The 115,343-nt window shown below is 74.3% G+C and carries 102 protein-coding genes and 5 tRNA genes (2 of these 107 cut by a window edge); 22 read left to right on the top strand and 85 right to left on the bottom strand.

What is annotated here, in order from left to right; all coding sequences use genetic code 11:
• From AAHH18_RS02535 to AAHH18_RS02425, 23 genes are all read right to left on the bottom strand, one after another.
• Window positions 1–298, bottom strand: partial view of a hypothetical protein gene (locus AAHH18_RS02535; RefSeq protein ID WP_343300442.1) — the start only. It extends 377 nt beyond the left edge of the window; the window shows 298 of its 675 coding nt (coding positions 1–298); it begins with the start codon at window positions 296–298; its stop codon lies off the left edge, out of view.
• Between the two features lie 85 nt (window positions 299–383).
• The gene (aroB, locus tag AAHH18_RS02530; protein WP_283320277.1) at window positions 384–1,514 is read right to left on the bottom strand and encodes a 3-dehydroquinate synthase; all 1,131 of its coding nucleotides are present in this window, start codon (window positions 1,512–1,514) and stop codon (window positions 384–386) included.
• Window positions 1,511–2,083 carry a shikimate kinase gene (locus AAHH18_RS02525; protein ID WP_283320276.1) on the bottom strand — a complete coding sequence of 191 codons (573 nt, stop codon included), beginning with the start codon at window positions 2,081–2,083 and terminating at the stop codon, window positions 1,511–1,513. The genes aroB and AAHH18_RS02525 overlap by 4 nt, the downstream gene beginning before the upstream one ends.
• Entirely contained in the window at window positions 2,080–3,270 is a 1,191-nt protein-coding gene (gene aroC, locus AAHH18_RS02520; protein ID WP_343300441.1) for a chorismate synthase, read from the bottom strand. Before aroC ends, AAHH18_RS02525 begins: the two co-directional genes overlap by 4 nt.
• Window positions 3,271–3,342: 72 nt before the next feature.
• Window positions 3,343–4,140 (bottom strand): hypothetical protein, encoded by a 798-nt coding sequence (locus AAHH18_RS02515; protein ID WP_343300440.1) that lies wholly within the window; start codon window positions 4,138–4,140, stop codon window positions 3,343–3,345.
• A 1-nt stretch (window position 4,141) separates the two neighbouring features.
• Window positions 4,142–4,840: a fimbrial assembly protein gene (locus AAHH18_RS02510; protein ID WP_343300439.1), complete on the bottom strand. Its 699-nt coding sequence runs from the start codon at window positions 4,838–4,840 to the stop codon at window positions 4,142–4,144.
• Window positions 4,837–5,889, bottom strand: coding sequence for a type IV pilus assembly protein PilM (gene pilM, locus AAHH18_RS02505; protein WP_343300438.1), 1,053 nt, complete (start codon window positions 5,887–5,889; stop codon window positions 4,837–4,839). The genes AAHH18_RS02510 and pilM overlap by 4 nt, the downstream gene beginning before the upstream one ends.
• 114 nt (window positions 5,890–6,003) lie before the next feature.
• Window positions 6,004–6,849, bottom strand: a complete 846-nt coding sequence (locus AAHH18_RS02500) for a prepilin peptidase (protein ID WP_343300437.1) — start codon at window positions 6,847–6,849, stop codon at window positions 6,004–6,006.
• Complete coding sequence (locus tag AAHH18_RS02495; RefSeq protein WP_343300436.1) at window positions 6,833–8,410, bottom strand: hypothetical protein; 1,578 nt, start codon at window positions 8,408–8,410, stop codon at window positions 6,833–6,835. The genes AAHH18_RS02500 and AAHH18_RS02495 overlap by 17 nt, the downstream gene beginning before the upstream one ends.
• A gap of 10 nt (window positions 8,411–8,420) precedes the next feature.
• The gene (locus AAHH18_RS02490) at window positions 8,421–9,053 is read right to left on the bottom strand and encodes a PulJ/GspJ family protein (protein WP_343300435.1); all 633 of its coding nucleotides are present in this window, start codon (window positions 9,051–9,053) and stop codon (window positions 8,421–8,423) included.
• Complete coding sequence (locus tag AAHH18_RS02485; protein ID WP_343300434.1) at window positions 9,046–10,848, bottom strand: prepilin-type N-terminal cleavage/methylation domain-containing protein; 1,803 nt, start codon at window positions 10,846–10,848, stop codon at window positions 9,046–9,048. The genes AAHH18_RS02490 and AAHH18_RS02485 overlap by 8 nt, the downstream gene beginning before the upstream one ends.
• A gap of 105 nt (window positions 10,849–10,953) precedes the next feature.
• Complete coding sequence (locus AAHH18_RS02480) at window positions 10,954–11,385, bottom strand: type II secretion system protein (RefSeq protein WP_343300433.1); 432 nt, start codon at window positions 11,383–11,385, stop codon at window positions 10,954–10,956.
• Between the two features lie 169 nt (window positions 11,386–11,554).
• Window positions 11,555–12,781 carry a type II secretion system F family protein gene (locus AAHH18_RS02475; protein WP_343300432.1) on the bottom strand — a complete coding sequence of 409 codons (1,227 nt, stop codon included), beginning with the start codon at window positions 12,779–12,781 and terminating at the stop codon, window positions 11,555–11,557.
• Entirely contained in the window at window positions 12,778–13,926 is a 1,149-nt protein-coding gene (locus tag AAHH18_RS02470) for a type IV pilus twitching motility protein PilT (RefSeq protein WP_343300431.1), read from the bottom strand. Before AAHH18_RS02470 ends, AAHH18_RS02475 begins: the two co-directional genes overlap by 4 nt.
• Before the next feature lie 344 nt (window positions 13,927–14,270).
• Window positions 14,271–15,944, bottom strand: coding sequence for a GspE/PulE family protein (locus tag AAHH18_RS02465; RefSeq protein ID WP_343300430.1), 1,674 nt, complete (start codon window positions 15,942–15,944; stop codon window positions 14,271–14,273).
• A 118-nt stretch (window positions 15,945–16,062) separates the two neighbouring features.
• Window positions 16,063–16,962 (bottom strand): shikimate dehydrogenase, encoded by a 900-nt coding sequence (locus AAHH18_RS02460; protein WP_343300429.1) that lies wholly within the window; start codon window positions 16,960–16,962, stop codon window positions 16,063–16,065.
• Complete coding sequence (mltG, locus tag AAHH18_RS02455) at window positions 16,959–18,122, bottom strand: endolytic transglycosylase MltG (protein WP_343300428.1); 1,164 nt, start codon at window positions 18,120–18,122, stop codon at window positions 16,959–16,961. Before mltG ends, AAHH18_RS02460 begins: the two co-directional genes overlap by 4 nt.
• Entirely contained in the window at window positions 18,119–18,736 is a 618-nt protein-coding gene (ruvX, locus tag AAHH18_RS02450; protein ID WP_343300427.1) for a Holliday junction resolvase RuvX, read from the bottom strand. The genes mltG and ruvX overlap by 4 nt, the downstream gene beginning before the upstream one ends.
• A 14-nt stretch (window positions 18,737–18,750) precedes the next feature.
• Window positions 18,751–21,447: an alanine--tRNA ligase gene (gene alaS / locus AAHH18_RS02445; protein WP_343300426.1), complete on the bottom strand. Its 2,697-nt coding sequence runs from the start codon at window positions 21,445–21,447 to the stop codon at window positions 18,751–18,753.
• Between the two features lie 119 nt (window positions 21,448–21,566).
• Window positions 21,567–22,049, bottom strand: coding sequence for a hypothetical protein (locus tag AAHH18_RS02440; RefSeq protein ID WP_343300425.1), 483 nt, complete (start codon window positions 22,047–22,049; stop codon window positions 21,567–21,569).
• Window positions 22,046–22,408, bottom strand: a complete 363-nt coding sequence (locus AAHH18_RS02435; RefSeq protein WP_283320258.1) for a DUF948 domain-containing protein — start codon at window positions 22,406–22,408, stop codon at window positions 22,046–22,048. Before AAHH18_RS02435 ends, AAHH18_RS02440 begins: the two co-directional genes overlap by 4 nt.
• 145 nt (window positions 22,409–22,553) lie before the next feature.
• Window positions 22,554–23,180 carry a 30S ribosomal protein S4 gene (rpsD, locus tag AAHH18_RS02430; RefSeq protein ID WP_222169464.1) on the bottom strand — a complete coding sequence of 209 codons (627 nt, stop codon included), beginning with the start codon at window positions 23,178–23,180 and terminating at the stop codon, window positions 22,554–22,556.
• Window positions 23,181–23,390: 210 nt separating this feature from the next.
• On the bottom strand, window positions 23,391–24,824 hold the full coding sequence (locus tag AAHH18_RS02425; RefSeq protein WP_283320257.1) for a replication-associated recombination protein A: 1,434 nt from the start codon (window positions 24,822–24,824) through the stop codon (window positions 23,391–23,393).
• 104 nt (window positions 24,825–24,928) lie between these two features.
• Here AAHH18_RS02425 and AAHH18_RS02420 point away from each other — a divergent pair, with 104 nt between their 5' ends.
• Entirely contained in the window at window positions 24,929–27,178 is a 2,250-nt protein-coding gene (locus AAHH18_RS02420) for an MMPL family transporter (protein ID WP_459349066.1), read from the top strand.
• A 40-nt stretch (window positions 27,179–27,218) separates the two neighbouring features.
• Here AAHH18_RS02420 and AAHH18_RS02415 read toward each other — a convergent pair whose 3' ends face one another.
• The 8 genes from AAHH18_RS02415 to AAHH18_RS02380 all read right to left on the bottom strand — a co-directional run bounded on the left by AAHH18_RS02415 (window position 27,219) and on the right by AAHH18_RS02380 (window position 35,171).
• Window positions 27,219–28,325 carry a hypothetical protein gene (locus AAHH18_RS02415; protein ID WP_343300423.1) on the bottom strand — a complete coding sequence of 369 codons (1,107 nt, stop codon included), beginning with the start codon at window positions 28,323–28,325 and terminating at the stop codon, window positions 27,219–27,221.
• A 5-nt stretch (window positions 28,326–28,330) separates the two neighbouring features.
• A complete protein-coding gene (locus AAHH18_RS02410) occupies window positions 28,331–28,918 on the bottom strand; it encodes an ABC transporter ATP-binding protein (RefSeq protein WP_283322041.1) in 588 nt (195 codons plus the stop codon).
• 44 nt (window positions 28,919–28,962) lie between these two features.
• Window positions 28,963–29,940, bottom strand: coding sequence for a peptidoglycan-binding domain-containing protein (locus AAHH18_RS02405; protein WP_343300422.1), 978 nt, complete (start codon window positions 29,938–29,940; stop codon window positions 28,963–28,965).
• Between the two features lie 29 nt (window positions 29,941–29,969).
• Window positions 29,970–30,551, bottom strand: coding sequence for a hypothetical protein (locus tag AAHH18_RS02400; RefSeq protein ID WP_343300421.1), 582 nt, complete (start codon window positions 30,549–30,551; stop codon window positions 29,970–29,972).
• A gap of 89 nt (window positions 30,552–30,640) precedes the next feature.
• Complete coding sequence (locus tag AAHH18_RS02395) at window positions 30,641–30,949, bottom strand: hypothetical protein (RefSeq protein WP_343300420.1); 309 nt, start codon at window positions 30,947–30,949, stop codon at window positions 30,641–30,643.
• A gap of 365 nt (window positions 30,950–31,314) precedes the next feature.
• The gene (locus AAHH18_RS02390; protein ID WP_343300419.1) at window positions 31,315–32,115 is read right to left on the bottom strand and encodes a GNAT family N-acetyltransferase; all 801 of its coding nucleotides are present in this window, start codon (window positions 32,113–32,115) and stop codon (window positions 31,315–31,317) included.
• Window positions 32,112–33,944: an aspartate--tRNA ligase gene (gene aspS / locus AAHH18_RS02385; RefSeq protein WP_283320250.1), complete on the bottom strand. Its 1,833-nt coding sequence runs from the start codon at window positions 33,942–33,944 to the stop codon at window positions 32,112–32,114. Before aspS ends, AAHH18_RS02390 begins: the two co-directional genes overlap by 4 nt.
• A gap of 159 nt (window positions 33,945–34,103) precedes the next feature.
• The gene (locus AAHH18_RS02380) at window positions 34,104–35,171 is read right to left on the bottom strand and encodes an Rv2578c family radical SAM protein (RefSeq protein ID WP_343300418.1); all 1,068 of its coding nucleotides are present in this window, start codon (window positions 35,169–35,171) and stop codon (window positions 34,104–34,106) included.
• 103 nt (window positions 35,172–35,274) lie between these two features.
• Here AAHH18_RS02380 and AAHH18_RS02375 point away from each other — a divergent pair, with 103 nt between their 5' ends.
• The gene (locus tag AAHH18_RS02375) at window positions 35,275–35,799 is read left to right on the top strand and encodes a TspO/MBR family protein (RefSeq protein WP_343300417.1); all 525 of its coding nucleotides are present in this window, start codon (window positions 35,275–35,277) and stop codon (window positions 35,797–35,799) included.
• Window positions 35,800–35,855: 56 nt separating this feature from the next.
• On the opposite strand, the gene hisS is transcribed toward AAHH18_RS02375, so the two are convergent.
• Complete coding sequence (hisS, locus tag AAHH18_RS02370) at window positions 35,856–37,226, bottom strand: histidine--tRNA ligase (RefSeq protein ID WP_343300416.1); 1,371 nt, start codon at window positions 37,224–37,226, stop codon at window positions 35,856–35,858.
• A 5-nt stretch (window positions 37,227–37,231) separates the two neighbouring features.
• Window positions 37,232–37,933 carry an MBL fold metallo-hydrolase gene (locus AAHH18_RS02365; RefSeq protein WP_343300415.1) on the bottom strand — a complete coding sequence of 234 codons (702 nt, stop codon included), beginning with the start codon at window positions 37,931–37,933 and terminating at the stop codon, window positions 37,232–37,234.
• A gap of 151 nt (window positions 37,934–38,084) precedes the next feature.
• Between AAHH18_RS02365 and AAHH18_RS02360 the strand changes: the two genes are divergently transcribed.
• The 3 genes from AAHH18_RS02360 (at window position 38,085) to AAHH18_RS02350 (ending at window position 41,426) form a co-directional block, all read left to right on the top strand.
• On the top strand, window positions 38,085–38,861 hold the full coding sequence (locus tag AAHH18_RS02360; protein ID WP_283320245.1) for a peptidylprolyl isomerase: 777 nt from the start codon (window positions 38,085–38,087) through the stop codon (window positions 38,859–38,861).
• Window positions 38,858–40,702, top strand: coding sequence for a DUF349 domain-containing protein (locus tag AAHH18_RS02355; protein WP_343300414.1), 1,845 nt, complete (start codon window positions 38,858–38,860; stop codon window positions 40,700–40,702). Before AAHH18_RS02360 ends, AAHH18_RS02355 begins: the two co-directional genes overlap by 4 nt.
• Window positions 40,703–40,766: 64 nt before the next feature.
• Entirely contained in the window at window positions 40,767–41,426 is a 660-nt protein-coding gene (locus tag AAHH18_RS02350; RefSeq protein WP_343300413.1) for a hypothetical protein, read from the top strand.
• Here AAHH18_RS02350 and AAHH18_RS02345 read toward each other — a convergent pair.
• The 20 genes from AAHH18_RS02345 to AAHH18_RS02250 all read right to left on the bottom strand — a co-directional run bounded on the left by AAHH18_RS02345 (window position 41,378) and on the right by AAHH18_RS02250 (window position 61,300).
• Complete coding sequence (locus AAHH18_RS02345; protein WP_283320242.1) at window positions 41,378–43,702, bottom strand: RelA/SpoT family protein; 2,325 nt, start codon at window positions 43,700–43,702, stop codon at window positions 41,378–41,380. The two genes, AAHH18_RS02350 and AAHH18_RS02345, sit on opposite strands and share 49 nt — an antisense overlap.
• 143 nt (window positions 43,703–43,845) lie before the next feature.
• Complete coding sequence (locus tag AAHH18_RS02340; RefSeq protein WP_343300412.1) at window positions 43,846–44,409, bottom strand: adenine phosphoribosyltransferase; 564 nt, start codon at window positions 44,407–44,409, stop codon at window positions 43,846–43,848.
• A complete protein-coding gene (secF, locus tag AAHH18_RS02335; RefSeq protein WP_343300411.1) occupies window positions 44,406–45,509 on the bottom strand; it encodes a protein translocase subunit SecF in 1,104 nt (367 codons plus the stop codon). Before secF ends, AAHH18_RS02340 begins: the two co-directional genes overlap by 4 nt.
• A complete protein-coding gene (secD, locus tag AAHH18_RS02330) occupies window positions 45,509–47,452 on the bottom strand; it encodes a protein translocase subunit SecD (RefSeq protein WP_343300410.1) in 1,944 nt (647 codons plus the stop codon). The genes secF and secD overlap by 1 nt, the downstream gene beginning before the upstream one ends.
• Window positions 47,453–47,539: 87 nt before the next feature.
• Window positions 47,540–47,953, bottom strand: a complete 414-nt coding sequence (yajC, locus tag AAHH18_RS02325) for a preprotein translocase subunit YajC (RefSeq protein ID WP_283320238.1) — start codon at window positions 47,951–47,953, stop codon at window positions 47,540–47,542.
• A 95-nt stretch (window positions 47,954–48,048) separates the two neighbouring features.
• Window positions 48,049–49,074 (bottom strand): Holliday junction branch migration DNA helicase RuvB, encoded by a 1,026-nt coding sequence (ruvB, locus tag AAHH18_RS02320; RefSeq protein ID WP_343300409.1) that lies wholly within the window; start codon window positions 49,072–49,074, stop codon window positions 48,049–48,051.
• Entirely contained in the window at window positions 49,067–49,687 is a 621-nt protein-coding gene (gene ruvA, locus AAHH18_RS02315) for a Holliday junction branch migration protein RuvA (RefSeq protein ID WP_343300408.1), read from the bottom strand. The genes ruvB and ruvA overlap by 8 nt, the downstream gene beginning before the upstream one ends.
• Window positions 49,688–49,795: 108 nt before the next feature.
• Entirely contained in the window at window positions 49,796–50,365 is a 570-nt protein-coding gene (gene ruvC / locus AAHH18_RS02310; RefSeq protein ID WP_283320235.1) for a crossover junction endodeoxyribonuclease RuvC, read from the bottom strand.
• Window positions 50,366–50,548: 183 nt separating this feature from the next.
• Entirely contained in the window at window positions 50,549–51,304 is a 756-nt protein-coding gene (locus AAHH18_RS02305) for a YebC/PmpR family DNA-binding transcriptional regulator (protein WP_222169484.1), read from the bottom strand.
• Window positions 51,305–51,388: 84 nt separating this feature from the next.
• Window positions 51,389–52,006, bottom strand: a complete 618-nt coding sequence (gene pdxT, locus AAHH18_RS02300) for a pyridoxal 5'-phosphate synthase glutaminase subunit PdxT (protein ID WP_283320233.1) — start codon at window positions 52,004–52,006, stop codon at window positions 51,389–51,391.
• Window positions 52,007–52,016: 10 nt separating this feature from the next.
• The gene (locus tag AAHH18_RS02295; RefSeq protein WP_343300407.1) at window positions 52,017–53,231 is read right to left on the bottom strand and encodes a pyridoxal phosphate-dependent aminotransferase; all 1,215 of its coding nucleotides are present in this window, start codon (window positions 53,229–53,231) and stop codon (window positions 52,017–52,019) included.
• Between the two features lie 52 nt (window positions 53,232–53,283).
• A complete protein-coding gene (locus AAHH18_RS02290) occupies window positions 53,284–53,898 on the bottom strand; it encodes an NUDIX hydrolase (protein ID WP_459349065.1) in 615 nt (204 codons plus the stop codon).
• A complete protein-coding gene (gene pdxS / locus AAHH18_RS02285; protein WP_283320231.1) occupies window positions 53,895–54,857 on the bottom strand; it encodes a pyridoxal 5'-phosphate synthase lyase subunit PdxS in 963 nt (320 codons plus the stop codon). Before pdxS ends, AAHH18_RS02290 begins: the two co-directional genes overlap by 4 nt.
• A gap of 121 nt (window positions 54,858–54,978) precedes the next feature.
• Window positions 54,979–55,620 carry a hypothetical protein gene (locus AAHH18_RS02280; protein WP_343300406.1) on the bottom strand — a complete coding sequence of 214 codons (642 nt, stop codon included), beginning with the start codon at window positions 55,618–55,620 and terminating at the stop codon, window positions 54,979–54,981.
• The gene (locus tag AAHH18_RS02275; RefSeq protein WP_343300456.1) at window positions 55,617–56,810 is read right to left on the bottom strand and encodes a glycosyltransferase family 4 protein; all 1,194 of its coding nucleotides are present in this window, start codon (window positions 56,808–56,810) and stop codon (window positions 55,617–55,619) included. The genes AAHH18_RS02280 and AAHH18_RS02275 overlap by 4 nt, the downstream gene beginning before the upstream one ends.
• Window positions 56,811–56,830: 20 nt before the next feature.
• Window positions 56,831–57,841, bottom strand: a complete 1,011-nt coding sequence (locus AAHH18_RS02270) for a phosphatidylinositol mannoside acyltransferase (protein ID WP_283320229.1) — start codon at window positions 57,839–57,841, stop codon at window positions 56,831–56,833.
• Window positions 57,838–58,446 (bottom strand): phosphatidylinositol phosphate synthase, encoded by a 609-nt coding sequence (gene pgsA, locus AAHH18_RS02265; RefSeq protein ID WP_283320228.1) that lies wholly within the window; start codon window positions 58,444–58,446, stop codon window positions 57,838–57,840. The genes AAHH18_RS02270 and pgsA overlap by 4 nt, the downstream gene beginning before the upstream one ends.
• A gap of 7 nt (window positions 58,447–58,453) precedes the next feature.
• On the bottom strand, window positions 58,454–59,068 hold the full coding sequence (locus AAHH18_RS02260) for an HIT family protein (protein WP_343300405.1): 615 nt from the start codon (window positions 59,066–59,068) through the stop codon (window positions 58,454–58,456).
• A gap of 4 nt (window positions 59,069–59,072) precedes the next feature.
• On the bottom strand, window positions 59,073–61,088 hold the full coding sequence (gene thrS / locus AAHH18_RS02255; protein ID WP_343300404.1) for a threonine--tRNA ligase: 2,016 nt from the start codon (window positions 61,086–61,088) through the stop codon (window positions 59,073–59,075).
• 140 nt (window positions 61,089–61,228) lie between these two features.
• Window positions 61,229–61,300, bottom strand: a tRNA-Val gene (locus AAHH18_RS02250).
• Between the two features lie 239 nt (window positions 61,301–61,539).
• On the opposite strand from AAHH18_RS02250, the gene AAHH18_RS02245 reads away from it, so the two are divergent.
• Window positions 61,540–61,968 carry an SsgA family sporulation/cell division regulator gene (locus AAHH18_RS02245; protein WP_283320225.1) on the top strand — a complete coding sequence of 143 codons (429 nt, stop codon included), beginning with the start codon at window positions 61,540–61,542 and terminating at the stop codon, window positions 61,966–61,968.
• Between the two features lie 20 nt (window positions 61,969–61,988).
• On the opposite strand, the gene AAHH18_RS02240 is transcribed toward AAHH18_RS02245, so the two are convergent.
• Both AAHH18_RS02240 and AAHH18_RS02235 read right to left on the bottom strand, forming a co-directional pair.
• Window positions 61,989–62,831, bottom strand: coding sequence for an aminotransferase class IV (locus AAHH18_RS02240; protein ID WP_343300403.1), 843 nt, complete (start codon window positions 62,829–62,831; stop codon window positions 61,989–61,991).
• Window positions 62,832–62,836: 5 nt separating this feature from the next.
• Complete coding sequence (locus AAHH18_RS02235; RefSeq protein ID WP_343300402.1) at window positions 62,837–63,973, bottom strand: chorismate-binding protein; 1,137 nt, start codon at window positions 63,971–63,973, stop codon at window positions 62,837–62,839.
• A gap of 190 nt (window positions 63,974–64,163) precedes the next feature.
• Here AAHH18_RS02235 and AAHH18_RS02230 point away from each other — a divergent pair.
• From AAHH18_RS02230 to AAHH18_RS02215, 4 genes are all read left to right on the top strand, one after another.
• Window positions 64,164–64,235, top strand: a tRNA-Gly gene (locus AAHH18_RS02230).
• 54 nt (window positions 64,236–64,289) lie between these two features.
• Window positions 64,290–64,360: transfer RNA gene (locus tag AAHH18_RS02225), tRNA-Cys, on the top strand.
• A 10-nt stretch (window positions 64,361–64,370) separates the two neighbouring features.
• Window positions 64,371–64,445 (top strand) — tRNA-Val (locus AAHH18_RS02220).
• 162 nt (window positions 64,446–64,607) lie between these two features.
• Window positions 64,608–64,880, top strand: coding sequence for a DUF1905 domain-containing protein (locus AAHH18_RS02215; protein ID WP_283320223.1), 273 nt, complete (start codon window positions 64,608–64,610; stop codon window positions 64,878–64,880).
• A gap of 54 nt (window positions 64,881–64,934) precedes the next feature.
• On the opposite strand, the gene AAHH18_RS02210 is transcribed toward AAHH18_RS02215, so the two are convergent.
• From AAHH18_RS02210 to AAHH18_RS02195, 4 genes are all read right to left on the bottom strand, one after another.
• Entirely contained in the window at window positions 64,935–65,867 is a 933-nt protein-coding gene (locus AAHH18_RS02210; RefSeq protein ID WP_343300401.1) for a hypothetical protein, read from the bottom strand.
• Window positions 65,868–65,939: 72 nt separating this feature from the next.
• A complete protein-coding gene (locus AAHH18_RS02205; RefSeq protein WP_343300400.1) occupies window positions 65,940–66,581 on the bottom strand; it encodes a nucleoside/nucleotide kinase family protein in 642 nt (213 codons plus the stop codon).
• A 41-nt stretch (window positions 66,582–66,622) separates the two neighbouring features.
• Window positions 66,623–67,129 carry a mycothiol transferase gene (locus AAHH18_RS02200; RefSeq protein WP_283320220.1) on the bottom strand — a complete coding sequence of 169 codons (507 nt, stop codon included), beginning with the start codon at window positions 67,127–67,129 and terminating at the stop codon, window positions 66,623–66,625.
• Window positions 67,130–67,220: 91 nt separating this feature from the next.
• Window positions 67,221–67,847, bottom strand: a complete 627-nt coding sequence (locus AAHH18_RS02195; RefSeq protein ID WP_343300399.1) for an SRPBCC family protein — start codon at window positions 67,845–67,847, stop codon at window positions 67,221–67,223.
• A gap of 334 nt (window positions 67,848–68,181) precedes the next feature.
• Between AAHH18_RS02195 and AAHH18_RS02190 the strand changes: the two genes are divergently transcribed.
• Window positions 68,182–68,727, top strand: coding sequence for a M15 family metallopeptidase (locus tag AAHH18_RS02190; RefSeq protein ID WP_343300398.1), 546 nt, complete (start codon window positions 68,182–68,184; stop codon window positions 68,725–68,727).
• 81 nt (window positions 68,728–68,808) lie between these two features.
• Here AAHH18_RS02190 and pyk read toward each other — a convergent pair whose 3' ends face one another.
• The 18 genes from pyk to AAHH18_RS02100 form a co-directional block, all read right to left on the bottom strand.
• The gene (gene pyk, locus AAHH18_RS02185) at window positions 68,809–70,239 is read right to left on the bottom strand and encodes a pyruvate kinase (RefSeq protein ID WP_283320217.1); all 1,431 of its coding nucleotides are present in this window, start codon (window positions 70,237–70,239) and stop codon (window positions 68,809–68,811) included.
• A gap of 87 nt (window positions 70,240–70,326) precedes the next feature.
• On the bottom strand, window positions 70,327–71,799 hold the full coding sequence (locus AAHH18_RS02180) for a glutamate synthase subunit beta (protein WP_283320216.1): 1,473 nt from the start codon (window positions 71,797–71,799) through the stop codon (window positions 70,327–70,329).
• 214 nt (window positions 71,800–72,013) lie between these two features.
• The gene (locus AAHH18_RS02175) at window positions 72,014–73,495 is read right to left on the bottom strand and encodes a glutamate synthase subunit beta (RefSeq protein WP_283320215.1); all 1,482 of its coding nucleotides are present in this window, start codon (window positions 73,493–73,495) and stop codon (window positions 72,014–72,016) included.
• Entirely contained in the window at window positions 73,488–78,071 is a 4,584-nt protein-coding gene (gltB, locus tag AAHH18_RS02170) for a glutamate synthase large subunit (RefSeq protein WP_343300397.1), read from the bottom strand. The genes AAHH18_RS02175 and gltB overlap by 8 nt, the downstream gene beginning before the upstream one ends.
• A 151-nt stretch (window positions 78,072–78,222) precedes the next feature.
• Window positions 78,223–79,113 carry a prolipoprotein diacylglyceryl transferase gene (lgt, locus tag AAHH18_RS02165; RefSeq protein ID WP_459349068.1) on the bottom strand — a complete coding sequence of 297 codons (891 nt, stop codon included), beginning with the start codon at window positions 79,111–79,113 and terminating at the stop codon, window positions 78,223–78,225.
• A 222-nt stretch (window positions 79,114–79,335) separates the two neighbouring features.
• Window positions 79,336–80,154 (bottom strand): tryptophan synthase subunit alpha, encoded by an 819-nt coding sequence (trpA, locus tag AAHH18_RS02160; protein WP_459349064.1) that lies wholly within the window; start codon window positions 80,152–80,154, stop codon window positions 79,336–79,338.
• Window positions 80,151–81,425: a tryptophan synthase subunit beta gene (trpB, locus tag AAHH18_RS02155; RefSeq protein ID WP_283322036.1), complete on the bottom strand. Its 1,275-nt coding sequence runs from the start codon at window positions 81,423–81,425 to the stop codon at window positions 80,151–80,153. The genes trpA and trpB overlap by 4 nt, the downstream gene beginning before the upstream one ends.
• A gap of 70 nt (window positions 81,426–81,495) precedes the next feature.
• Window positions 81,496–82,311 carry an indole-3-glycerol phosphate synthase TrpC gene (trpC, locus tag AAHH18_RS02150; protein ID WP_343300396.1) on the bottom strand — a complete coding sequence of 272 codons (816 nt, stop codon included), beginning with the start codon at window positions 82,309–82,311 and terminating at the stop codon, window positions 81,496–81,498.
• A gap of 140 nt (window positions 82,312–82,451) precedes the next feature.
• Window positions 82,452–82,931: a DUF2752 domain-containing protein gene (locus AAHH18_RS02145; protein ID WP_343300395.1), complete on the bottom strand. Its 480-nt coding sequence runs from the start codon at window positions 82,929–82,931 to the stop codon at window positions 82,452–82,454.
• 6 nt (window positions 82,932–82,937) lie between these two features.
• Window positions 82,938–83,387: a CD225/dispanin family protein gene (locus AAHH18_RS02140; protein WP_283320210.1), complete on the bottom strand. Its 450-nt coding sequence runs from the start codon at window positions 83,385–83,387 to the stop codon at window positions 82,938–82,940.
• A 159-nt stretch (window positions 83,388–83,546) separates the two neighbouring features.
• The gene (locus tag AAHH18_RS02135) at window positions 83,547–83,867 is read right to left on the bottom strand and encodes an HGxxPAAW family protein (RefSeq protein ID WP_283320209.1); all 321 of its coding nucleotides are present in this window, start codon (window positions 83,865–83,867) and stop codon (window positions 83,547–83,549) included.
• Window positions 83,868–83,926: 59 nt separating this feature from the next.
• Window positions 83,927–84,607: a Trp biosynthesis-associated membrane protein gene (locus tag AAHH18_RS02130; protein ID WP_343300394.1), complete on the bottom strand. Its 681-nt coding sequence runs from the start codon at window positions 84,605–84,607 to the stop codon at window positions 83,927–83,929.
• On the bottom strand, window positions 84,597–86,156 hold the full coding sequence (locus AAHH18_RS02125) for an anthranilate synthase component I (protein WP_283322035.1): 1,560 nt from the start codon (window positions 86,154–86,156) through the stop codon (window positions 84,597–84,599). The genes AAHH18_RS02130 and AAHH18_RS02125 overlap by 11 nt, the downstream gene beginning before the upstream one ends.
• 50 nt (window positions 86,157–86,206) lie before the next feature.
• Window positions 86,207–86,638: a phosphoribosyl-AMP cyclohydrolase gene (hisI, locus tag AAHH18_RS02120; RefSeq protein WP_343300393.1), complete on the bottom strand. Its 432-nt coding sequence runs from the start codon at window positions 86,636–86,638 to the stop codon at window positions 86,207–86,209.
• A 33-nt stretch (window positions 86,639–86,671) separates the two neighbouring features.
• Window positions 86,672–88,492, bottom strand: coding sequence for an ABC transporter ATP-binding protein (locus AAHH18_RS02115; RefSeq protein ID WP_343300392.1), 1,821 nt, complete (start codon window positions 88,490–88,492; stop codon window positions 86,672–86,674).
• Complete coding sequence (locus AAHH18_RS02110) at window positions 88,489–90,354, bottom strand: ABC transporter ATP-binding protein (RefSeq protein ID WP_343300455.1); 1,866 nt, start codon at window positions 90,352–90,354, stop codon at window positions 88,489–88,491. The genes AAHH18_RS02115 and AAHH18_RS02110 overlap by 4 nt, the downstream gene beginning before the upstream one ends.
• 237 nt (window positions 90,355–90,591) lie before the next feature.
• The gene (gene rpsA, locus AAHH18_RS02105; protein ID WP_283320205.1) at window positions 90,592–92,079 is read right to left on the bottom strand and encodes a 30S ribosomal protein S1; all 1,488 of its coding nucleotides are present in this window, start codon (window positions 92,077–92,079) and stop codon (window positions 90,592–90,594) included.
• Window positions 92,080–92,226: 147 nt separating this feature from the next.
• Window positions 92,227–93,252, bottom strand: a complete 1,026-nt coding sequence (locus tag AAHH18_RS02100; protein ID WP_283320204.1) for a 6-phosphofructokinase — start codon at window positions 93,250–93,252, stop codon at window positions 92,227–92,229.
• 188 nt (window positions 93,253–93,440) lie between these two features.
• Between AAHH18_RS02100 and AAHH18_RS02095 the strand changes: the two genes are divergently transcribed.
• On the top strand, window positions 93,441–94,334 hold the full coding sequence (locus tag AAHH18_RS02095) for a class I SAM-dependent methyltransferase (protein ID WP_343300454.1): 894 nt from the start codon (window positions 93,441–93,443) through the stop codon (window positions 94,332–94,334).
• 160 nt (window positions 94,335–94,494) lie between these two features.
• Here AAHH18_RS02095 and polA read toward each other — a convergent pair whose 3' ends face one another.
• A complete protein-coding gene (polA, locus tag AAHH18_RS02090) occupies window positions 94,495–97,224 on the bottom strand; it encodes a DNA polymerase I (protein ID WP_459349063.1) in 2,730 nt (909 codons plus the stop codon).
• Here polA and AAHH18_RS02085 point away from each other — a divergent pair.
• The gene (locus AAHH18_RS02085; protein ID WP_459349062.1) at window positions 97,223–97,675 is read left to right on the top strand and encodes a PaaI family thioesterase; all 453 of its coding nucleotides are present in this window, start codon (window positions 97,223–97,225) and stop codon (window positions 97,673–97,675) included. The two genes, polA and AAHH18_RS02085, sit on opposite strands and share 2 nt — an antisense overlap.
• Here the strand turns inward: AAHH18_RS02085 and AAHH18_RS02080 are convergent.
• On the bottom strand, window positions 97,588–98,271 hold the full coding sequence (locus AAHH18_RS02080; protein ID WP_283320203.1) for a GNAT family N-acetyltransferase: 684 nt from the start codon (window positions 98,269–98,271) through the stop codon (window positions 97,588–97,590). The genes AAHH18_RS02085 and AAHH18_RS02080 overlap by 88 nt on opposite strands.
• A 431-nt stretch (window positions 98,272–98,702) precedes the next feature.
• Between AAHH18_RS02080 and AAHH18_RS02075 the strand changes: the two genes are divergently transcribed.
• Genes AAHH18_RS02075 through AAHH18_RS02060 form a run of 4 tightly spaced genes read left to right on the top strand, consistent with a single transcriptional unit; the run spans window position 98,703 to window position 102,929 of the window.
• Window positions 98,703–100,115 (top strand): branched-chain amino acid ABC transporter permease, encoded by a 1,413-nt coding sequence (locus AAHH18_RS02075; RefSeq protein ID WP_343300391.1) that lies wholly within the window; start codon window positions 98,703–98,705, stop codon window positions 100,113–100,115.
• A 9-nt stretch (window positions 100,116–100,124) separates the two neighbouring features.
• Window positions 100,125–101,111: a branched-chain amino acid ABC transporter permease gene (locus AAHH18_RS02070; protein WP_283320201.1), complete on the top strand. Its 987-nt coding sequence runs from the start codon at window positions 100,125–100,127 to the stop codon at window positions 101,109–101,111.
• Window positions 101,101–102,114 carry an ABC transporter ATP-binding protein gene (locus tag AAHH18_RS02065; RefSeq protein ID WP_283320200.1) on the top strand — a complete coding sequence of 338 codons (1,014 nt, stop codon included), beginning with the start codon at window positions 101,101–101,103 and terminating at the stop codon, window positions 102,112–102,114. Before AAHH18_RS02070 ends, AAHH18_RS02065 begins: the two co-directional genes overlap by 11 nt.
• Window positions 102,111–102,929, top strand: coding sequence for an ABC transporter ATP-binding protein (locus AAHH18_RS02060; protein WP_283320199.1), 819 nt, complete (start codon window positions 102,111–102,113; stop codon window positions 102,927–102,929). The genes AAHH18_RS02065 and AAHH18_RS02060 overlap by 4 nt, the downstream gene beginning before the upstream one ends.
• A 33-nt stretch (window positions 102,930–102,962) precedes the next feature.
• On the opposite strand, the gene AAHH18_RS02055 is transcribed toward AAHH18_RS02060, so the two are convergent.
• The 3 genes from AAHH18_RS02055 to AAHH18_RS02045 all read right to left on the bottom strand — a co-directional run bounded on the left by AAHH18_RS02055 (window position 102,963) and on the right by AAHH18_RS02045 (window position 105,681).
• Window positions 102,963–103,385: a DUF2277 domain-containing protein gene (locus AAHH18_RS02055; RefSeq protein ID WP_343300390.1), complete on the bottom strand. Its 423-nt coding sequence runs from the start codon at window positions 103,383–103,385 to the stop codon at window positions 102,963–102,965.
• A gap of 173 nt (window positions 103,386–103,558) precedes the next feature.
• A complete protein-coding gene (locus AAHH18_RS02050) occupies window positions 103,559–104,821 on the bottom strand; it encodes an ABC transporter substrate-binding protein (protein ID WP_343300389.1) in 1,263 nt (420 codons plus the stop codon).
• A 233-nt stretch (window positions 104,822–105,054) separates the two neighbouring features.
• Complete coding sequence (locus AAHH18_RS02045) at window positions 105,055–105,681, bottom strand: ANTAR domain-containing response regulator (protein WP_283322030.1); 627 nt, start codon at window positions 105,679–105,681, stop codon at window positions 105,055–105,057.
• Window positions 105,682–105,948: 267 nt separating this feature from the next.
• Here AAHH18_RS02045 and AAHH18_RS02040 point away from each other — a divergent pair, with 267 nt between their 5' ends.
• Window positions 105,949–107,781, top strand: coding sequence for an ATP-dependent nuclease (locus AAHH18_RS02040; protein ID WP_343300388.1), 1,833 nt, complete (start codon window positions 105,949–105,951; stop codon window positions 107,779–107,781).
• 200 nt (window positions 107,782–107,981) lie between these two features.
• Here the strand turns inward: AAHH18_RS02040 and AAHH18_RS02035 are convergent.
• Together AAHH18_RS02035 and AAHH18_RS02030 are read right to left on the bottom strand one after the other, a co-directional pair.
• Window positions 107,982–108,066 (bottom strand) — tRNA-Leu (locus AAHH18_RS02035).
• A 260-nt stretch (window positions 108,067–108,326) separates the two neighbouring features.
• On the bottom strand, window positions 108,327–109,358 hold the full coding sequence (locus AAHH18_RS02030) for a methyl-accepting chemotaxis protein (protein ID WP_343300387.1): 1,032 nt from the start codon (window positions 109,356–109,358) through the stop codon (window positions 108,327–108,329).
• 117 nt (window positions 109,359–109,475) lie between these two features.
• On the opposite strand from AAHH18_RS02030, the gene AAHH18_RS02025 reads away from it, so the two are divergent.
• Together AAHH18_RS02025 and AAHH18_RS02020 are read left to right on the top strand one after the other, a co-directional pair.
• Window positions 109,476–110,270, top strand: a complete 795-nt coding sequence (locus AAHH18_RS02025; protein WP_343300386.1) for a putative protein N(5)-glutamine methyltransferase — start codon at window positions 109,476–109,478, stop codon at window positions 110,268–110,270.
• A 61-nt stretch (window positions 110,271–110,331) separates the two neighbouring features.
• Window positions 110,332–110,925, top strand: a complete 594-nt coding sequence (locus AAHH18_RS02020; RefSeq protein ID WP_343300385.1) for an isochorismatase family protein — start codon at window positions 110,332–110,334, stop codon at window positions 110,923–110,925.
• A 75-nt stretch (window positions 110,926–111,000) separates the two neighbouring features.
• Here the strand turns inward: AAHH18_RS02020 and AAHH18_RS02015 are convergent, their stop codons facing one another.
• Window positions 111,001–111,210, bottom strand: coding sequence for a hypothetical protein (locus AAHH18_RS02015; RefSeq protein ID WP_222169522.1), 210 nt, complete (start codon window positions 111,208–111,210; stop codon window positions 111,001–111,003).
• Window positions 111,211–111,513: 303 nt separating this feature from the next.
• On the opposite strand from AAHH18_RS02015, the gene glgX reads away from it, so the two are divergent.
• Window positions 111,514–113,739 (top strand): glycogen debranching protein GlgX, encoded by a 2,226-nt coding sequence (gene glgX, locus AAHH18_RS02010; protein ID WP_343300384.1) that lies wholly within the window; start codon window positions 111,514–111,516, stop codon window positions 113,737–113,739.
• A protein-coding gene (gene treY, locus AAHH18_RS02005; protein WP_343300383.1) for a malto-oligosyltrehalose synthase crosses the window boundary here: on the top strand, window positions 113,736–115,343 show its 5' portion. Its footprint extends 924 nt past the window's final position; only the first 1,608 of its 2,532 coding nucleotides appear in the window; its start codon is at window positions 113,736–113,738; the stop codon falls past the right edge of the window. The genes glgX and treY overlap by 4 nt, the downstream gene beginning before the upstream one ends.

Genomic DNA, 115,343 nt, shown 5'->3' with positions numbered 1-115,343 from the left:
ACGCCCCGCCGGACGCCTCCCGGGACGTCGCCGGCAGCGGCTCGTCGACCTCCCCGGCGCCGATGCCGACGCTCCAGCCGCCGATCCGCACCAGGTGCAGCGTGAGCGACACGACGAGCGCGGGATCGCCCAGCACGGCCTGGACCTCGTCCCCGACGGTGCGCTCGAACGGCAGGACCACCGCCCCGGGTCCGGCCGCGGCGAGCGGGGACGCCTCACCCCCCAGCGCGTCGAGCAGCACGGCGACGCGGTCGCCCACGCGCCGGCTGTCCTGCTGGTCGACGGTCATGATCCACATGCGCACAAGGCTACGACCTTGTGTCGATCAGATACAAGGTCTGGACCTTGTATCGGGGCGAACAAGGCTGTGGCCTTGTCCGGTGTCAGCCCAGCGAGAGGCCGCGCGGGGCGGCGACGCCCTCGGAGATCTCGGCGTACGCCGCCACGAGCAGCGCCGGGTCGGGGCCCTCCAGCCGCGCCGGCCGGGCCACGTCGTCCAGCACGACGAACCGCAGACGGTCGCCCCGGGTCTTCTTGTCCCGCCGCATCGCCGCGTGGAGCTGGTCCCAGCGGTCGCCGCGGTACGACGTCGGCAGGCCGAGGCCCTCGAGCACCGACCGGTGCCGCGCGACGACGGCCTCGTCCAGGCGCCCCGCGAGCCGCGCGAGCTCGGCGGCGTACACCATGCCCACCGACACCGCGGCGCCGTGCCGCCACGAGTAGCGCTCCACGTGCTCGATGGCGTGGCCCAGCGTGTGGCCGTAGTTGAGGATCTCGCGCAGCCCCTGCTCGGTGAGGTCCTCCCCCACGACCCGGGCCTTCACCGCCACCGACCGCTCGACGAGCTCGGCCAGCACCGGCGACGCGGCGCCGCGCACCGGGTCGGTGATCTCGTCGCGGTGCGCCTCGACCAGGTCGAGGATGCGCGGGTCGGCGATGAACCCGCACTTCACGACCTCGCCCAGCCCCGCGACGTAGTCGTGCCGCGGCATGCTCTCCAGGGCCGCCAGGTCGCACAGCACCCCGGCCGGCGGGTGGAACGTGCCCACCAGGTTCTTGCCCTCGGCGGTGTTGATGCCCGTCTTCCCGCCGACGGCCGCGTCGACCATCGCGAGCAGCGTCGTTGGCACCTGCACGACCTTCACGCCCCGCAGCCACGTCGAGGCCACGAAGCCCGCGAGGTCCGTCGTCGCGCCCCCGCCGAGTCCGACCACCGCGTCGCTGCGCGTGAAGTCGGCCTGCCCCAGCACCTGCCAGCAGAACGCCGCCACCTGCGCCGTCTTGGCCGGCTCCGCGTCCGGGACCTCCGCCAGCAGCGTCTCGTAGCCCTGGGCGGTCAGGTCCTCGCGGACCGTCTCGGCCGTCGCGGCCAGCGCCGCGGGGTGGATGACCAGGACCTTCCGGACGCCGTCGCCCAGCAGGCGCGGGAGCTCGCCCAGCAGGTGCCGGCCGATCAGCACCTCGTACGGCCGCTCCCCGCGGACCTCGACCGCCCGTGCCCCGCCGCCGCTCATGCGCCCGTCCCTCCGTCGACCTCGCCGTGCCCGCCCTCGCCGCCCTCGGCGATCCGCGCGGCGACCTCGTCCGCGACCTGCTCCGGCGTGCGCCCGTCGGTCGCCACCGACCACGACGCGACCTGCTCGTACACGGGGCGGCGCTCCTCCAGGAGCTGCTGCCAGCGCGCCCGCGGGTTGCCGAGCAGCAGCGGCCGCGCCTGGTTGAACCCCACGCGCGGCGCGGCGTGCCGCAACGACACCTCCAGCAGCACCACGACGCCGCCGCGCGCGCGGTAGGCCCGCAGCGCCTCACCGGTCGCCGGGTGCAGCACCGCGCCGCCGCCCAGCGCGAGCACCACGCCGTCCGCGGCGAGCGCCGCCCGCGTCGCCTCGTGCTCGAGCTCCCGGAACCGCGGCTCGCCGTCCTCGACGAAGACGTCCGCGACCGGCTTCCCCGCCGCCCGGGCGACGTCCGTGTCGGTCTCCCGCACGGGGACGCCCCAGCGCGACGCGAGCAGCGCGGCGACGGTCGACTTGCCCGCCCCGGGCGGACCGACGAGGACGACCCGCGGGCCGGTACCGGTCACCGCAGCAGGTCGGGCACGGACGCGACGTACGCCTCGAGGTTGCGCCGCACCTCCCCGACCGAGTCGCCGCCCGTCTTCTCCAGCAGCGCGTCCGCGACCACCAGCGCGACCATCGCCTCCGCGACGACCGCCGCCGGCGGGACCGCGCACACGTCGGAGCGCTGGTGCTGGGCCTTCGCGGGCTCGCCGTTGGCGGTGTCGACCGTGTCCAGCGCGCGCGGCACCGTCGAGATCGGCTTCATCGCCGCGCGCACGCGCAGCACCTCGCCGTTCGTCATGCCGCCCTCGAGGCCGCCCGCGCGGTTCGAGCGCCGGCGGATCACACCGTCCGCGTCGCGCTCCATCTCGTCGTGCGCCTGCGACCCGCGCCGCGTCGCCGTGCGGAAGCCGTCGCCGACCTCCACGCCCTTGATCGCCTGGATGCCCATGAGCGCACCCGCGAGCCGCGCGTCCAGCCGCCGGTCCGCGTGCACGTACGAGCCCAGGCCCGACGGCAGCCCGTACACCAGGACCTCCACGACCCCGCCGAGGGTGTCGCCGTCCTTGTGGCACTCGTCGATCTCCGCGACCATCGCCGCCGACGTCGCCGCGTCGAAGCACCGCACCGGGTCCGCGTCGAGCGCCGCGACGTCGCCCGGGCCGGGCAGCACCGCGTCGTCCGGGACCGCCACCGGGCCGATGCCCACCACGTGCGACACCAGCCGGACGCCCGCCGCCTGCTCCAGGAACCGCGCCGCGACCGTCCCGAGCGCCACGCGCGTGGCCGTCTCCCGCGCGGACGCCCGCTCCAGCACCGGACGCGCGTCGTCGAACGCGTACTTGCGCATCCCGACCAGGTCCGCGTGACCCGGCCGCGGCCGCGTCAGCGGGGCGTTGCGCGCGCGGTTCAGCTTCTCCGGGTCGTCCACCGGGTCCGCCGACATCACGTCGACCCACTTCGGCCACTCGGTGTTGCCGATCTCGACCGCCACCGGGCCGCCCTGCGACAGCCCGAGGCGGACACCGCCGAGGATGCGCACCTCGTCCTGCTCGAACTTCATGCGCGCGCCGCGGCCGTACCCCAGCCGCCGCCGCGCCAGCGCGTCGCGGATGTGGGCCGACTCGACCTCGACACCCGCGGGGAGGCCCTCCAGGACGCCCACCAGGGCGGGGCCGTGCGACTCACCGGACGTCAACCAACGGAGCATGGTCGCGATCCTCCCACGGCGGGCGGACAGCACCGCGCCCCGGTCCACGGGGTGGGCCGGGGCGCGGGGAGGTCAGGGCTGGAGCGGGTTGCGCCCGGAACCGGCCGGGAGCGGCCCCTCGTCCACGATGCCGGCCTGCGTCAGCGGGTCCGGGTCTGGGAGCACGTACGTGTAGCCGGTCACGACCAGCTCCACGTCGCCCGCCGCCGTCGCCGGCCGGCTCGCGGTCGCCGGTGACTCCTCCAGGGCAGTCGCCGTCACGCCCGAGACCAGGAGCAGACGCTGCGTGGCGTGCTGGAGATCGTCGAGGTACTGGAGCGCAGCGGGGTACGCACCCACGACGGTGACCGAGACCGGGACGGCGACGAGTCCGCCGAGGTCCTGGGCGGCGGGGGCCGGTGTCGATGACGCATCGGGATCAGCGGGCGCCTCCGATCCCTCGGAGGGAGCCGACGGTTCCGCGCTCGGCTCGGCGGTCGCGGCGGGCGCAGCAGCGGCACCGTCCGTCGGGGTCGCGAGCGTGACCACCACAGGCACGCCGGGGCTCAGGGCGGTGATGGTGACGCCGTCCGTGACGGCCCGGTCGGACAGCTGCCGCAGGTAGGTCGACAGGTCCGCCGTCTGCGGGATCTGCGCGCGTGCCGCCTCGAGCTGGTCGCGGTAGTCGTCCAGCTTGGCGAAGTCCGACTCGAGCTTGGCGACCTTGAGCTGCAGCAGGTCGTTCTGGTCGCGCTGGGACTGCGCCTGGTCGCGCACGTCCGCCGCCTCGCTGAGCGTCGGGGAGATCAGGCCGAACCACGCCGCCGCGCCCAGCCCCGCCGCGACGACCACCGCACCGGCGGCCCACGGCCCCCTCGAGGTGCCCGCCATGTCAGCCCTCCTCGCCGTCGGTCACCAGGAAACGCGCCGAGAGCGCGGAGATGCTGACGTTGACCGTGGACTCGACGGTGTACCGGACGGTTCCGTCCTCATCAGCGGACTGGGCGGAGCTGACCCACGCGTCGGCGAATCCGGGAATGCCGTTCAGAGCGTCGATCCACGCCGCCGTGTCCGGGACCGAGGGGACGGACGTCGAGAAGGCGAGCTGACCGAGGCTGACGCCGGCGAGCGGGTCAGCGACAGCGGTCGCACCCTCCATCGGGCTGGACATCGTCACGGTCAGCGTCTGGATGGTCGCTCCCTCCGGGAGCACCGTGGCGATGGCGTCGAGGTAGGGCCGCCACTCGACGTCGGTCGACATGGCGACGGACCGGGCGTCGTCCAGGCTCTGGAGCGCGTCGAGCACCACCGGGACCTCCGAGTACTTGGCGGCCTCTGCCTGCCAGTGGGCCGTCTGCGCCTGGGCGTCGGCCAGCTCTTCGTCCGCGGCAGCACGGCCGATCAGGGCGAACGCGTAGGCGCCGGCGAGCAGCACGAGGACCAGCACCAGCAGCAGCCCGAGCATGCGCTTGGTCCGCGACAGACCTCGGGCCGCACGCACCTCGGGCGGGAGCAGGTTGACCTGCGGCAGCGGTGCGAGGGCAGGCGCCTGCCGCTTCTCCTTCTTGCGGTCGGGGGCGATGGTGCTCATGCGGCGACTCCGTGGGCCAGGCCGACCGAGAGGGCGGCCGTCTGCTCGGCACCGGCGATCTGCTCCGGTCGCACCGACTTGCTCTTGCGCAATCCCCCGAGGGCGTCCCCCAGGGTGACGGGAAGCCGGGAGGCGCTGGCCAGGAACTGACCTGCGCCAGGGAGGTGAGAGGCGCCCCCGGTCAGCACGACGACCTCGATGCCCTCGCCCGGGTGCTTGCCGTTGTAGAACACGAAGGTGTTGCGGACCGCCTCGAGCAGCGGGTGCACCACCGACCCGACAGCCTCGGCCGCCTGGACCGCACGCGGGTCGTGGACGTCGGGGTGCCCCAGTCCGACGCGTCGCTTCACGTCCTCGGCCTCGGCGGACGGGATCGAGAGCGCCTCCGCGACGGCGGACGTGACGGCGTGCCCGCCCGTCGGGAGCATGCGCACCAGCCGAGGTCGTCCCTCCGCGGCGACGACGACCGTCGTCACCGCGGCCCCGACGTCGACGAAGGCGGCCGTGGCCCGCCCGAGGTCACCCCGGGCGAGGGCCCGGACCAGGGCGAAGGCGTTGAGGTCGACCATCTGGGGACGCAGCCCCGCGCCCTCCACGGCCAGCACGTTGGCGTTGACGGTCGCCCGCTGCGCGGCCACGAGCATGCCGTGGACCACGCGCCCCTGCGGCCCCTCCGACTCGGTCGCCGGGTAGAAGTCCAGGAGGACCTCGTCGACCGAGACCGGCAGCATCTCGCCGACCTGGAACGGCAGGGACGCCTTGAGCTGCGGCAGCGGGAGCCACGGGAGGTCGAGCTCACGCACGAGGACGCGCTGGTTGCCGACCCCGATGACGACGTCGCGCGACTCGAACTTGGTGGTCTGCCACAGCTGGCGCAGAGCGGCGGACACGGTCACCGGCTCGGCCACCTCGCCGTCCCGCACCGAACCCGGGGGCAGCAGCACCTGGCCGTACCGGACGAGGGTCGCCTCACCTCGTCCCGGGCCTCCCGAGCCGAACTCCAGCTCGGCGGCCCGGACGGCGGTGGCGCCGATGTCCAGACCGATCACGCGTGAGCTTCCCACGAGGCACCCTTCCGACCGCCGGGACTGTCCACCTGCCTATCGGGTGCCACCCCCCTCGACTTGAGCGTCCCGGGCCTCTGGTCACCCCCCGGGGGCGTGTCAGGCGGCGAGACCGGTGAACAGCGCCACGTAGGCGTCGAGCGCGCGCGGCCCGGCGACGGCGCCCACGGCGGCGCCGACGAGCATCCACGGCCCGAACGCCACGGCGGACCGGCGGCCGATCCTGCGGGCGGCCAGCAGGCCGAGGACGACCAGCCCGGCGAGCAGGAACGCCGCGAAGAACCCGACGACCACGGCGCCCCAGCCGAACCAGCCCAGGAGCAGCCCGAGCAGCCCCGCGAGCTTGACGTCTCCGAGCCCCATCCCGCCCGGGTAGACCACCCAGATGAGGCCGTAGGCGAGCGCGAACGCCGCGGCGCCGAGCAGGGACCGCCCGAGCACCGGCCAGTCGCTCGTGCCGCCGGGACTCGCCGACGCCAGCACGAGCAGGGCGACGAGCACCGGGTAGGACGGCAGCACGAGGGCGTCCGGGAGCCGGCGCACGTCCAGGTCGATCAGCGCCAGCGCCACGGCCAGGCCCGCGACGTAGAGGACGGCGGGCAGCACCCAGTCCCACCCGACCCACCACGCCGCGAGACCGAACAGCGCGCCCGTGCCCGCCTCGACCAGCGGGTACCGCGCGCTGATCGGCGCCGCGCAGTCCCGGCAGCGTCCGCGCAGCACGAGCCAGGACACCACCGGGACGTTGTCGCGGGCGCGGATGCGCGTCCCGCACGCCGGGCAGGCGCTCGGGGGGCTGACCACCGAGGCGCCGCGGGGCACGCGCCACACCACGACGTTGAGGAACGACCCGACCAGGAGGCCCAGGACGACGCACGTGCCGGTGAGGAGAGCGGCGGCGCCGTCCGCGCCGAGGACGGCGACGACGTCAGGGGGTGGTCTCACGGGTGTACTGCACCTCCACGCCGTAGGACGACACCGTCGACGAACCCGACAGGCCTCCCCATACCGGCATGGGGATGTAGGTCATGTCGAGCTGGTTGTCGACCGTCACCGACTTGCCCGAGTACACCTGGCCCACGATCTCCGACTTGTTGGCCTTGCGGATCGAGCACGGCGAGTAGAGCAGCGTGTTCACCGTCTTGTCGACCGTCACCTGGTTGTCGAGCGCGATCCCGTCGCCGCTGCACCCGATGGTGGCGCCCTGGAACACGCTCGGCTGGATGAGGTAGAGCAGCGCGGGGTCCTCGGCGGTGGCCGTGCCGGCCTTGGCGGTGATCGTGGTGTTGCTGGAGAACGTGAAGCCAGCGCGCGAGATCAGGACGATGTCGTTGTTCGGGACGATGTCGATGCCCTGGAGGGTGACGCGGTCGTTGGCGCAGGTGTTCACCACGATGGTCGGCCCGGGCAGCTTGAACGCGTTCGCGTACAGCCAGGCGCCGACCCCGTCGGCCTTGCCGTTGAGGTTGCGCGTCTGCCCGTCGGCCCCGACCAGGTCCTGGTTGCCGGGCGGGTTGTACCAGCCGCACTGGAAGTTGCCCTGCGGGAACGTCACGACGTTGGTGTACCCGTGCGACGCCCAGCCGGCGGCCGCCCCGGAGTCCCAGGTGAGCTGCGGGAACGACGTGGTCGGCGGCGCATCGACGACCACGTTCGAGAAGCACTTGCCGGCCGTGGCGCAGACGTCGCCGCTGGCGGTGTAGCGGGCGCGCGCCTGCTGGCCCACGGGCGTCTTGTTCAGCGACACGTTGCCGTTCGAGGACAGCGCACGGCCGCCGATCGAGGCCGACTGGTTGGTGGCCTCGACGTTGCCCTTCGCCCACGCGTCGACGCTCACGGTGCACTGCGCCTCGAGCTTGATGAGGCCCTGGGCGTAGATGGACCCGTGGTACTCCTGGTTGTTCCGGCAGTAGAAGTCGCCGTTGGTGTAGATGTCGGCGTCGGGGGTGCCGGACTTGCTCGCCAGGACCGTCTTGTTCGAGACCGTCATGGTGGCGTCGGAGAAGATCGCCTTGTCGAGGTTGTTCGCGTAGTGCGGGGTGAGGCGCACCAGCGACTCGACGGTCCGGCGGGCGGCCTGGGTCCCGCTGATGCGGCTCGACGTGGACGTGGTCTTGATGGCCGCCTGCGAGACGGTCGTGGTGGCCAGCGCGGTGCACGGCACGGCTGTCCCGGCCGCGTTGTAGTAGGTCACGGTCGTCGAGCTGGTGTAGGTGTCGCGCCCGACCGTGCTCGTGGTCGGGATCGTGCCGCACAGCGAGGCGAGCGCCGTCGGCGCCGCCGCCTGGATCTGCGCCGTCAGGGTCGTGACCTGGGCCTCGGCGGCGGCGACCGCCTCCGAGCGCTGGCGGTCCCGACCGGTCTGCCGCGCCTCCGTGAGCGCGATACCGACCGTCACGACAACCAGCACGCCGACCAGGGCCACCACGGCTATCGCAGCCACGATGGCGATGCCGTCGTCCGGGCGCTGCCGGGCCTCGCGGATCCGGCGCAGCACACGCGTCATGTCCTGCTCCTCACTCGGGGGGCACCGGCAGGCACTGGCTGCCGGTGTAACCGTAGGTGGTGTTGCGCCCGGACACGGACGCGTCGATCGACACCTCGTGGCCGGACTCGGCGTTGCGGGCGACCAGGTGCACCTTCAGCAGCCGGGACCCGTAGACGCCGCCGGCGCCCACGTCGAGCTGGAACGGCGCGCCGTCCAGCACGAGCCCGCGCGAGACCACCGACCACGCGGTCACCGTTCCCCCGGTCTGCCAGGTCGGCTCCCAGGACCGCATGGTGAGGTCGTACGCGCCCTCGCCGTCGGGCGCGACCCGCCACTGCACGCACTTCTCGTCGCCGTTCGACTGCGTGTAGATGCGCATGCAGGTGCCGCTGTTGCTGCCGAGGTCCTGGCAGGACGAGACGTACGCGACCTCGTCGGCCGGGCTGAAGAGCACGTTGCCGGAGCGGACCTGCCGGTCGATCGTCGCGAGGGCCTGGCGGGTCTGGAACACGGCGTCGGACGCCGCCTCGGCGTCCTTCGTCACGGACATCACGGAGATCAGCGCGCCCGTGATCATCGCGATCGCGATCGAGAACACGATCATCGACACGAGCAGCTCGGCCAGGGTCATGCCGGCGTCCCGCCGCGGGGTGTCAGCCATTGGCCGCCGCCTTGTACGACGCGTCCGCGGTCACGCCGCCGAGGTCGGCGACCACCGCGAAGCTCGTGAGCGTCGTCCCCCCGACCGAGACGGTGGCCACGACGCGCGACGTGACGACTGCCGAGCCGTCGACGGTGGTGGTGCACGCGCTGGTCTTGCAGTCGGTGGCGGGCGTCCCGGTCCGCGTCGCCGGCGCGCGCGTGACGCTCGGACGCTGCACCATCACCGAGCCCTCGTAGGTGATCCGGACGGAGCCGTAGTCGACCGCGGTCGCGGGGATGGCCCACGTCTGCGACTGCGGCGTCCCACCGGAGGCCGGAGCCGCGTACGAGCCGAGGTTGACCGTCGTGTAGCCGGTCCCGCTCCACACGCGCAGCGTGCCGGCGCGGGTGAACACGGGTGCCTGCGCGCCGGCGCCTTCCTCCGCGCGGGCCGTCTCCGACAGCCCGCTGACCGACCACAGCCCGTTGGCCGTGGAGAACCCGGACGGGGCCGCCGTGAACGCCGCCGTCGCCATCGCCGACGCGCCGACGGTGCGCTGGACAGCACCGTGGCCGCAGTCGACGACGGATCCCGTGCAGGCGCCGGTGTTCGCCGACCCGAGGATCGCCGCCACCGAGCGGGTCGGCTGGCCCGAGGTGCCGAAGGACGCGAGCGGGACTGCGGTGCCGTCAGGCGCCGTGTAGGTCAGGGAGGCGGACGTCCCGGCCGGCTGCACCGAGGAGGACGAGCACGGCCGACGCGCACCGGCGGCGCCGGTGGTGAGGGCCGAGCCGGTGCTGTCGATGCACACGGACGTGTCGGCGGCGACCGCGGCGCGCGCCGTCCCGGTGTCGCTGCTCGAGGGCCGCAGGGCGAGGGTCCCGCCGGTGCCGCTGGTCTGCAGCGTGCCGGCGGTGTGGGCCGGGGTGGTGGCCGTCAGGGTCTGGTCCGGGGTCGACGACGGGTCCGAGTCGACAGCGGCGGTGGCCGCCTGTCCCCCGGTGCTCGTCGTCGTCGACTCGGTGACCGACGCGCCGGACGTCGAGGCGCCCGCCTGGCCGGTGGCGGTCTGCTCGACGAGGAACGTCGACGACGCCCGCGCGAAGTCGAGCTGCAGCGCCGTGGCCGCCATGCCCTGGATCGGGTGCGTGGAGTCCACCGGGTCGGTCACGGTCACCCCGCCGAGGGCCTCCCCCGAGCGGACGGTGAGGTACGCCTGGCACGGCGCGGCGAACGGCGCGGTGGCCGTCGACAGGCAGCCGGCGGGCGAGAACGTCGTGGTGCGCTCCGCGGTCGTGCGGGGGCTGGGGAACACCGCGCTCGTCCACCGCACGAGGACCGTGAGGTTGAACGGCTGCGACCCCGACGCCGTCGGCGGAGCCTTCGTCACGTAGGTGTGGACGCGGTAGGTGACGCCGTCCACCACGGTGTCGGTCCACTGCCCGGAGACGGTGTTGACGACGAGGGTCTCCGAGACGCCGGCACCGAGCACGGAGCTCGCGGGGGCGAACGTCGAGACCCCCGAGGCCGTCGACGTGTAGAGGAGCCCGCTCTTGACAGTGGAGCCGGCTCCGGGCTGCGTCACGGTGTCGTACGGCAGGGCGCGCAGCCGCTCGAGCTGTTGCGTGGCCAGAGCGGTCGCGGTCTGCCGCTGGCGCGCCTGCTGGATGGTCTTGAGGCTGCCGACCACCGCGTAGCTGAGGGAGGTCATCACGAGGGCGACGATGACCATCGCGACGATGACCTCGATGAGGGTGAAGCCGGTGTCGTCCGCACCCGCTGAGCGACGCATGCGGTCGCGCACGGTCTGCATGTCCCTCCCTGGTCTGGTCATCCGTCAGCAGTCCCGAAGGGGGTGCCCGCCACGTCGGCGGGCACCCCCTTCGGCGGACCAGCGCCGGGGCGCCGGCTCATGACGTCAGCAGGCGCCCTTGGTGAGGCCGGCGGTGATGTCGTACTTCCAGGCGGAGGCGCCGCTCGGGGTCGACGGCGTCACGTCCACGCAGCCGGTGGTGGAGTTCGTGGCACCGCCGTCAGCGGTGTTGTTCGCGGAGAGCTTCCCGTCCGCGACGAGCGTCCCGGTCGCGCTGCCCTCGTGGATCTCCCACTTGCCCGTGTTCGTGGTGACGACGAGCGCGTTCGCGCCGTCCACGTAGTACGCCGCGATCTCCTTGCCGATGGTCGAGACGTCGGCCTTGGCCGCGGTCTCCGCGGCCTTCTTGCGCTGGTTGAGGAACACCGGGATCGCGATCGCCGCGAGGATCCCGATGATGATCATGACGACCAGGAGCTCGACCAGGGTGAAGCCCCGGTCCTTCTCCTCGATGGACTTGCGGATGCGAGCGATCACGTCGACTCCTGGGGTGAGGGAAAGCCGTCTTCTACGGAAATTCGGTCCGCGATCAGCGGGCCGTTCAGGTGGTGCACCACCAACATCGGGTGGCCGGCCCACGGACTTGAGGGGATGACTCCGCGTCATCGAGATTCACCCCGACGGGTGCACCCTGTCCGTTTTGCCGCTATTGCACGACATTGAAGATGCTGAAGATCGGCATGTAGAGACCGATGACGATGAAGCCGATGATGGCCCCGACGACGACGATCATGAGCGGCTCGATCAGGCTCGTGAGCTGCTCGGTCGTCGTCTCGACCTCCTGGTCGTAGAACTGCGCGACCTTCGACAGCATGGTGTCGAGCGCCCCGGTCTCCTCGCCGACGGACATCATCTGCACCACCATCGGGGGGAACACGGGGTGCTGTGCCAGCGGACGGGACAGCGACTCACCACGCCGCACCGACTCCTGCACCGCCTTCGCCGCGCGTTCCACGACGATGTTGCCGCTCGTCTCCCCGACGATGTCGAGCGCCTGGAGGATCGGCACACCGGCATGGATCATGGTCCCGAAGTTCCGGCAGAAACGTGCGAGCGCGACTTTGCGGAACAGCGGCCCGAAGACGGGCATCCGCAGCCGCCAGGGGTCGATCCGCTCCCGCACCGCCCGGTCGTTCTTGTGCTTGTTCCACCACCAGGTGAAGGCGATCCCGAGCACGACGAGCGGGCCGATGGCCCACTTGAGCCCGTTGGACAGGACCACGAGGAACTTCGTCAGCGCCGGCAGCTCACCACCCAGGTCCGCGAACATGTCGGTGAAGATCGGCACGATGAACAGCAGCATGCCGATCATGGCGAGCACCGCGACGATGAAGACGATGACGGGGTAGGTCATCGCGGACTTGATCTTGCTCCGCAGCTTCACCTCGTCCTCGAAGTTCTGCGCCACGGAGAGCAGCACCTGGTCGAGGAAGCCGCCGATCTCGCCCGCCCGGACCATGTTCACCATGAGAGGCGGAAACACCCGGTCGTGCCGCTCCAGGGCGGCGGAGAAGGCGAGGCCCGTCTCGACGTCGGTGCGGACCTGAGCGAGCACCTTCGCCAGCGGCTTCGACTCGGTCTGCTCCGTCAGGATCGCGAGCGCGCGGATCAGGGACAGGCCGGAGTCGATCATCGTGGCGAGCTGGCGGGACGCCACGGCGAGGTCCTTCAGCCCGATCCTGTCGCCGAAGCCCGGGATCGTGATCTCCCGCTGGAGCCCCGTGGTCGAGACCTCGGAGATCGACACGGCCGCGAGGCCCATCTCGCGGAGCCGGTGCGCGACCGCCGCCTGGCTGGCCGCGTCCACCCGGCCCTTCGTCAGCTTGCCGGACCGGTCCCTGACGGCGTACTCGAAGGTCTTCGTCTCGCTCATGCCAGCTCCCCGTACGCGGCGCCCGTCGCCATGCCGGCCTGCCCCTGCGTCATGCCCGAGAACCGCCCGGTCAGCCGGTTGAAGTCCTCGACGTGGTGCGCACGCTCCAGCCCGACCTCGTAGGAGATGCGGCCGGTGCGGACGAGCTCGGCCAGGTGCTGGTCGAGCGTGTGCATCCCCTGCTGGGCCCCCGCCTGCATCGCGGAGTAGATCTGGTGGGTCTTCCCCTCGCGGATGAGGTTGCGCACCGCCGGCGTCGCGATCATCACCTCGGTGGCCACGACGCGTCCGCGCCCGTCCGCGCGCTTGCAGAGCGTCTGGCAGACCACGCCTTGCAGCGCCCCGGCCAGCTGGGTGCGCACCTGGGCCTGCTGGTGGGACGGGAATACGTCGATGATGCGGTCGATGGTCTGGGCGGCGTCCTGCGTGTGCAGCGTGGCGAACACCAGGTGACCCGTCTCGGCCGCCGTCAGGGCCACGGAGATGGTCTCGAGGTCACGGAGCTCGCCCACGAGGATGATGTCCGGGTCCTGGCGCAGCACGTGCTTCAGCGCGGAGGCGAACGAGTGCGTGTCTCCGCCGACCTCGCGCTGGTTGACGAGCGAGCGCTTGTGCCGGTGGAGGAACTCGATGGGGTCCTCGACGGTCATGATGTGGTCGCTGCGCGTCCGGTTGGCCAGGTCGATCACGGAGGCCAGCGTCGTGGACTTGCCGGAGCCCGTCGGCCCCGTGACGAGGACGAGGCCCCGCGGCAGCCCCGCGAACGTCGCGACCACCGGCGGGACGCCGAGCTCTTCCAGCGGCTTGATCTCGTAGGGGATCACGCGGAACGCCGCACCCACCGACTCGCGCTGCTGGTAGAGGTTCACGCGGAACCGGGCCACGCCCCGCAGGGCGTAGGAGAAGTCCAGCTCCAGGTTCGCCTCGAACGCCTCGCGCTGCTTCTGCGTGAGGATCCGGTACAGCACGCGACGCAGCGGGTCCGGCATCAGCGTAGGGAAACCCGGGAGCGGTTCCAGAGTCCCCGAGACGCGGACGGTCGGGGCCGCCCCGGTGGTCAGGTGGAGGTCCGACGCACCCAGCCGGACCATCTCCCGCAGGGCGTCGTCGAGTGACACGTCGTCCTGCTCGAGCGCCTCTCCCATCCCGACGCGCGCCGCGCCGGGGCGGTAGACCGGCGCGGGCGGGGTGCCGGCGGGCGCCGCGGGGGGCGCTGCCGCCGGGGCCGCGGCAGCCGCACGTCGGCCGCCAACGGCGGGGACGGGCGGCAGCGGTGCCGTGCGGGGGTCGGCTCCGCCGGATGCGCCGGCGGAGCCGGGGACGACGGGCGCACCGGGCCCGGGACGGGGCTCGGGCGTCGGCCGGGCACCGGAGAGGGCGTCGTTCACCCAGGGTTCGCTCACGTCTCTGCTCCGTCCCGCAGCCGCAGTCGGCCGCTCGCACTGCTCATCGGCCTGCCGGCCCGTGCTCTTGAGCGCTCGTCACCGGGTCACGCGACGACGCGCAGGATCTCCTCGATCGACGTCTGCCCGCTGACGACCTTCTGCCAGCCGTCGTCGCGGAGCGTGATCATCCCCTGCGACCGCGCCGTAGCGGCGATCTCGGCGGACGACGACCGCGCGACGGCGTGCCGCTCGACGTCCTCGGTCACCTGCATGACCTCGTGCAGCGCGAGCCGGCCCCGGTACCCCGTGCGCGAGCACGCGACGCAGCCGACGGGTCGGTACACCTCCGGCAGCGCCTCCCCCGGCACCCACGGGAACCGCGCGGAGATCAGCTCCGTCTCGGTGGGGACGTAGGGCTCCTTGCACTTCTCGCACAGCCGCCGCGCGAGCCGCTGGGCGACGACGGCGTCCAGCGCCGACCCGACGAGGAACGGCTCGATCCCCATCTCCACGAGCCGCGTCACCGCGGACGGCGCGTCGTTGGTGTGCAGCGTCGACAGCACGAGGTGGCCGGTGAGGGCCGCCTCGATGGCGATCTGCGCGGTCTCGTGGTCGCGGATCTCTCCGAGCAGGACGACGTCGGGGTCGGACCGCAGGATGGAGCGCAGCGCGCCGGCGAACGTGAGGCCGGCCTTCGGGTTGACCTGGACCTGGTTGATGCCGGCCAGGCGGTACTCGACGGGGTCCTCGACGGTGATGACGTTGATCTCGGGCCGGGAGACGGCGTTGAGGGTGGCGTAGAGCGTCGTGGACTTGCCGGAACCGGTGGGCCCGGTGACGAGGATCATGCCGTAGGGCTTGGTGTACGCCTCGCGGTAGGTGGCGTAGTTGTGCTCGAGGAAGGCGAGGTCGCGCAGGTCGAGGGACGCCGTGGAGTTGTCGAGGATGCGCATGACGATCTTCTCGCCCCACACCGTCGGGAGGGTCGCGACGCGGAGGTCGATCTTGCGGCCGTTGTGGGTGACGGACATGCGGCCGTCCTGGGGCTTGCGCCGCTCGGCGATGTCGATGTCCGAGAGGATCTTCACGCGCGAGATCACGCCGCCCTGGATCTGCTTCGGGGAGCGCTGCATCTCGTGCAGCACGCCATCGATGCGGTACCGGACGCGCAGATCGTGCTCGGTGGGCTCGATGTGGATGTCGGACGCGCGGTCGGAGATCGCCTGCGTGACGAGCAGGTTGACGTACCGGACGATCGGGGCGTCGTCCTCGACGACGTCGCCGACCCTCGACAGGTCGACGTCCTGCGGCGCCTGCTCCTCCTCGAACGCCGAGGACAGGTCCTCCATCTCGCCGTCCGCGCGGCAGAACCGGTCGATCGCCCGCGTGAGGTTCTCGAACGTCGCGACGATCGGCAGCACCGTCATCCCCGACACGGTCCGCACGTCGTCGACCGCCACGACGTTGCCGGGGTCCGCGGTCGCCAGCACGAGCGCGCCGTCCTGGAACCCGACCGGCAGCACCGTGTACCGCCGGCACAGCGCCGCGGGCACCATCGACACCGCGGCGCGGTCCACCGGGTAGTCGTCGAGGTCGACGAACGCCATGCCGACCTGCCGGGCGAGCGCCGCCACGAGCTGGCCCTCGGTGAGCACGCCGATCTCGACCAGCGTCCGGCCGAGCGACTGCCCGCGCACCAGCTGCTCGTCCAGAGCGGCCATCAGCTGCCCCTCGGTGACCAGCCCCTCGTCCAGCAGGATCTCGCCGAGCTGCTTCACCCCGTGTCCCTTCGTCCCGGGGCAGGCCGGTGCACCTGCCCCGAAGGGACCATCGGCAGGTGGACGGGGCGAGATGAGGGACCGCCGGCAGCCTCACCCGGTGGGGACGCCGGGCCGGTCAGCCCGCGGGCGCCTCGAGGGCCTCGCCGAGCGCGGCTGCCATCGCGTCGAGCGGCCCGGGGCGTCCCGTCATGAGGCGCACCTGCTCGACGGCCTGGTGCAGCAGCATCCGCTCCCCCGGCACGGCGACGCCGCCCCGGGTCTCCCACGCGTCCGCCAGGGCGGTGCGGAGCGGGTCGTACGCGACGTCGAGCAGCACGCCGGGCACTGCGCCGGCTCCGGCGCCCGCACCGGCGCCCGCGAGCTCCGCCGCCAGACCGTCCGCGGCGTGCGGCGGGAGCGTCGACACCACGAGGTCGGCCCGCGCCAGGGCGCCCACCGCCTCCGTGAGGGGCCGGAGCACCGGCTCGACGCCCATCCGGTGCGCGGCCCGCGCGAGCCCGCCGGTGCGCCCGATCGAGCGCACGAGCACGACCGGCGTGGTGCAGCCCAGCTCCGCGAGGGCGGCCAGCGTCGACGCGGCGGTGGCGCCGGCCCCCAGGACGACGGCAGTGCGTCCCCCGGCGGGCGGGGCCGCCGCCTGCCCGCGCGCGGCGAGCCCCTCGGTGAGCGCCGCGACGATGCCGTGCACGTCCGTATTGGCGCCCGTGAGCACCGGGCGCCGGCCCCCGGGCTGCACGAGCACGGTGTTGACGGCCCCGACCACGCCCGCGAGCGGCTCGACGTGGTCGAGCAGCGGCATGACGGCCTGCTTGAGCGGCATCGTCACGCTGAGCCCCGCCCAGCTGTCGTCGAGCGCCGCGACGAAGCCGGGCAGGGCGTCCTCCGTGACGTCGACCGCGTCGTACCGCCAGCCGTCCAGGCCGAGCGCCGCGTACGCGGCACGGTGCAGCCGGGGCGACAGGGAGTGCGCGACCGGGTGGCCCAGCACGGCCGCCCGGCGGGGGACGGCTGTCACTGGTTCGCGGCCTGCCACTCCCGCAGCTCGTCCACGTAGGTCTGGTGCTCCGCGAACGTCTCCGAGAACTTGGTCTCGCCCGTGTCCAGGTTCACCGTCGCCCAGTAGAGCCACGGACCGTCGGCGGGGTGCAGCACCGCGTCGATGGACGCCTCGCCGGGCGAGGCGATCGGCGTCGGCGGCAGCCCGTAGACCTTGTACGAGTTGTACGGGTTGTACGGCGGCTGGGCGTCGCGCGTGTCGGCGTACGTGAGGTCCGCGCCGGACTTGCCGAGCCCGTACGCCACGATCGCGTCGATCTGGAGCGGCATCTCGATGTCCAGCCGGTTCTGGATCGCGCGGGCCATCTTCGGCCGGTCCTCGTCGAGCTTGCCCTCGCGCTCCACGATCGACGCCTTGTTCAGCACCGTCTCCCACTGGTCCTGCGGGACCTGCTTCTCGGTGAGCACCGCGACGGTGCGCGCGACCATCTGCGACAGCACCTCGGTGGCGCTCGTGCCGGGCTCGATCTCGTAGGTCGCGGGGAACAGCCAGCCCTCGACGTTGCCGTTCGCCTCGGCCGGCAGCCCGATCGCGGCGGTGTCGGCCGCGGCGGCCTCCAGGTCCTCCACGGGGATCGTCGCGATCTCGTACACGCGCTGGTAGATCTGCTTCGCGGTGTAGCCCTCGGGGATCGTCACGCGGTTCGACACGCGGTTCTCCGCGTCGAGCAGCGCGTTGACGGCGTCGCTCGCCTTCATCTCGAGCTGCAGCGCGTACGTGCCGGGCTGGATCGACTGCGCGTTCGGGTTCGTCGCGTACGCGTCCGAGAACGCCCGCGCGGTCGCGACCACGCCCGCCTCGGCCAGGGTCTGCCCGATCGCACCGCCGGTGTCCCCGGACGCGACGGTCACCTGGACCTCGCCGCTGCCGGGACCCGGGTAGTCCTGGACGGTCTGCTCGGCGTCGTCGCCGGAGAACAGCCCGCCGACCACGCTCCAGACCACGAACGCGGCGCCGCCGACGAGGGCCAGGGCGAGCACGAGGACGACGACGGAGCGCCGGCGGCGCGTCTTGCGCTGCCGGACCTGCTGCTCCTTCGTGTCCCGGCGCGAGCGCCGCGAGGGCTGGGGTGCCTCGCCGTGCTCCTGCTCCGGAGCCCCGAGGAAGAGGTCGCTCACTCGGCTGTCCCTTCGGTGTGTCCTGCGTGACCTGCGTCCCCCAGACCCCCCTGGCGCGGACCCGGGGCGTCCTGCGGGCGGATCGTCGTGACCCGCTCGCCGGGCCGGCGGCCCGAGGAACGCTCCGCATCCAACGCGGTCTGCAGGATGACCACAGCGGCCGCCTGGTCGACCACCGCTCGATGACGACGACCCGACCGGCCGGACGCGTGGAGCGCCTGGTGGGCGCTCACGGTGCTCATCCGCTCGTCGACGAGCCGCACCGGGACCGGCGCGACAGCCGTCGCCAGCGTCACAGCGTACGCGCGCGCGGCCTCGGCCGCAGCGCCCTCCTGACCGGACAGGTGCCGCGGGAGGCCCACGTAGACCGCGGCGGCGGACCGCTCCGCCACTTCCGCGGCGACCTGCGCGACGTCGAGGGGCAGGTCACCGGGTGCGGGACGGCGCGTGTCCCGCGCCAGCGTGGCGACCGGCGTGGCGACCAGGCCGTCCGGGTCGCTGGCCGCGAGGCCGACCCGCACGGAGCCCACGTCGACGGCCAGCCGGGCGCCCCGGACCACCGTGTCGGCGTCCGGGACGCCCTCGTCCCCCGGCGCGCGGCCCGAGCCGTGCACGCCGGCCGCCCCGCTCAGGCGCCCGCCCGGATCGCGTCGCGCACCCCGGCGAGGGCCTCCGGCAGACGGGCCGCGTCGGTGCCGCCGCCCTGCGCGAGGTCGTCCTTGCCGCCGCCCCCGCCGCCCAGCAGCCCGGAGGCGGTCCGCACGAGCGCACCGGCCCGCACGCCCTTCTCGCGTGCGCCCGCGTTCGTGGCGACGACCACGACGGGCCGGCCCTTCGCGACGCCGCCGACGGCGACGACCGCCGGCGAGGACTCGCCGAGCCGGTTCCGGACGTCGAGCACCAGCGTGCGCAGGTCGTCGGCCGTGGCCTCGCCGGCGTCGTGCGTCACGACACGCACGCCCGCCACCTCCTCGGCGGACGCGGCGAGACCGCCCGCCGCCGCGAGGACCTGCGCGGCGCGCGCGGACGCGAGCTGCTTCTCCGACTCCTTGAGCCGCGTGAGCAGCGAGGACACGCGGTCCGCGAGCTCGTCGGGGCGCGCCCCGAGCAGGCCCGAGAGCTGCCCCACCAGCGCGCGCTCCTTGGCGTGGAAGCCGTACGCCCCGTCACCGACGAGGGCGTCGACGCGCCGCACGCCGGAGCCGATGGACGACTCGCCGAGCAGCGTCACGAGGCCGAGCTCGCCCGAGCGGCGCACGTGGGTACCGCCGCAGAGCTCGCGCGACCAGTCGCCGCCGATGGACACGACGCGCACCTGGTCGCCGTACTTCTCGCCGAACAGCGCCATGGCGCCGAGCGCCCGCGCCTCCGCGATCGGCATGACCGCGTCGGTGACCTCGAGGTCCTCCTGCAGCCGGGTGTTGACCCGGCCCTCGACCTCGGACAGCACGCCCTGCGGGACGGCCTGGCCGGAGCGGAAGTCGAACCGCACGCGGCTCGGGGCGTTCTCCGAGCCCGCCTGGGTCGCGCTCGGGCCGAGCGCCTCCTGGATCGCCTTGTGGACCATGTGCGTCGCGGTGTGCGCGCGGCTTATCGCGATCCGGCGCTCCGTGTCGATCGCCGCGACACCCGGCTCGTCCAGCGTGACGGTGCCCTCGACGAGGCGGCCGCGGTGGACCGGCAGCCCCTTGACCGGCGCCTGCACGTCGTCGACCTCGATCGTCGCGCCGCCGTCGAGCACGATCGTGCCGTGGTCGGCGAGCTGGCCGCCCATCTCGGCGTAGAACGGCGTGACGTCCAGGACGACCTCGACGTCCGCGGGCGCGGTCGCCGCCGGGGCGGGCACGCCGTCGACCAGCAGGCCCACGACGCGCGAGCGGGACGTGGTGCGGTCGTAGCCGACGAACTCGACGGGCTTGCCGCCGGAGCCGCTGAGCGTCGCGTGCAGGTCCTGGTACGCCGCGGTGTCCGTGCGGCCCGCGCGCTTGGCCAGGGCGTCCGCCCGGGCGCGGTCGCGCTGCGCCTGCATGAGCGTCCGGAAGGCCTTCTCGTCGACGGAGACGCCCTGCTCGGCCGCCATCTCGAGGGTGAGGTCGATCGGGAAGCCGTAGGTGTCGTGCAGCTGGAACGCCTTCTCGCCCGACAGCAGCGGCGCGGTGCCGGACGTGCCCGCGGTCCTCGCCTCGGAGACGGCCTGGTCGAGGATCGAGGTGCCGGACACCAGCGTGCGCAGGAACGCCTCCTCCTCCGCGTACGCGACCCGGGCGATGCGGTCGAAGTCGCGCGCCAGCTCCGGGTACGACGGGGACATCGCGTCGCGCGAGACCGGCAGCAGCGTCGGCAGCGCCGGCGTGTCGACTCCGAGCAGGCGCATCGCCCGCACCGCGCGGCGCAGCAGGCGGCGCAGCACGTAGCCGCGGCCCTCGTTGGACGGCACGACGCCGTCGCCCATGAGCATGAGGCCCGAGCGCACGTGGTCCGCGACGACGCGCATCCGCACGTCGTCCTCGTGGTCGGCGCCGTAGCGGCGGCCGGACAGCTGCTGCGCGGCCTCGATGACCGGGAAGACCTCGTCGATCTCGTACATGTTGTCGACGCCCTGCAGCAGGAACGCGACGCGCTCCAGGCCCATGCCGGTGTCGATGTTCTTCTGCTTGAGCTCGCCGAGGATCGGGAAGTTCTCCTTGCCGCCCCCGTCGCCCCGCTCGTACTGCATGAAGACGAGGTTCCAGATCTCGATGTACCGGTCCTCGTCCGCGACCGGCCCGCCCTCGCGCCCGTACGCCGGGCCGCGGTCGACGTAGATCTCCGAGCACGGGCCCGCCGGGCCGCGCGCGCCGGTCGACCAGTAGTTGTCCTTCATGCCGCGACGCTGGATGCGCTCGTCCGGCAGGCCGGCGATCTTCTTCCAGAGCTCCGCCGCCTCGTCGTCGGTCTCGTAGACCGTGACCCAGATCGTCTCGGGGTCGAAGCCGTAGCCGCCCTGGTCCTGGCGGGTGGTGATCAGCTCCCACGCGAAGGTGATCGCCCCCTCCTTGAAGTAGTCGCCGAAGGAGAAGTTGCCGTTCATCTGGAAGAACGTGCCGTGGCGGGTGGTCTTGCCGACCTCCTCGATGTCGAGGGTCCGCACGCACTTCTGCACGCTGGTCGCACGCGGCCACGGGGCCGTCTGCTCGCCGAGCATGTAGGGGATGAACGGCACCATGCCCGCGATCACGAACAGCGTCGACGGGTCGGGCGAGATCAGCGGGGCCGAGGGCACCACGGCGTGACCGCGGGCCTCGAAGAAGTCGAGCCAACGCTGGCGGATCTCGGCGGTGCGCATGGTGTCCTCTGCAGTGTCGGTGGGCGGGACCGCGTCCCGCCGCTGTCGTGCTCAGCGTCGCGCCGGCCCGGGGTGTTCCCGTCCGGCCGGGGAGCAGCCTAGGCGGCTGCGGGCCGTCGTCAGTAGAACGAGTACGGCACGTCGCCGTCCTCGTCCTCCGGGTCCTCGGTGGGCTCGTCGGCCCAGCCGCGGCGGGCCCGGGCCTCGCGGGCGGCCGACCGGGCCTCGGGGTCGTGGTGCCAGGCCGGCGGCACGGCACCGCCGTCGTCCGGCGTGGTCGCGCGCCGCGCGTCGCGCTCGGCCCGCAGGGCGTCCACGTCCACGTCGCCGACGAGGTCGTGCCGCAGCTGCGCCTCGCGCTCCGCCATGCCGGCCCGCAGCTCCCGCCGGGCGTCCGCGAGCGAGCGGACCGCGCCGGCGGTGGTCGCCCCGGCCCGGAAGGCGGTGCGCGCGGCCTGGGCCGCCAGGGCGGCGGCCCCCAGGGAGCCGTCCGCGGCGGGGGTCGCCCCGCGCGCGGCCCCCGGGGTGTCGAGCAGCCCCAGGCGGCGCGCACCGGCGACGGCCACGGCCGCCCCGACGCCGACCCAGAACAGCCGTCTCATCGCGCCGACCGGCCCTTGCCGAGCCCCGACAGGGCGCGCCGGACGCCGTAGCTGAAGGCCGCGACCTTGATCATCGGCCCGCCGACGGTCGCGGCGAACAGCGAGGTGAGCGCCGAGACGTTCTGCGTGACCTGCGCCGCGGAGGTCGTGATCGCGTCCACGCGCTCGAGCTGGGTGTTGGTCGCCGACACGGTCGTCGCCGCCTCGTCGAGGATCGGCACGGTGTGCTCGGTGATCTCCCGGACGGACGTGCGGGTCTCGTCCAGCACCCGGCCGAGCTTCACCAGCGGCACGGCGAGCGCGCCGACCAGCAGCACGAAGGCGATGGCCGCGATCAGCCCCGCGATGTCTCCCAGCATGGCCAGCCCTTCTGCGTCGTGTCGTCGCCGTGCGGCGTCACCGGAACCCTACCGGGAGCGACGCGGCGGCCCGGGACGGCCGCGACGCCCCGCACACGGTCCCTGTCGGGCGGTGCGGGGCGTCGCGGTCGGTGTCGCGGCTGCGTCAGCGGGCGTAGTACTCGACGACCAGCTGGACCTCGCACGTGATCGGCACCTCGGCGCGCTTCGGGCGGCGGGTCAGCACGGCCGAGAGCTTCTCGAGCTGCACGTCCAGGTAGCCCGGGACGGCCGGCAGCACGTCGCGGTGCGCACCGGCGGCGGCCACCTGGAACGGGACCGTCGTCTGCGACTTCGGCTTGATCTGGAGGGTCTGGCCCTCCTTCACGCGGAACGACGGGCGGTCCACGATCTTGCCGTCGACCAGCACGTGGCGGTGCACGACGACCTGGCGGGCCTGCAGGATGGTGCGGGCGAAGCCGGCGCGGAGCACCAGCGCGTCCAGGCGGGTCTCGAGGTCCTCGACGAGCGCCTCACCGGTCAGGCCCGGGGCCTTGCGGGCGGCCTCGTAGGCGCGGGCGAGCTGCTTCTCGCGCAGCGCGTACTGGGCGCGCAGACGCTGCTTCTCGCGCAGACGCACGGCGTAGTCCGACTCGGTGCGGCGGCGGGCGCGGCCGTGCTCACCGGGCGGGTAGGGGCGCTTCTCGAAGTGCTTGACGGCCTTCGGCGTCAGCGCGAGGCCCAGGGCGCGCGAGAGGCGCACCTGGCGGCGCGAACGGGTCACGTTGCTCACGGTGTTCTTCCTGTCGTTCGATTCACGGCACACCCGGACGCGGGAGGTTCCGCGGCGGGCGTGGGGCCGACCTTCGTGCCGAACCGCTCGGGAGCGGCGGTGGCTGGCTAGGGCCCCAGGCGCGTCCGGTCAACCCGGACGACCGGTCGACTCTACCGGGTCGGGAGCCCAGCGCCTAACCGTCGCGCGCCGCGCCTCGCCGCGCCGGGGTCAGCCGTGGCCCTCCGGCGCGGGCGCCTGGTCGAGCACCGCCCGGATCCGCCCGAGCCGCTCGCCCACCTGCCGCTCGTAGCCGTTGTCCGTCGGCGCGTAGTAGCGCGTGCCGACCAGGTCGTCCGGCAGGTACTGCTGCGCCGCGATGCCGTGCGGGTGGTCGTGGGCGTACAGGTAGCCCTTCCCGTGGCCGAGCGCCTGGGCTCCGGCGTAGTGCGCGTCGCGCAGGTGCGGGGGCACGGACCCGACCCGTCCGGCCCGCACGTCCGCCAGGGCCGCGTCGATGCCGGTGTAGGCCGCGTTCGACTTCGGTGCGGTCGCCAGGTGCACGACCGCCTCGGCGAGGATGATCCGCGCCTCGGGCATGCCGATCAGCGCCACGGCCTGCGCGGCGGCGACGGCGGTCTGCAGGGCGCTCGGGTCGGCCATGCCGACGTCCTCGGCGGCGGAGATGACGACCCGCCGCGCGATGAACCGCGGGTCCTCCCCCGCGGCGATCATCCGCGCGAGGTAGTGCAGGGCCGCGTCGACGTCGGAGCCGCGCACCGACTTGATGAACGCGCTGATGACGTCGTAGTGCTGGTCGCCGTCCCGGTCGTAGCGCACGGCGGCGACGTCGATCGCACGCTCGACCGTGGCCAGGTCGACGACCGCCGGCGCGTCCGCGTCCTCGCCGTCGTGGTCGGCGTCCGGGTCGGCCGCGCGCGCGTCCCGGTCGGCCAGCGCCGCACCCGCGGCGGCCTCGAGGACGGTCAGGGCCTTGCGCGCGTCGCCGCCCGCGAGCCGCAGCAGGTGCTCCTCGGCCTCCTCCTCGAGCCGCACGGCGCCGCCGAGCCCGCGCTCGTCGACGACCGCCCGGCGCACCAGCGCCCGCACGTCCTCGGTGCCGAGCGGCTTCAGCGTGAGCAGCAGGGAGCGCGACAGCAACGGCGAGTTCACGGAGAAGCTGGGGTTCTCGGTCGTCGCCGCGACGAGCGTCACCCAGCGGTTCTCGACGCTCGGCAGCAGCGCGTCCTGCTGCGCCTTCGTGAAGCGGTGCACCTCGTCGATGAACAGCACCGTCTCGGAGCCGTCCGCGGCCAGGCGGCGTCGCGCGTCGTCGACCACCTGCCGGACGTCCTTGACGCCCGCCGTGACGGCCGACAGCTCCACGAACCGCCGGCCCGACGTCGTGGCCACCAGGTACGCGAGCGTCGTCTTGCCCGTCCCCGGCGGCCCCCAGAGCACGACCGACGACGGCGCCGCCCGCCGCGACGCGTCGCCCGCACCGCCCTCGACGAGGCGCCGCAGGGGCGACCCGGGCACCAGCAGGTGCTCCTGCCCGGCGACCTCCGCCAGGCTGCTCGGCCGCATCCGCACGGCGAGCGGCGCCCCCGCGGACGGCGCGGGGGTGCCCTGCGCGGTGGAGGTCACCGCGTCGAACAGGTCCATGCGGCGAGCCTACGCAGCCGCGCCCACAACCGGGCACCGCGGCTCCCGCGCGCACCCGGCGACCCCGCCGCCACCCGTGATGCGCGAGCACCGTCCGGCCTGCGATGCTGACCTGCGTGTTCGAGAGCCTGGGGCGCACCGTCGCCCGCCACCCCCGCCTGACGCTCGCCGCCTGGGCGGTCGTCGCCGTCGCCTGCGCGCTGCTGGCGCTGGTCGGCGTCGGGGGCCAGAACCTCTTCGACCGGCTCACGACCGGCGAGCCGGTGGTTCCGGGCTCCGACAGCGCCCGGGCGACCGAGCTCCTCGCGGAGTCGGACACCTCCGGCGCGTCGCTGACGCTCGTCGTGCAGGGGGTGGACCCCGCGACGGAGGGCCTCGCGGACGCCCTGGAGCCCGCGCGCGCCGAGGTCGCGGACGTACCGGGCGTGGTCTCGGTCATCGACCCGTTCGTGCTGCCGGACGGGGTCGAGAACCCCGCGGCCGCGCCTCTGCTGGCCACCGACGGGGACGGGTTCCTCGTGGTCGTCGAGCTCGACCCCGGCCTGGCGGGCGACACCCAGGACGCGGCCCTGCACGACGTCGAGGAGCGGCTGCGCGAGGTGCCGGCCGCGCTCGACGACGTCGCCCCCGGCGCCACCGGCCTGGTCGGCGGGACCTCCCTGATCGTCTCGGCCATCACCGACCAGGTCGAGCGGGACCTCACCACGGGCGAGGCGATCGCGCTGCCGGTGGCGCTGCTGATCATGGTGCTGGTGTTCGGCGGGTTCCTCGCCGCCGCCATGCCGATCGTCGGCGCCGTCGCGTCCATCGCGGGCGGCCTGGGTGCGCTCGTCGGCCTGTCGTACCTGATGGACGACCTCGAGTCGTCGGTCGTCAACGTGGTCACCGTGCTCGGGCTCGGCCTCTCGATCGACTACGGCCTGCTCATCGTGTCCCGGTTCCGCGAGGAGCTGGGCCGGGCGCTCGGCGACGACGAGGGACGCTCCGCGCGCCGCCGACGCGGGGACGGGGCCGTCGTCACCGCCCTGGTCACGACGATGGGCACCGCCGGGCGCACGGTCGCGTTCTCCGCGCTGACCGTCGGGGTGTCGATCGCGGGGCTCCTGGTGTTCCGGCAGGACATCCTGCGGGCGTTCGGCGCCGGGTCCGTGGCCGTGATCGTGTTCGCGGTCGCCACCGCCCTCACCCTGGTGCCCGCGCTCCTCGTGCTCGCGGGGCGCCGCCTCGCCCGCCCGAGCGTGCTCGCCCGGGTGCCGGGCGTGCGGAGCGTCCTGGCCCGCACCGCCGACGTCGCGTCCGAGGAGGGGACGTTCTCCCGCCTCGCCGGGCGCGTGCAGCGCCGACCCTGGTGGGTGATGGGCGGCTCGCTGGCCGTGCTGCTCGTGCTCGCGTCCCCGCTGCTGCACGTCGAGCTCCGCAACTCCACGACGCAGCTGCTGCCGATGTCCAGCCCCCAGCGCGAGTTCGTGCGCGTGCTCGCGGAGCAGTACCCGGCGTCGTCCTCGCCGTCCGTGGTGCTGGTCGCGCAGACCGGCGAGGCCGACGCCGCCGCGGCCGTCCCGGAGATCGAGGCGCTCGACGGCGTCGCCTCCGTCGACCCGCCCGCGGTGCGCGACTCGGTCGTCGTCATCGGGGTGCGCCCCGACAGCACCGACCCCGGCGGCGCCGTCGCCCAGGAGGTCGTGCACGGGCTGCGCGACCTCGACCTGCCGTTCGACGCGTGGGTCGGCGGGCAGGCGGCCAACCAGATCGACTTCACCGACGCCCTGTTCGACCGCGCCCCCTGGGCGCTCGGGGTGGTGGCGCTCGCGACGCTGGTCCTGCTGTTCCTCATGACCGGATCGCTGCTCGTGCCGGTCAAGGCGCTGCTCACCAACGCCGTGTCGCTGTGCGCGTCGCTCGGCGTGCTGGTCTGGGTGTTCCAGGACGGGCACCTGTCCGGCCTGCTGGGCTTCGAGTCCACCGGCGGCATCGAGACGTACGTCCTCGCGCTCGTCATCGCCTTCGCGTTCGGCCTCGCGATGGACTACGAGGTGTTCCTGCTCTCGCGCATCAAGGAGCTGCACGACGCCGGCGCGAGCAACGACGAGTCCGTCCGCCTCGGCCTGCAGCGGTCCGGGCGGGTCATCACGTCCGCCGCGGCGATCATCGTGGCCGTGTTCGCCGGGTTCGTCGCCGGCGAGCTGCTGGTCATCAAGGAGGTCGGCTTCTCGCTGGCGGTGGCCGTGCTGATCGACGCGACGCTGGTGCGGCTGCTGCTCGTCCCGGCCACGATGACGGTCCTCGGCGACCTGAACTGGTGGGCCCCGGCCCCCCTGCGCCGCCTCCACGCCCGCCTGCCGATCACGCACTGACACCCGGGGCAGGCCCGCGACACCTGCGCGCGGCGACCGGCTACGAGCGGTCCTTCAGCGTCTCGACGAGGGATCGGACCGGGATCAGCGAGATCGCCAGGACGAGGAGGGTGGCGCACGCCCAGCCGGCCACCATGTGACCGGCACCCTGGGCTGCCACGACGGCGACGTCCGTGCCGAGCGCGATTCCGACGCAGGTCACCACGCCCCAGGCCCACACCGCCGCGGGGACCGAGAGCACGAGCCACTCCGAGAGCTGGAGCACGACGAGAGCACGCCGGTGGACGCCGTACGTCACGTACACAGCCAGCCGCGCGCGCCGCGTCCACCGGACGAGCGCCACCATCCCGCCGAGGACCACGGCCGCGCCGAGCCACGCCGTCCCGAGCTCCCTGGTCGCGTACGAGCCCGCGAAGCCCAGGCCGTGCGCGCTCTCCTGCAGTCGCGGTCGCACGACGACCGGGCCGCTCGCCTCGGAACCCAGCGCGAGCGGGAGGTAGCCCGCGACGGCCTCGACGTGGCCGGCGTCGCTGCGGACGTAGCACTGCGTGGCGTCGCGCTCCGTGGGATCGGCGACGATCCACGCGCCGTCGAGGTCACGGCCGAGCACGGCGGAGTCCACCCGGCGGGTCCCCACCGCGACGCCGCGGTACTCCGACGGCTCCTCCACGAGCACCACCTCGTCGCCGTCGCCCAGCCCCAGGGGGATGAGCACCTCGTCCGTCGCCAGGGCCCCGTGTCCCGCGACCGGGGCGAGGTCGAGGAAGTCGAAGATCCCCGGTGACACGATGATCTGCGTGGCCCTGATGCCCGGCTCGGCCGCGAGACCCAGCGCCCCCCGGACACCTGATACCGCGAAGGCACCGTCGACCCCCTCCAGGGCGGACAACCGGTCGCACCGTGGCGCGTCGATCGTCCCGCCCTCCGCTCGGCCGGGCTCAGCCACGAGGACGAACGCCCCGGCGGCCGCCCACTCCGCCTCGGCGCGCACCAGGCGCCCGACGTCGAGGACGTTCGACAACGCCGCGGCCCCGAGGACGCCGGCGACCGCGAGCGCAACGACGACCGAGGCCCACCGACCGGACCTGGCGTTCTCCGCCCCTTCCGCGAACGCCAGGGCCGACGGCCAGACCTGGCGTCGTCGCACGTCCGTCATGATGCCGGCGGCGGCGACGGCCGGCGACCGTCCAGCCGGAGCACCCGGTCGCAGCGGCGAGCCGCCCGCTCGTCGTGCGTCACGAGGACGATCGTGCGTGCCGCCACGGCGAACATGGCGTCGAGCACCAGGTCGGTCGTCCTCGAGTCGAGCTGACCCGTCGGCTCGTCCGCCAGCAGCACCGGCCTTGCCGAGGCCAACGCCCTCGCGATGGCCACCCTCTGGGCCTCGCCACCCGACAGCACCGACGCGCGGTCGTCGGCGCGGTTCGCGAGCCCCATCGAGTCGAGCGCCTCCCCGGCGAGGCCGCGGGCCTCCGCGCGCCCTGCCCCGTCCAGGAAGGCGCCGAGCATCACGTTGTCGAGCACGGACCGCTCCGGGAGCAACGAGACCGTCTGCAGCACCCACGTCGTGACCTCGCGCGGGTCCCGGACACCGCCGCTGTCCCGCCACGCGACAGTGCCCCCTGCTGGCGCGAGCAACCCACCCAGGATGGACACGAAGGTGGTCTTCCCCGACCCGGACGGTCCGACGACTGCCAACGTCTCGCCGTCCTCGAGGCTGCACGTGGTCCCTGCCAGCACCGGCCACGCGGCCCCGGGAGGGGTGTAGCGGAGTCCGTCGACGGTCAGCCGCACGTCTCCCCCACACCCGCCTCACGAGGGTTGATGACGAGCGGGGTCCCGATCAGCCGGGCATCCACCTCCACCATGCCGAGCGACCCGCCCAGGGGGTCGATGCGCACCGACCCGCCGTCGAGGTCGGTGAGCACGCACGCGTTGCCGGCGTCGTCCGTGAGGACGGCCGAGGCGGGGACCCCGCCGACCTCGTGTGACCCGGCTGTCGTCACCACCACAGCAGCCGTGTCCTGATCTGCCATCACGACGCGGATCGCTGCGACGTCCTCCGGGGCCGAGATCGCGGACTGCCCGGGAGGCAGGGGGACGGTCGCGTCTGCGAGCGAGACCGTCCGTCGGGCCGGATCCCCCTCGATGTCGACGTCGACCCGCTCCGGGTCCAGGACAGCCCGGTAGATCGGCGTCGGAGGCTGCAGCAGGTCGCCGACCTCGATCGAGACGTCCACGGGCACGGTCGCGCCCTCCGGGATCCAGATGACGGAGGACCGCGCGAACGTGCGCCCGTGGGGCAGACCGTACGACGCGTTCCAGCGCTCGATCGCGTCGGCCGTCGCCGGGCCTGCCAGCCCATCCACCCGGTCGAGCAGCCCGCGGTCCACGAGGACCGCCTGCACCGACCGCACGTCGTCGCCCTCCATCCCCTCGACGACGTCCCGATAGAGCGGTGCCGGGGCAGCGAACGCGATCACGGGAAGCCCGTCGACGCGCACCACCACGTCACCGGCCGCGATCGGCCGGCCGGGCTCGATCGCCAAGCCTGTCACCGTTCCCTCCGACTGCGCGGCGACGACCCGCTCCACGGGCGCGACCCACGTCGCCGTGACGGTCTCGGACGCCGGACGCGCCACCGGCTGCACCTGGCCGACGAGCGGCGCGGCGGGCACGTCCGACTGCAGCGGCGAGCGAGCCAGCGCGAGGAGCGCGAGCCCACCACCGATCACGAGCGGCGCAGCGAGGACGAGAGCCACCGCGACGACGCGGAGACGCGACCCGTTCCTCACCACGCGTCGACACCGGCCTCGGCCAGGCAGTCGATCCGGCCGTCCGATGCCTGGAGCGCCTCGGAAGCCGCCCTCGCGAGGTCGGGACCGGACGGATCCCGCCCGGTCCGCACGTCGTTCCGGTCGAGGCAGGCCCGGATCACGGGCGCCTGCTGCTCGAGGTACCGCTCGGACGCCTCGACCGAAGACGGCTGCACCTGGTAGAGCTCGTTGACCAAGCCGAACTCACGCTCATCACACGTCGCGACGTCCCGGTCGACGTCGGCACCCGGCGCGTGCCTGACGACGTATCCCGGGACCACGAGCCCGTAGGCGAGCGACCGCTCGTCGTACTCCGCATCCAGCCCGAGCTCCGCGAGACACGCGACGGCGCGCCTCGCGGCCTCGCGGACCACCTCCAGGGAGATCCGCCCGGTCTCCGCGCCCTCGCGTAGAGCCGAGATCTGGGCGTCCGACGCGGACGTCGATGCCTCCGCCTGTGCGAGAACCTGTGCGAAGACGACCGAGCCGTCAGGACCTTCGGCCTCGGTGGGGGCGCAGGCGCCGGTCGCCACGAGAAGACCGACCAGGACAGCCACGAGCCGGCCCCGGGTCGCCCCCTCCGACGCCGCCACGTGCGCGCGGGCACGCGACGCCGGCCGGCGGGACGTGCCACCGGCCGGCGGGCTCAGTGCCACACCTTGTAGTGCGTCATGGACCTGCCGGTGATGGTGATCGACGTCGCCGCGAACACGGCGGACGATGTCGTCGTGGCGGTCTTGGCCGACAGTCCGACAGAGCCGGACGCATCACCGTCGTCGGCGGTGACCTTCGATGAGCTCGAGATGACCGCGACGCTCACGTCGCGGACGGTGTGGAGGGTGCACGAGCCCACCTTCGTCCAGGCCGAGCTCGCCGCTGACGCCGCCGGGCTGCTGAGCACGACGAGACCGGCCGCGAGAACAGCGGCCGGCAGGGCACGAACCGTGGTGCGCATGAGAGCCTCCGAGTCGAGGTGGACGCCGAGGGGACCCCGCCGTCCTCGTGGAACGCGCATCGAGCGGCGCACCCCGGAAGCCTCTCCCGGATGCGAGCACCCATCCGGACGATCCCGACCTCATTGAGTGCCGACTGAGTGCTGTCGCCCCACTACTGGGTGCCGGTTCGCCTCGGCGGTGGGCGACGACTGAGTGGAGCGGACCCGATCCCGGCCCTGACTGGTCCGCTGCACCCACCCCCCGCCCGCCGGCACCCGTCGGAGGCTCCCACGTGCCATCGAGGTGGTCCGGGGGTCACCACGATGGCGCTTCGGAGGCTCCGAACGGTCGCGGCGGGGCGGGGTGCGCGCGGGGAGGTGAGGGGTCAGGGGTGGCGGAGGGTGGTCATGCGGTGGACCGTACGCAGGCCGAGGCGGTGGTAGATGCGCCGGGCGCCGTCGTTGTCGTCCCACATACCCAGGGACACCCAGTCCGCGCCGTCGGCGAGCAGCGCGCGCGTCGCGGCGGCGGTCAGGGCAGCACCGAGGCCGCGCCCGCGGTCGCCGGGGCGGACACCCAGGCCGTGCAGGTGGGCGGACCCGGCGGATCCGGGCTCACCGGCGCGCCGGCCACCGCGACCCGCGCGCGGTCCGGACCCGATGACGCCCGCCAGCGTGCCGTCGGGGGCACCGCTCCCCCACCACCGTTCGCCCGGGCCCGCCGGGTCAGCGTCCGTGGTCGGGTTCGCGGCCGCGAGGCACGCGCGGATCGCGTCCGCGTCGGCGACGGGGTCGAGCTCGCGCACCGCCACCTCCCCGGTGACGGCCGGGGGCGCCTGCTCCGTGACCATCCACTCCCAGCCCGTGCGTGCGGGGAGCAGGCCGAGCCGGGCCACCTCGGCGGGTCGCAGCATCCCGAGCGCCGCCGTGTCGACCCACGCGACGGCGTGCGTGGCGTCATCGTGGTCGCGCAGCAGGTCCGACGCCGGGCCGGCCGGCCCGAGCACGATCAGGCTCGTGCGCGTCCCCGGTGCGCCGGACGCCGCGACGGCGCGCTGCACGAGGAGCAGCGCGCCGTCACGCGCGACCACGCGCGCGGGCGACCACAGGGGTCGGTCGTCGAGCAGGAACGGGTCGTCGGCCCAAGGCGCCGGGAGCGTCGCAGGGGCCCCGACGTCCGCCGTCACGCCGAGGCGGTCGCCGCGGCGGCCCCGTCCTGCGCGCCGGCCTCCGCGTCGGCACCCTGCTGCGCGGCGGCGGGCCGCTTCGGGCGGGCGTCGACCCCCGCCTCCTTGCGCTGCTGCTCCGTGATCGGCGCGGGCGCCCCGGTCAGCGGGTCGTAGCCGCCGCCCGACTTCGGGAACGCGATGACGTCGCGGATCGACTCCGCACCCGTGAGCAGCGCGACCACCCGGTCCCAGCCGAGCGCGATCCCGCCGTGCGGCGGGGCACCGAACTGGAACGCGTCCAGCAGCCAGCCGAACTTCTCGCGCGCCTCCTCCTCGCCGATGCCCATGACCGCGAACACGCGCTCCTGGACGTCGCGGCGGTGGATACGGATCGAGCCGCCACCGATCTCGTTGCCGTTGCAGACGATGTCGTAGGCGTAGGCGAGCGCCTGGCCCGGGTCCTCCTCGAAGCGGTCGATCCACTCGGGCGTCGGCGACGTGAACGCGTGGTGCACCGCCGTCCAGGCACCTTCGCCGACCGCCACGTCGTCGTCCTCGCCGGTCGGCTTGAACAGCGGGGCGTCCACGACCCACACGAACGACCACTGCGACTCGTCGACCAGCCCGCCGCGGCGGCCGATCTCGAGGCGTGCCGCACCGAGCAGCGCGCGGGCCTCCGAGGGGCGGCCGGCGGCGAAGAACACCGCGTCGCCCGGCTGCGCCCCGACGGCCTCGACGAGCCCGGCGCGCTCCGCCTCGGAGATGTTCTTGGCGACCGGCCCGGCGAGCGTGCCGTCCTCGGCCACCGTGACGTACGCCAGGCCCTTCGCCCCGCGCTGCTTCGCCCACTCCTGCCAGGCGTCGAACCCGCGGCGCGGCGTCGACGCACCGCCGGGCTGGACGACGGCGCCGACGTACGGGGCCTGGAACACCCGGAACGGGGTGTCGGCGAAGAACCCGGTCAGCTCCACCAGCTCGAGCCCGAACCGCAGGTCCGGCTTGTCGGTGCCGTACCGCGCCATCGCCTCCGCGTAGGTCATGCGGGCGATCGGCGTCGGGATCCGGTAGCCGATGAGGTCCCACAGCGCGACGAGGATCTGCTCGCCGAGCGCGATCACGTCCTCCTGGTCGACGAACGACATCTCGACGTCGAGCTGCGTGAACTCCGGCTGCCGGTCGGCGCGGAAGTCCTCGTCGCGGTAGCAGCGCGCGAGCTGGTAGTACCGCTCCAGCCCGCCGACCATGAGGAGCTGCTTGAACAGCTGCGGCGACTGCGGGAGGGCGTACCAGGAGCCCGGCGCCAGGCGGGCGGGCACGACGAAGTCGCGGGCGCCCTCCGGCGTCGACCGCGTCAGCGTGGGGGTCTCGACCTCGACGAAGTCGTGGGCGTCCAGGACGCGGCGGGCGGCCTGGTTGGCCTTCGCGCGCAGCCGCATCGCCCGGGCCGGCTCCGGCCGGCGCAGGTCGAGGTAGCGGTAGCGCAGGCGCGCCTCCTCGCCCACCGGCTCGTCGAGGGACGACGACACCTGGAACGGCAGCGGCGCGGACTCGTTGAGGACGACGACCTGCGCGGCGACGACCTCGACCTCACCGGTGGCCAGGTGGGCGTTTTCGTTGCCCTCCGGGCGGCGGCCGACCTCTCCGGTGACCTGCAGGACGTACTCCGAGCGCAGCCCGTGCGCGACGGCCTCGTCGCGGATGACGACCTGGGCGATGCCCGACGCGTCGCGCAGGTCCACGAACGCGACCCCACCGTGATCACGGCGGCGGTCCACCCACCCGGTCAGGGTGACGGTGGTGCCGATGTGCTCGGCCCGCAGCGAGCCGGCGGTGTGGGTGCGCAGCACGACAAGTCCTCTCAGGTGGTGGGTCGCTGCACGCAGCAGCCCGGCGAGTCTACTGCCGGAGGCGCACGCCCCCCGGACGCCCGCCGTCCACCGCCGGTGCCGACACCACCCGCCCCGGCGCACCCGGCCGCGCCCGGCCCACCCGGGCCACGGCCGGGCTCAGAAGAGCGCGGGCTGCACCGCGCCCGTCGCACCGCCGGGTGCCATCGCCGCCATCACCGCCTCGGGGCTCTCGGCCGGCCGCGCGCGCCAGGGCGACGGCTCCCCCGCCGCCTCCCCGGGGCCGGGCAGCCCGTGCCGGCGCCGCAGCGGGCGCACCCGGTCGCGCAGCCAGCGGCGGTACTCGTCCGGCACGTACGCGCCGCGGCCGTACAGCCGCTGGTAGCGGGGCACCAGCTCGGGCCGGTGCTCGCGCAGCCACCCGAGCACCAGGGGCCGCACGGGCCCGCGCAGGTGCAACGGGATGACGGTCACCCAGGAGGTGCCGGCCTCGGCCAGGTCGCCCAGCAGGGCGTCGAGGTGCTCGGTCGAGTCGGTCAGCCACGGCAGCACGGGGGCGACCAGCACGCCGCACTCCAGCCCGGCGTCCCGCACCGCGCGGACGAGCGCCAGCCGGGCCCGGGGCGTGGGGGTGCCCGGCTCGAGCGCCTGCTGCAGGCCCTCGTCCCCCACCGCCAGGGACACGGCCACGCTCACGCCGACCTCCGCCTGCGCGGAGGCGAGCAGCGGGAGGTCACGACGCAGCAGCGTCCCCTTGGTCAGCAGCGACAGCGGCGTCCCCGAGCGCGCCAGCGCCTCGATGATGCCCGGCATGAGGGCGTAGCGGCCCTCGGCCCGCTGGTAGGGGTCGGTGTTCGTGCCGAGCGCCACGTGCTCGTTCCGCCACGACGGCCGCCGCAGCTCCGCGGTCAGCACGTCGACCACGTTGGTCTTCACCACGATCTGGGTCTCGAAGTCCGCCCCGGCGTCCAGCCCGAGGTACTCGTGCGTGGGACGCGCGAAGCAGTAGGTGCAGGCGTGCAGGCAGCCCCGCATGGGGTTGACGGTCCACCGGAAGGGCATCGCGGACGACTCCGGCACCTTGTTGAGCGCCGACTTCGCGTGCACCTCGTGGAACGTCACGCCCGCGAACTCGGGCGTGCGCACCGACCGCTGGTGACCCGCCAGCGCGAGCCCGGGCAGCGTCCCGTCCGCCTCCGTCGTGATCTTCTGCCCGTCCCACCGCACCCCACGATTCGAACACGTGTTCGACTCGCTGGCAAGCCCCGCGCCACGTCGTGAGCGGGGCCGTCCGGTTGCCCTGGCGACCGCGCGCACGGACCGTGGAGGCATGACCTCGACGCACCCCGACATCCCCGCCACCACCGGCCGGGACGAGGCGCCCGCCTCCCGCGGCTGGCCCGTGCTCGTCGCGCTGCTGGCGGTGAACGCCGCCGTCGCGTGGGGCGGCGGCCTCGCGTCGACCTCCGCGGTGGACGGCTGGTACGCCGCGGCCGACAAGCCGGCGTGGACCCCGCCGGACTGGGTCTTCGGGCCGGTCTGGACGGTCCTGTACGTGCTCATGGCCGTCGCGGCGTGGCTGCTCTGGCGCCGCCACGGCGCGCACGCCGCCCGCACCGCCCTCGTGCTGTACGGCGTGCAGCTCGCGCTCAACGCCGCGTGGACGCCGGTGTTCTTCGGGGCGCAGCACCTCGGCGCGGGGCTCGCGATCATCCTGGCGCTGGAGGTCGCGCTGGTGGCGACCGTCGTCGCGTTCCACCGGCTCTCCCCGGCCGTGGCGTGGCTGCTCGGCCCGTACCTGGCGTGGGTGCTCTACGCGACGACGCTCAACGCGGGCGTGCTCGCGCTCGCCTGAGCACCGGGGCCCGGGGCGGCCCGGACCGCGTGACCCGGGCCGTGACCGCGCCGGCCTCAGCCCTCCGCGGGGACGACGCGCGGGTGCAGGTCGTCAGCAGGGGGCGCCCAGACCGCCGGGTCGGCGTCGACCTGCTCCCCGGACCGGATGTCCTTGACCTGGTCCGCGGCGCCGTCCTCGGTCGCGGGGAACCACACGAACGGGATCCCGCGCCGGTCGGCGTGCCGGATCTGCTTGCCGAACTTCGCGGCCGTCGGCGCGACCTCCACCGGGATCCCCCGGGCCCGCAGCGCCGTCGCGACCGCGTCGGACGCCGACCGCGTCTCCTCGGACGTCACCGCGACGAGCACGGCCGCCGGGACGCCGCGCGTGGCGCGCACGAGCCCCCCGGTCAGCAGGCGGGACACGAGCCGGGACACGCCGATCGACAGGCCGACGCCCGGGTAGGTCTGCTTGCCGTCGGACGCGAGCGTGTCGTACCGGCCGCCGGAGCAGATCGACCCGAGCTGCTCGTGCCCCACTAGCACCGTCTCGTAGACGGACCCGGTGTAGTAGTCCAGGCCGCGGGCGATCTTGAGGTCGGCCACGACGACGCCGGGCGCGCGGACCGCGGCGGCCTCGACGAGCTGACGCAGCTCGGCCAGGCCCTGCTCCATGAGCTCGGACTCCACGCCGTGCCGTGCCGCGAGCTCCCGCACCCGGTCGACCACCCCGGCGTCGCCGCCGGAGATGCCCGCGAGCTCGAGGCACGCGCGGGCCTGGTCCGCGGTCGCGCCCGCCTCGGCGACGAGCAGCCCGGCGACGGCGTCGGGCCCGACCTTGTCGAGCTTGTCGATGCTGCGCAGCACCGCGTCGACGTCCGTCAGGCCGAGCCCGCGGTAGAAGCCCTCGGCGACGCGGCGGTTGTTGACGAGGATGCGCACCGGCGGCACGCCGATCTCGCGCAGCGCGCCGAGCGCCTCCGCCATGACGAGCGGCAGGTCGACCTCGTAGTGGTAGGGCAGCTCCCCCGCGCCGACGACGTCGATGTCCGCCTGCACGAACTCGCGGAACCGGCCGTCCTGCGGGCGCTCCCCGCGCCAGACCTTCTGGATCTGGTAGCGCTGGAACGGGAACGCGAGGTGCCCGGCGTTCTCCAGCACGTAGCGGGCGAACGGCACGGTCAGGTCGAAGTGCAGGCCGAGCTGCCCGCCGCGGTCGGCGTCCGCCGCGTCGGGCTCCTCCTGGAGCCGGCGCAGCACGTAGACCTCCTTGGAGGTCTCCCCCTTCCGCAGCAGCTGGTCGAGGGGCTCGACCGCCCGCGTCTCGATCCCGGCGAACCCGTGCAGCTCGAACGTGCGCCGCAGGGTGTCGAGGACGTGCTGCTCGACGACGCGACCGTCGGGGAGCCACTCGGGGAAGCCGGACAGGGGGGTGGGGCGTGCCATGCGCGTCATCCTGCCAGGTACGGGTTGTGCGCCAGCTCGACGTCCACGCGGCTCGCGGGGCCGTGGCCGGGCAGCACGTGCGTGCGCGGCGGCAGCGCGGCGACCACCTCCCGCAGCGTCAGGGCCATCGCCGCCGCGTCTCCGCCCGGCAGGTCCGTGCGCCCGACCGTGCCGGCGAACAGCACGTCCCCCGTGAACGCGACCCGCTCCCCGGCGGCCTCCAGCAGGTACAGCGTGGACCCCTCGGTGTGGCCCGGGGCGTGCCGCGCCACCAGGCGCACCCCACCGAGGACCAGCTCCTCGTCCGTCGTGCGCGCACCGTCACCGTCGCCGAACGGCTCGGTCCCGGGACGGGCCCACGCGGTGTCCGCCCCCGCGGCGGAGAGCGCCGCGAGCAGGCCGTCGGCGACGCCGGCCGCCCCCTCGCCCAGCGTGCCCACCGGGTCGTCGAGCCGGTACGCGTCCCGCGCGTGCAGGCGCAGCGGGACGCCCGCCGCGGCCGCGACGCGACCCGCGTCCCACACGTGGTCGGCGTGCCCGTGCGTCGCCAGCACCCCCGCGACGCGCAGGCCGTGCTCGGCCACCGTGCGGGACACGGCACCCGCCACGCCACCGCCCGGGTCGACCACGACGCAGCTCCCGTCGTCCGCCGCGACGACGTAGCAGGTGGCCGCGAACACCGGGGCCGTCAGGGGGAAGATCCGCACGGGGTCACGCTAGCGCCGCCGCACCGCCCCGCCACGGGCCGGTGGGCGCACTCGGCCGCAGCCGCGGCTGCCTAGACTGTCGGGCGGGCGCGGGCGTCCTGCGTCCGCGCGCGGGGCGCTGCCCCGGCCGACCGACCGACGAGGAGTGTGCGTGCCGTCCAGCAAGCGCGAGCGCGAGTACGAGCGGCGCCGCTACGAGAAGTGGCAGCAGCGCCAGGCGACGAAGCGTGCCCACCGGCGCCGTCAGCAGGTCGTCGCGGGCGGCGTGGTCGGGGTCCTGGTGCTCGGCCTCGGCGTCGGCGCCGCCCTGGCGCTGACCGGCGGCGACGACGCCCCCGCGCAGGCCGCCGGCACGCCCACCGCGGAGACGACCACCCCGGCCGCGCGCACGGGCAACGGCGGCGTGCTCCCCGACGCCTCGGCCGCGGAGGACCGCGCCTGGACGGGCACGATCAGCACCGACCAGGGCGACATCGGCATCGAGCTGGACGGGCAGGCCGCGCCGCAGGCCGTCGCGAACTTCGTGACCCTCGCGCAGGAGGGCTACTTCGACGGCACCGGCTGCCACCGCCTCACCACGAGCGGCATCTACGTGCTGCAGTGCGGCGACCCGACCGGCACCGGGACGGGCAGCCCGGGCTACGCGTTCGGGCCGATCGAGAACGCCCCGGACGACGACGTCTACCCCGCCGGCACCATCGCGATGGCCCGGCAGTCCGGCGACGGGGAGTCGCAGGGCAGCCAGTTCTTCCTGGTCTACGAGGACTCGACGATCCCGTCGGACCAGGCAGGCGGATACACCGTGTTCGGCCGCATCACGTCGGGCCTCGACGTGGTGCAGGCAGTCGCTGACGCGGGTGTGGCCGGAGGTGCCTCGGACGGCGCCCCGGCGACCCCCGTCACCATCGAGGGAGTGGAGACCCAGTGACCGAGACGCCCGACGCGCAGCAGCACTCGCAGGACGGCGACGACGTCGCCGTCCCCGGGACGCCCGCCGCCGAGACGCCCGAGACGGGCTCCGCCCCCGAGGCCGCGACCGCCGCCCCGGCGGAGGACGACAGCGTGGGCGACGGCACCACCGCGCCCGCCGACGCGGCCCCTGACGCCGACGCGGCAGCGGAGACCGACGCGGCAGCGGAGCCCGACGCGGCCCCTGAGACCGACGCGGCACCCGAGCCCGTCGCAGCCGCCGAGCCCGACGCGGCCACCGAGACCGACGCGGCCACCGAGACCGAGGCGACGACGGCCGAGGAGCCCGCGCCGGAGGAGCCCGCCGCGGACGCTCCCCCGGCTCAGCCCGGGACCGCCGGGGTCTCCCCGGACGCCGAACCCTCCGACGCCCCGGCCGCCGAGGCGCCCGCCCCGGCCGCCGCCACCCCCACCCCGCGACCCGCCCCGCGGCCGCCGCTCCCGAGCGCCTTCAAGCCGCGCCCGCGCCCGGCTGCGGGTGCGACCCCGGCTCCGGCCGCCGCGCCCGTGGTGCCGGTGCCGGTCCCGGACGACTCGGCCGAGGCCGCCGCCGCGACGCAGTTCGGGCGCGTGGACGACGACGGCACCGTGTACGTGCGCGAGGGCGACGGCGAGCGCGCCGTGGGTCAGTTCCCCGGCGCGTCCGCGGACGAGGCGCTCGCGCTGTACGTGCGCCGGTTCCTGGACCTGCAGGCCAAGGTCGCGCTGTTCGAGGCGCGTCTGACGGCCACGGACCTCGCGGTCAAGGAGATCGACCAGACGCTGGCGAAGCTCACCGAGGAGACCGCCGAGCCCGCCGCCGTCGGCGATCTCGACGGCCTGCGCGCCCGGCTCGACGGCTTGCGTGCCGCCGCCGCCGAGCGCCGCGCCGCCGTCGAGGCCGAGCGCGCCGCCGCCCGCCAGGCGGCGCTCGACGCCCGGACCGCGATCGTCGAGCGCGCCGAGAAGATCGCCACCACCGACCCCGCGCGGATGCAGTGGCGCCCGGCCGGCGAGCAGCTCCGCGGCCTGCTGGACGAGTGGAAGGACGCGCAGCGCTCCGGCCCGCGCATCGACCGCACGTCCGAGGAGGCGCTCTGGAAGCGGTTCAGCCACGCGCGCACGACGTTCGACCGGGAGCGGCGGCACTACTTCGCCGAGCTGGAGTCCCGGAACGCCGGCGCGAAGGCCGCCAAGGAGGAGATCGTGCGCGAGGCCGAGCGCCTCGCGTCGAGCACCGACTGGGGCGCCACCGCGGGTGCGTACCGCGACCTCATGGCGCGCTGGAAGGCGTCCGGCCGGGCGAGCCGTGCGGACGACGACGCCCTGTGGGCGCGGTTCCGCGCGGCCCAGGACGCGTTCTTCCACGCCCGCGACGAGGTGAACGCCGCCACGGACCGGGAGTTCCGCGCGAACCTCGAGGTCAAGGAGGCGCTGCTCGTCGAGGCCGAGACCATCGACCCGGCGAAGGGCCTCGGCCAGGCGAAGGCCGCGCTGCGCTCGATCCAGGACCGGTGGGAGGCGGCCGGCAAGGTCCCGCGCGCCGACATCCAGCGCGTCGAGGCCCGGCTGCGTGCCGTCGAGGCGCGCGTCAGGGACGCCGACCAGGCCGAGTGGCGCCGGACCAACCCGGAGACGCGTGCACGCGCCGAGGGTGCCGCCGCCCAGCTCGAGAACGCGATCGCGCAGCTCGAGGCCGACCTCGCGAAGGCGCAGGCGGGTGGCGACAGCCGCAAGGTCGCCGAGGCGCAGGCCGCCCTCGACGCCCGCCGCTCGTGGCTGGAGCAGGTGCAGCGGGCCGCGCAGGACTCGCGGGGCTGACGCCCGTCCACAGGATGCCGGTCGCCCCTCGACGTGCACGGGGGCGACCGGCATCCTGCGTCGGGTGACCCCGTACGCCCCCGACGTCCCGCAGGCCCACGACGCGCCCGCCGGCGCCACGCCCGGCCCCGCGCACGCACCCGCCCGCCTCGTCCACCCCGCCGCGCTCGCCGCTGCGCCGGGGCCGGTGAGCCGGGCCGACCTGGGCGACGTGGCGTGGCAGGTGCTGCTGCGCGACGGCGACCTCGTGCGGCTGCGCGGCGACGTGGCGCTCCCACGGGGCGTCGCGGAGACGCCGGCCCTGCGCGCCGCCGCGCTCGCGCCGGAGGTCGCCCGCCGGGACGTCGTGGCGCGGGTCGCCGCCGCCTGGGTCCACCTCGGCGGCCCGCCGCCGCCGCGCGCCGTGGTGATGGACGGCGCCGCGCTCGGGCCGCGGGACGTCGTCCGGCTCGGCGGCGTCCTGGTCACGTCGCCGGCGCGGACCGCCGTCGACCTGCTGCGCCGGGACGCCCCGGACGTGGTCCACGCGCTGCTGCCGGGGCTGCTGCGCGCGGGGGTGGACGCCGCACGGCTCCGGACCCGGCTCGCCGCCGCGTCGGGCCACCGCGGGGTCGACCGCGGGCTGGCGCTGCTGGGCGAGGTCGTCCGCGCGACCGCCTCCGGGTCGCTCCCGGGTCAGGCGTCGACGGCCGGCTGCTCCGCCTTGGCGCCGGTGATGCGGTAGACGTCGAACACGCCCTCCACCTTCCGCACCGCGGCGAGCACCGAGGCGAGGTGCGACGGCTCGGCCATCTCGAACACGAACCGGGACTGCGCGACCCGGTCGCGGGAGGTGGACACCGACGCGGACAGGATGTTGACGTGGTGGTCGGACAGCACCCGGGTCACGTCCGACAGCAGGCGGTTGCGGTCGAGCGCCTCCACCTGGATCTGCACGAGGAACAGCGCGCTGCTCCCCTGGCTCCACTCGACCTCGACCATGCGCTCGGGCTGCATGCGGAGCTGGGCCACGTTGATGCAGTCGGACCGGTGGACGCTGACGCCCTGGCCGCGGGTGACGAACCCGATGATGTCGTCGCCCGGCACCGGCGTGCAGCACTTGGCGAGCTTGACCCAGATGTCCTCCACGCCCTTGACCACGACGCCCGGGTCGCCGGTCCGGACGCGCCGCGCGGTCTGGCCCGGTCGGGCGACCTCGGCGATGTCCTCCTCGGCACCCGGCTCGCCGCCCATGGCGTGCACGAGCCGCTGCACGACGGTCGCCGCGGAGACCTGTCCCTCGCCGATGGCCGCGTACAGCGCGGAGACGTCGGCGTAGCGCATCTCGTTCGCGAGCGTGACGAGCGACTCGTGGGACAGCAGACGCTGGATCGGGAGGTTCTGCTTGCGCATCGCCTTCGCGATCGCGTCCTTGCCGTGCTCGATCGCCTCCTCGCGCCGCTCCTTGGTGAACCACTGGCGGATCTTGTTGCGCGCGCGGGGGCTGGTGACGAAGCCCAGCCAGTCGCGGGACGGGCCGGCGGTCTCCGACTTCGACGTGAAGACCTCGACGACGTCGCCGTTCTCCAGCGTGGAGTCGAGCGGCACGAGCCGGCCGTTGACGCGGGCGCCCATCGTGCGGTGCCCGACCTCCGTGTGCACGGCGTACGCGAAGTCCACCGGCGTCGCGCCGGCGGGCAGCGACATGACGTCACCCTTGGGCGTGAAGACGTAGACCTCGCCGTCCGCGATCTCGAACCGCAGCGAGTCGAGGAACTCCGACGGGTCGGCCGTCTCCTTCTGCCAGTCGACGAGCTGACGGAGCCACGCCATGTCGTTGCCGTCGGTGTCCGTGCCGCCGGCGTTCTTGGCGTTCTCCTTGTACTTCCAGTGCGCGGCGACGCCGTACTCCGCCCGGCGGTGCATGTCGTGCGTGCGGATCTGGATCTCCACCGGCTTGCCGCCCGGGCCGATCACCGTGGTGTGCAGCGACTGGTACAGGTTGAACTTCGGCATCGCGATGTAGTCCTTGAACCGGCCCGGCACCGGGTTCCACCGCGCGTGCAGCGCGCCGAGCGCCGCGTAGCAGTCCCGCACCGTGTCGACCAGGACGCGCACGCCCACCAGGTCGTAGATGTCGGCGAAGTCACGGCCCCGCACGATCATCTTCTGGTAGATCGAGTAGTAGTGCTTCGGCCGGCCGGTCACGGTCGCGCGGATCTTCGCGCTGCGCAGGTCGGCCCCGACCTGCTCCCGGACGACGGCCAGGTACTCCTCGCGCGCCGGGGCCCGCTCCGCGACCAGGTGGACGATCTCGTCGTAGACCTTGGGGTACAGCGTCTGGAACGAGAGGTCCTCGAGCTCCCACTTGATCGTGTTCATGCCCAGCCGGTGCGCGAGCGGGGCGTAGATCTCGAGCGTCTCGCGCGCCTTCTTCTCCGCGGAGGCGGCCGGGACGAACTTCCACGTGCGGGCGTTGTGCAGCCGGTCGGCGAGCTTGATGACCAGCACCCGGATGTCGCGCGACATCGCGACGACCATCTTGCGCACGGTCTCGGCCTGCGCCGCGTCGCCGTACGTGACCTTGTCGAGCTTCGTGACGCCGTCGACCAGCATCGCGATCTCGGGGCCGTACTCGGCGCGCAGCTGCTCGAGGGAGTACGAGGTGTCCTCGACCGTGTCGTGCAGCAGCGCGGCGGCGAGCGTCGGCGGCGTCATGCCGAGCTCGGCGAGGATCGTCGCGACCGCGACCGGGTGCGTGATGTAGGGGTCGCCGCTCTTGCGCAGCTGGCCTCGGTGTGCGGCCTCCGCCGTGGCGTACGCGCGCTCCAGCAGCGCGAGGTCCGCCTTCGGGTGGTTGGTCCGCACCGCCTGCAGCAGCGGCTCGATGACCGGCGACTGGCCGACGGCACGACCCTGCCCGAACCGGGCCAGGCGCGAGCGCACGCGGCTGGTGGACCCCGTGCTCGGGGGTGCCTCCGGCCGTGCGTCCGGGACCGACGTCCGTGCCTGGTCCGCCATGCGCGCCTCCCGTGCCGGTCGCCGCCGGCGTCCGCCGGTGCCGTGGTGGCGTCCCGGTCTCGTGCCACCGCCCGGCCGGGGGTCGCCTCGGCCGAGCCGCCTATCCGCACGATTCTACGGCGTCGGCGCGGTGCTGCCGCTCGTCAGCCCACGGCGAGCAGCGCGTCCACGTGGTGACCCGCCAGCCGCGACCGCCCCGGGAGGAACGTGAGGTCCAGGAGGAACGACAGCCCCACCACCTCGGCGCCGCACTCGTGCAGCAGCTCGACGGTCGCCGCGGCGGTGCCGCCGGTCGCCAGCACGTCGTCGACGACGAGCACGCGGGACCCGGCGGGCACCGTGAACGGGTGCAGCTCGACCGACGCCGCGCCGTACTCCAGGGAGTAGTCGCGGCGGGCGGTCGGCCCGGGCAGCTTGCCGGCCTTGCGCACCGGCAGGAACCCGGCGCCCAGCGCGGCGGCGACGGGTGCCGCGAGGATGAAGCCCCGGGCCTCCATGCCGGCCACCAGGTCGACCGGGCCGGGCGCGCGGGCGGCCATCTCCTGGACGACCGCGGCGAACGCCGGGCCGTCCGCCAGCAGCGGGGTGATGTCCTTGAACACGACCCCGGGCGTCGGGTAGTCGGGGACGTCGCGCACCAGCGCGTCGACCCGGTCCACCAGCGCCTGGCCCGTCAGCGTCACGGCGTCCTGCGGGCGGCCGGTCATCGGCGTCCCTTCCTGCGGGGCTGGGCGGCGGGACCCTGGTGCCCGCCGGGGCGGACCTGGCCGGTCGCGCGGGCCACGGCGACCGGCGCACCCTCCGTGCCGGGGGCGTCGGTCGCACCGGCCGCGCGGGCGCGGGCGGCCAGCACCTTCGCGGTGTGCTCGCGGATCGGCTGCTCGCGCACCCGCAGGGCGACCTCCAGCGGCGTCGCGAGGAACACCGACGAGAACGCCCCGACGATCATGCCGACGAACAGCGCCAGCGCGATGTCCCGCAGGGTGCCGGCACCGAGCACGAACGCCCCGATGAACAGGATGCCCGCGACCGGCAGCAGCGCCACGACGGAGGTGTTGATCGACCGGACCAGCGTCTGGTTCACGGCCAGGTTCGCGCGCTCGGCGTAGGTCGCGCGGGTCTGGTCGAGCACGCCGGTGGTGTTCTCGCGCACCTTGTCGAAGACCACGACGGTGTCGTAGATCGAGTACGCGAGGATCGTGAGGAACCCGATCACGGTGGCCGGCGTGACCTCCCAGCCGACGGCGGCGTACACGCCGACCGTCACGATCAGGTCGTGGAACAGCGCGATGATCGCCGCGACCGCCATCCGCCAGTTGCGGAAGTAGACCGTCAGCACGAGCGCGACGAGCACGAGGAAGACCACGAGGCTGATCGCGGCCTTCTGCGACACGTCCTTGCCCCACGTCGGGCCGATGAACGAGCTCGCGACGTCGTCCTCCGTGACGCCGTACGCCTCCTCGAGCGCGGTCCGGACCTGGTCGACCTGGTCGTTGGTCAGCTCGGTCGTCTGGATCCGGATGGACGACGACCCGACGTTCGTGACACGGGGCACCTCCTCCGGCGCGACCTCGGCGACCGCGTCCATCGCAGGCTGCTGGTCGGACGTCGCGGCGTTCGAGACCGTGAACTCGGACCCGCCCCGGAACTCGATGCCGGGCTGCAGCCCCGGCTTGACCAGGAACACGGCCGACAGGAGCACCAGGACCGCGGAGATCGTGAACCACACGCGGCGGCGCCCGACGATGTCGTACGAGCGGCGGCCGGTGTACAGGTCGTTGCCCCACTGGGCGAAGTTGACGGCCATCAGGCGTCGCTCCCCTCGGTCCGTCGTGCGTCGCCCTGCCCGGCGGGGCCGGTGCCGCCCGGGCTGTCCTGCGGCGGCGCGTCCGGCGGGGCGTCACCCGCCTGCGCGTCCTGCGCCGCCTGCTGGGCGGCGCGGGCGGCCGCCCGCCGCTCGGCGATCGTGCCGCCGGGGGCCGTGGGCGTGGCCACGAGCGTCGAGGTGGCGGCCGGGCGCGTCAGCCCGGCCCGCTCGGCGTCCGGGGTGCCGGCGTCGGCCGCGGGCTCGGTGCGCGGACCGCGCGCCACCCGGCCGCGGCCCACGTACCGGGACTGGTCCGGGGCGCCGAGGCGGCGCGGGTCGAGCCCGGAGAACCGGTGGCCGCTCGCGAAGAACCGCGTCTTCGCGATGAGCAGCATCACCGGGTGGGTGAACGTGAAGACGATGAGCAGGTCGAGCAGCGTCGTCAGCCCGAGCGTGAACGCGAAGCCGCGCACCGAGCCGACCGCGAGGAAGTAGAGCACCACGGCGGCCAGGAAGTTCACGGCGTCGGACGCCAGGATGGTCCGCCGCGCGCGCTCCCACCCGCGGTCGACCGCCGCCACGAGGGTGCGGCCCTCGCGCAGCTCGTCGCGGATGCGCTCGAAGTACACGATGAACGAGTCCGCCGTGATGCCGATTGCCACGATCAGGCCGGCGACGCCGGGCAGCGACAGGCGGTACCCCTGCGTCCACGACAGCAGCGTGATGACGCCGTAGGTCAGGACCGCCGCGATCACCAGCGAGGCGACGGTCACCAGGCCGAGGGCGCGGTACTGGAACAGCGAGTACACGACCACGAGCAGCAGGCCGATGAGGCCCGCGATGAGGCCCTTCTCGAGCTGCTCGGAGCCGAGCGTCGCGGAGATCTGCTCCTGGCTCTGCACCTCGAACGTGAGCGGCAGCGCGCCGAACTTCAGCTGGTTCGCCAGGCCCGTCGCGGTGTCGCGGGTGAACGAGCCCGAGATCTGCGCCTTGCCGTCCGAGATGACGACGCCGGGGTCGAGGGACGGCGCCGAGATCACCAGGCCGTCGAGCACGATGCCGAACTGGTTCTGCGGCGAGGTCAGGCCCTGCAGCCGCTCCGTGACGGCCGCGAACTCCTTGGTCCCCTGCCCGTCGAACTCGAGGTCGACGACCCACTCGTTCGTGACGGTGCCGTTCTGGTTGACCCGCAGGCCCGAGGACGCGTTCGCGATGCTCGAGCCCTGGATCTCCACCGGCCCGAGGATGTACTTCAGCGTGCCGTCCGGGTCGCAGGTGACGAGCGCCTTGTCGGCGTCGCCCGACTTCCCGCCCGTGAGGTTCGCGGGGTCGGTGCAGTCGAGCTCGTCGAACCGCGCCTGCACGGCCGGGGTGATGTAGTACTCGGCGTCGCTCGGGGAGTCCGGGGCGTCCTTGGTCGGCTCGTCCGACGGCTCCTCGGCGTCGCTGCCGGCCGCCGCGTCGTCGGCCGCCGCGTCGTCCGCGGCCGCCGTGGCGCCGTCCGTCGGGGCCGCCGACGGGTCGGCCGTCGCGGCGGCGGTCGGCTGCGGGCCGGCGTACGTCAGGACCGGCCGGAACTCCATCTGGGCGGACGTGCGCACCAGGTCGAGCGTCTCCTCGCTCGGCCGACCCGGCAGGGCCACGACGATGTTGGACCCGCCCTGGCTCGTGATCTCCGCCTCGGCGACACCCGAGGAGTCGACGCGCTGCCGGATCACCTGGATCGCCTGGTTGATGGTCTCTTGCGTGACCTGCGACTCGTCCTCGGCGACCGGCGCGAGGATCAGCTGCGTGCCGCCCTCGAGGTCGAGCGCGAGCTTCGGCGTCCACGTGGCGTCGGAGAGGCGCGTGCCCGCGAAGATCGTGGCGAAGACCGCGACGGTCAGGACGGCGAGCGTGATCAGGGTGCGCGCCGGGTGCCGGCGGCGGGTGGGTGGGGCCAACGGATCGTCTTCTCTCGTGCGCGTACCGCCCGCGGGCTGCGGGCGGTACGGGTGGTGGGCGGCCGGCCCGGTGGCCCGGCCCCTCGACTACTGCTGCGGCTTCTTGCGGCCGTCCGGGCCCTCGTCGTCGCGCGGCGGCTGCAGCGAGGACAGGTCGTCCGGCACGTCGATGAGACCCGGCGGCACGGCGCCGGGCTCGTCGCGCCACTCGGCGTCGTCCTCGTCCTCGACCTCGTCCTCCTCGACCGGCGGCTCGACCAGGCGGGCGATCGCGGCCTTGATCCAGCGCGACCGGTTGCCCGGGGTCGACTCGAGCGTCACGACGTCGTCCTCGACCTCGACCACGGTGCCGTACATGCCCGAGCCGGTCATGACCTCCTGGCCCGGCTGCAGGTTGTCCCGGAAGCTCAGCTGCTGGCGCTGGGCCTTCCGCTGCCGGGAGGACAGCAGGAACATCGCCCCGAGCCCGATGGCGAGGATGAGGAGAAACGAGTAGTCCACGGAGAAACAGCTCCTGATCGCGTCTGACGTCGGCCGCAGTCTAGGCGCCACGGTCCCGGGCACCTAACGAGCGGGGACGCCGGCGGGTTCCCCGCTCAGCCGAACAGCGTGTCCGTGGGCGCCGGCGCCGCGAGCCCGAGGTGCGCCCAGGCGTCGGGCGTCGCGACCCGGCCGCGCGGGGTCCGGCCGATCAGGCCCTCGCGGACGAGGAACGGCTCGGCGACGGTCTCGACCGTCTCGGGCTCCTCCCCGACGGCCACCGCGAGCGTCGTCAGGCCGACCGGACCGCCCCCGAAGCGGGTGCACAGCGCGGTGAGCACCGCCCGGTCGAGGCGGTCGAGCCCGCGCACGTCCACCTCGTACACCTCGAGGGCGGCGCGGGCCGCGTCGAGGGAGAGGGTGCCGTCCCCGCGCACCTGCGCCCAGTCCCGCACCCGGCGCAGCAGCCGGTTCGCGATGCGCGGCGTCCCGCGGGAGCGCGACGCGATCTCCGCGGCGGCGTCGTGCGCGAGCGGCACACCCAGCAGCCCGGCCGACCTCAGCAGCACCCGCTCGAGCTCGTCGTCGGCGTAGAAGTCGAGGTGGCCCGTGAAGCCGAACCGGTCCCGCAGCGGCGCGGGCAGCAGGCCGGCGCGCGTGGTCGCGCCCACCACCGTGAACGGCGGCAGCGACAGCGGGATGGCGCTGGCCCCCGCGCCCTTGCCCACGACCACGTCGACGCGGAAGTCCTCCATCGCCACGTACAGCAACTCCTCCGCGGGACGCGCGAGGCGGTGGATCTCGTCGAGGAACAGCACCTCGCCCTCCTCGAGCGAGGACAGGATCGCCGCGAGGTCCCCCGCGTGCTGGATCGCCGGGCCGCTCGTGACGCGCAGCGACGTCCCCAGCTCCGCCGCGATGATCATGGCCAGCGTCGTCTTGCCGAGCCCGGGCGGGCCGGACAGGAGCACGTGGTCCGGTGCGCGCCCCCGGCCGAGAGCCGCCTGCAGCACCAGCGAGAGCTGCTCGCGCACCGCCCGCTGCCCGACGAACTCCGCGAGGTGGCGGGGCCGCAGCGCCGCCTCGGCCGCCCGCTCGAGGTCGTCGGCCTCCGGGCGCACGACGGAGTCCGCGTCAGCCACGCCCACCGCCCAGGGCCCGGAGCGCCGCGCGCAGCACGCCCGCGACCTCGGACTCGGCGACCGGCTCGTCGCCGCCCTCCAGCACACCCGCGACCGCGTCGGCCGCCGCCTTCTGGTTCCAGCCCAGCCCGACCAGCGCCTCGACGACCTGGTCGCGGCGGTCGCCGGGGCGCGCCGCGACCGCCGGGCCGCCCGGGACGCCGACCGCCGCGGGGGCGCCGAGCCGGTCGGCGAGCTCGAGGACGATCCGCTGCGCGCCCTTGTGCCCGATGCCGGGGACCCGCTTGAGGGCCGCGAGGTCCTCGTCCGCGACCGCGCGCCGCAGGCCGTCCGGGGTGTGCACCGCGAGCATCGCCAGCGCGAGCCGGGGCCCGACGCCGCTGACCGTCTGGAGCACCTCGAACACCTCCCGCTCGTCGCCGTCCGCGAACCCGAACAGCGTCAGCGAGTCCTCGCGGACGACGAGCGAGGTGTGCAGCGTGGCCTGCTGGCCGACGCGCAGGCCCGCGAGCGTGGCCGGGGTCGCCTGCACGAGCATGCCGACGCCGCCGACCTCCACCACGGCGGCGTCCAGCCGCACGGCCTGCACCGTCCCGTGCACCGAGGCGATCACACCGGCTCCTTCCCGTCGGACGCCGCGAGGTCGGACGTCGGCGTGCAGTCTGCCACGGCCGTGCGAACACGTGTACGAACGACACGCGCCGCCCCGCCGGACGCGGGGTCAGGCGCGGACGCGGCGCGCCGCCTGCTCCGCCTGCGCCCAGGCCCGCTGCGCGGCGGTGAGCGAGCCCGGCGCCCGCTGCGGCGCGCCGACCGCCCCCGCGGGGCGCCACAGGTGGCAGATCGCCAGCGCCAGCGCGTCGGCGGCGTCGGCCGGGCGCGGCAGCTCGTCGAGGGACAGCAGCCGCTGCACCATCGACTGCACCTGCGGCTTGTCGGCGCGGCCGTTGCCGGTCACCGCGGCCTTGACCTCCGAGGGCGTGTGCATGGCCACCGGGATGCGGCGACGCGCGGCGGCCAGCATCGCGATGCCCGCGACCTGCGCCGTGCCCATGACGGTCCGGACGTTGTGCTGCGCGAACACGCGCTCCACGGCGAGCGCGTCGGGCGCGTGCTCCTCGAGCCACTCGTCGATGCTCGCCGCGATCACCAGCAGGCGCTGGTCGACGTCCTGCGTGGCCGCGCTCTGCGCGACGCCGACGGCGACCATCCGCACCTTCCGGCCGGGCAGCCCGTCGACGACGCCCAGCCCGCACCGGGTCAGGCCGGGGTCCACACCGAGTACGCGCACCCGGCCATCCTCGCAGCCCCCCGACGCGCCGTCCGGATCCGGGCGGGCGGACACGCCCGGCGTGTCGGTGCGTCCGGATCCGTCCGCCGTCCCGGCAGGCGCCCGGACGCGACGACGCCCCGCGGCGCACGGGGCGGGGCGGGGCGTCGTCGGGCGCGCGGCCGCGGGGGCCGCCACGCGGGGTCAGTCGGCGTCGAGCTCCGCCATGACCTCGTCGGAGGCGTCGAAGTTCGCGTAGACGTTCTGCACGTCGTCGGAGTCCTCGAGCGCGTCGATGAGGCGCAGGATCTTGCGGGCGCCCTCGGCGTCCACCTCGATCTGGGTGGCGGGGTAGAACACCACGTCGGCGGAGTCGTACTCGATGCCGGCGTCCTGCAGCGCGGTCCGGACGGGCACCAGGTCGGTGGCCTCGGACAGCACCTCGTACTGGTCGCCCGCGTCGTTGACCTCCTCGGCGCCGGCCTCGAGCACCGCCATCATGACGTCGTCCTCGGTGGTGCCCTCCTTGGGGACCATGACGACGCCCTTGCGCGAGAACAGGTACGACACCGATCCGGGGTCGGCCATCTGCCCGCCGCTGCGCGTGAACGCCACGCGCACGTCGGCGGCCGCGCGGTTGCGGTTGTCGGTGAGGCACTCGACGAGCACCGCGATGCCGCCGGGGCCGTAGCCCTCGTAGAGGATCGTCTGGTAGTCCGCGCCGCCGGCCTCGGCACCGGAGCCGCGCTTGACCGCGCGCTCGATGTTGTCGTTCGGGACCGAGGTCTTCTTGGCCTTCTGGATCGCGTCGTAGAGCGTCGGGTTGCCCGCCGGGTCACCGCCGCCGGTGCGCGCGGCGACCTCGATGTTCTTGATGAGCTTCGCGAAGAGCTTGCCGCGCTTCGCGTCGATCACGGCCTTCTTGTGCTTCGTGGTGGCCCACTTGGAGTGCCCCGACATCGCTTCCCTCTCGTATCCCGCGCCGTCCCTGCGCTCCCCCGGCCGGCGGTGCGGCGCGACCCGGCAGCGGGTCGCGCCCCGCTCTCACAGGGCGTCGCGGACGATCTCGACGAACAGCCGGTGCACCCGCGTGTCCCCCGTCACCTCCGGGTGGAAGGACGTGGCGAGCAACGAGCCCTGGCGCACCGCGACGATCCTACCGGCGGCGGGCCCGGACTCCACGCGGGCCAGGGCGGTGGCGGCGGGTCCGACCTCCTCGACCCAGGGCGCCCGGATGAAGACGGCGTGCACCGGGTCGGTGTCGCTGCCGGGGACGCCGTCGATGCGCAGGTCGGTCTCGAACGAGTCGACCTGCCGGCCGAAGGCATTGCGCCGCACGGTCACGTCGAGCCCGCCCAGGGTCCGCTGCCCGTCGATGCCGCCCTCGATCCGGTCGGCGAGCAGGATCATGCCGGCGCAGGACCCGTACGCCGGCATGCCGCCCGCGAGCCGCTCCCGCACGGGCGCGTCCAGGTCGAACGCGCGCAGCAGCTTGTCGATGGTCGTGGACTCGCCGCCGGGCAGCACGAGGGCGTCGACGGCGTCGAGCTCGGAGGTGCGCCGCACGGGCACGGCCTCGGCACCGCTGCCGCGGAGGGCGGCGAGGTGCTCGCGGACGTCGCCCTGCAGGGCGAGGACACCGATGGTGGGGGAAGCGCTCACGCGCCTCATCCTACGAATCGGCGGTGACTGCTCCGTCCAGCGCCTCGCGCACGGCCGCCGGGACCTCGACGGCCTGCCACGCGTCGACCATGTCGGCCAGGCGGGACAGCCCCTCGAGCAGGGCCGTGCGCTCGCTCGCGAGCGAGACCCGGACCATGCCCTCGCCCCCGGCGCCGAACGCGCTGCCGGGCGAGACGGAGACGTGCCGCTCGTCGAGCAGCCGCAGGGCGAACGCCTCCGAGTCGGTCGTCGCGGCCGAGACGTCGACCATGAGGTAGAACGCCCCGCGCGGCGGCACGGACGGCACGCCGCGCGCGTCGAGCAGCGCCACCGCGGCGTCGCGCCGCTCCCTGTAGGACGCGACCGCGGCGGCGACGTCGTCCTGCGGCCCGGACAGCGCGGCGAGGGCGGCCCGCTGGCTGACGGAGGACGGGCAGGCGACGGTCGCCTCGGCGACCTGGCCGAGCAGGTCGATCACCCCGGGGTCGCGCGAGACGACGTAGCCGAGGCGCCAGCCCGTCATCGCGTACGTCTTGGAGAACGAGAAGAACGTCAGCACGCGGCCGTCGGTGTCGAACGCGGCGGGGCTGGTGTGCGGCTGGTCGAACGTGATGGCCTCGTAGCACTCGTCCGAGAACACCCACAGGTCGTGCTCGCGCGCCAGCTCGACGACGCCCGCGAGCAGCTCGGCCGGGTACATCGCGCCGGTGGGGTTGTTCGGGGAGCAGACCACGACCGCGCGGGTCGCCGGGGTGATCGCCGCCTCGATGTCGGCGAGCGTCGGCACGAACCCGTTCGCGGCCCGTGCCGGGTAGGTGCCGACGCCGACGCCCGCGGCCACGGCGGCCATCCGCCAGTTCGGGAACTCCGGGTCCGGCACGAGGATCTCGTCCCCCGGCCCGGCGAGCGCGTTGATCGCCATGGCGAGCCCGTGCATCGCGCCGTGCGTGACGACGACGTCGGCCGCGGTGACGTCGAGGCCGTTGACGCGGCGCACCTTCTCGGCCAGGGCCTCGCGCAGCTCGGGGCTGCCGGTGCTGGACGTGTAGCCGGTGTGCCCGGCGGCGGCGTCGCGGCCGGCCGCCTCGACGACGTGCGCGGGCGTCGGCACGTCGGGCTCGCCGATCTCCAGCCGGATGGCCTCCGGGTCGCGCATCGCCAGCTCCATGAGCGTGCGGATGCCGCTGCGGTGCATGCGGGTCACAGGGGAGGTCGAGATGGGCACCGGCCGACGATACCTGAACCGCGACCCCCGAAGTTACCCCCCGGTACGGAAATCAGTCGTCGCGCTGGAGGCCGAGGTGGCGCACGGTCCCGTCCCACCCGCCGAGCAGCGGCCGCACGAGGTCCGGCAGCCCCTCGGGGAACACCTCGCGGCTCTCCGCGGCCAGGTCGTCCAGGTGCCACCACCGCAGCTCGTCCAGCAGGTCGAGCTCGACGTCCGTCCAGCCCGCCCGGTCGATCGCCCCGGTGTCGAGCGCCGACCCGACGCGCGCCAGGAAGAACACCTCGTCCTGGCGGCACCGCTCGGCGTAGAAGTCGAACACCGCGGACCGCGTCAGCACCGGCCCCACCAGCGCCCCGTCGTCCAGCAGCAGCCCGGTCTCCTCGCGCAGCTCCCGCAGCGCGGCGGCACGCTCGTCCTCCCCCGGGTCGATGCCCCCGCCGACCGTGAACCACCAGGACCGCTCCGGCTGGTCGGCGTCGTGCCCGCGCACCAGCAGCAACCGGTCGTCCGCGTCGAGCAGCAGCACGCGGGCGGCCCGCCGGAACCGCAGGCCGTCCTCCCCCAGCACCCAGTCGGCACCGAGCGCCGACGCCGTCGCGGACGGCGACGGCCCGCCGGCCCCCGCGGGGGTCGACGGGCCGTCGGACGGCAGCGGTCCGGTCACCAGCCGCGCTCGGCCAGACGGTGCGGCACCGGCACGTCGTCGACGTTGATGCCGACCATCGCCTCACCCAGGCCGCGCGAGACCTTGGCGATCACGTCGGGGTCGTCGTAGAACGTCGTCGCCTTGACGATCGCCGCGGCGCGCTGAGCCGGGTTGCCCGACTTGAAGATGCCGGAGCCGACGAACACGCCCTCGGCGCCGAGCTGGCGCATCATCGCCGCGTCCGCGGGGGTCGCGATGCCGCCCGCCGTGAACAGCACGACCGGCAGCTTGCCGGCCCGGGCGACCTCGACCACCAGGTCGTACGGCGCCTGGAGCTCCTTGGCGGCGAGGAACAGCTCGTCCTCCGGCAGCGAGGACAGGCGGCGGATCTCGTCGCGGATGGTCCGCATGTGCGTCGTGGCGTTCGACACGTCGCCGGTGCCGGCCTCGCCCTTGGAGCGGATCATCGCCGCGCCCTCGGTGATGCGCCGCAGCGCCTCGCCCAGGTTGGTCGCGCCGCACACGAACGGCACGGTGAACTGCCACTTGTCGATGTGGTGCGCGTAGTCGGCCGGGGTCAGCACCTCCGACTCGTCCACGTAGTCGACGCCGAGCGCCTGGAGCACCTGCGCCTCGACGAAGTGGCCGATGCGGGCCTTGGCCATCACGGGGATGGACACCGCGTTGACGATGCCGTCGACCAGGTCGGGGTCGCTCATGCGGGCCACGCCGCCCTGGGCGCGGATGTCGGCGGGCACGCGCTCCAGCGCCATGACGGCCACCGCGCCGGCGTCCTCGGCGATCTTCGCCTGCTCCGGGGTGACGACGTCCATGATCACGCCGCCCTTGAGCATCTCCGCCATGCCGCGCTTGACGCGGGCGGTGCCGACCGCGGGCGCGTCGGCGGGGGCGGAGGGGGTGGTGTCGCTGGTCACGGTGGCCTCGCAGTTCGGGAGGGGGATGGGTTCCTCGGTCATCGTAGTCGCGGCGGAGGGCCCGCCGCGGTGCCGTCCGCGCCTCGGAGGACGGTGTCGCCGCCCGTGCGCCCGGGCGGCGGGTGGCGACCCGCGGCCCGCTGCCCCGGGGCGGGCGACCGGCTCAGGGTGCGGCGGGCGGCGCTCCCGGCCGGCCCAGCGCCGGCGGCCACGCGTCGTCGAGCTCGAGCGTCTGCGGCATGGGCGCGCGCCCGGCGAGCCGCAGCGTGCGGACCGCCCAGCCGCGGCGCATCCGCTGCGCCTGGGCGACGGCCTCGTTGTGGAAGCGCCGGGCGAGCTGCACGCGGTACCAGGCGTCCGCCAGCGCGGCGAGCAGCTCGGCCGCGCCCGGCTCCTCGCGCAGCTCCGCGACCTCCTGCGGGTCGGCGAGGGCCTCGCGCAGCGTCGCGGACAGCTCGCTCTCCACCAGGCCCCGGTCGGCGACGTCGGGGCTGCCGGTGCCCGCACGGGTCGTGCCGCGCAGCTCGGCCGGCAGGCGCGCCATGCCCTGCGTCTGCGCGTCGCCCGCGGTGATGGACGCCCACGACGCCTCGCCCACGAGCACGCTGCTCACGGGGTCGAGCACGCCGGACGCGGCGAGCGTGGACGCCGCGGAGGCACGCCGGAGCAGCTGCGTGTCGACGACGGCGCGCGACGCCGCGACCTTGCGGTGCAGCCGGTCGATCCGGGACGCGGCGACCCACGACCACCAGACCACCAGCAGCACCACGGCCACCACCAGGACGGCCGTCTCGGACCAGCTCACTCGTCACCCCTCCGCCGGCGCAGCACGTCGAGCCGCGCGCCGCGGCGGGACGTCGGGTCCTCGCCGACGGGCGCCTCGCTGCCCTCCACCGCCATCTCGTACACCGTCAGCACCTCGTGGGTGACCGACGACCAGTCGTACCGGCCGACGGCCGCCTCCCCCGCCGCCGCGACGCGTGCGCGACGGTCCGGGTCGGCCAGCAGGTCACCGAGCGTGCGGGCGAGGTCCGCGGAGTCGCCGGTGCGGAACAGCACGCCGGCCCGGCCGTCGTCGAGCACCCGGCGGAACGCCCCGAGGTCCGAGGCCGCGACCGCCGTGCCGGCGCTCATCGCCTCCACGAGCACGATCCCGAACGACTCGCCGCCGGTCTGCGGCGCGCAGTAGACGTCGGCCGACGCCAGGAGACGCGCCTTGTCCTCGTCGCTGACGCCGCCCAGGAACTCGACGGCCTCCGCGTCGTCCCCGAGCAGCTCCCGCGCCTCCTCGGGGCCGGTCTCGCCGCGGCCGGCGACCAGGAACCGGACCCCGGGGAACGCCCGCCGGACCGCCGGGACCGCGTCGAGCAGCACCGGCAGGCCCTTGCGGGACTCGTCCAGGCGGCCGAGGAACACCACGGTCGGCCTCTCGGGGGTGCCCACCCAGCGCGGGTCCGTGCCCGCCCGGGCGAACGCGTCCACGTACACGCCGTTGGGGATGACCACGGCGTCGCCGCCGAGGTGCTCAACGAGGGTGCGGCGCGCGTCCTCGGACACCGCGATCCGGGCGCTGATCTTCTCGAGCGACTGCCGCACCAGCGGGTACGCGAGCTGCAGCGACCGGGAGCGCACGAGCGAGGAGTGGAAGGTCGCGACGACGGGGCCGTCGGCGATCCACAGCGCCAGCATGCTGAGCGACGGGGTCACGGGCTCGTGCAGGTGCAGCACGTCGAACTGCCCGGCCTCGAGCCAGCGCCGGACGCGCGCCGCCGTGAGCGGACCGAACGTCAGGCGGGCGACGGCGCCGTTGTAGCGGACCGGGACCGCCTTGCCGGCCGACGTCATGTACGGCGGGATCGGGGTGTCGTCGTCCGCGGGCGCGAGGACGCCCACGCTGTGACCGCGGGCGATGAGCGCCTCCGCGAGGTCCCGGACGTGGAACTGCACGCCGCCCGGGACGTCGAACGAGTACGGGCAGACGATGCCGATCCGCAGCGGCCGGCCGGCGGCGGGCGTCACGGTGCGGCCTCCCCCGTCGTCTCCCCCGCGGCGGCGCGGGTGCGGGCGTACCGCTCGGGGTCGAGGTCGGCGACGAAGACCTTCTGCAGCATGTGCCAGTCCTGCGGCGCCCGCCCGATGCCGGCCTCCAGGTCGTCCACCCAGGCCTGCGTGAGGACGGCGACCCGCTGGGCGCGCGGCACGTCCTCGGGCACCGTCAGCATCCGGCCGAACTCGATGACCACGCCCCAGGCGGTGCCCGCCCGGCGCCGCCGCTCGCCGTGCAGCCGCTCGTAGGTGATCGAGGCGGCGCACAGCGGGGCGCCGGTGGCCACCGCCAGCGCCGCCGGCCCGGCGGCGACGCGGGCGCGCTCGCCGAACAGGTCGACCTCCACACCGCGCGCCGTCAGGTCGCGGTCGGCGAGCAGCGGCACGAGCCCGCCGGGGCCCTGCTTGACGGCGCGCACCAGCTCGCGGAACACCCCGCCGCCGGCCCCGGACAGCGGGATGATCTCCAGCCCGATGCCCTCGCGGAAGCGCAGGAACTCCTGGAACAGGGCCTCGGGCTCGAGCCGCTCCGCGACCGTCACCGTCCGGCCCAGGTGCGTCGTCGCCCACGCGCCCGCGAGGTCCCAGTTGCCCAGGTGCCCCAGCGCCATGACGACCATGCGGCCACGCCGGATCTCGCCGACCACCTCGCCGGGGTCCACCAGGCGCACGCGCGCGGCGATCTGGTCCTGCGTGGCGCCGACCAGCGCGAACGCCTCGCCGTAGTAGCGCATGTACGAGCGCATGCCGAGCAGGGTGAGGCGACGCAGCTCGTCGGGCCGGGCGTCCGGCCGCACGCGGCGCAGGTTCGCCTCGAGCTGGCGGACCCCGCTGCCCCGCAGCACCCACGCGACGTCGGCGACGAGCCGGAACAGGCCCCGCACCACCGGGTCGGGCACCTTGCCGACGACGCGCCAGCCGAGCGCGAACACCCGTGCGACGTCGAACCGGCCCCGCGGCTCGTCCGCCGGCGCGCTCACGCCGCCGCCCCCGCCTGCCGCCGGACCGTCACCATCCGCTGCACCACCGTCACGAGCGCCGCCACCGCCAGCAGGGTGAGCGCGACCTCCAGGACCACCTGCGGCAGGCCGACGCCGACCAGGGCGGTCGCGACCAGCACGGTCGCGAGCCGGTCCGCGCGCTCCGCGATGCCGACGGCCGCCGTCATCCCGAGGCCCTCGGCGCGCGCCCGGGCGTACGGCACGACCGACCCCGTCACGAGGCACGCGAGGGCGGCGGCCAGGCCCCAGCGGGAGTCGCCCTCCCCCGCGAACCACAGCACGAGGCCGGAGAAGATCGCCGCGTCGCCGAACCGGTCCAGCGTCGAGTCGAGGAACGCGCCCCACGGGCCGGACCGCCCGGCGCGGCGCGCCATGACGCCGTCGAGCGAGTCGGTCAGCGCGAAGAACGCGATGACGAGGCTCGCCGCCAGGAAGTGCCCGGTCGGGTACAGCCACAGCGCGGCCGCGACCACGGCCACGGTGCCGGTGACCGTGACGGCGTCCGGGGACACCCCCCGCTTGAGCAGGGCGTCGGCCACCGGCGTGAAGAGCCGCGTCATGGCTCCCCGCAGTCCGTTCAGCACAGGCGGGTCATCCTCTCTGGGCGCCGGCCGGGTCCCCGGCGGGCGCGGGCGGCCACGCGGCGGCGAGCCGCGCGCGGGTGTCGGACAGCAGCTCGGGCAGGGCGCGCGTCCGGCCGATCACGGGCAGGAAGTTCGCGTCGCCCGGCCACCGGGGCACGACGTGCTGGTGCAGGTGCGCGGCGATGCCGGCCCCCGCGACGTCACCCTGGTTCATGCCGAGGTTGAACCCGTGCGGGGCGCTGACGGCGCGGAGCACCCGCATCGCGGTGCGGGTGAGCTCGGCGACCTCGGCCACCTCGTCCCCGGTGAGGTCGGTGTAGTCCGCGACGTGCCGGTACGGGGCGACCAGCACGTGGCCGCCGTTGTACGGGTAGAGGTTCAGCAGCACGTACGCCGTCCGGCCGCGCGCGACGACCAGGCCGTCCTCGTCGCTCAGCGTCGGCGCCCGGCAGAACGGGCAGCCGTCACCCGCCGACGCGTCGGCCGGCTTGTTCTCCCCGCCGATGTACGCCATGCGGTGCGGGACCCAGAGCCGCCCGAAGCCGTCCGGCACCCCGGCGAGCGCGGTGTCGTCCTGCACCACCGCGTCGCCGGGCACGCCGTCCGGCGCGTCCTGGACCATCCGCTCAGACCTGCGCGTGCTCGCGCACGGCCGCCACGATGCGCTCGATCGCGTCCGCCACGGGCACGCCGTTCTCCTGGCGGCCGTCGCGGTACCGGAACGACACCGCGCCGGCCTCCGCGTCCTCCCCGCCGGCGATGAGCACGAACGGGATCTTCTGCGTGCTGGCGTTGCGGATCTTCTTGCCGAACCGGTCGCTGGAGCGGTCGAGCTCGGCGCGGATGCCCTGGGCGCGCAGCCGGGCCACCACCTCGTCGAGGTACGGCTCGAACGGCTCGGCGACCGGCACGGCGAGCACCTGGACCGGCGCGAGCCAGGCCGGGAACGCGCCCGCGTAGTGCTCGACGAGGATCGCGAAGAACCGCTCGATCGAGCCGAACAGCGCGCGGTGGATCATCACGGGGCGCTGCCGGGTGCCGTCGGCCGCCGTGTACTCGAGCTCGAAGAGCTCCGGCTCGAAGAAGTCCAGCTGGATCGTCGACAGCTGCCACGTCCGGCCGATCGCGTCCTTGGCCTGGACCGAGATCTTCGGCCCGTAGAACGCGGCGCCGCCCGGGTCGTCGACGAGCTGCAGCCCCGACCCGGTCGCGACCTCGCGCAGCGTCTCGGTCGCCTCGTCCCAGGTCGCGTCGTCACCGACGGACTTCTCCGGGTCCCGCGTCGAGAGCTCGAGGTAGAAGTCGTCCAGGCCGTAGTCGCGCAGCAGGTCGAGCACGAACCCGAGCAGCGAGGCGAGCTCGTCATGCATCTGCTCGCGGGTCGTGTAGATGTGCGCGTCGTCCTGGGTGAACCCCCGGGCGCGCGTCAGGCCGTGCACGACGCCCGACTTCTCGTACCGGTACACCGTGCCGAACTCGAACAGCCGCAGCGGGAGCTCGCGGTAGGAGCGGCCGCGCGCGCCGAACACCAGGTTGTGCATCGGGCAGTTCATGGGCTTGAGGTAGTAGTCCTGGCCCTCGCGCTTGACCGTGCCGTCCTCGTGGTACTCGGTGTCGAGCTTCATCGGCGGGTACATGCCGTCCGCGTACCAGTCGAGGTGCCGGCTGGTCTCGAACAGCTTGCCCTTGGTGATGTGCGGGGAGTTGACGAACGAGTAGCCCGCCTCGACGTGCTTGCGCCGCGAGTACTCCTCCATCTCCATGCGGATGATGCCGCCCTTGGGGTGGAACACCGCGAGCCCCGAGCCGATCTCGTCCGGGAACGAGAACAGGTCCAGCTCGGCGCCCAGGCGCCGGTGGTCGCGGCGCTCGGCCTCCGCGACGCGGTCCAGGTACGCCTTGAGCTCGTCCTTGGTCGGCCACGCGGTGCCGTAGATGCGCTGGAGCTGCGGGTTCTTCTCCGAGCCGCGCCAGTACGCCGCCGCGGAGCGGGTGAGCTGGAACCCGTTGCCGATGAGCCTGGTGCTGGGCAGGTGGGGGCCGCGGCAGAGGTCCTGCCACACGACCGTCTCCGACTCCCGGCCCGCGCCGCGCACGTTCTGGTAGTAGGTCAGCCCGCCGGAGCCCACCTCCACCGACGCGCCCTCGCCCGCGGTGTCGGCCGTCGACTTCAGGCCGATGAGCTCCAGCTTGTACGGCTCGTCGGCGGCGAGCTCGCGCGCCTGGTCGTCCGTCACCTCGACGCGCCGGAAGGTCTGCCCCTCGCGCACGATGCGGCTCATCACCTTCTCGAGGGCCTTGAGGTCCTCCGGGGTGAACGGGGTCTCGACGTCGAAGTCGTAGTAGAAGCCGTCGGTGACGGGCGGGCCGATGCCCAGGCGCGCCTTCGGGTTGACCTCCTGGACGGCCTGCGCCAGCACGTGCGCCGCGGAGTGGCGGAGCACCGCCAGGCCGTCCGGCGAGCCGATGGTGACGCCCTCGACGACGGCGCCGTCGGGCAGCGGCCGGGACAGGTCCCAGAGCTCGCCGTCGACGCGGGCCACGACGACGTCGCGGCGGTCGGCGAACAGGTCCGTGCCCGTCGTCCCCGTCTCGGCGGTGGTGCGGGTGCCGTCGACGGTGAGGCTGATGAGCTCGGACACTGAGATGTCTCCTCCGGTCGGCCCGCGCCTGGCGCACGGGGTCCGGGTCGATGCTACCGACCGGTCACGACACCTCCGGGACGCAGGGCCCGGGGACGCGGACGGCCCCCGGTCCGCAGGGACCGGGGGCCGTGAGCCGGTGGGCGATACTGGGTTCGAACCAGTGACCTCTTCGGTGTGAACGAAGCGCGCTACCACTGCGCCAATCGCCCGGCGGTCGACAACTCTACCCGACCCGCGGCCGGGAGACGAAACCGGCGGCGCGACCCCCGGGGATCCCGCTCCACCAGCGGGATCGAGCCCGCCGGGCACCCGTGCGGGGACCGTTCTCGGCAGCTCCGACGCGTCGCTGAGCAGTCCCACCGGGTGAAACTCGCGTCCACGTCTCGGCGCGGGCCACCGCGGCTGCCATCATGGTCTCCACGTCAGACGTGTGGTGAAGGAGGATGCGGTGGCCCAGCGCTCGTACGACGTCGTCGAGTCCGTCGCCATGCAGCTCATCAGCTCCGACGCCAGCGTCCTGCCGGTGACCGCGGAGCTGTCGTACCGCGTGAGCGACCCCTACACGGTGCGCGCCGTGTTCACGAGCCCGCAGTCCACCTCCGTGTGGCTGCTCGGCCGCGAGCTGCTGCTCCAGGGCATGCTCGCCGACGCCGACGACCCCGCGGGCAGCGGCGACGTGCAGGTCTGGCGCGACGAGGACCCGCTGTTCACGCTGATCTCCCTGACGGGCGTCGAGGGCAGCGCGCTGCTCGCCGCCCCGTCGGAGCCGCTCGAGCGCTTCCTCACCGCCACGGAGCAGCTCGTCGCCCTGGGCGCCGAGAGCGACCGCATGGAGGGCGAGATCGCGGCGCTGATCGCCGCGCTCCTCACCGCCTGACACCGGCCGGCTCCACCCCGTCAGGGGTCGAGGTCCGACGCCGACCGCTCGGCGACGAGCGCGGCCACCCGCTCCGTCAGCGGACCCGCGGCCACCTCCGTGCCCTCCACCACGGCCACCGCCGCGAACCCACGCAGCGACCCGCTCAGCGCCATCCCGGCCTCTCCGCCGCGCACGTCCTCCACGACGGACCACGGCAGCTCGCCCTCGTGGGCCTCCCGCACCGGCAAGCCGGCCTCCTCAGCCCACTCCAGGACCAGCGCCCGCGTCACACCGGGCAGGCACCCGGACGCCGTCACGGGGGTCAGCAGCTCCCCGTCGCGCTCGACGAACACGTTGGAGCCGGTCCCCTCGCAGAGCTCACCGCGCGTGTTGGCCAGCAGCGCCTCGTTCCCCCCGGCCGCCGTCGCCGCGGCCAGAGCGAGCACGTCCGCGGCGTACGACGTCGACTTGTGCCCCGCGAGCGGCGAGCGCTCGTTGCGCACCCAGCGCGAGCGCACCACGTGCGCGGGACCGCGGACGGGCGCCGGGCCGGCGGCGACCACGAGCGAGGGGCGCCCGGACGGGACGCCCGCGCCCACGGTGACCCGGAGCCGGCCCACCTCCCGACCCCCCGCGCCGAGGACGGCCGTGACGGCCTCGCGCACGTCCTGCTCCGGGACGGGCGGCAGGTCCAGCGCCCGCAGCGACGCGGTGAGCCGCGCGAGGTGCCGGCTCAGGGCGAACGCGCGCCCCGACCGCACCGCGCAGGTCTCGAACACCCCGAGCCCGGTCGTGAACCCGGCGTCGGTGCCGGGCAGCACGGGCTCGGCCGGGTCGCGCAGCCGCCCGTCCGCCCACAGCACCGTCGTCGCCGTCACCACGCCGGTCAGTCTCGCACCGGGGCCGTGTCGCCCGCGCGCGACGCCAGCGCGACGAGCCGCCGCGCCTTGAGCTCCGTCTCCGCCCACTCGGCCTCGGCGTCGCTCCCCCACGTGATGCCCGCACCGGTCCCGAACCGCAGCACGCCGTCCCTCCACGCGAACGTCCGGATCCCGACGGCCAGCTCGCCGGCCACGGCGCCGTCCTCCGCGACGTCGACCAGGCCGACCGCGCCGCAGTACACACCGCGGGGCACGGGCTCGAGACGCGCCAGCACGTCCAGCGCCGCCCGCTTCGGCGCCCCGGACACCGAGCCGGGCGGGAACGTCGCCCCCAGCAGGTCGCCCCAGAGCGGACCGTCCAGCACGTCCGCGCGGAGACGGCCGCGCACCGTCGAGACGAGGTGGGCGAGGCCCGGGTGCCGCTCGACGCCCAGCAGCGTCGTGACCTCGACCGTCCCCGGCTCGCACACCCGCTGGAGGTCGTTGCGCACCAGGTCGGTGATCATCACGTTCTCGGCGTGGTCCTTGGCGGTCAGGCCCTCCGGCTCCGGCGCGGTGCCCTTGATCGGTGCGGACGTCACCCAGCCGCCCGCGATCCGCAGGAAGAGCTCCGGCGACGCGGTGACCACCCACACCGGCGGCACCGCCGCCCCCGCCGGGACGTGGACGCCGCCCGCGTACGGCGCGGGGTTGCCCGCCGCGAGCAGGGCGCCCAGGGCGCGCGCGTCGGGCTCGGCGCCGCCCGGGCCGGCGGGCAGCGGGGCGCTCAGCACCCGGCAGAGGTTGGCCTGGTAGACCGTCCCCTCCCGGATCGCGGACCGCACCGCCCCGACGCCGTCGACGTACCCCTGCCGGGACAGCGACGACCGCCAGCTCCCGGGGCCGGGGCCGTGCCACCCGGTGCCGTCGTCGTCGACGGCACCGGGTCGCGACGACGCGAACCGCCAGGCCGCGACCCGCCCCTCGAACTCCCCGACCAGCACCCAGTGCCCCGGCGCCCGGAGGCGGTCCGGCTCGGCGGCCACGTCCGGCACGTGCTCGACCGCGTCGTGCAGCACCCGCCCGCCGAACCACGCCACGCCGCCCGCCCCGTCCGGCCGGCGGACGGGGCGGCGGCGAGCGGCACGGGAGTCGCGGGACACGGGCTCACGGTAGCCAGCCGCCGCCCCGCGACTCCCCCGGCGCACGTACGCGCCGGCCGACACGCCGGGCGACCCGCGTGATCGTGCGGAACTCCGGGGGTGCCGGGGGCCGGTTGGACTCTCGCGTCCGGACTGGGCTAAAGTTCTCGACGCACCCGGAAAGCCGGTGAGAACCGGTGGAACGTGGCGCGCGGACGTGGCTCAGTGGTAGAGCATCACCTTGCCAAGGTGAGGGTCGCGGGTTCGAATCCCGTCGTCCGCTCGGAGGCAGACACTCCCGGCCGACCACCTCGGTCGCTGAGGACTGAGGTCTCAGGGTGGAGTGGCCGAGAGGCGAGGCAGCGGCCTGCAAAGCCGTATACGTGGGTTCGAATCCCATCTCCACCTCGTATCGCCCGGGCGATTGGCGCAGCGGTAGCGCGCTTCCCTGACACGGAAGAGGTCACTGGTTCGATCCCAGTATCGCCCACCACGCAGAGCCCCAGGTCATCGACCTGGGGCTCTCGTCGCCCCCGGGTGCAGGTCACGCTCCCCCCGACTCGGTCGCGACACCGGCCGGGCGCGACGACCGCGGCGGCTCCCGGGTGGGCCACCGCGGAGGGCGGGTCGCGCGGAGGCCGCATAGGCTCGGCGCGTGACCACGGAGAAGCTGAGCTTCCGGACGTCGATCGGCGTCGAGATCAAGGGGGACGTGTGGAGCTGCGTCGAGATCCCGGGATCCGCTGAGTTCTTCGGGACCGGCAGGACCGTCAGGGTCGACGCGACGGTCGACGACGTCGTCCTGGACGACGTCGGGGCCATGGTCACCGGGACGGGCGCGCACATGATCTCGCTCAGCGCGAAGGTCCGCCGGGCGCTCGGCAAGGACGTCGGTGACACCGTCGACGTGACCGTCACCAAGAGGTAGCAGGGCGCTCGACGGCGCCCGGCCGGGGTCGGGCGCTCCCGGGACGCCTCTCCCTCACGCCCCCGGGGCCAGGCCGGTGAGAACCCGCCGCGCGTCGGAGTCCGACGGGACCGGCAGCTCGATCTCGGTGTCGCCGGCGCGCAGCACCACGACCGTGACGTCCGGGTAGCGGGGGTGCCGGAGCTCCTGCACGGCGGTCAGGCGCGCGACCGGCAGGACCAGGCGCGACTCGGAGTGCACCGGGGTGCGGCCGCGCACCAGCCACGCCGCGCGGCCGAACACCTGGAGCTCGCGGCCGTCGGAGCAGATGACAGCGCCCTGGACGGTCATGGGGTGCAGCAGGTGCAGCAGGCGGCCCCCGCCGGACGCCGGCGTGACGACGCGCCGCGGGTGCGCCGCGAGCGTGCGGAGGCGGGGCTCGCGGTCCGCGACCTCCCGGTACGCGCCGACGAGGCCGATCTCGCGGTCGCCCAGCGCCCGGCGGGACAGCACGCGCCCGTGGTCGTCCACCGGACCGCCCGGCGCCGGCGCTTCCGCGTCCGCCCCGCCGGCGCCGGCCGGCCAGGCGAGCAGCCGCAGCAGGTCGACGAAGCCGCCGACGACGTCCGCCGAGGAGCCGCTGAACCGCACCTGCACCGGGCTCCCGGTCAGCGCGTGCACGGTGAGCCGCCCGTCCAGCAGGTCGACGCTGGTGCGCACCGCGGCGACGCCGGCGTACGGCACCTCCCGCACGTCGTAGCGCGCGCCCTCGCGGCGGCTCAGCGCGGTGAAGCGGTCGGGACCCAGGACGAGCAGGTGGTCGTAGAGGTCCATGTCGGGCGTCGCGTCGCGCCGGGCGATGTCGCGCGGGACCTTGAGCACCAGCCTGCTGGCCGCCAGGTCGAGCGGGTGGTCGCGGTAGAGCCGCGGCACGTCCTGGAGTCCGCGGACCCGGTCGACCCAGGGCCCGAACGCGTCGTACTCCGCCGACCTCGTCGTCGTCGCCATCGTCCTCGCCTCCCGCACCCAGGATGCACCCGCGGGACGAGCGCTGCCACGGACCTCCGGCCCCGGCGCCGCTCAGCGCTCGACGACCCAGCCGGGCCGCCTCGGGTCGTCGACGCGCACGACCACGTCCGCGGTGCCCTCCGGGTCCGCCTCCGCGCGGTACCGCTCCTCCGCGGCCAGGCGCCACGCGTCCTGCGGCGGCGTCAGCCGGGCCAGGGTGGCGGGACGGACGGCGAGGTGCACGGTCAGGTCGGCCGGCAGCCGCCGCCCGAGCAGCAGGCCGCCGTGCAGCAGCAGCACCGATCCCGCGGGGGCCGCGGTGCGCCGGGCGCGCGCCGAGCGGTCGCGGGCGGCGTCGCGCAGCGCGGGCAGGTAGGTCCCGTCGCCGTCCGGGCCGAGCGGGTGCAGCACCTCCCGGACCAGCGCGGCGTCGTCGAGCGCGTCGTCGAGCAGCGCGTCCGGGTCCGTGCGGCCGTGCTCGAGGCGGACCCCGGCGGGACGGAGGAAGTCGGCCGCCGCCACGACGACCACCGCGTGCCCGCGGGCCCGCAACGGGTCGACCAGCGCCTCCGCCAGGTCACCCGGGAGGGTGGGCGGTGCGCCGTCGAGGACGACCCGCCACCGCCGTCCGGGCGCCGCACCCGCCAGGTCGGCGTCGACGCGGTCGGTGAGGCGCCGGACGACGACCTCGGGGCTGACGGGCTCGACGCGCACGGGTCGGCGGGGTCGGTGCGGGTGCTCGGAGCGTGCGGCGGTCAGCGCCCGGTGACGACGCCGCGCACGTACGCCGCCTGCCCGGCGTGCTCGAGCACGTCCCCCAGGACGCTGACGAGCCGGACGCCGACCGTCACCGGCGGGTCCCAGCGCTCGTCGACCACGCGGGCGAGGTCGGCGTCCTCGAGGGTCGCCAGGTAGGCGTCGGTCGCGGCGCGCGTCGCGTCGGCGTACTCCCCCAGCAGCGACGCGTCCGCGCGCACCTGCGCGACCTCGTCCGGCGACTGCCCGTACCCGGTGGCACCGCGGTCGAACGGCAGCGCGAACCGGTCGGCGAAGCCCTGTGCGTGCCAGACCTGCTCGGTCCCGGCGAGGTCGGCGACCTGGGCGTCCTCGACGCGTGCCAGGTGCCACACCAGCCAGGCGATCGTGTTGGCCTCCGGGCCGAGGCGGGCGGTGAGCTCCTGCTCCCCCAGGCCGTCCAGCACGCCGTGCACCAGCCCGCCGATCCGGCCGAACCCGTCGGTCAGCACCCCGATCCCGTCCACGCCCGCTCCCGTCGTCCGTCCGTCCCGCGGGACCCGTGCACCCGGGTGCCGGTCCCGCCCTCCCGACGCTATGCCGTGGTGGCCGACCGCGCTACGCGGCACGCTCCGCGCGGTCGCGGACGCCGCGCAGCATCCGCTCGGACATCACGGTGCTGAGCACCGACACCACCTCGACCAGCGGCCGGGCCGCGGGAGTGCGGCAGAGGTACCGCTCGCGCACGACCAGGCGCGTCGTGCCGGCCTCGGGCCCGGGCCGGAGCACGAACGCCCACGTGAAGTCGTAGGGCACCGCGGCGGGACCGCCCTGCGGCGCGGTGCCGGCGAGCACCAGGGCGCGCTCGGGCTCGAGCACGCGCACCTCGAGCCCCACCTGCGGCGCGAGGTGCACCGCGTCACCCACGGCGAGGCCCTGCCACTGCGGCTCCACGCGCTCCGCCGAGTGGATGCCGAGCCCGATGAGGTTCTCGAGCGCGTCGTAGGAGTAGAAGCCGCCACGCCCCCAGCCGAGCTGCACCAGCCACGGCCACACGCGCTCGGGCGGCGCGGCGACGGTGATCGCCCGCGTCGCGGTGAGGTCGGACCGCACGAGCAGGCCGTCGCCCGGGAGGTCCACGGCGCGCTCGACCTGCGTCGCACCCCAGTGGAGCGCCCGGTGCCGCACGACCGCGGCCCCCGCGACGACCCCGATCCCGGCCAGCACCCGCCGCGCACGTGTCATGCCCGCCACTCCACCAGCCGGCGGGGCGTCCCACCAGGGCCGTCGGTCCCGGGCTCCCGTGCGCCGCTGCGGCCTGCCACCGGCGTGGCAGGTGGACCCCGTCCGCCCCGGCCCGCCGAGCACGATGGAGGCGGCCGCACGCGCCCGACCGCCCCGACGGCGCCCGTGACGCGGCCGGCCACGCCACCCGCGACCAGCCCCCGGAGCGCCCGTGCCCTCGTCCCCCGTCACTGCGACCTCCGCCGGTGCGGCACCGCCGCCGCCCCCACCCTCGCCGCACGCGCCCGCCGGGCGCCGGGCACGCCACGTCCCCGACCCCCGGCGCGGACCGGGCGTGGTGCTCGCGGTCGCGGGGATCGCGTTGGCGCTCCTGGCCGGTGCGGCCGTCGGCGTCCGGGTGCTCGGCCGCCCCCCGGTCCTCGGGACCGGCCCGACGACGGCCAACGGCTGGCCCGCGATCGGCGAGGCGCACGACCGCCGGCTGACGCCGTTCGCCTGGGTCACGGGACGCGTGCGCGCCGGCGACGTCGACGTCGTCCTCATCCACGTGGCGGACCGCTTCAACGGCGAGGTGGAGCCGATCGACCGCGCGACCTCGTGGGGCTGGGCGGCCGGGGAGCAGCGCGAGGACGGCGACCCGCTGTCCAACCACGCCTCGGGCACGGCGGTCGACTTCAACGCGACGGCGCACCCGGAGGGCGAGTCCGGCACGTTCACCGCGGCCCAGGTCGCCACGGTGCGGGACATCCTCGCCGAGTTCGCGCCGGTGGTGGCGTGGGGTGGCGACTTCGACCGGCCCGACGAGATGCACTTCGAGATCGTCGGCACGCCGCAGGAGGTCGCCGCGGTCGCCGAGCGCCTCATGGCAGCGCGGCCCTGATCGACCCTCCGCCGGGGCCCGGACGCGCCGAGGGCCCCGCAGCACGCGACTGCGGGGCCCCCGGCGGGTGCGACGGTGACGTCAGGCGATGCGGCCCGCGGCCTCGTCGCCGATCTTGTGCACGACGACCGTGTTGGTCGACCCGACCACGCCGACCGGGGTGCCGGCGACGACGACGACGTAGTCGCCGACCTCGGCCAGGCCCTGGGCGCGCAGGGTGGACTCGACCTGCTGGACCATCGCGTCGGTGTGCTCGACCTGCGGGACCTCGTAGGTCTGCACGCCCCAGCTCAGCGAGAGGATGTTGCGCACCGCGGCCTTCGGGGTGAAGGCGAGCAGCGGGATCGGCGAGCGCAGGCGCGACATGCGGCGCGCCGAGTCACCGGACTGCGTGAACGTGACGAGGTACTTCACGCCGAGCGTCTCGCCGATCTCGGCCGCCGCGCGGGTGATGGCGCCACCGCGGGTGTGCGGGGTCGAGCCGAGCGGGGCGATGCGCTCCCGGCCGAGCTCCTCGGTCGCCTCGATGATCCGGGCCATGGTGCGGACCGTCTCGATCGGGTACTCGCCGACGCTGGTCTCGCCGGACAGCATGACCGCGTCCGCGCCGTCGAGCACCGCGTTGGCGCAGTCCGAGGTCTCGGCGCGCGTCGGGCGCGGGTTGTTCGTCATCGACTCGAGCACCTGCGTGGCGACGATGACCGGCTTCGCGTTGCGGCGGGCCAGCTCGACGGCGCGCTTCTGGACCAGCGGGACCTGCTCCAGCGGGAGCTCCACGCCGAGGTCGCCGCGGGCGACCATGATGCCGTCGAACGCGTCGACGATCTCGGCCAGGTTCTCGACGGCCTGCGGCTTCTCGACCTTGGCGATGACCGGGACGACCCGGCCCTCCTCCTCCATGATCCGGCGCACGTCGTCGTAGTCGGCGGCGTTGCGGACGAAGGACAGGGCGATGATGTCGGCGCCGGTGCGCAGAGCCCAGCGCAGGTCCTCCTCGTCCTTCTCGCTCATCGCGGGGACGGAGACGGCGACGCCCGGCAGGTTGATGCCCTTGTTGTTGGAGACCGGGCCGCCGACCTCGACGCGGGTGACCACGCGCGGGCCCTCGACGGCGGTGACGCGCACCAGCACGCGGCCGTCGTCGATGAGCAGCGGGTCGCCGACGCGGGCGTCGTCCGCGAGGCCCTTGTGGGTCGTGGAGACGAGCTCCTTGGTGCCCGGCACGTCCTCGGTGGTGATCGTGAAGACGTCACCCTCGGCGAGCTCGTGCTTGCCCTCGACGAAGCGGCCGAGGCGGATCTTCGGGCCCTGCAGGTCGACCAGGACGGCCACCGACCGGCCCGACGCCTTCGCGGCGGCGCGCACGTTGTCGTACACGCGCTTGTGCACCTCGGTGTCGCCGTGGCTGCGGTTCAGCCGCGCGACGTCCATGCCGGCGTCCACCAGGGCCTGGATCTGCTCGGCGGACTCCGTGGCGGGGCCGATGGTGCAGACGATCTTCGCTCTACGCATGGGGAAAGCCTAGGCCTTTCGTGGATGGCGGTTCGGACCGAACGTCCTGCTGGGCACGGAGCGGCCCGGACGTACGCGGGTGGTGGGTCACGGCCGCATCGCAGCCGTGCTCGCGGTCACCGGAGCGGGCAGCGCGGTACTGCCGGACAGGTAGGAGTCTACGGCCGCCGCAGCGGCACGGCCCTCAGCCACGGCCCACACCACGAGGGACTGCCCGCGGCCTGCGTCACCGGCGACGTAGACACCCGGGACCTTGGTCCTGAAGTCGTCGCGGCGCTCGACCGTCCCCCGCGGGCCGGTCGCGAGGCCGAGCTGCTCCAGGAGCGGCCCCTGCTCCGGCCCGGTGAAGCCGAGGGCGAGCAGCACCAGCTGGGCCGGGACCTCCCGCTCCGTGCCGGGCACGGGCACCGGGCGGCCGTCCTCGAGGCGGACCTCGGCGAGACGCAGCGCCCGCACGTGCCCGGCGTCGTCCCCGAGCAGCGCCGTGGTCGCGGCGGCGAACTCCCGCTCGCCGCCCTCCTCGTGCGCCGACGACACCTTGAACAGCACCGGCCACAGCGGCCACGGCTGCTCGGGCGAGCGCTCGGCGGGCGGGGCGGGCATGATCTCGAGCTGCGTGACCGACCGGGCGCCCTGACGCAGCGCCGTGCCGAGGCAGTCCGCGCCGGTGTCGCCGCCGCCCACGACCACGACGTCGAGCCCGGTCGCGAGCACCTGGCCGGGCGCGGGCAGGCCGACCGCGGCCCGGTTGGCGGGCACCAGGTAGTCCATCGCGGGCAGCACGCCGGCCAGGTCGCGCCCCGGCACCGGCAGGTCGCGCGGGACGGTGGACCCGACGCACAGCAGCACGGCGTCGTACCGGTCCCGCAGCTCCTCGCCGGAGACGTCGGCGCCGACCTCGACGCCGCACCGGAACCGGGTCCCCTCGGCGGTCATCTGGGCGATGCGCCGGTCCAGCACGGCCTTCTCGAGCTTGTACTCGGGGATGCCGTACCGCAGCAGGCCGCCGGGCGCGTCCGCGCGCTCGTACACCGCCACCGTGTGCCCGGCGCGCGTGAGCTGCTGCGCCGCGGCCAGGCCGGCGGGGCCCGAGCCGACGACGGCCACGGTCTGGCCGGTGAGCCACTGCGGCACCTGCGGCTCCACGAGCCCGCGGGCGAAGCCCTCCTCGGCGATCGCCAGCTCGATCTCGCGGATCGTCACCGCCTCCTGGTTGAGGCCCAGCACGCAGGACGCCTCGCACAGCGCCGGGCACACCCGCCCGGTGATCTCCGGGAAGCTGTTCGTCGCGTGCATCCGCTCGACGGCGTCGCCCCACTGGCCCCGCCACACCAGGTCGTTCCACTCCGGCATGAGGTTGCCGAGCGGGCACGCGTGGTGGCAGAACGGGACGCCGCAGTCCATGCACCGCGACGACTGCCGGTGCAGCCGCTCCAGGTCCTCCGGGTGGCCGGCGCGGTGCGCGTGGACCTCGCGCCAGTCCAGGAGCCGCAGCGCCACGGGACGGTTCGCGGGCAGCTCGCGCGAGCGGTGGGCGAGGAAGCCCCGGGGGTCGGCCATGGTGCCCGAACCTACGGCTCCGCGCGGGCCCCGGACTGGACCGAACGTCCCGCCTCCCGGCCCGACCCGTGGACCGTGCCGTCCCGCATCACGGACGCGGCGGGTCGCGCGACCGCGACCGCGACGCCGTCGTGGCCGGGCCGCACCCGCACGCGCGGCCCGGACACGACGGTGCCCGGGCGGGTCACCCCGCCCGGGCACCGTCGGCACCGTCTCAGGCGCGCAGCGCGACCGTCCCCGCCGTCACCGGCGCGGGCAGCTCGGTCGACCCGCCGAGGTAGGTGTCGACCGCAGCGGCGGCGGCGCGGCCCTCGGCGATCGCCCACACGATGAGCGACTGGCCGCGGCCCGCGTCGCCGGCCACGAACACGCCGGGCACGGACGTCGCGAAGTCGTCCGTGCGCGCCACCGTGCCGCGCGCGGTGAGGTCGACGCCGGCCTGCTCGACGAGCTCCTGCGTCTCCGGGCCCGTGAAGCCCATGGCGATGAGCACCAGGTCCGCCGGCACGTCGCGCTCCGTCCCCGGGGTGGGGACGCGGCGGCCGTCGGGCAGGTACTCGGTCGTCGCGAGCCGCAGGTGCGTGACCCGGCCCTCGTCGTCGCCGACGAACGCCACGGTCGACGCCAGGTACGCGCGCTCGCCGCCCTCCTCGTGCGAGGACGACACCTCGAACAGCACCGGGTCGGTCGGCCACGGCTGGTTCGCCGGGCGCTCCACCGGGGGCTGCTTGCCGATGGCCAGGGTCGTGACCGACGCGGCGCCCTGCCGCAGCGCGGTGCCGACGCAGTCGGACCCGGTGTCGCCGCCGCCGATGACCACCACGTGCTTGCCGCGCGCGTCGATCGGGTCCGGCACAGCCTTGCCCGCCACCTGGGCGTTCGAGCGGTGCAGGTACTCCATCGCCGGGTGGATGCCCGCCAGCTCGCGGCCCGGCAGCGGCAGCTCGCGCGGCACGGTCGCGCCGGTGGCGACCACCACGGCGTCGTACCGGGCACGCAGCTGCTCCCAGGTGATGTCGCGGCCGATCGCCACGTTCGGGCGGAAGCGGGTGCCCTCCGCCGCCATCTGCTCGAGGCGGCGGTCGATGTGCCGCTTCTCGAGCTTGAAGTCCGGCACGCCGTACCGCAGCAGACCGCCGATCGCGTCGTCCCGCTCGTACACCGCCACGGTGTGCCCGGCGCGCGTCAGCTGCTGGGCGGCCGCCAGACCGGCGGGGCCGGAGCCCACGACGGCGACGGTGTGCCCGGACAGGCGCTGCGGCACCTGCGGCTGCACGAGCCCGCGGTCGAAGGCCTCGTCGATGATCGAGACCTCGATGTTCTTGATCGTCACCGCGGGCTGGTTGATCCCCAGCACGCACGCCGACTCGCACGGGGCCGGGCAGATCCGGCCCGTGAACTCCGGGAAGTTGTTCGTCGCGTGCAGGCGCTCGATCGCGTCGCCCCACTGGCCGCGCCACACGAGGTCGTTCCACTCGGGGATGAGGTTCCCGAGCGGGCAGCCGTTGTGGCAGAACGGCACGCCGCAGTCCATGCAGCGCCCGGCCTGCCGGTGCAGCAGGGTCGCGGACTGCGGGTCGTCGGCGACGCTGCGGTGCTCGTGCACCTCGCGCCAGTCCATGAGCCGCAGGGGCACCGGACGGTTGGCGGGCAGCTCGCGCTCCCGCACCTTCAGAAACCCACGGGGGTCAGCCACGTGCCACCTCCAGGATGCCCTCCCACACGCCGGGGGCGCTCGGGTCCAGCCCGTCCGCCTCGGCCTTCGCCAGTGCCGCGCGCACGCGGGCGTACTCGGTCGGCTGCACCCGGGTGAACCGGGCGCGCGCCGTGCCGCCGTCGCCGGACCAGTCGGCGAGCAGCTCCGCCGCGACCCGCGAGCCCGTCTCGTCCGCGTGCCGCCGCAGCAGCGCCAGCACGACCTGCGCGTCCTCGTCGTCGAGCGGCGCCAGGCCGAGCTCGCCCGAGGCGACACCCTGCACGTTGACGCGCTCCGACTTGAGGTCCAGCACGTACGCCGTGCCGCCGGACATGCCGGCCGCGAAGTTGCGCCCCGTCCGTCCGAGCACCACGACGGTGCCGCCGGTCATGTACTCGCAGCCGTGGTCCCCCACGCCCTCGACGACCAGCGTCGCGCCGGAGTTCCGCACGCCGAACCGCTCGCCGACCACGCCCCGGAGGAACAGCTCGCCCGAGGTCGCGCCGTAGCCGATGACGTTGCCGGCGATGACGTTGTGCTCGCCGCTGAGGACGGCGTTGCGGTCGGGCCGCACGACGACCCGGCCGCCCGACAGGCCCTTGCCGACGTAGTCGTTCGCGTCGCCCTCGAGCCGCAGCGTGATGCCGCGCGGCAGGAACGCCCCGAACGACTGCCCTGCCGAGCCCGTCAGCACGACCTCGATCGTGTCGTCCGGCAGGCCCTCGCCGCCGTAGCGCCGCGTGACCTCGTGGCCGAGCATCGTGCCGACCGTCCGGTTGACGTTGCGCACCGGCAGCTCGATGCGCACCGGGCGGGCGTCCTCCAGGGCCGGCCCCGCCATCGCGATGAACTGGTTGTCCAGGGCGCGGTCCAGGCCGTGGTCCTGGTCGTGCACGTGGTGCAGCGACGACCCCGGGACGGGCTCCGGCTGCGCGAGCACGGGCGCGAGGTCCAGGCCCTGCGCCTTCCAGTGGTCCACGGCCTTGCGGGTGTCGAGCAGCTCGACGTGGCCGACGGCCTCCTCGATGCTGCGGAACCCGAGCCCGGCCAGGATCTCCCGGACCTCCTGGGCGATGAACTCGAAGAACGTGACGACGAACTCCGGCTTGCCGGTGAACCGGGAGCGCAGCTCCGGGTTCTGCGTCGCGACGCCCACCGGGCAGGTGTCCTGGTGGCAGACGCGCATCATGATGCAGCCCGAGACCACGAGCGGCGCGGTCGCGAAGCCGAACTCCTCCGCGCCGAGCAGCGCGCCGATGACGACGTCCCGGCCCGTCTTGAGCTGGCCGTCGACCTGCACGACCACCCGGTCGCGCAGGTTGTTGAGCACGAGCGTCTGCTGGGTCTCGGCCAGGCCGATCTCCCAGGGCGTGCCGGCGTGCTTGAGGCTCGTCAGCGGCGAGGCGCCGGTGCCGCCGTCGTGGCCCGAGATGAGCACGACGTCGGAGTGCGCCTTGGCCACGCCCGCCGCCACGGTGCCGACGCCGAACTCGCTGACGAGCTTGGTGTGGATCCGCGCCCGCGGGTTCGCGTTCTTGGCGTCGTGGATGAGCTGCGCCAGGTCCTCGATCGAGTAGATGTCGTGGTGCGGCGGCGGCGAGATCAGGCCGACGCCCGGCGTCGAGTGCCGGGTCCGCGCGACCCACGGGTACACCTTCGGGCCGGGCAGCTGGCCGCCCTCGCCCGGCTTGGCGCCCTGGGCGAGCTTGATCTGGATGTCGTCCGCGAACGTCAGGTACTCCGACGTCACGCCGAACCGGCCCGACGCGATCTGCTTGATCGCGGAGCGGCGCTCCGGGTCGTGCAGGCGCTCCGGGTCCTCGCCGCCCTCGCCGGTGTTCGACTTGGCGCCGAGCCGGTTCATCGCGATCGCGAGGGTCTCGTGGGCCTCCATCGAGATGGAGCCGTAGGACATCGCACCCGTGCTGAACCGCTTGACGATCTCGCTGACCGGCTCGACCTCGTCGACCGGGACCGGCGGGCGCTCGCCGTCCTTGAGCTCGAGCAGCCCGCGCAGCGTCATGAGCCGCTGCGACTGCTCGTTCACGCGGTGGGTGTACGACCGGAACACGTCCATCTGCCGCGTGCGGGTGGAGTGCTGCAGCCGGAACACGGTCTCCGGGTCGAACAGGTGGTCCTCGCCGTCGCGGCGCCACTGGTACTCGCCGCCGGTCGCCAGCCGGCGGTGGGCCAGCCGGTTGCCGTTCGCCGGGTACGCGTCGGCGTGCCGCGCGGCGACCTCGGCCGCGATGACGTCCAGGCCGATGCCGCCGAGCCGGCTGGTGGTGCCGGTGAAGTACCGGTCGACCAGCGCGTGCGACAGGCCGATCGCCTCGAACACCTGCGCCCCGCGGTAGGACGCGATGGTCGAGATGCCCATCTTCGACATGACCTTCAGGACGCCCTTGCCGAGCGCCTTGATGAGGTTCTTCACCGCCTGCTCGGGGCTCACGCCCGGCAGGTAGCCGTTCGCCGCGAGGTCCTCGACGGACTCCATGGCCAGGTACGGGTTGACCGCCGCCGCGCCGTAGCCGATCAGCAGCGCGACGTGGTGCACCTCGCGGACGTCACCGGCCTCGACGACCAGCGACACCTGGGTGCGGGTGTGCCGGCGCAGCAGGTGGTGGTGCACCGCGGACAGCAGCAGCAGCGACGGGATCGGCGCGCGGTCGGCGTCGGAGTCGCGGTCGGACAGCACCAGGAAGCTCACGCCGTCGGCGATCGCCTGGTCGCACTCCGCGAAGATCTCCTCGAGGCGCTGCTCGAGCGCCTCGCCACCGCCGGAGGCCGCGTACAGGCCGCGCACGATCGTCGCGCGGAAGATCCCGGCCATCGCCGGGTCCTTGTCGATCTTGACGATCTTCGCCAGGCCGTCGTTGTCGAGCACCGGGAACGGCAGCACGAGCTTGCGGGCGTGCAGCGGGGTGTCCTCGAGCAGGTTCGGCTCCGGGCCGATCGCCCCGCCGATGGAGGTCACCAGCTCCTCGCGGATCGCGTCCAGCGGCGGGTTCGTCACCTGCGCGAACATCTGCGTGAAGTAGTCGAACAGCATGCGCGGCCGCTGCGACAGGACCGCGACGGGGGTGTCGGAGCCCATCGCGCCCAGCGGCTCGGCGCCCGTGGCGCCCATGGGCGTGAGGAGGATCTTCAGCTCCTCCTCCGTGTACCCGAACGTGCGCTGGCGCCGGCGGACGGAGGCCGACGAGTGCGCGATGTGCTCCCGCTCCGGCAGCTGCTCCAGGTAGACGGAGTTCTCGCGGACCCACTCGGCGTACGGGCGCTGGGCGGCGAGCTGGGCCTTGATCTCCTCGTCCTCGACGATCCGGCCCTGGCCGGTGTCGACGAGGAACATGCGCCCCGGCTCCAGCCGGCCCTTGCGCACGACGGTCGCCGGGTCGAGGTCCAGGACGCCGGCCTCCGACGCCATGACGACGAGCCCGTCCTCGGTGACCCAGAACCGCCCCGGGCGCAGGCCGTTGCGGTCCTGCACGGAGCCGATCAGCGTGCCGTCCGTGAACGTCATCGCCGCCGGGCCGTCCCACGGCTCCATGAGGCTCGCGTGGTACTCGTAGAACGCGCGGCGCGCGGGATCCATCTGGGCGTGGTTCTCCCACGCCTCCGGGATCATCATCATGATCGCGTGCGGCAGCGACCGGCCGGCCAGGTGCAGCAGCTCGAGCACCTCGTCGAACGAGCCGGAGTCCGACCCGCCCGGCGTGCACACGGGCAGCAGCGGCGTCAGGTCGCCCAGCAGCTCGGAGCGCAGCATCCCCTCGCGGGCGGCCACCCAGTTGCGGTTGCCGCGCACGGTGTTGATCTCGCCGTTGTGGGCGACCATCCGGAACGGCTGCGCCAGCGGCCACGACGGGAACGTGTTGGTGGAGAACCGCGAGTGGACCAGCGCGAGCTCGGAGGCGTACCGCGGGTCCGACAGGTCGGCGAAGAACGGCTCGAGCTGCCCGGTGGTGAGCATGCCCTTGTAGGTGAGCGTGCGGGCGGACAGCGACGCGAAGTAGACGCCCAGCTCGCGCTCGGCGCGCTTGCGGAGCCGGAACGCCCGGCGGTCCAGGTCGATGCCCGCGAGCTCGCGCGACGGGTCCGCCACGACGAGCTGGCGGAACACCGGCATAGCGGCACGGGCGGTCGGGCCGACGAGGTCCGCCGTCACCTGCACGTCGCGCCACGCGAGCACGTCGAGCTTCTCCTCCGCCGCGATCGCCTCGACGGCGCGCACCGCGACGGTCCGCTCCTCGTCGTCCTGCGGCAGGTACGCCATGCCGATCGCGTAGCGGCCGGCGGGCGGCAGCTCGGCGTCGACGACGTCGCGCAGGAACGCGTCGGGGATCTGCGTGAGGATGCCGGCGCCGTCGCCGCTGTTCTCCTCCGCGCCCACCGCACCGCGGTGGTCGAGGTTGAGCAGCGCGGTCAGCCCGGCGTCCACGATGTCGCGGCCGGGGGTGCCGCGCAGCGTCGCGACGAACGCGAACCCGCACGCGTCGTGCTCGGCGGCCGGGTCGTACAGACCCGGACGCGGCACGGCGGGGGAAGCACCGAGACGCAGTGGCGACGCGGCCATCAGCACCGTCCTCACGACCCGTGGGGGCCAGATAGAGCTTGGGGGGCTGGGACGTCATCGGCCCGGGCAACAGTGTGGCGACGATACCTGCCGGAAACACAGGCGCTCACATCGCGAGAAAGTGACGTGGGTCACACGGGCTGAGCCGCGGTCAGCGGGCGGTGCCGTGCTCCTCCACATCGGCGTCCTGCGTACCGGATCCGCGCAGGTCGGGTGTGGTCTCGCGTCCAGGATGACGACGTCCGACGACCACGAACGCTACCAGCGCGCCCAGGCCGACGATGATCGACGTCCACACGTTGAGCCGGAACGGGCCGATCATCTCCGCGGGGTCGATGCGCAGCAGCTCGATCCACAGCCGCCCCGTCGTGTAGACCACGACGTACAGCCAGAACACCCGGCCGTGACCGAGCCGGAACCGGCGGTCGAGCCAGATGAGCAGCGCCGCGCCGGCCAGGTTCCACAGCAGCTCGTACAGGAACGTCGGGTGGAACAGCGTGCCGGGCTCGTAGCCGGCGGGCAGGTGCGCGTCGTCGATCCGCAGGCCCCAGGGCAGCGTCGTCGGGCCGCCGAACAGCTCCTGGTTGAACCAGTTGCCGAGCCGCCCGATGGCCTGCGCGACCAGGAGGCCGGGAGCCAGCGCGTCCGCGAACACCGGGAACGACACGCCCTGCCGGCGGCAGCCGATGTACGCGCCGACCGCACCCAGCGCGATCGCCCCCCAGATGCCGAGGCCGCCCTCCCAGATCGCGAACGCCTTCCACGGGTCGCCGCCCGCCCCGAAGTAGGCGTCCGGCGAGGAGACCACGTGGTACAGCCGGCCGCCGACGATGCCGAACGGGACCGCCCAGAACGCGATCTCGAGCACCTGGTCGGGGTCGCCGCCACGCTCCCTCCACCGCCGCTGGGTCAGCAGGACGGCCGCGACGATGCCGAGCAGGATCGCCAGGGCGTAGGCGCGCAGCGGCACCGGGCCGAGGTGCCAGACGCCCTGCGACGGGCTCGGGATCGCGGCCGGGAGGGCCGTGGCGAGGCTGAGGATCACGACGCGAGCCTAGGCCACGCCGCCGGGCGGTCGGCAGCGCGTCCGGCAGCGCCCGGCGGCCTCCGGGCGCGCGAGGTCGTCACGTCGGGCCGAGGTCGTCACGTCGGGCCGAGGTCGTCACGTGCACGTGACGACCTCGGCCGGGTGTGACGACCTCGGCGGGCGGCGCGGATCGGCGTTCGGCGCCGGTCGGCGGGCGGCGCGGACGGGCGGCGCGGGTCAGCGGGAGCGGCGGAGGCCGTCGGCCAGGCCGGACGCGACCGCGGCCAGGGCGTCGAGCCCCGCGCGCTCGTCGTCGGCGCCGGCCAGCGCCCGGACGAACGCCGAGCCGACGATGACGCCGTCCGCGTACCGCCCGATGTCCTGCGCCTGCTCCGGCCGGGACACGCCCAGGCCGACGCACACGTGGTCCGCGCCCGCCGCGCGGGTGTCCGCGACGAGCTGCTCCGCGCGGGCGCCGACCGTGGTCCGCTCCCCCGTCACGCCCATCGTGGACGCCGCGTACACGAACCCGCGCGACGCCGCGGCCGTCATCGCCAGGCGCTCGGGCGTGGACGACGGCGCGACGAGGAACACCCGGTCGAGGTCGTGCTCGCGCGAGGCGGCGATCCAGTCCTGACCCTCGTCGGGGATGAGGTCCGGCGTGATGAGCCCGGCCCCGCCGGCCGACGCGAGGTCGCGGGCGAGCGCGTCGACGCCGTAGCGCAGCACCGGGTTCCAGTACGTCATGACGAGCACGGGCGCGCCGGTGGCCGCGATCTGCTCGACGGCACCGAGGACGTCGCGCACCCGGGTGCCGCCGGCCAGCGCGTGGTCGACGGCGTGCTGGATGACGGGCCCGTCCATCACGGGGTCGGAGTACGGCAGGCCGAGCTCGACCACGTCGACGCCGGCCTCCACCATCGTGCGGGCGGCGGCGACGGAACCCGCCACGCTCGGGAAGCCGAGCGGCAGGTACCCGACGAGCGCGGCCCGCCCCTCGGCCTTCACGCGGTCCAGCGTCGCGGCCGTCCGCGAGGTCGTCGCCACGTCGCTCACAGCTGCTCTCCCTCGTCCGCCTGCACGACCGGCTTGTCCTCCAGCAGGTCGAACCACGCCGCCGCGGTCGCCACGTCCTTGTCGCCGCGCCCCGAGAGGTTCACCAGCAGGACGGGCTCGCGGCCGTCGGGCGTCTCCCAGCCCGCGACCTCCCGGCCGAGCTGGATCGCGCCCGCGAGGGCGTGCGCCGACTCGATCGCCGGGATGATGCCCTCGGTGCGGCACAGGAGCTGGAAGGCGTCCATCGCCTCGGCGTCGGTGACGGGCCGGTACTGCGCCCGGCCGATGTCGTGCAGCCACGCGTGCTCGGGACCGACGCTCGGGTAGTCCAGGCCCGCCGAGACCGAGTGGCTGGGCAGCGTCTGGCCGTCGTCGTCCTGGAGCAGGTACGACCTGGTGCCCTGGAGCACGCCCGGCGAGCCGCCGCTGAACCGGGACGCGTGACGCCCGGACGCGATGCCCTCGCCACCGGCCTCGAAGCCGAACAGCCGCACCGACGGGTCGTCGAGGAACGCGTTGAAGATGCCCATCGCGTTGGACCCGCCGCCCACGCAGGCCGCCACGGCGTCGGGCAGCCGGCCGATCTCCTCGGCGAGCTGGGCCTTCGCCTCCTCGCCGATGATCTTGTGGAAGTCGCGGACCATCTCGGGGAACGGGTGCGGGCCCGTCACGGTGCCGAGCAGGTAGTGCGTCGTCTCGACGTTCGCCACCCAGTCGCGCAGGGCCTCGTTGATCGCGTCCTTCAGGGTGCGCGACCCGATGGTCACCGGGACGACGGTCGCGCCGAGCAGCCGCATCCGGGCGACGTTGAGCGCCTGGCGCTGCGTGTCCTCCTCGCCCATGTAGACGACGCACTCGAGGTCGAGCAGCGCCGCCGCGGTGGCCGTGGCCACACCGTGCTGGCCCGCGCCGGTCTCCGCGATCACGCGCGTCTTGCCCATGCGCTTCACGAGCAGCGCCTGGCCGAGCACGTTGTTGATCTTGTGCGAGCCGGTGTGGTTGAGGTCCTCGCGCTTGAGGAACACCCGCACGCCCGGGGCGACGTGCTCCGCGAACCGCCTGACCTCGGTGAGCGGGCTCGGCCGCCCGGTGTACGTGCGGTGCAGCCGGGCGAGCTCCGCGCCGAACGACGGGTCCGCCAGCGCCTTGTGGAACTCCGTGTCGAGCTCGTCGAGCGCCGCGACCAGCGCCTCCGGGACGAACCGGCCACCGAAGTCACCGAAGTACGGGCCCGTGTGGGTGCCGAGCGGCCCCCCGGGCGTCTCCCCCACCAGGGGGACCTGCGGACCCTGCCGACCCGTGGTCACTCGCTGCTCCTCGCTGCCGTGCTGCTGGTGCGTGTCACTGCCGGACGGCGCGCAGCGACGGGTGCGCGCCCGCCGCCACGAGGTCCGCGACCGACTGCCGCGGCGCGTCGTCCGTGACGAGCGCCTCGCCCACGAGCACCGCGTCGGCGCCCGCCCGGGCGTAGTCCATGACGTCGTGCGGTCCCCGCACGCCCGACTCCGCCACCTTGACGACGTCCGCCGGGATGGCCGGCGCGACGCGGGCGAACGTGCCGCGGTCCACGTCGAGCGTCTTGAGGTTCCGGGCGTTCACGCCGACGACGCGGGCGCCCGCGTCCACCGCGCGCAGCACCTCCTCGGTGTCGTGCACCTCGACCAGGGCGGTCATGCCGAGGGAGTGCACGCGCTCCACGAGGGAGGTCAGGACGGTCTGCTCGAGCGCCGCCACGATGAGCAGCACCAGGTCGGCGCCGTGCGCCCGCGCCTCCCACACCTGGTACGGCGTGACGACGAAGTCCTTGCGCAGCACCGGGATGTCCACCGCGGCGCGCACGTGGTCGAGGTCGGCCAGGCTGCCGTTGAACCGGCGCTGCTCGGTGAGCACCGAGATGACGGTCGCGCCGCCCTTCTCGTACTCGGCGGCGAGCGCGGCGGGGTCGGTGATCGTCGCGAGGGCGCCCTTGCTCGGGCTGGACCGCTTGACCTCGGCGATCACCGTGACGGCGTCGTCGAGCCGCAGCCGCGAGACGCAGTCCTTGGCACCCGGCACGCGGGCGGCGCGCTCCTTGAGCACGGCCAGCGGCGTCGCGGCCTCACGCACGGCGAGGTCCTCGCGGACGCCCGCCACGATGTCGTCCAGCACGGTGCCCATCGGTCCTCATCTCCCCCGAGTCCGCGGCTGCCCGCCGCGCGGTGCCGCCCTCGCCATCGTAGGGGGCGCCGGGCACAGGGCCCGACCACGGCCCAGTCGGTGGGACGCGACGCGACCGCCGCCGTCCGCGCAGGAGCAGGTCAGGGGGCCAGCCAGGGCGCCAGCGCCGGCACGTTGCGGGCCACCCAGTAGACGACCAGCAGGACGAGCAGGGCGTTGACGGTCCACCCGGGCAGCAGGCGCGACTTGGGGGTCCCCCGCGCCGAGCGGCGGGTCCACGCGAGCCAGCTCGCGACGAGGAACGGCAGGGCCACGACGAGCAGCGGGTTCATGCCCCACGCGCCCGCGACGTCGAGCTGCGTGAGGTCGTGCAGCGCCCGCAGCGAGCCGCACCCCGGGCAGTAGAGCCCGGTCAGCATGAGGAACGGGCAGGTCGGGTAGTGGCCCGGGCGGTTCGGGTCGACCGTCGCCAGCACCGCCAGGGCCGCGCCCGCCGCACCGGCCACGAGCAGCGGCCCCGACGCCACGCGCCGCAGCGCGCCGCCCTGGGGCGACGTGCTGCGGCGCGGGTCGGCGTGCGCCGACCCGACGGCGTCGGGAAGCTGCCGGTCGGTGACCACGGTGGCTCAGTACGACGAGGTGAAGTCCGTGCTGAGGACGCCGGCGAAGATCAGGATCCCGTACAGGATCGTGAACACCAGGCCTGCGACGACGCTCCAGATCGCCCACTGCTTGGCCTTGCGGGCGGACTCCAGCGCTCCGGCCTGGTCACCGGCGTTCCACTTCGTGTTGACCTGCGAGGCGAAGACGATCGACACGATGCCCAGCGGGATGCAGCACAGCACCGTCGCGAGGATCGAGAAGACGAGGTAGTTCTGCGGCGGTGCGGCGTAGCCCTGCTGCCCGTAGCCCGCGGGCTGGCCGTACGCGCCGGGCTGGCCGTAGCCGCCCGCCGGGTCGCTGGACGAGTACTGGCCGTACTGCGGGATGCCGCCGGGCGTGCCGCCGGGCTGCTGGCCGGAGCCGTCGCCCTCGGGGTGGGAGTACGGGTCCTGCGGCTGGTTGGGCGTCGACATGGCGCTCCTGTCGTGGTGGTCCGTCGGTGGATCGTTCGCGTCTGCGCAGATGAGCGCTCTCAGCGGCCCCTCAGGTGTACCGGAGCCGGGGGCCGCCGTCCAGCGGTGGGATCCCCGTGCGCCCAGGTTCAGCCGGACGGCTCCGACCGGCGCGACGCGTCAGTGCCCGCCGGTGCGGCGCTGCTTCTCCAGCGTGTGCCGGCCGCCCTGGCCGTAGCCCGCGACCTGCAGGACCTTGCCGACCACGACGCCGCCGAGCGCGACGCCCATACCGACCCAGAACAGCCAGACCTGCCCGACGATCATGCCGAGCGCGGCGGCCACGGCGCCGACGAGCACGATGACGGTGGTCGTCCACGCGGCCGTGGTGTGGCCGTGGTTCGTGGGGGGCGCCGACGGCGGCAGCCGCAGCGTCTCGGAACCCGGGGACTGCGGGGCACCGGTCACGACACCGGGGGAACGGACCGACTGCTCGACCATCGTGGCAACACACCTTTCATGACGTGGTGTCGTCACCCTAGCGGACGCGCGGGCGCCGCTCAGGTCGGGTCGTCGCCCCGGCTCAGCGCGTCCCAGGTGCTGCGCTCGTCCGCGGTCGGCGCGCCGTCCGTGCCCGCGGCGGCGACGGGACGGGAGGTCCCGGCGCCCGGGGTGCCGGCCTCGACGGCACCGCCCCCACCGCCGGCCCGTGCGGCGCGCTCGTGACGGTCGGACGGTGCCGCCCACCGGCCCGACGCGACGGCGAGCCACGCCGCGCCGGCGACGGCGAGCAGCCCCACGGCGGCGGCGACGACGGGCCAGGCGCCCACGACGGCCTCGCCCGCCAGGGTCGCCACGCCCGTCGCGTCGGCCGCGGCCCGCTCCGCCACCGACCGGGCCCCGCTGCGTGCCGCCAGCGCCGAGGCGGTGACGAGCACGCCGGCGGCGGCCACGACCGCGACGACCACCCAGCGCCCCACCCGGCCGACGAGCCCCACCGCACCGGCCGCGGCGAGCAGCACCAGCGCGCCGGCGACGATCCCCGGCGCAGCGGCCGAGCCGCGCACGGTGACCGCGACCGGCTCACCGAGCGCGTCGGCCCCCTCGGCCGTCACCCACGCGGGCAGCGTCACGACCCCGGCCAGCCCGGCGAGCACCAGCAGCGCGAGCACCGCCCGGCCACGACCGGCGGCGGCGCGCCGCCGGGGCGCCGCCCCTGCCGCGGCGTCCTCAGCCGCCATGCCGTCCCGCCCCGCGCAGGCGCGACGCGATCTGCACCGCCCGGACGGCGGCCGCCGCCTTGTCGCGCGACTCCCGGTACTCGGTCTCCGGCACCGAGTCGGCGACGATGCCCGCGCCCGCCTGCACGCTGGCGCGGCCGTCGCGGATGAGCGCCGTCCGGATCGCGATGGCCATGTCCATGTCGCCGGCCAGGTCGAAGTAGCCGACCGTGCCGCCGTAGATCCCGCGGCGCGCCGGCTCGATCTCGTCGATCAGGGCGATCGCCCGCGGCTTCGGGGCCCCCGAGAGCGTCCCGGCCGGGAACGTCGCGGTCAGCGCGCCCAGCGCCGTCGCGCCGGCACGCAGCCGCCCGACGACCGTCGAGCAGATGTGCATGATGTGGCTGAAGCGGCGGACCTCCATGAACTCCACCACCTCGACGGTCGCGGGCTCGCACACCTTGACCAGGTCGTTGCGCGCCAGGTCGACGAGCATGAGGTGCTCCGCGCGCTCCTTCGGGTCCGCGAGCAGCGCGTCGTGCAGCTCCCGGTCCTCCTCCGGGGTGGCCCCGCGCGGCCGGGACCCGGCGATGGGGAACGTCGTGACGTGCCCCTCGGTGACCTTCACCAGCGTCTCCGGGCTCGACCCGACCACCGCGAAGTCGCGGCCGTGGGCGTCCTGGAGCTGGAGGTAGTACATGTACGGGCTCGGGTTCACCGTGCGCAGCACGCGGTACACGTCGAGCGGGTCGGCGGGGCAGTCGAGGTCGAGGCGCTGGGACAGCACGACCTGGAACACCTCGCCGTCGCGGATCGCCTCCTTGCCGGTGAGGACGGCCCGCTCGTACTCCTCGGCGGTGGAGCGGAACTCGAGCTCCGGCACCGGTGCGTCCCCGAGCTCAGCCGCCGCGGGCGCCGCGGGACGCAGCAGGGCCTCCTGCATCGCGTCGAGCCGCGCCACCGCGTCGGCGTGCGCCTCGTCCACGCGCTCGTCGGTGCCGTCGAAGTTGATCGCGTTCGCGATCAGCCACACGGAGCCGTCCCGGTGGTCGGTGACCGCGAGGTCGGTGGCCAGGCACAGGGTGAGCTCGGGCACGCCGAGCTCGTCCGGAGCCGCGGCCGGCAGCGTCGGCTCCCAGTGCCGCACCACGTCCCACCCGAGCGCGCCGACGAGACCGCCCGTCAGCGGGGGCAGCCCCGGCACGGCGGGCGTGCGCAGCACCTCGAGCGTGCCGCCGAGCACCTCCAGCGGGTCCCCGTCGGTCGGCACGCCCGCAGGCACGTCACCGGTCCACACCGCGCGGCCGTCGCGGACGCTGAGCGTCGCCCGGGACCGCACGCCGACGAACGACCAGCGCGACCAGGTGCCGTCCTGCTCCGCCGACTCCAGCACGAACGTGCCCGGCCGGCCGGCCGCGAGCGTGCGGTACAGACCGACCGGCGTGGTGTCGTCGGCCAGCAGCCGGCGCACCACGGGGATGACGCGGCGGTCGGCGGCGCGGGTGCGGAACTCGTCGAGGTGGGGCCACGTGGCGCCCCACGGGACCTCGACGGGCGCCTCGGCCGGCACCGGCGGCGTGCCGGGCGACGTCGGGAGCGGCTGCGCGGCTGCCGGCGCGGTCACGCCGCACCCCCGGCGGTCGCGACCGGGCGCTCCCCCACGACGGCGGCCAGCGGGCCGCCCGCCTCGAAGCACGTCCGTGCCCCCGTGTGGCAGGCCGCGCCGACCTGGTCGACGCGGACCAGCAGGGCGTCGCCGTCGCAGTCCAGCGCGACCGACTTCACGTACTGGGCGTGACCGGACGTGTCGCCCTTGCGCCAGTACTCCTGCCGCGAGCGGCTCCAGAACGTGACGCGGCCGGTCGTGAGCGTCCGGTGCAGCGCCTCGTCGTCCATCCAGCCGACCATGAGGACGTCGCCGGTGTCGTGCTGCTGCACCACGGCGGCGACCAGGCCGGCGGGGTCACGGCTCAGCCGGGCGGCTACGGCGGGGTCGAGCGCGGACGGCCGCGCGGGCGAGCGGGAGCTGTCGGGAGCAGGGTGCTGTGCCACCGGGCGATCCTCCCACGAGCGCGCGGGCGGCGGTCAGCGCGTCTGCGAGACCCACGCCCGGTGCATCGCCGCGTACACGCCGTCCCGGGCCACGAGCTGCTCGTGCGGCCCGACCTCCACGACCTTGCCGGCGTCCACGACCACGACGAGGTCGGCGGCCTCCGCGGTGGACAGCCGGTGCGCGATGGTGATCGTGCTGCGGCCGCTGGTGAGCGAGTCCAGGGCGCGTGCGATGCGGACCTCCGTCGCCGGGTCGACCGCCGAGGTCGCCTCGTCGAGCACCAGCAGGTCGGCGTCCGCCAGGTACGCCCGGGTGAGCGCGACGAGCTGCCGCTCCCCCGCGGACAGCGCCTCGCCGCGCTGCCCGACGGGCGTGTCGAGACCCGACGGCAGCTCCTGCGCCCAGTCGGCGATCCCGAGCTCCTCGAGCGCGGCGCGCAGCTGCGGCTCGGCGGCGGCGCGGTCGGGCGTCGCGCCGTCCGGGCCGGGGCGCAGGCCGTACAGCAGGTTGTCCGCGAGGGTGCTGTCGAACAGGAACCCCTCCTGCGGCACCATCACCACGCGGCGGCGCAGGTGGTCGGTGCTGACGGTGCGCAGGTCGGCGCCGTCGAGCAGCACCGCACCGGACGTCGGGTCCATGAGCCGCGTGACGAGCTTGGCGATCGTCGTCTTGCCCGAGCCCGTCGCCCCGACGACGGCCACCGAGCGGCCCGCGGGCAGGCTCAGGTCGACGTCGTGCAGCACGGGCGGGCCGCCGGGGTACGCGAAGCCGACGCCCCGCAGCTCGACCTGCGCGGGCCCGCGCTGCGACGGGACGCCGCGCGGGCCGGGGTCGGCCACCTGCACGGGCGTGTCGATGATGCCCAGCACGCGCCGCCACCCGGCGACCGCGTTCTGGAGCTCGTTCAGCACCTCGGTGGCCTGCTGCACCGGTCCGGTGAACAGCTGGACGAGGAACAGGAACGCCAGCAGGCGCCCGACGCTCAGGTCGCCGGCCGCGCCCAGCGCGGTGCCCGCCACGACGACGACCGCCAGCACGAGGTTCGCCACCAGCACGCCGGAGGAGAACACGACCGCGACGGTGTTCTGCGCCCGCACCATCGCGTCGCGCGTGGCGTCGATGCGACCGTCGACCGTGCGCTGCACGCGGCGCTGCACCCCGTAGGCGCGGATGGTCTCGGCGCCGACGACGGCCTCCGACACGGCGCCGAGCATGGCTCCGACCCGCTCGCGCACCCGCGTGTAGGCCACGTTCACCCGGCGCTGCAGGGGCCGCAGGGCCAGCGCCAGCGGGCCGAAGCAGAGCCACACGAGCACGGTGAGCTGCCACGAGTACACCGCCATGAGGGCCGTCGCCACCGCGACCTGGAGGGTGGAGACGAGCAGCATGATGCCGCCCCACTGCACGAACATCGAGATCGTGTCGACGTCCGACGTCACGCGGGACACGAGCGAGCCGCGGCGCTCGGTGTTCTGCGTGAGCACCGACAGGTCGTGCACGTGCCGGAACGCCCGGACCCGCAGCTGGGCGAGCCCGGCCTCCGACGCGCGGAACAGGCGCACGTTGACGAGGGCGGAGCAGAGCCCGCCGGCGAGCAGCGCGACCGCGGCGAGGGTGACGAGCGTGACGACCCGACGGACGTCCGGACCGCCCTCGGCGAGGATGCCCGTGTCCATGACCTGCTGCACGGCGACCGGCACGACGACCTTGCCCGCGGCGGCCAGCACCGCGAGCACGAACGTCAGCCACAGCCCCTGCACGAGCTGCGGCGACACCTGCACGCCGCGCCGCAGGGTGCCGAGCACCCCGAGCTGCGCGCCGCCTCCGAGCGCGTCGGCCTGCGGCGCGGTCATCGGACCTCCTCCTCGTCCTGCTCCTCCACCACGAGCAGCTCGGTCTCGAGCTCCTCCTCGGCCTCGAGCTCCGCCTCCAGGGCCTCGGCGCGGCGGGCCGCGCGGCGCTCCGACTCCTGCTCGTACGCGGTCGCCAGCTCCCGGTACCCCGGGTCGCGGGCGAGCAGCTCCGCGTGCGTCCCCCGGTCGACGACCCGGCCGCCCGCGACGTGCACGACCTCGTCCGCCAGCAGCACCGAGGACATCCGGTACGCGACGAGCAGCACCGTCGGGCCGCCCGCCGCGCCCCCGGTGTGCTCCCGCAGCCCCGTGAGGATCCCCTGCTCCACGCGCGGGTCGACGGCCGACGTCGCGTCGTCGAGCACGAGCAGCCGCGGGCGCCGGACCAGCGCCCGCGCGATCGCCAGCCGCTGCCGCTGCCCGCCGGACAGGTTCGACCCGCGCTCGCCGAGCGGGGCGTCGAGCCCGCCCGGGAGGTCCTTGACGACGCCGTCGACCCGCGCGAGCCGCAGGGCCGCCCAGACCTCGTCGTCGCCGGGCGCGTCCGGGTCGTCCGCGTCGCACAGCGTGACGTTGCCGCGCACGGTGTCCTCGAACACGAAGGTCTGCTGGCCGACCAGGACCACCTGCGCCGTGAGGTCGCCGGGCACGAGGTCGCGCACGTCCGTGCCGTCGACCTCCACGGTGCCCGAGGTCGGGTCGGTCAGCCGCGCGACCAGCGACACGAGCGTCGTCTTGCCCGCACCGGTCGGCCCGACCACCGCGACCACGCGCCCGGGCGCCACGTCGAGGTCGACGTCGCGCAGCAGGTCGACCGGCCCGTCCGGCCCCGGCACCCGCACGCCGACCCCGGACATCCGCAGCGACGCGCCCTGCGGCGCCCGCGCGAGGGGGCGCGTCCCGGGGAGCAGCTCGCCCTCGGCGTCGACGACCCGCGCGACGCGGTCGTGGCCGACGAGCGCCCGCGGGAGCTCCCCGAGCACCCACCCGAACGCGCGCACCGGGACGGCCATGAGCGTCAGCAGGTAGGCGGCGGCCACGACGTCCCCGGTCTGCACCGCCCCGGCCGCGACGCGCTGGACGCCCACGAGCAGCACCAGCAGCGTGCCGACGCCGGGCAGCATGTCGATCACCGGGTCGAAGTAGGCCCGGACCACGCCGACGCGGACGTTCGCCGCCCGCAGCCGGTCGGCGCGCTCGGCGAACCGGCGCTCCTCCCGGTCCTCCGTGCCGAGGGACTTCACGAGCAGCGCCGCCTCGAAGCTCTCGTGCGCGATGTCCGCGACCTCGGCCCGCAGCTGCTGCGCGCGCGTCGCGGCCGGCGACATCCGCCGCTGGAACACGAGGTTCGCGAGCACCGCGACCGGCAGCACCACGAGCGCCGCCACCGCCAGCCACACGTCCGTCGCCAGCAGCGCGACGGCCGCGACGCCGATCATCACGACGACACCCAGCGCGAACGGCAGGGGGTTGAACACACCGGTCGCGGCCTCGACGTCCGCCGAGGCGTTCGACAGCAGCTGGCCGGTGGGGTGCTGCCGGTGCCACGTCATGGGCAGGCGCAGGTACTGCCGCGTCACGGCCCGCCGGTGCATGGCCTGCTGGTCGGCGACGCCCATGCCCGCGAAGATCCGCCGGCCGGCGACCGCCGCCGCGAGCGAGACCGCCACCAGCGCGAGCACGCCGCCGGCCAGCCAGATCCGGCCCCGGGCGACGGGGTCGCCGTCGAGCGCCGGCACCACCACGGTGTCCGTCGCCCACCCGAGCACCCGGCTCACCGCGACGGTCAGCGCGCCGAAGGCCGCCGACGTGCTGATGGCCAGCACGTACGTGCGCGGCTGCGACGCGATGCCGCGGCCCATGAGCAGCAGGGAGCGCCGCAGGACCGAGCCGGTGAGCGTCGCCGGGCGGGGCGTGGTGGAGCGGGCAGGCACAGCTCGGCCTCTCGAGAAGGGGTGGTGGGCGGCGAGGTCGATCCTCTCACGCAGCACCGACACCCGGCCCGGGGCGGGACCGGGCGCGGGAACGCCGACGGGCCGGCCACCCGCAGGTGGCCGGCCCGTCGGACCGGTGGCCGGGCTGGACGCCCGGCGGTCGGCTCAGTTGCCGGTGAGCTTCTCGCGCAGCGCGGCGAGCGCCTCGTCCGACGCCAGCGTGCCGGTCGCCTCCTGGGCCGGGGCCGAGGAGTAGGACGACGAACCGCCGGCCGGGGCCGAGGAGGAGGACGACGAGCCCTCCGACGCGGCCTCCGCGTCGGCCTGGACGGCGTCCAGGACCTGCTTGCGGTGCGCCTCCCAGCGCTCGTGGGCCTTGGCGTACTGCGCCTCCCAGGCCTCGCGCTGGGTCTCGTAGCCCTCGAGCCACTCGTTGGTCGCCGGGTCGAAGCCCTCGGGGTACTTGTAGTTCCCCTCCTCGTCGTACTCGGCCGCCATGCCGTACAGCGCGGGGTCGAAGTCCTCGGAGGTCGGGTCGAAGCCCTCGTTCGCCTGCTTGAGCGACAGCGAGATGCGGCGGCGCTCCAGGTCGATGTCGATGACCTTGACGAACACGTCGTCGCCGACCTGCACGACCTGCTCCGGGATCTCGACGTGGCGCACGGCCAGCTCCGAGATGTGCACCAGGCCCTCGATGCCGTCCTCGACGCGCACGAACGCACCGAACGGGACGAGCTTGGTGACCTTGCCGGGGACGACCTGGCCGATGGCGTGCGTCCGGGCGAACGCCTGCCACGGGTCCTCCTGCGTCGCCTTCAGCGACAGCGAGACCCGCTCGCGGTCGAAGTCGACGTCCAGGACCTCGACCGTGACCTCCTGGCCGACCTCGACGACCTCGGACGGGTGGTCGATGTGCTTCCAGGACAGCTCGGAGACGTGCACGAGCCCGTCCACGCCGCCCAGGTCGACGAACGCACCGAAGTTGACGATCGAGGACACGACACCGGGGCGCACCTGGCCCTTCTGCAGGGTCTGCAGGAAGGTGGAGCGGACCTCGGACTGCGTCTGCTCGAGCCACGCGCGGCGCGACAGGACCACGTTGTTGCGGTTCTTGTCGAGCTCGATGATCTTCGCCTCGATCTCCTTGCCGACGTACGGCTGGAGGTCACGGACGCGACGCATCTCCACCAGGGAGGCGGGCAGGAAGCCGCGGAGGCCGATGTCGAGGATGAGGCCACCCTTGACCACCTCGATGACGGTGCCGGTGACGACGCCGTCCTCCTCCTTGATCTTCTCGATCGTGCCCCAGGCGCGCTCGTACTGGGCGCGCTTCTTGGACAGGATCAGCCGGCCTTCCTTGTCCTCCTTCTGGAGGACGAGGGCCTCGACCTCGTCACCGACCTTGACGACCTCGCCCGGGTCCACGTCGTGCTTGATGGACAGCTCGCGGGACGGGATGACGCCCTCGGTCTTGTAGCCGATGTCGAGCAGGACCTCGTCGCGGTCGACCTTGACGATGGTGCCCTCGACGATGTCACCGTCGTTGAAGTACTTGATGGTGGCGTCGACGGCGGCGAGGAAGTCCTCGGCCGAGCCGATGTCGTTGACCGCGACCTGCGGGGTGCCGGGCTTGGCGGGGGTGGAGATGCTCATGTAGGGATGGGCTCCGATGCGGACAGTTGTCGTGCGGACAGGGATTCGACGGCGCGGCGGCCCCTCGGGGCGACCCCGGGAGGTCGCGGCAGGGCACGCCACACCGCCGAATACCTTACCGGTCGCGGTGACGGCCGGTCAAAGCGATCAGGCCAGGGCCCGGGCCACCCGCAGGAGGTCCGCCGGCACGTGCTTGACCTTGCCCGCGATCTCGGGCAGCGGCACCAGGACGACCTCCTCGCCGCGCAGCGCGGTCATCACGTTGGACTCCCCGCGGCTGATCGCGTCGATGGCCGCCACGCCGAAGCGGCTGCCGAGGATCCGGTCCGCCGGGACGGGGCTGCCGCCGCGCTGCACGTGCCCGAGCACGGTCACGCGCGTGTCGAAGCCGGTGCGCTGCTCGATCTCCGCCTTGACCCGCTCGCCGATGGCGCCCGCGACGATCTCGCCGAACTGGCCGACCGGCGCCTCGTAGGACATCGACGTGCCCTCAGCGGGCACCGCGCCCTCCGCCACGACGACGATCGAGAAGTTCGCGTGCGCGCGGTGCCGGTGCTTGAGGAACTTGATGACCGCGTCGATGTCGAACGGCTCCTCCGGCGCGAGGACGACCTCGGCCCCGCCGGCGATGCCCGACGTGACCGCGATCCACCCGGCGTGCCGGCCCATGACCTCGACGATCATGACGCGGTTGTGCGACTCGGCCGTCGTGTGGACCCGGTCCAGGGCCTCCGTGGCGATCTCCACGGCCGTGTCGAAGCCGATCGACCGGTCGGTCCCCCACACGTCGTTGTCGATCGTCTTGGGGATCGCGACGATCTTGACGCCGGCCTCGGCCACCTTCGACGCCGCGTGCAGGGTGCCGTCGCCGCCGATGCAGATGAGGGCCTCGATGCGCTCCGCCTCGAGCGTCGCCAGCACGCCGTCCATGCCGCCGTTCGAGGCGTGCGGGTGGTACCGGGCCGTGCCGAGCAGCGTGCCGCCGATCGGCAGGACGTTGCGGATGTGGTTGCGGGTGAGCGGCACGATGTCGCCGTCGACGACGCCGCGCCAGCCGTTGCGGAACCCGATGATCGAGTGCCCGTACTCCCCCTCGCCGCGCTTCACCACGGCCCGGATCGCGGCGTTCAGGCCGGGGACGTCGCCGCCGCCGGTGAGCAGTCCGACTCGCACGCTGAGGTCTCCTTCATCCAGGGGGTGGGGGTGGGCCGCAGCTCCGTCGCGCGACGCGACCAGGCTATCCGTACCCGGTCCGCGGCCGTGAGCCGGAGGTCCCGGGGCACTACGGTCGGGGGGTGACCAGCCAGGAGCAGCCCGGCAGCCGGGACGCGGGTCCGGGCGGCGCGCCGGCCCCGGGCCCGCTGGCGTCCGCCGGCTACGTCGACGTCCCCGCGGGCGCCGTCGAGGGCGCGGGCCGTCGCTGGTGGGACGCGAACGCCGGCGAGTACCTCGACGAGCACGGGTCGTTCCTCGGCGACGCCGACTTCGTGTGGTGCCCGGAGGGGCTGCGCGAGGCGGACGCGCGGCTGCTCGGCGACGTCGCCGGGCGACGGGTGCTCGAGGTCGGGGCGGGCGCGGCGCAGTGCTCGCGCTGGCTCGCCGCGCACGGGGCGCTGGCGGTGGCGACCGACGTCTCCGGCGGGATGCTGCGGGCCGCCGCGCGGCTGGACCGGGCCGACCGGGTCGCGGGCGGCGGCGCGGGCGGCGGCGCGGGCGCCGGTGAGCGGGCCGCGTCCGGTGCGGGCCGGCTCACCGACGCCGGGCCGGTCGACGGGGCGCGCACGCCGGTGCCGCTCGTCCAGGCCGACGCGCGGGCGCTGCCGTTCCCGGACGCGTCGTTCGACGCCGTGTTCACCGCCTACGGCGCGATCCCGTTCGTCCCCGACGCCGCTCGGGTCCACGCCGAGGCGGCCCGGGTGCTGCGGCCGGGCGGCCGGTGGGTGTGCTCGGTGACGCACCCCGTGCGGTGGGCGTTCCCCGACGACCCGGGCCCGCGGGGCCTGACCGCGGACCGCTCGTACTTCGACCGGCGGCCCTACGTGGAGCAGGACGAGCAGGGGCGCGTGCTGTACGCGGAGTACCACCGGACCGTCGGGGACCACGTGGCCGACGTCGTCGCGGCCGGCCTGGTGCTGGACGCGCTGGTCGAGCCCGCCTGGCCCGAGGGGCACGACCGGACGTGGGGCGGCTGGAGCCCGCTGCGCGGCGCGCACCTCCCCGGCACGCTGATCCTCGTGGCGCACCGCCCGGCCTGACCGCCGCCGGCCGGGTGCCGACGCAACCGGCGAGGTCGTCACCTGCGGCCGAGGTCGTGCGTCCCACCTGACGACCTCGGCCCGAGGTGACGACCTCGGGCCTGGAGGACGGCCTCACGCGGGCCGGGGGTGGGGGCGCGGTGGGGCAGGGGGGCGTGGGTCAGTGGCCGGCGGCGTGCCAGCTCGGGCCGACGCCGACCGACACGTCCAGGGGGACGTCGAGCGCGTACGCCGAACCCATCTGCGCGCGTACCAGCGCCTCGACGGCCTCGCGCTCGCCGGGCGCGACCTCGAGCACGAGCTCGTCGTGCACCTGGAGCAGCAGCCGGGAGGCGAGCCCCTGGGCGTCGAGCTCCCGCTGCACGCCGAGCATCGCCAGCTTGATGATGTCGGCCGCGCTGCCCTGGATGGGCGCGTTGAGCGCCATGCGCTCGGCGGCCTCCCGGCGGATCCGGTTGTCGCTCGTCAGATCCGGCAGGTAGCGGCGCCGGCCGAGGATCGTCGCGGTGTAGCCGGTCGCGCGCGCCTCGTCGGCCACGCCGGACAGGTAGTCGCGCACGCCGCCGAACCGCGAGAAGTAGTCCCGCATGAGCGCCGAGGCCTCGGCGACGTCGATCTTGAGCTGCTGCGACAGGCCGTACGACGACAGGCCGTACGCCAGGCCGTAGGACATCGCCTTGATCTTGGAGCGCTGCGCGCTGCTCACCTGGTCGGTCGGCACGCCGAACACCCGGGAGCCGACGTAGGAGTGCAGGTCCTCCCCCGCGGTGAACGCCTCGATGAGCCCGGCGTCGCCGGACAGGTGCGCCATGATCCGCATCTCGATCTGCGAGTAGTCGGCGGTCAGCAGCGTCTCGTAGCCCGCGCCGACCACGAACGCCCGGCGGATCTGCCGGCCGGCCTCGGTGCGGATCGGGATGTTCTGCAGGTTCGGGTCCGTGGACGACAGCCGCCCGGTCGCCGCGATCGTCTGCTGGAACGTCGTGTGGATCCGCCCGTCGGGTGCGACGGACCGCAGCAGGCCCTCGACGGTCTGCCGGAGGCGGATCGCGTCGCGGTGCGCGAGCAGGTGCTCGAGGAACGGGTGGCCGGTGCGGGCGAACAGGTCCGCCAGCGCGTTGGCGTCGGTGGTGTAGCCGGTCTTGATCTTCTTGGTCTTCGGCATCTCGAGCTGGTCGAACAGCACCTCCTGGAGCTGCTTCGGCGAGCCGAGGTTCACCTCCCGCCCGATGACGTCGTACGCCTCGGCGGCGGCGCGCTGCACCGCGGTGTCGTACTCCTTCTCGAGCGCGGAGAGGTACTCGGCGTCGGCGGCGATGCCGACGTGCTCCATGCGCTCCAGCACGCCCTCGAGCGGCAGCTCGACGTCGCGCAGCAGGTGGTCGGCCCCGCGGTCCGCGAGCTGCCCGCCGAGCACGTCGACGAGGTCCAGCACCGCCGCCGCGCGGACGGCGCCGCGGGCACCCTCCTGCGAGCCCTCCAGGTCGAGGTCGAGCGCGCCCTGGCCGGAGTCGTCCGCCACCGCGCCGAGCTCGCGCCGCAGGTAGCCGATCGCGAGGTCCGACAGGTCGTAGCCGCGGCGGTCCGGCTGCAGCAGGTACGCCCCCAGCTCGGTGTCGAACTCGACGCCCTCGAGCGCGAACCCGCGGCCGGCCAGCGCGTGCCAGGCCTCCTTCGCGGCGTGCAGCACCTTCGGCTGCGCGGGGTCCGCCAGCCAGGCGCCGAGCGCCGCCTCGTCCTCCGGGGCGATCTGCGCCAGGTCGTACGCCACGGCCTCGTCGCCGACGACCAGGGCGATCCCCCACGCGTCGCCGCCCGCCGGGGACGCCGAGCCCTGCACGTCGACCGCGGTGCGCGCGCCGGCGTGCCGCCCGAGCCACGCGGCCAGCCCGCCGTCCACCGGCGTGACCATCCCGGGGCCCTCGGACGGGCCCGCGACGTCGCCCGCCCCGTCGCCCTCGCCCGGCAGCATCGCGAACAGCCGGTCCCGCAGGGTCCGGAACTCGAGCTCGTCGAGGATGGTGTGCAGCGCCTCGCGGTCCCACGGGCGCGCGGCCAGGTCCTCCGGGCCGAGCGGCAGCTCCAGGTCGTCCAGCAGCCGGTTGAGCTGGCGGTTGAGCAGCACCTGGTCGAGGTGCGCGCGCAGCGACTCCCCCGCCTTGCCGGTGATCTGGTCGACGTGGGCGACGACGCCCTGCAGGCCGTCGTACGTCGTGATCCACTTCGCGGCCGTCTTCGGCCCGACGCCCGGCACGCCCGGGAGGTTGTCGGAGGACTCCCCGACCAGCGCCGCGACGTCGGGGTACCGGGACGGCGGCACGGCGTACTTGGCCTCGACCGCCTCGGGCGTCATCCGCGCGAGCTCGGACACGCCCTTGACGGGGTAGAGCACGGTGACCCGCTCGTTGACGAGCTGGAGCGAGTCGCGGTCGCCGGAGCAGATGAGCACGTCCATGCCCTCGGCCGCGCCCTGGCGCGCGAGCGTCGCGAGGATGTCGTCGGCCTCGAACCCCGGCTTGTCGAGCGTCGGGATGTGCATGGTCGCCAGGACCTGCTTGATGACGTCGACCTGCCCGCGGAACGGCTCCGGGGAGGCCGAGCGGTTGGCCTTGTACTCCTCGTACTGCTCGGTGCGGAACGTCGTGCGGCCGGCGTCGAACGCCACCGCGACGTGCGTCGGCTCCTCGTCCCGCAGCAGGTTGGCGAGCATCGACACGAACCCGAACACCGCGTTGGTGGGCTGCCCGGTCGAGGTGGCGAACTTGTCCACCGGGAGGGCGAAGAACGCCCGGTACGCCATCGAGTGGCCGTCGACCAGGAGCAGTCGTGCGGGCTGCCCGCCGGCGGGGAGTCGCGTCGCGTCAGTCACGGGTGCCAACCTATCGGGCATGTCCGACACCGGCCCGCACCCCACCGACGCCCCCGAGACCACCGGCACCCCCGGCGACCCCGGCCTCGCCTTCCCGCCCGGCACGCTCATGGAGCGCCTCGGCATGACGCTGCTGGAGGTGACGCCGCAGCGCGCCGTCGGGACGCTGCCGGTCGCCGGCAACGTGCAGCCCTACGGCCTGCTCCACGGCGGGGCGTCGGCGGTGCTGGCCGAGACCCTCGGCTCGTACGCCGCCGCCGCGCACGCGGGTCCCGGGCGGCGCGCCGTGGGCATCGAGCTGAGCTGCACGCACCACCGGTCGGCGACCGAGGGCGTGGTCACGGGCACCGCGACCGCCGTGCACCTCGGCGGGCGGGTGGCGACCTACGACGTCGTGGTCGAGGACCCGCGCGGCCGGCGGATCTGCTCCGCGCGGCTGACCTGCATGCTGATCGACGACCGCCCGGTCTGAGCCACCGCGGCCTCCGCCGGCGTCGCCGCCCGGCCCGCCCGGGCCCGGCGCCGGCGCGCGATGAGGTCGTCCAGCCCGACGCGCGCGCTGCGGCGGGCCGGGGCGTCCGCGACGAGCCGGCGCTGCAGCGCCTCGGTGCTGGCCACGCGGTGGGCCGCCGCCGGGGCGAACCCCAGGCGGGCGAGGAACCGCAGCATCCCGCGCGCGCCCGGCAGCGGCACCGCGAGCACGTCCGCGGCACCGGCCCGTTGCGCCTCCTCGACCACGGCGCCGAGCAGCGCGTGACCCACGCCGCGGCGGCGCGCGCCCTCGGCGACGTAGACCGCCTCGATCGACACGGCCACCTCGTCGGTGAACAGGCTCGGCCCGACGATGCGGGCGAGGGCCAGGCCGCAGACCTCGCCGTCCAGCAGGCCGACGAGCCCGCACGCCCCGGGCTCGCCCACGAGCGCGCCGATCTGGTGCCGCAGCCGGTCCGCGTCGTCCGTGCAGAGCTGCGCGCCCACCACCGACTCCGCGCGGGCGGCGAGGCTCAGGGCGACGAGGACGTCGAGGTCCTCGGGTCGGGCAGGGCGCACGGCGACGGGTGACGGCACGGCGACCTCCTCCTCGGCACTCGGACGGGGCGACGACAACGATGTCGTCGCGAGCCTGCTGCACCCCCTGCGGCAGCCCGATCATGGCCCACGACCGCCCGTTCTGCCTAGTCGCCCCCGGCAGCGGTCCCGGCGTCCGTCCGCGAACGGCCTGGTCAGCACGCCGGGCCGTGAACCGGCTCACACGCCCGGGTGAACGGCCCTCCGGAGGAGCGGGACGGCCGGCCGCGCACCGGCGCCCGCCCGGCGCCCGCAGGCCGCGAACGCCTCGAACACGCCCGTAATCATCCGGAAACTATTGCTCCCTACTGTCGCGCCAACTCACGGAGAGCAGAACGTGACGCGCCCGGCCTCCCGGTCGTGCTGCGTGCTCGCCGGAAACCGCAGCCGACTCCGGCCGATCCGTCGGCCACGACCGGACGGAGGACCAGGTGCGCCGAGCCGCAACCAGGGACCGTTCCACCGCCGGGGCGCTCGCCGTCCTCGGCGCGCTCCTGCTCACCCTGCTCCTCACCGTGGCCGTCCCGGGCACCGCCCGGGCGGCGGCGGCCGGGTGCGTCGCCGACGCCGCCACCGGCTGCCTCAACGGCACCATCCGCACGTCCGACCAGCAGCCCGCTGCCGGCGTCGTGCTCGACGTCGAGGGTCCCGGGGGCGCGAGCCAGGCCACCACGGACGCCGACGGCCGCTGGACGCTGGCCGTGACCGAGGCGGGCGACTACACGGTCACGCTCGACACCGCGACGCTCCCCGCGGGCGAGACGCTGCGCGACCCGTCGGGCAACCCGCGCACCGTGACGGTCGCGCTCGGGTCCTCCGCGGGCGTGCTGTTCCCGCTGGGCGAGCCCGCGGCGCCCGCCGGGGGTGGCGACGAGACCGCCGCCCCCGACCCGGCCAGCACCGCGCCGGCCCCGTCCGACGAGGTGGGGGCCCCCACCGGGTCGTCCAGCTCCGGCGGGTTCTCCTGGGGGCGTCTCGCGCAGCAGGCGAGCAGCGGCCTGGTGTTCGGCGTGCTGCTCGCGCTGGCCTCCGTCGGGCTGTCGCTGATCTACGGCACCACGGGCCTGTCGAACTTCGCGCACGGCGAGCAGGTGACGCTCGGCGCGATCGCCGCGTACGTCGGCGTCCAGCTCTGGGGCCTGCCGCTGCTCGTCGCGGGCGTGCTGGCCGTGGTGGTCGGCGCGGCGTCGGGCTGGCTGCAGGACGCGGGGATGTGGCACCCGCTGCGCAAGCGTCGGGTCGGCACCACGCAGCAGATGATCGTCACGATCGGTCTGTCGATGGCGCTGCAGTACACGTACCAGTTCTTCTTCGGCGGGGGCGCGCTGCGCATCGTCACGACGAACCCGACGACGGTCACGCTCGGTCCGGTCCGGATCAGCACGACGTCGCTGTGGTCGCTGCTGCTGGCGGCCGTCGTGCTCGCCGCGGTGGCGTACTTCCTGCTCGGCACCCGGGTCGGCCGCGCCACCCGGGCGGTCTCCGACAACCCGGCGCTGGCGGCGGCGTCGGGCATCACCGTCGACCGCATCGTGCGGCTCGTCTGGGTGCTCGGTGCGGCGCTCGCCGCGCTCGGCGGCGTGCTCATGGGCCTGTACCTCAACGCGACGTCGTGGAACATGGGCGGCGCGCTGCTGCTCCTCATGTTCGCCGCGGTGACGCTGGGCGGCCTCGGCCAGGCGTTCGGCGCGCTGGCCGGCTCGATCGTCATCGGCCTGGTGGTCGAGATGTCGAACCTCGTCATCCCGAGCGACATGCGCTACGCCGGCGCCCTGCTCATCCTCATCCTCGTCCTGCTGCTGCGGCCCCAGGGCATCCTCGGACGCGCCGAGCGGATCGGTTAAGGAGCCGTCATGGAGTGGTCCCGCATCCTCGTCAACGTCGCGGGCGAGATCTTCGCCCCGACCACCGCCGCCTACGCGCTGGCGGCCATCGGCCTCAACGTGCACTTCGGCCTCACCGGCCTGCTGAACATGGGCCAGGCCGGGTTCATGCTGCTCGGTGCCTACGGCTTCGCGATCTCGACCATCGCCGGGTGGCCGCTGTGGGCCGCGGTGCTCGTCGCGATCGCCTGCGCCGCCGTGTTCGCCCTGCTGCTCGGCATCCCCACGCTCAAGCTGCGCGGCGACTACCTGGCGATCGTGACGATCGCCGCCGCCGAGATCATCCGCCTCGTCGGGCGGTCCACCGCCCTGACGGACCTGACGGGCGCCTCGTCCGGGCTGCGCGGCAACTCGTACAAGGACACGTTCCAGGACGCGTCGCCGTTCCCGGACGGCAACCTCGCGATCGGACCGTTCGAGTACTCGATGAACGCGTCCAACTCGTGGTGGATCCGCATCGTCGGCTGGGCGGTCGTCGCCCTGGCGTGCCTGCTGGTGTGGCTGCTCATCCGCAGCCCGTGGGGCCGGGTGCTCAAGGGCATCCGCGAGGACGAGGACGCCGTGCGGTCGCTCGGCAAGAACGTCTACTCGTACAAGATGCAGTCCCTGGTGCTCGGCGGGGTGATCGGCGCCGTGGCGGGCATCATCTACGTCCTGCCCCGGGCGGTGCAGCCCGACTCGATGGGCCGCCCCATGACGTTCTTCGTCTGGACGATCCTGCTGCTCGGCGGCGCCGCGACGGTGTTCGGGCCGGTGCTCGGGTCGATCATCTTCTGGGTCTCGCTCATGCTCATCAAGTCCGTCATGCGCGTCGGCGTCCCCGAGTCCGTGATGCGCACCGAGCAGATCGAGCAGTTCGGCTGGATCGTCGTCGGCGTGACGCTCATGCTGCTGGTGATCTTCCGGCCCCAAGGCATCCTCGGCGACAAGAAGGAGCTGGCGATCGATGTCCGCTGACGTCCCCCGCGGCCACGTGCCGCCGCCCGTCCCGCACGCGACGACGGCCAGCGGCAAGGACCGCGTCACGGCCGACCTGGCGCACGTCGCCCGCACCCCCGGCATCCCGAAGCCCGACGCGATCGTCGTCGCCGACGGGGTCACCCGGCACTTCGGCGGCATGACCGCCGTCGACGTGGAGCACCTCGAGGTGCAGCGCGGCGCGATCACCGCCCTCATCGGCCCGAACGGCGCCGGCAAGACGACGCTGTTCAACCTGCTGACCGGGTTCGACCGGCCGAGCACCGGCACGTGGTCGTTCGAGGGACGGTCCCTGTCCGGGGTCGCGGCGGCGCGCGTCGCCCGCTCCGGCATGGTCCGCACCTTCCAGCTGACCAAGGCGCTGTCCCGCATGACCGTCATCGAGAACATGCGGCTCGGGGCCACCCGCCAGCCCGGCGAGAACCTGTTCACCGCGCTGGTGCCGCCGCTGTGGAGGGCGCGCGAGAAGGAGATCACCGAGAAGGCCGAGGAGCTGCTGGTCCGGTTCAAGCTCGACGCCAAGCGCGACGACTACGCGGGCTCGCTGTCCGGCGGCCAGCGCAAGCTGCTCGAGATGGCGCGGGCGCTGATGTCGGACCCCACGATGGTCATGCTCGACGAGCCGATGGCCGGCGTGAACCCGGCGCTGACGCAGTCGCTGCTCGGCCACATCCAGGCGCTGCGCGAGGACGGCACGACCGTGCTGTTCGTCGAGCACGACATGCACATGGTCCGGCACATCTCGGACTGGGTGGTCGTCATGGCGGAGGGCCGGATCGTCGCCGAGGGGCCGCCCGAGGCCGTGATGGCCGACCAGGCCGTGATCGACGCGTACCTGGGCGCGCACCACGACACCGACCTGGGCGACGACGCGCTGCTCGAGGACGGCATCGCGCGCCTCGAGGCCGAGGAGGCCGGCGAGGTGGACGACGCGTTCGCCGGCACCGACACCGGCACCGACACGAAGGAGGGCACCCGATGAGCAGCACCGCCGTGCAGGGGTCCGACCCCTCGACCGTCCACCGCGGGGCGCCCGCGGGCGAGCCGCTGCTCGCGGCGACCGACCTGGTGGCGGGCTACGTGCCGGGCGTCAACATCCTCAACGACTGCAACCTCGTGGTGCACCCCGGGGAGCTCGTCGGCATCATCGGCCCGAACGGCGCCGGCAAGTCGACGCTGCTCAAGGCGCTGTTCGGGCTGGTGACGATCCGGTCCGGCTCGGTGGTGCTGAAGGGCGAGGACATCACCAACCACCGCGCCGACTCGCTGGTGCGACGGGGCGTCGGGTTCGTGCCGCAGACCAACAACGTGTTCCCGTCGCTGTCCATCCAGGAGAACCTCGAGATGGGGCTGTTCCAGGCCCCCAAGCGGTTCGCGGAGCGGTTCGACTTCATCGTCGACCTGTTCCCGGTGCTCGGCGAGCGGCGCAAGCAGCGCGCCGGGTCGCTGTCCGGCGGCGAGCGGCAGATGGTCGCGATGGCGCGCGCGCTCATGATGGACCCGTCCGTGCTGCTGCTCGACGAGCCGTCCGCGGGCCTGTCCCCCGTCCGCCAGGACGAGACGTTCCTGCGGACCCGCAAGATCAACAAGGCGGGCGTGTCGGTCGTCATCGTCGAGCAGAACGCCCGGCGGTGCCTGCAGATCTGCGACCGGGCGTACGTGCTCGACCAGGGGTCGAACGCCTACTCGGGCCCCGGGCGCGAGCTGATGAACGACCCGAAGGTCATCGAGCTGTACCTCGGGACGCTCGCCACCGACGTCGAGGCCGCGGCGCAGCGGGACGCCCCGCAGGGCTGAGCCCGCCTGCCCGTCGGGAGCCCGCGTCCGCCGTCAGGCGGGCGCGGGCTCCTGCGTGTGCGGGTGCGCGTGGTCCGGGTGCGCGTGGTCCGGGTGCGCGTGGTCGTGCGGGTGCGCGTGCGGGTGGTCGTGGTCGTGCGGGTGCGCGTGGTCGTGCCCTGCGCCGTCCTCCGGCTCCCCCGCGTCGAACGGCCCCATCCCGAGGCGTGCCCGCACCTCCGGGCGCCGCAGCGGCGGCACGGTGGCCGGCGGGCGCCGCCGGTCCGGGAGCTCGGCGAGCAGCCGCGTGACGATCGCCGCCACCTCCGCGACGGCCCGCTCGACGGGCTCGTGGGTCGCCGCGCTGGTGGCCTGGACGCCCGTGACCTTGCGGACGAACTGCCGCGCAGCGGCCTCGACCTCCTCGGGCGTCGCGGCCGGCTCCAGCCCCCGCAGCGTCGTGATGTTCCGGCACATCGTTGGTCCCCCTCGCGGACGGTGCGCCGGGCCGCGCGGCCCGTGCCCGGCCGACCGTACGCCGCCCCACCGCGCCCGTGGAAGCCCTCCGGGGCACGCGCCGGGGCCCGGGACGCGCGTGGCGTCCCGGGCCCCGGGGGTGGTGCTGCCGGCTGCCGCCGGTCAGGCTCGCGTCACTCGACGGAGCCCTCGACCGCCTTCACCCAGACGTTCTTGTTGTCGGCCCCGTACTTGTAGACGCCGATGAACGCCGACGACGGGTCGTTGTCCTCGTTGAACGGGCCGGTGCCCGCCTGGCCGACGTAGTGGATGTCGCTGCCGCCGTCCAGGAGCTCGACGCAGTCCGCGAACGTGGAGCACTCCTCGCCGCCGTCCGCGCCGGAGACCGCCGCCAGGTTCGCCTGGATCGTCGGGCCGTCGGTGGCGCCGCCCTTGACCGCCGCGAGGGCCGCCAGGATCGTCGCGTCGTACGACTCGGGGCCGTAGGCGTAGTCGGTGAGGTTCGCGTCGACCTCCTTGAGGCGCGCCTGGAACTCGTCGCTGGGGAACGCGCCGGGGATGGTGCCCTGGGCGCCCTCGAGCGTGCCCGGCTCGAAGTCCGCCGAGTAGTCCGCCGTGTTGCCGTCCACCATGTAGATCGTCGACGGGTCGACGCCGGCGGCGGCGAGCTCGGGGATGATCTGCTTGGTCTGCTCGAACGCCAGCACCACGACCGCGTCGGGGTTGGTGGCCATGAGCGCCGTGACGTCGGTCGCGAAGCTGCTCGCGGCCGGGTCGAACTCCTCGCCCGGGTTGCCGTAGACGACGGTCGCGCCCGTGGCCTCGACGGTCTCCTTGACGACGTCGCGCAGCGAGGTGCCGTAGTCGTCGTTGAACACCAGGATGCCGATGTTGGAGTGCCCGTCACCGGTGATGAGGTTGCCGAGCGCCGAGCCCTGGACCGTGTCCGGCGGGGCGGTGCGGAAGTAGAAGTCCGAGTAGCCGGACAGCGACGTCGCGGTGTTCGCCGGCGAGATCTGCACGACCTCGGCGCCCGTGATGTCGTCGATCACGTTGAGCGTGACGGACGAGGACGCCGCACCGATGATGACCTGCACGTCCTGCGAGAGCAGGTCGGTCACCGACTGGGTCGCGACCTCGGCGTGGTCGGCGTCCGAGGAGTCCGCGTGCGTGACCTCGACGTCCTGACCCAGGACGCCGCCCGCCTCGTTGATCTCCTTGATCGCCAGGTCGACGCCGGCGACCTCCGGCGGGCCGAGGTACGCCAGGGTGCCGGTCTGCGGGAGGAGCGTGCCGACGATCAGCGGGCTGCCGTCACCGCCGGCCGTCTCGTCGTCGCCGGACCCGCCGTCGTCGGAGCTGGAGCACGCGGTGAGCACCAGCGCGACGGCGCCGGCGAGGGCCGCCGCCTGGACGGCGTGTGTCGTACGAATCATGCGTGGTACCCCTGTCGGTGAGTACTGCCGGCCGGGAGCCCCGGCCGGTGCTGTGGCCGTGAACGTAGGGGCCGCATGTGTCCGACATGTGTCGGCTGTGTCTCAACGAGTGGTTGTTGCCGATTCGTGACCAACGAGGGGCTCGTGGGCCGCGCTCCGCCCGGACGCGCCGAGGCCCGGTCCGCCACGACGGGCGGACCGGGCCTCGGGGAGCAACCGGGCGGGGTGGGGCGTCAGGCGCCGCCGCCGACCTGCTCGATGACCGCGTCCGCGACCTCGCGCATCGTGAGGCGGCGGTCCATCGAGGTCTTCTGGATCCAGCGGAACGACTCCGGCTCCGTCAGGCCCATCTTCGTCATGAGCAGGCCCTTGGCGCGGTCCACGCGCTTGCGGGTCTCGAAGCGCTCGGCCAGGTCGGCCACCTCGGACTCCAGCGCGGAGATCTGCGCGTAGCGGGAGATCGCGATCTCGACCGCCGGCAGCAGGTCCGCCGGGCTGAACGGCTTGACGACGTACGCCATCGCGCCGGCGTCGCGCGCCCGCTCGACGAGCTCGGTCTGCGAGAACGCGGTGAGCAGCACGACCGGCGCGAGGTGGGCCTTCGCGATGCGCTCGGCCGCGGAGATCCCGTCGAGCACCGGCATCTTGACGTCCATGACCACGACGTCGGGCTTGAGCTCCGTGGCGAGGGCCACGGCCTGCTCGCCGTCCCCGGCCTCACCGACCACGTCGAAGCCCGCCTCGCGCAGCGTCTCGACGACGTCCATGCGGATGAGGGCCTCGTCCTCCGCGACGACCGCGCGGCGGGCCGGCTTCGCGGCGACCTCCGGGGCCTTCTCGGCCGCGCGGGCCTGCGGGATGTCGAGGTCGAGGGGGGTGCTGCCGGCCTGCTGCTCGCTGCCGTCCGGCGTGGTCGGCGTCGCGTCCTGGGTGCTCACGGGATCAGATTCTAGGACCACGTCCGGCCCGGCCGCCCGGAACGCCCCTGTGAACCTCGGCACGCCGACCGTCCGGTCGGGTTCGTCCCGGTTCGCGGCAGTGCCCCGGGAAGCGCCACACCTCTTCAAGGCGCCCTCGTGCGGGGAATCGCCCGCTACGGTTGCTTCCGACCAGAGAGGTGCCCGGACATGCGGCTGCTGAGCCTTCGTGTAAGGAACTACAGGACGATCGGCCAGGTGGAGCAGACGCTATCGTTCGGCGGCGGGCTCACAATCGTCGGACCGAATAACAGCGGAAAGACCAATCTGCTCAGCGCGGTGCAACTACTCTTCACCGGGCGCGATAATTCTCACTCATACTCGCGAGAGCGGGACCTTCCGTTCGGCCACAAGAGGGTCAAAACTTCCCTCCTGGCGACGTTCGAGGGCGACCCAACAGCAGACTCAGACAGGCATCTCTACGACCTGTTGGACCAGTTGCACTCGATTCTCGGCACGCAGCGCTCATCGTCTACCTTTAACCTGAGTCTCGTGTTCACCGAGGGCGGGAACCCCGTATATCAGTTTTTTCCCAACGCGAAGCAGCCGTCAGTCACGGCGGCCCGTGTGCAGTTCAGTCGCACACAGACTCAGCTGGTTGCGGAACTACTCGAGCATTTTTCTTGCCACTACGTGCCATCGGCGCGGAGCGTCGGCCAGCTCTACGAAGAACTGCTAATTCCCTTCTTGCGCACCGCTACTGCGAAGGCGCTCGCGCCGCACGAACCGGTCATCTCAAGCGCACTTTCCACGATCGCCGATTCCTTCAACGCCGAGCTTTCCGCCGCTGGCCTGGGCAATCTGTCCGTGTCGTTCGATCTTCCCGACAAGTCGCTTGAGCAACTCATTCGAGGCTTCGACTACATGATCTCGGACCCTGACCGGACTCCTGTGTCGCATAAGGGGCAAGGGGTGCAGTCGACCGCGCTGCTCGCGGGCTTCCTGTGGATGACTCAGTCCTTGCTGAGCCAGGGCAAGAGCGTCATCTGGCTCCTAGAAGAGCCTGAGCCCTACCTGCACCCGGAGCTATCACAGGCCGTCTTGAGTCTTCTTGAGCGGCTCCGCGTTCATTCGCTGGTAATTGCAACAACCCACTCTTTGGCATTCGTTCCGCAGAACCCCTCCGCCGTGTGTGGCACAGAGATCGAAGCCCGCCGTACCGTCGTCACAACTTACCGCACTTACACGGATGCTACTCAAAGGCTCCGAAGCGCACTTGGCGTCCGATTCAGCGACTACTACAACTTGGGCCTCTTCAACGTGCTCGTCGAAGGCCAAAGCGACCGCGAGATGCTCGAGTGGTTTCTCGGCCTAGTACCCGCAGACCGGCACCCTTGGCCGCGCGTGCGAGCGGCCGCAATTCTCGATTTCGGGGGTGTGAAGTATCTCGCGGGATTTATCCGGGCAACATACTCGTTGATTCGACTTGAGCGGCCGTGCGTCGCGATGTTCGATGGGGACGAAGCCGGCCAGCACGAGCGCAATGACCTCCAGCGGTACTTTGGGCGGATCGGAGTTCCGTTCCAGCCAAATAGGAACTTCGTCTCTGTCCGGAACGGCTTCGCGATAGAGGGGCTCTTCCCGGACGCATGGGTCATTGAGTTGTATGCGGCCCACACAGGCTGGTTCGAAGCATTCTCGCAGGATGTCTCAGGTGACCTGGAATCGTTCCGCGTTAAGTCCCGGAACAAGGAGGATCTTCAACGGGCCTTGGCCCGTCGGGCCGAGGGCGAGACCAACCTGTCTTGGGCGACTCGATGGACGGACCTGTGCGTCGCGTTGGAGCGCGCCCTCGAAGCGTTGGAGCGCGACGTCGCGAAGGTTTCGGCGCAAGCCGAGTCGTCCGAGGCTTCCGGCCCCGCCGGATATCAGCAACCGACAGCACGCGCCGCCTCCGCGAGTCGTGACGTGCCCGCCGGTGCCAGCTCGAGTGAGGACGTCGAAGCCGATCCAGGGACCTGGCCCTCGCCCACGTTGCAGTGACGGCTTCCGCCCACCGAGCGCCTCGGCTCCTGTGATTGCCCGGTAGGGGCGGGGCACTGCTGGAGGCGCCCTGCTCCTGCCGTCGAGGTGTAGGGAACGCGAGCGACAGCCGGCGACGTTCGCGCTTGGCTGTCCCCGCCTGTGCACGGTGTCCCGGCCGTAGAGGCTGGGTCATCGGCCGCCGAACGCCGGTCGCGGGATGGTGCCCCCGGAGGGACTCGAACCCTCACGCCTTGCGGCACCCGGGTTTGAGCCGAGCGCGTCTGCCAGTTCCGCCACAGGGGCTTGCGCCGAACAGCCTAGTGGCCAGGCAACGGTTCGCGATCTCCACCCAAGCCGAGTGCGTTCCTCAGTTGGATAGGCTCCCAGCGGCTTGCGATGCGTAGGCGATGTAGCCAGGCGCTCAGCCAGGTCACAAGTCGAACATTTGGCACTCGAACCCACACTGGATCGGGTTTGGGCCGAACGCCTCTGCCGGTTGGGCTATCGGGGCCGCCGGGCCCGCGTACCGGCGGCTGTCCCACCTCCGGCACGGCCGGCCGACGTCAGCCCTGCACGAGCGCGCCGTACCACCCCAGGCCGGCGTACGTCTCGTACCCCGGGGACGCCGCGAACCCGATGGTCCGGCCCTCGTCGGTGTACGACCCGGTCGCGTCCTGCCCGGTGCGCAGCACCACCCTCTCGGCCAGGACGCCGCGCCGGTCCGACGCGGCGAGCACCAGCCCCGAGCGGTCCAGCAGCAGCACGCGCGTGGACTCCCGCTCCCCGGGCGCGAGGCGGACGCCGTCGACCACGGCCTGCGCCTGGCGCTCCCAGTCGAAGAACACCCCGAGCGCCCCGAGCGGGCGCCCGTCGGCCCGTCCGCCCTCGCGCACGGCGGTGGCGTAGGTGGCGGTCAGCGCGTCCAGGCCGGGCTCGCGGGCGACGTCGAGCGCGGCGTAGTCGTCGCCGTCGCGCGTCGCCATGGCCGCCCGGAACCACGGCCGGTCCGACACGTCCGTCCCGACCGCCCGCGCGCCCGCACCACCGGGGCCCGCGCCCGCGCCCGCGCTCGCGCTCGCCACGACCCGGCCGTCCGCGTCCGCGAGCCACAGGTCCAGGTACACCGTGTACGCGCGCAGGATGACGGCGAGACGCTCGCCCGCGTGGTGCGCCGCCGCCGGGTCGCCGGTCGCGAGCGCGTCGACCACGGCGGCGTCGGTGGCCCACCAGCGGACGTCGCACGACCGCTCGTAGAGGTTGCGGTCCACGATCTCGATGGCGTTGAGCGCGAGGTCCGCCAGCCGCTGCCCGCGCACCCGGCCGACCAGGGCGTGGCCGAGCTCCGTGAGCTCGTCGATGCGGGGACGCAGCTCGCCGGAGAGCTCCTCGGACAGCGCGCGTGCGCGGTCCGCGACCTCGCTGACCTCCCGCGCGACGACGGCGAAGCCCGCGCCGTGGTCCCCCGCCCGCGCGGACTCGATCAGCGCGTTCAGCGCCAGCATCTTGGTGCTGCGGGCCACCTGCTCGATGCCCTGCAGCTTCTCCCCCGTGACGCGCCCGACCTCCTCGGCCAGCCGCACGACCCGTTCCGGCACGCGGATCCCTCCCGCTCGGTGACTGCTCGCCCTGCCGCCATCCGTCCTGCTGATCGGCCGTGGCGGCGCCGACCTGAGCGGCGGCGGCGCGCGGCGCGGGGCGTAGATTCGGCACCCGTGACCCCGGCCCCCACCCCGACCGAGCTCGCGGCCGTCGCCGCGCGGCTCCGGGCGGCCGGGTGCGTCTGGGCCGAGGACGAGGCCGCGCTGCTGTGCGCCGAGGCGCCGGACCGCGCGGCGCTGGAGGTGCTGGTCGGACGGCGGGCGGCGGGCGAGCCCCTCGAGCAGGTGGTGGGCTGGGCGGGGTTCGCCGGTCTGCGGGTCGCCGTCGCGCCGGGGGTGTTCGTCCCGCGCGCCCGCACGCAGGTGCTCGTGCGGCGCGCGGTGCGGCTGCTGGCCGGCACGCCCGATCCGACGGTCGTGGACCTGTGCTGCGGCACGGGGGCGGTCGGGCTCGCCGTCGCCCGGGCGCACCCCGGGACGCACCTCTGGGCGGCGGACGTCGACCCGGCGGCGGTCGCGTGCGCCCGCACGAACCTGGACGGCGTGGGGACCGTGGTGCAGGGCGACCTCGACGCACCCCTGCCGGCCGGCCTGCGCGGGCGGGTGGACGTGATGACGGCGAACGCGCCGTACGTGCCGACCGCCGAGATCGCGCACATGCCGCCGGAGGCGCGCGAGCACGAGCCGCTGGTCGCGCTGGACGGCGGGGCGGACGGCGTGGACCTGCACCGGCGCGTGGCGGCCGCGGCCGCGGGCTGGCTGGCGCCCGGTGGGCACCTGCTGATCGAGACCAGCACGGTCCAGGCCGCCGCGACGTCCGCCGCGTGCGAGGCGCACGGCCTGCGCGCCCGCGTCGAGCACGACGACGACGTGGACGGGACGGTGGTGGTCGCCCGGCTCCCCCGGTGAGCCGCCCTCCTACAGTGGGGGGCGCGGCGCGCACCGGGCGTGCCGCCGAGGGGAGGGTGCCGTGGGCCGGGCGCTGATCGTGGTGGACGTGCAGAACGACTTCTGCGAGGGCGGGGCCCTGGCGGTCGCCGGCGGTATGGACGTGGCCCACGGGGTGACGGCGTTCCTCGACCGCGCCGCGGGCTCCTACGACGTCGTGGTCGCGACGGCGGACTGGCACGAGCCGCTGCCCGACTCGAACGCCGGCCACTTCGCCGTCGCCGCGGACCCGGACTACGTGACCACCTGGCCGGAGCACTGCGTCCGCGGGACGGCCGGCGCGGCGTACCACCCCGCCCTGCGCCTGCCCGAGGGGGTGCTGCACGTGCGCAAGGGCCAGGGGCGGCAGGACTACTCGGGCTTCGAGGGCCAGGTGCAGGGCGAGGACGCCGGGCTGGCCGACGTCCTGCGCGCCCGCGGCGTCGACGGGGTCGACGTCGTCGGCCTCGCCACGGACCACTGCGTGGCGGCCACGGCGCTCGACGCCCTCGCGGCGGGCCTCGACGTGCGCGTGCTGACGGACCTGACCGCGGGCGTGGGCGTCCGGACGACCATCGACGCGCTCACCCGGCTCGCCGGGCGGGGTGTCGCGCTGACGACCTCCGCGGCGCGGTAGCCGACCCGGCCGCCGGGCGCCCCCGTCCGGCGCGCAGGACCCGGGGCGGGCCGGCTGCTCCCGGCGCGCCCCGGGTCAGCCCTGGTCGGCGCGCAGCCGCCCCGTCTCCCGGAACGTGTCGGCGATCTGCTGGGCCTGGGCGGAGACGAGGCGGCGGTACAGGTCGTAGGCGGCGTCGATGCGCACGGGGAGGTCACCGCGGCTGCGGGCGAGCTGCCAGTCGCGCTTCGCCGCCGCGATGTCCGCGTTGGTGATGACCACGCGCGCCTCGTCCTCGTCCGCCATGGGTCGAGCATGCGTCCGTTTTGCCCGATTTGCGATAGTCCGTCGGGGTGAACGGAGCCCGTGGACCGGGTGAACCCGGGCCCCGGGCCGGCCCGCGGCCCCCCGATCGGCTGCCGCGGGAGCCGTCCGGGGCGCGCCGCGCCCGGGTCGCGTCGGCCCGCGCCGGCGCCGAGAGCCGCTCCCCCCGCGGCCGCGGCCGTCCCCGGCGGCCTCGTTCGTCCTGCGGACCCGGGGGTTCGGCTGGCACGCTGTGCTCCTGGGCCCTCCGGCCCAGCGCCACCACCTGCCGAAGGACGACCACGCATGAGGATCTGGCCCGGACGCCCCTACCCGCTGGGCGCCACGTACGACGGCAGCGGCACCAACTTCGCGCTGTTCTCGGGCGTCGCCGAGCGGGTGGAGCTGTGCCTGTTCGACGACGCCGGCAACGAGACCCGGGTGGACCTGCCCGAGGTCGACGCGTTCGTCTGGCACGGCTACGTCCCGGCGCTCCAGCCCGGGCAGCGCTACGGCTACCGCGTGCACGGGCCCTACGACCCCGCGCAGGGCCACCGCTGCGACCCGTCCAAGCTGCTGCTCGACCCGTACGCGAAGGCCATCGACGGGCAGATCACGGGCGACCCGTCGCTGTACTCGTACACGTTCGGCGCCGAGGACGAGCGGAACACCGACGACTCCGCCGGACACACCATGACGTCCGTGGTCGTGAACCCCTACTTCGACTGGGGCCACGACCGCCCGCCGCAGCACGAGTACCACGACTCGGTCATCTACGAGGCGCACGTCAAGGGCCTGACCCGGCTGCACCCCGCGGTGCCGGAGGAGATGCGCGGCACGTACTCCGCCCTCGCGCACCCGGCCGTCATCGAGCACCTGACGTCGCTGGGCGTCACCGCCGTCGAGCTCATGCCGGTGCACCAGTTCGTCAACGACCCGGCGCTGCAGGAGCGCGGGTTGTCGAACTACTGGGGCTACAACACGATCGGGTTCTTCGCGCCGCACAACGGGTACGCCGCGTTCGGCAGCACCGGGCAGCAGGTGCAGGAGTTCAAGGCGATGGTCAAGGAGCTCCACGCCGCCGACATCGAGGTCATCCTCGACGTCGTCTACAACCACACCGCCGAGGGCAACCACCTGGGCCCCACCCTGTCGTTCCGCGGGATCGACAACGCGTCGTACTACCGACTGGTGGACGAGGACAAGGCGCACTACTTCGACACGACGGGCACCGGCAACTCGCTGCTCATGCGCTCGCCGCACGTGCTGCAGCTGATCATGGACTCGCTGCGCTACTGGGTGCAGGACATGCACGTCGACGGGTTCCGGTTCGACCTCGCGGCGACGCTGGCCCGGCAGTTCCACGAGGTCGACCGGCTGAGCGCGTTCTTCGACATCGTGCAGCAGGACCCGATCATCTCCCAGGTCAAGCTCATCGCGGAGCCGTGGGACCTCGGGGACGGCGGCTACCAGGTCGGCGGGTTCCCCCCGCTGTGGTCGGAGTGGAACGGGCAGTACCGCGACACCGTGCGGGACTTCTGGCGCGGGGAGCCGTCGACGCTGGCCGAGTTCGCCAGCCGGCTGTCCGGCTCCGCGGACCTGTACGAGCACTCCGGCCGCCGGCCCATCGCGAGCGTCAACTTCGTCACCGCGCACGACGGCTTCACGCTCGCCGACCTCGTGTCGTACAACGAGAAGCACAACGAGGCCAACGGCGAGGGCAACCGCGACGGCGAGAGCCACAACCGGTCCTGGAACTGCGGCGTCGAGGGCCCCACGGACGACCCCGAGGTGCTCGACCTGCGGGGCCGGCAGCAGCGCAACTTCCTCACCACCCTGCTGCTGTCCCAGGGCGTGCCGATGATCGCGCACGGCGACGAGCTGGGCCGCACCCAGCAGGGCAACAACAACGTGTACTGCCAGGACGACGAGCTGTCGTGGGTGGACTGGGACCTCGACGAGCGCCGCACGACGCTGCTGGAGTTCGCCCGCCGCGTCGTGCACCTGCGCCGCGACCACCCCGTGTTCCGCCGGCGCCGGTTCTTCGCCGGGGCGCCCGAGCGCGGCGGGGAGTCGGACCTGCGGGACATCGCGTGGTTCACGCCCGCCGGGGAGCACATGTCCGACGCGCAGTGGCAGGAGGCCCTCGCGCGGTCGGTGATGGTGTTCCTCAACGGCGACGCCATCGCGGAGCCGGACCTGCGCGGCGAGGAGATCGTCGACGACTCGTTCCTGGTCCTGTTCAACGCCCAGCCCGAGCCGACGACGTTCACCCTCCCGGGCGCCGACTACGGCGAGACGTGGACCGTGGCGCTCGACACCGACCACCAGCTCACACCCGGCGACGAGCTCGCGGCCGGGGTCGACGTGCGCCTCGAGCACCGCTCCACGGTCGTGCTCGTGCGCCCCCCGGTGCAGGCGGTGGACCCCGTGACGCAGGCGCCGGCGACGACGACGCTCCCGGCCGGCGCGCAACCGCCGGCCCCGCAGGAGGACGGCCCGCCGGCGACGCGGACGGGCGGTGGCGCGTGACCGTCGACCGCGGCCCCGAGGCCCGCACCCCGTCGCGCCGGCTGCCGGCACCGGACCGGCCCGTCCCGACGTCGACGTACCGCGTCCAGCTGGGGGCCGACCTCACGTTCGACGACGTCGCGGCCCGCGTGCCGTACCTCGCCGACCTCGGGGTGACGCACGTGTACCTGTCGCCGGTGCTGACCGCCGCACCCGGCTCCACCCACGGCTACGACGTCGTCGACCACGACGCCGTCTCCCCCGTCCTCGGCGGTGAGGACGGGCTGCGCCGCCTCGCGGACGCGGCCCACGCCGCGGGCCTGGGGCTCGTGCTCGACATCGTCCCGAACCACATGGCCGTCCCCACCCCGGCCTGGCACAACCGCGCGCTGTGGTCGGTGCTCGCCGAGGGACCGGCGTCGCCGTACGCGTCCTGGTTCGACGTGGACTGGTCCGCGGGCGAGGGCGACGTGCTCATGCCCGTGCTGGGCGACCGGATCGGCGCCGTGCTGGCGTCCGGCGAGCTGCGGCTCGAGCACGAGGTCGTCCCGGGGCACGGCGAGGAGCCGCAGCCGGTGCTGCGCTACTACGACCACGTGTTCCCGGTCCGCCCGGGCACCGAGGCGCTGCCGCTGGCCGAGCTGCTCGAGCGGCAGCACTACCGGCTCGCGTACTGGCGGGTGGCCGACGAGGAGCTGAACTACCGCCGGTTCTTCGACGTCGGCACGCTCGCGGCCGTCCGCGTCGAGGACCCCGACGTGTTCGACGCCACGCACGCCCTGGTGCTGCGCCTGCTCGACGAGGGCGTCGTCGACGGGCTGCGGATCGACCACCCGGACGGCCTCGCGGACCCCGGCGGCTACCTGGACCGGCTGCGGGAGCGGTCCGGCGGCGCGTGGGTCGTCGTCGAGAAGATCCTGCAGGGCGAGGAGGAGCTGCCCGCGGACTGGTCGACGGCCGGCACCACCGGCTACGAGGCGCTGTGGCGCATCCAGCAGACGTTCGTCGACCCGGGCGGCGGCGCGCGCCTGGGCGCCCTGCTGCACCGGCTCTCCGGCGACACGTCCGACGCGCTGCCCGAGATCGTCGACACCGCCAAGCGGCAGATCGTCGACCGGGCCCTGTACGCCGAGGTGTACCGCCTGACCGAGCTCGCGGCGGAGGTCTGCCGCGACGACCTGCGGCTGCGGGACCACACCTGGCGGTCCCTGCACGACTGCCTGGTGGAGCTGCTGGTCGCGATGGACCGGTACCGGGCCTACGTGGTGCCGGGCCGGACGCCGCACCCGGCGGACGTCGAGGTGCTCGAGCACGCCGCGCGCACCGCCCGCGACCGGCTCTCCCCCGAGCGCGCCGCGACCATGGACGTGCTCGTGGACCTGCTGCTCGGGCGCGAGGTCGGCAGCGCCGGCCGGACGCGCGACCCGCGCCGCGACGAGCTGGTCGTGCGGTTCCAGCAGACCTGCGGCGCCGTCATGGCCAAGGGCGTCGAGGACACTGCGTTCTACCGCTGGACGCACCTGGTCTCGCTCACGGAGGTCGGGGGCGAGCCGGACCGGTTCGCCCTGTCCCCCACCGAGCTGCTCGCGTGGGCCGCCCGCGCCCAGCAGCAGACGCCGCTGGGG

This window comes from Cellulomonas olei, assembly GCF_039548315.1.
In the GTDB taxonomy this organism is placed as follows: Bacteria; Actinomycetota; Actinomycetes; order Actinomycetales; family Cellulomonadaceae; genus Cellulomonas.
This window is presented reverse-complemented; position numbering and strand designations above follow the sequence as displayed.

Bases quoted from the DNA above. Each gene is read 5' to 3' on its own strand.
- aroB (WP_283320277.1), bottom strand. From the start codon at position 1,514: ATGAGCGGCGGCGGGGCACGGGCGGTCGAGGTCCGCGGGGAGCGGCCG.
- aroC (WP_343300441.1), bottom strand. From the start codon at position 3,270: ATGCTCCGTTGGTTGACGTCCGGTGAGTCGCACGGCCCCGCCCTGGTG.
- AAHH18_RS02515 (WP_343300440.1), bottom strand. From the start codon at position 4,140: ATGGCGGGCACCTCGAGGGGGCCGTGGGCCGCCGGTGCGGTGGTCGTC.
- AAHH18_RS02510 (WP_343300439.1), bottom strand. From the start codon at position 4,840: ATGAGCACCATCGCCCCCGACCGCAAGAAGGAGAAGCGGCAGGCGCCT.
- AAHH18_RS02495 (WP_343300436.1), bottom strand. From the start codon at position 8,410: ATGACGCGTGTGCTGCGCCGGATCCGCGAGGCCCGGCAGCGCCCGGAC.
- AAHH18_RS02490 (WP_343300435.1), bottom strand. From the start codon at position 9,053: ATGGCTGACACCCCGCGGCGGGACGCCGGCATGACCCTGGCCGAGCTG.
- AAHH18_RS02485 (WP_343300434.1), bottom strand. From the start codon at position 10,848: ATGCAGACCGTGCGCGACCGCATGCGTCGCTCAGCGGGTGCGGACGAC.
- AAHH18_RS02475 (WP_343300432.1), bottom strand. From the start codon at position 12,781: ATGAGCGAGACGAAGACCTTCGAGTACGCCGTCAGGGACCGGTCCGGC.
- AAHH18_RS02470 (WP_343300431.1), bottom strand. From the start codon at position 13,926: ATGGGAGAGGCGCTCGAGCAGGACGACGTGTCACTCGACGACGCCCTG.
- alaS (WP_343300426.1), bottom strand. From the start codon at position 21,447: ATGCGCACCGCCGAGATCCGCCAGCGTTGGCTCGACTTCTTCGAGGCC.
- AAHH18_RS02440 (WP_343300425.1), bottom strand. From the start codon at position 22,049: ATGAGACGGCTGTTCTGGGTCGGCGTCGGGGCGGCCGTGGCCGTCGCC.
- AAHH18_RS02435 (WP_283320258.1), bottom strand. From the start codon at position 22,408: ATGCTGGGAGACATCGCGGGGCTGATCGCGGCCATCGCCTTCGTGCTG.
- AAHH18_RS02425 (WP_283320257.1), bottom strand. From the start codon at position 24,824: ATGGACCTGTTCGACGCGGTGACCTCCACCGCGCAGGGCACCCCCGCG.
- AAHH18_RS02420 (WP_459349066.1), top strand. From the start codon at position 24,929: ATGCTGACCTGCGTGTTCGAGAGCCTGGGGCGCACCGTCGCCCGCCAC.
- AAHH18_RS02395 (WP_343300420.1), bottom strand. From the start codon at position 30,949: ATGCGCACCACGGTTCGTGCCCTGCCGGCCGCTGTTCTCGCGGCCGGT.
- AAHH18_RS02375 (WP_343300417.1), top strand. From the start codon at position 35,275: ATGACCTCGACGCACCCCGACATCCCCGCCACCACCGGCCGGGACGAG.
- hisS (WP_343300416.1), bottom strand. From the start codon at position 37,226: ATGGCACGCCCCACCCCCCTGTCCGGCTTCCCCGAGTGGCTCCCCGAC.
- AAHH18_RS02345 (WP_283320242.1), bottom strand. From the start codon at position 43,702: ATGGCGGACCAGGCACGGACGTCGGTCCCGGACGCACGGCCGGAGGCA.
- AAHH18_RS02340 (WP_343300412.1), bottom strand. From the start codon at position 44,409: ATGACCGGCCGCCCGCAGGACGCCGTGACGCTGACGGGCCAGGCGCTG.
- secF (WP_343300411.1), bottom strand. From the start codon at position 45,509: ATGGCCGTCAACTTCGCCCAGTGGGGCAACGACCTGTACACCGGCCGC.
- AAHH18_RS02305 (WP_222169484.1), bottom strand. From the start codon at position 51,304: ATGTCGGGGCACTCCAAGTGGGCCACCACGAAGCACAAGAAGGCCGTG.
- pdxS (WP_283320231.1), bottom strand. From the start codon at position 54,857: ATGACCGAGGAACCCATCCCCCTCCCGAACTGCGAGGCCACCGTGACC.
- AAHH18_RS02260 (WP_343300405.1), bottom strand. From the start codon at position 59,068: ATGGTCCAGGACGCGCCGGACGGCGTGCCCGGCGACGCGGTGGTGCAG.
- AAHH18_RS02210 (WP_343300401.1), bottom strand. From the start codon at position 65,867: ATGGCGACGACGACGAGGTCGGCGGAGTACGACGCGTTCGGGCCCTGG.
- AAHH18_RS02195 (WP_343300399.1), bottom strand. From the start codon at position 67,847: ATGACACGTGCGCGGCGGGTGCTGGCCGGGATCGGGGTCGTCGCGGGG.
- pyk (WP_283320217.1), bottom strand. From the start codon at position 70,239: ATGCGTAGAGCGAAGATCGTCTGCACCATCGGCCCCGCCACGGAGTCC.
- AAHH18_RS02180 (WP_283320216.1), bottom strand. From the start codon at position 71,799: ATGGCCGACCCCCGGGGCTTCCTCGCCCACCGCTCGCGCGAGCTGCCC.
- gltB (WP_343300397.1), bottom strand. From the start codon at position 78,071: ATGGCCGCGTCGCCACTGCGTCTCGGTGCTTCCCCCGCCGTGCCGCGT.
- trpC (WP_343300396.1), bottom strand. From the start codon at position 82,311: ATGGGCACCGTGCTGGACGACATCGTGGCGGGCGTCCGCGAGGACCTC.
- AAHH18_RS02140 (WP_283320210.1), bottom strand. From the start codon at position 83,387: ATGTCGACGCCCAACCAGCCGCAGGACCCGTACTCCCACCCCGAGGGC.
- AAHH18_RS02135 (WP_283320209.1), bottom strand. From the start codon at position 83,867: ATGGTCGAGCAGTCGGTCCGTTCCCCCGGTGTCGTGACCGGTGCCCCG.
- AAHH18_RS02130 (WP_343300394.1), bottom strand. From the start codon at position 84,607: ATGGCGGCTGAGGACGCCGCGGCAGGGGCGGCGCCCCGGCGGCGCGCC.
- AAHH18_RS02115 (WP_343300392.1), bottom strand. From the start codon at position 88,492: ATGACCGCGCCGCAGGCCGACGCGCTCGGAGGCGGCGCGCAGCTCGGG.
- AAHH18_RS02110 (WP_343300455.1), bottom strand. From the start codon at position 90,354: ATGGGCCGCGGCATCGCGTCGCAGCCGCGCACGTACGTGCTGGCCATC.
- rpsA (WP_283320205.1), bottom strand. From the start codon at position 92,079: ATGAGCATCTCCACCCCCGCCAAGCCCGGCACCCCGCAGGTCGCGGTC.
- AAHH18_RS02085 (WP_459349062.1), top strand. From the start codon at position 97,223: ATGTCCGACACCGGCCCGCACCCCACCGACGCCCCCGAGACCACCGGC.
- polA (WP_459349063.1), bottom strand. From the start codon at position 97,224: ATGCCCGATAGGTTGGCACCCGTGACTGACGCGACGCGACTCCCCGCC.
- AAHH18_RS02070 (WP_283320201.1), top strand. From the start codon at position 100,125: ATGGAGTGGTCCCGCATCCTCGTCAACGTCGCGGGCGAGATCTTCGCC.
- AAHH18_RS02065 (WP_283320200.1), top strand. From the start codon at position 101,101: ATGTCCGCTGACGTCCCCCGCGGCCACGTGCCGCCGCCCGTCCCGCAC.
- AAHH18_RS02060 (WP_283320199.1), top strand. From the start codon at position 102,111: ATGAGCAGCACCGCCGTGCAGGGGTCCGACCCCTCGACCGTCCACCGC.
- AAHH18_RS02055 (WP_343300390.1), bottom strand. From the start codon at position 103,385: ATGTGCCGGAACATCACGACGCTGCGGGGGCTGGAGCCGGCCGCGACG.
- AAHH18_RS02050 (WP_343300389.1), bottom strand. From the start codon at position 104,821: ATGATTCGTACGACACACGCCGTCCAGGCGGCGGCCCTCGCCGGCGCC.
- AAHH18_RS02040 (WP_343300388.1), top strand. From the start codon at position 105,949: ATGCGGCTGCTGAGCCTTCGTGTAAGGAACTACAGGACGATCGGCCAG.
- AAHH18_RS02015 (WP_222169522.1), bottom strand. From the start codon at position 111,210: ATGGCGGACGAGGACGAGGCGCGCGTGGTCATCACCAACGCGGACATC.
- glgX (WP_343300384.1), top strand. From the start codon at position 111,514: ATGAGGATCTGGCCCGGACGCCCCTACCCGCTGGGCGCCACGTACGAC.